The sequence below is a fragment of the Salinimicrobium catena genome (genome assembly GCF_900102915.1).
Taxonomy (GTDB): domain Bacteria; phylum Bacteroidota; class Bacteroidia; order Flavobacteriales; family Flavobacteriaceae; genus Salinimicrobium; species Salinimicrobium catena.
In genome coordinates, this window is the sequence record NZ_FNGG01000001.1 from 115,343 (window position 1) to 230,685 (window position 115,343).

Below are 115,343 nucleotides of genomic sequence, written 5' to 3' on the forward strand. Positions count from 1 at the left end.
CATCTTCTAATTCATCTTCTGTTTGCCCCGTAAGCGGCATTTCTACAGCCTCACCATGATTGTCATGGGCAACCAGTTCCCTTACCTCTTCAATAGTGGAAGGTGCGGCAATAAATCCGTAGACCAAGCCCAACAGACCTACCACCATTAGAATGATAGAAAATAATTTTAATTTACTGGATAGCGTGTACATATTCAATATATCTAAGTGCTGTTATTCTTCGTTTTGGTTGTCCTCTTTGGTTTCCATCACCTTTTCAGCATTCACTGCAGGAATCAGGTCTTCCTCGTTCTCAAATTCCCTTGCAGGTCCTCCCTCAAGGTCATTTTTAAGCTTCATCACGTAATGATCAATCATCCATCTCTCTTCAATAGAAGTTTGAGAGGCATACGATCCCATCGCGTTAAGGCCATAATACATCACGTGATAAACACTACCTTCAGTGATCGCTCTTCCCACATCATCATAGCTGGGAATACCCAGTATTTTTTCTCTTTCAACCAGGATGCCTTTACCGTCACCCTTGTCGCCGTGACAAACCGCACAATATATAGTATATAGAGCTTCACCTTTGTTCAGGTTATCTTCGGTATATGGAAGCGGGTTTTCAAGGTTGGCTTTTGCACCGGCATATCCATCAGGACTGTTCTCATACTCGTAAGGCTTCCAACCTCTTGAAACTGTCCCTTCAACCGGAAGCTTGGCCTCCTGCTCGTTCACAAAAACGTCGTATGCTCCATATGGTTCATAGGGTACCGTCTCATACATGTTTGGCATGTACTGGTAGTTAGGCTTTGAGTTCTCCATACAGGATACTGCACTCGCTGCCAAAATGAAGAATATGGATTTTCTAAATAAACTTTTCATTGGGTTTATTTGTTATCAATTAGTTTAATTTCAGAAGCTCCGGTGTTGAACAAAAAGTCGGTCAGGTCTTCTGTATTATGGTTGGCTACTTCAACTTCCATAAGGAAATGATCGTCTGTGGTTCTCACGTCCGGGTTCTCGGCAGTTTTGAATGGCCATAATTTACTTCTCATAAAGAAGGTGAAAACCATTAAGTGAGCCGCAAAGAATACGGTCAATTCAAACATGATAGGCACAAAAGAAGGCATGTTTTGAAGGAAGCTGAAACTCGGCTTTCCACCAATGTCCATTGGCCAGTCCTCGATCATGATGAAATTCATCATGGCAATGGCCACAGAAAGACCAACCAGTCCATAGATAAAAGCGGTGATGGCTAGCCTTGTGGGTGCAAGCCCCATTGCTTTGTCCAATCCGTGTACCGGGAAAGGAGTATAGATCTCCCCTATTCTGTACCGGGCCTCCCTGACTTGCTTAACAGCCTGCAAAAGCAAATCGTCATCGGTATAAATTGCTTGTATAACTTTAGACGCCATTCTTATTTGTTTTTAAGTTCATTTGCCTGCTGGTTCCAGTCACCACGGTTACTTTCGGTGGTGAAATTGTCGATCACCCTGCCAAGCAATTCATAATCATCTTTGGTCAATCTGCTAACCTGTTCGTAAGTATAGATACCTACCTGGTGTAGCTTTTGTTCCATTACAGGACCTACGCCGTTAAGTTTTTGAAGGTCATCTGCAGACTGAGTTGCAGGATCAAAGGTCCCAATGCGCTGCAACATCTCATCAATCCTATCTCTCTCTACTTCAGAATCAGTCAGACTCTCTGTATTTGTTGTAGGCTCGTGTTCTTTCTTTTGATCATACTCGTCTCTTTTGATCCAGCCTCCTTCAACATTGGCCACAGGCTCCCTAACAATGGTATTGGTGTGATCTGCATGGTCACCGTGCTCTTTACGAAGTTTCTTGTATTTTTCTCCGGAAGATTTAAGAATGGTCTTCACCTCTGCCTGGGCGATCACAGGGAACGTACGGGCATAAAGCAGGAATAATACGAAGAAGAATCCAATGGTTCCGATAAAGATCCCGATATCCACAAAGGTTGGAGAGAACATGGTCCAGGAAGACGGCAGGTAATCACGGTGTAATGAAGTCACGATGATCACGAAGCGCTCGAACCACATCCCAATGTTCACGATAATAGAGATAAAGAAAGAGAACATGATACTGGTTCTAAGTTTCTTGAACCACATAAACTGCGGTGAGAACACGTTACAGGTCATCATTGACCAGTAAGCCCACCAGTAAGGTCCCGTCGCACGGTTAAGGAAAGCGTACTGTTCGTATTCTACTCCAGAGTACCACGCCATGAACAATTCGGTAATATAGGCTACCCCAACAATAGAACCGGTGATCATGATAACGATGTTCATCAATTCGATATGCTGAATGGTAATGTAATTTTCAAGATTCGAAACCTTTCTCATGATGATAAGAAGGGTGTTCACCATTGCGAATCCTGAGAAGATCGCCCCTGCAACGAAGTATGGAGGGAAGATCGTGGTGTGCCATCCCGGAATTACCGAAGTAGCAAAGTCAAAGGATACGATGGTGTGTACAGAAAGCACCAGTGGCGTTGCCAAACCGGCCAACACAAGAGACACTTCTTCAAAACGCTGCCAGTCTTTGGCGCGTCCGCTCCATCCAAAACTGAGGATGCCGTAAATATGTTTTTGAAAGGGCTTTATTGCGCGGTCCCTGATCATAGCAAAATCAGGAAGCAATCCTGTCCACCAGAATACAAGGGAAACCGAAAGATAGGTAGAGATCGCAAATACGTCCCAAAGCAGCGGAGAGTTAAAGTTCACCCACAGAGATCCGAACTGGTTTGGAATAGGAAGTACCCAGTAAGCCAACCATGGACGCCCCATGTGAATGATGGGGAAAAGACCCGCCTGCACCACCGAGAAGATGGTCATGGCCTCTGCCGACCTGTTGATCGCCATTCTCCATTTTTGACGGAATAAAAGTAGTACCGCAGAAATAAGTGTTCCGGCGTGACCAATACCTACCCACCATACAAAGTTGGTGATATCCCAGGCCCAACCTACAGTCCTGTTAAGACCCCAGGTACCAATACCGGTAGAAACAGTGTATATTATACAACCTAACCCCCAAAGAAAAGCTACAAGCGCAATTGAAAAAACAATCCACCATGATTTGTTTGCCCTTCCTTCAACCGGCGCAGCAACATCAACAGTCACGTCGTGATAGGTTTTATCGCCGGTTACTAAAGGCTTTCGTATAGGTGCTTCGTAATGAGACATATGCTTTTTATAATTGATTCTTTATTAAAATTTATTAAGCTTCAGATGTATTTCTAACTTTCGTCTGGTACATCACGTTTGGCTTTGTACCTATGTATTCCAGCAGGTGATACATCCTGTCGTCTTCTTTAAGTTCTGCGACCTTGCTGTTCTCATCATTCACATCTCCAAAGATGATCGCACCTTTGTCACAGGCAGCCGAACAAGCGGTCTGGAATTCGCCATCCTCAATAGCTCTTCCTTCTCTCTTGGCGTCAAGAATGGTCTTCTGAGTCTTCTGGATACAGAAAGAACATTTTTCCATCACCCCACGAGATCTAACGGTCACATCTGGGTTCAATACCATACGGCCAAGGTCGTTGTTCATGTGGTAATCGAACTCATCGTTCTTGTTGTAAAGGAACCAGTTGAATCTTCTTACTTTGTAAGGACAGTTGTTGGCACAATAACGAGTACCCACACAACGGTTATAGATCATCTGGTTTTGTCCCTGGCGCCCGTGCATGGTAGCAGCAACAGGACATACAGTCTCACAAGGAGCATGGTTACAGTGCTGACACATTACCGGCTGGAACACAACCTGAGGATTGTCTGCAGCTACTTCCATTTCTCCGAACTGAGAAAGAGAATCTCCTAAACCAGACATATTCTCCTTTTTCTCAAGATCTGCCTCAAAGCTTTCTTCAGAAGAGTAATAACGGTCAATTCTCAACCAGTGCATATCTCTGTACTTGCGCACCTCTTCTTTACCTACAACAGGAACGTTATTCTCAGCATGACAAGAGATCACACAAGCCCCACATCCTGTACAGGCATTAAGGTCAATAGACATGTTGAAATGGTGCCCGGTAGAACGGTCAAATCCATCCCAAAGGTCAACATCTGGCGAAGTCACCGGGGTTTCCACGTGGTTAAGGGAAACTTCTGGCATCTTGTTCCACACATGAGAATCTTTGGTATTGAAGATCTCAAGAGTGGTTTCTTTAATGATATCATTTCTTCCCATCAATGTGGTATGAAGCTGAAGGCAGGCAAATTCATGCACTCCTGCAGTCTTCTCAATAGTCACATTCTGGAAAGATTTAAAATCTTTATATACCGGGTAGGCATTCACCCCTACCTGCATTTCTTTCTGAATTCCTTCCTTCTTGCCATATCCAAGCGCAAGAGCAACAGAACCTTTTGCCTGCCCAGGCTGAATAAATACAGGAACGTTCTTAAGAACGGTTTCCCCAACCTTCAGGTTCACCAAACTTCCGTTCAATGCACCGTTGGCCACATGTTCGTTTTCAAGACCAAGCTCAGCCGCATCGGCCCTGGAGATCTTAAGGTAGTTATCCCAGGATGCTCTGGTGATAGGATCTGGCATTTCCTGCAACCAAGGGTTATTTGCCTGGTTTCCTGATCCCATTGCGGTTGAAGTGTACAATTCAAGCTCAAGGCCTTCTCCGGCCGCTCCCGCAAGGTTTCTTGCAGCCACACTGTCGCTGTTCACGCTGATGCTTCCGGCACCGGCAGCTTCTTCTGAAACTCCAACTGCAGGAGCTGTAGCTTCAAAAACCCCATCGTGCAAAGCATCTGTCCAGGAAGTATTCCCAAGAGAACCAGACCAGGTGTCTTTAATATAATTATAATATGAAGTTGAGTTGTCTGTCCATCTCAACAAAGTATCCTGAAACTGGCTAGTATCAAATAACGGTTTGATAGTAGGCTGCATCAGGGTAAATGTTTTTTTCGTAAACTGGATATCTCCCCAGCTCTCCAGGTAGTGCGGAGTCGCCGCAACATAGTTACACAACAAAGCAGTTTCATCCTTCTTCATTGAGAAAGCCACAGAAAGATCTACTTTCTTGAGTCCTTCCACGAATTCTTCAGCAAACGGAAGGCTGTAAGCAGGATTCACTCCGGCTATAAGAATCGCTCCCACCTGTCCGGCATTCATATCTTTCACCAGTTGCTTAACCTGGGCAGCATTACCCTGTCTTAGCATTCTCGGGTTCTCGGTATCCATAACCGCACTTCCAAGCGCCTCGTTGATAGAAAGCACAAGAGACTGAGCATCTGTATCTGGAATACCTGTCACGACAACAGCACTGCTTCCAGATTTACGAAGTTGTCTCGCAGCTTTCACCACAGCGTCATCAATTGCTGCAGGCAGGTTGCTTGTAGATGCCCCACCGGTCACATACCCATGGAGTGCGGCAAGCACCATTTTTTGCTGAGAAGGAGTTACAGGAACCCTTTTATCTGCATTTCCTCCCGAAAGAGAAAGGTTTGATTCAAATTGTACGTGACGGGACATTTTTCCATTCTTCGGAATACGTCCTTTGGCATAAGCCGCATCATAACCTCCGCCGGCCCAATCGCCAAGGAAGTCAGCTCCAACAGAAACGATAGTTTCGGCCTTGGAAAAATCGTAGTTTGGAAGGGCACGGGTTCCATATCTAGCCTGGAAAGCATCCAAAGCAGCATCTTCAGAAACCGTATCATAGACAACATGCCTTACATTCCCATATTTTTGAGAGAAATCATTTATCAAACGTGAAGTAGACGGACTCGCAAAAGTCTGAGTCAACAACACGATCTCACCTGAAAGATTGTTCAGCTTCTCCTTCACCTCCTTATCGAACTGCTCCCAGGAAACAACCTGTCCGTTTGCCTCAGGTCTCTGCAACCTCTTATTATCATACAATGACAAAACAGAAGCCTGCACCCTTGCATTAGCACCGGTGTTAGCCATGGTGTTATGCTCTATCTTGATAGGACGCCCTTCACGAGTCTTTACAAGCACTCCCGCAAAGTCAAACCCATCGGCCATAGTGGTGGCATAGTAGTTAGCAACACCCGGAACGATTCGTTCAGGTTGCACCACGTAAGGAATAGATTTCATAACAGGACCCTCACAAGCCGCCAGCGAAGCAGCAGCAGTACTGAATCCAACATACTTAAGGAAATCCCTACGCGAAGTAGTTGAACTTTCAAGAGTTTCTTTATCACCCAAAAATTCATCTGTAGGTATCTCTTGTGCAAATTCTTTTTGCTGGTGCGTCTCAACAATAGAGCTCGATTCTTTCAGCTCTTCAACACTTTGCCAGTATTTCTTGTTTGATGACATATAAATAAATGTTTCTTCTAGTTTATTAATAGTGGCATTTACCACATTCAATTCCACCAATCTGGGAAACGGTAAGTTCCTCTACCCCGTACTTCTTAGAAAGCTCTTCGTGTACTTTTTCGTAGTACTCGTTACCGGCAGTTCTAACATTGGTTTCACGGTGACAGTTCACACACCAGCCCATTGTAAGCGGTGCGTTCTGATACATGATCTCCATTTCCTGAACAGGACCGTGACAGGTTTGACAGGCAATTCCACCCACTTCTACGTGCTGCGAGTGATTGAAATATGCGAAATCAGGAAGGTTATGGATCCTGATCCATTTTACAGGTTCGGTCTCGCCGGTGTAAGCCTGCTGACTTACATCCCAGCCCACAGCGTCGTAAAGCTTGGCGATCTCCCCGTCGTAGAATTCTTTTGAATATTCATCTGTAGCAGTTTCAGGAGCCACTTCACTAATAGATTTGTGACAGTTCATACAAACATTCAGAGAAGGTATTCCTGAAGTCTTTGAAACTCTTGCTGAAGAGTGACAGAACTTACACTCAATCTGGTTATCTCCGGCGTGAATTCTGTGTGAGAAGTGTATTGGCTGGATTGGCTGATAACCCTGATCAACACCAACCTGCATAAAGTACCCGTACAAAAAGTAAGTTCCAATAAGCACAAGAACCACAGCACTCACCAACACCAGAAACTGGTTTTCAACAAATGCCTTCCAGATTGGCTTTCTTTTAGGACTCACAGGAAGCTCAACTCCGCTTGCAGCCGCAAATCTTCTAAGAGTACGGTTCACAAGGAAAAGGATCACCAATAGCATTGCTAGCACAAACGCCAGGATCACAAGCAGAATATCTGTAGAGATCCCTCCGCCACCGGAAGCAGCACCACCGGCAGCCTCGGCACCGGCTTGCTGAGCCTGAGGCACAGCTTTCGGCTGACTCACATACGCAAGAATGTTATCGATATCCGCATCACTTAACTGCGGAAACGGCGGCATGGCCACCTGATTGTACTCGTTATAGATCTCAACCGCCTGCTCATCTCCCTGGGCGATCAAAGCAGAACTGTTCCTGATCCAGCTGTGCAACCACTCGGTATCTCTTGTTTCGGTCACCCCTCTTAGAGCCGGTCCAATAGACTTGCTATCCAACTTGTGACAGGCAGCACAAAGAGTATTAAAGATCTCTTTACCTGCGGCAGCATCACCACTACCGGCCTCGGCCTCTACGTTAGACTCCTGGGCACCCTGCACCGTTTCCTGAACCACGGATTCATCCTCAGCCAGAGGAGAATCCTGCGCGTAAACCAATGCATTAAAGGTTAAGAAGAAGGATACACTTAAGGAAAGTATTCGAGCGACTGAATGGCGGTATTTCACCTTTTTCATATATATGTAGAATTAACGTCTTTTTTGGTACGGTTTTTTGGGGAATAAAAATGTGATAATTATCATAATTTTAAGAGCCCAAAATTTTACCGACAAAAGTAATACTTAAAGTCGATTTTAGCGGGCTGAAGCCTAATTTATAACTGTTCTAAATAGTCAAAAAAGGTAATTTTGACCGATTTAGTTATACATTTGTGAATCAGAAAATTAAAAATGAAATGTTAAGAAGAACCAAGCTCATTATCACCTCTTCCCTCCTACTGGGATTCAGCGCCTTAGGGACGGCTCAGGAGGGCACTCAAAATATAGTTCAGGACGAGAGAATCCCGGAATTACTGGCCTTAAAAACCCAGATGACCAAGGACAGCCGACTTGGAGATCGGTACCGAATTCAATTGTATTCGGGAGACAATAACCAGGCCAGCAAGATCATTAAAGAATACCGCGCATTATACCCAGATTGGCCGTCTACAGTAGTCTATGAAACGCCAAATTACAAGGTATGGGTTGGCAACTTTAGAAACAGTCTCGAAGCCGATCGCGCATTGCTGGAGATCAAAAAAACCTTTCCGGCGGCTTTCAGGTTCAAACCAGAGAAAAGATAAGATCAGTTGATCTATGGAAATAAAAAAAGGGATGCGTTTGCATCCCTTTTTTGGTTCTATACAATCTTAATTACTTAAGCTTCTTTTTAACGGCTACTTCCTGGAAGGCCTCTACCACATCTCCTTCTTTAATGTCGTTATAGTTCTTGATCTGCAATCCGCAGTCATAACCTTTAGAAACTTCTTTCACGTCATCTTTGAAACGCTTCAAGGATGCCAATTCGCCGGTGTAAACCACGACCCCGTCGCGAATAAGGCGAATCTGTGAGTTCCTGTAGATCTTACCATCGGTAACCATACAACCGGCAATACTTCCGATCTTGGACACTTTAAAGATCTCCCTGATCTCTGCGTTACCAGTGATCTCTTCTTTCATCACAGGAGAAAGCATTCCTTCCATCGCATCTTTAAGATCGTTGATGGCGTCGTAGATGATCGAGTAAGTTCTGATATCGATCTCCTCTTTCTCGGCAACCATTCTGGCATTTCCGGCAGGACGCACATTAAATCCGATGATGATCGCATCTGAAGCCGAAGCTAACAGCACGTCACTTTCAGTAATGGCACCCACACCTTTGTGTATGATGTTCACCTGGATCTCTTCCGTAGAAAGTTTCTGGAAACTATCGGTAAGCGCTTCCACAGAACCGTCCACGTCACCTTTGAGGATAATATTCAATTCTTTGAAATCTCCAAGAGCGATACGCCTTCCAATCTCGTCAAGAGTAATATGACGCTGCGTACGTACAGACTGCTCTCTTTGAAGCTGAGTTCGTTTTGCGGCAATGTCCTTGGCTTCACGCTCATCAAGCATCACCTTAAACTTGTCACCCGCCTGCGGCGCGCCATCAAGTCCAAGAATGGAAACAGGAGTGGAAGGACCGGCCTCTTTGACCTCTTTTCCACGCTCATCATGCATGGCTTTCACCTTACCGCTGTGCTTACCTGCCAATACATAATCTCCTATTCTAAGGGTACCGGCTTGTACAAGTATCGTTGATACATAACCTCTACCTTTATCAAGATAAGCTTCTACTACGGTTCCGTTAGCCAGCTTTTCAGGGTTGGCCTGCAGTTCAAGGATCTCGGCCTCAAGAAGTACTTTTTCAAGCAGTTCTTTCACACCCATTCCGGTTTTAGCCGAAATGTCGTGAGACTGAACTTTACCTCCCCAGTCTTCAACCAGAAGGTTCATTCCTGCCAGTTTTTCCTTGATCTTTTCAGGATTTGCGGTAGGAAGGTCAGATTTGTTGATGGCAAACACGATAGGAACTCCTGCCGCCTGGGCGTGAGAGATCGCTTCTTTTGTTTGCGGCATCACATCATCATCTGCCGCGATCACGATGATCGCAATATCGGTAACCTGGGCACCCCTTGCACGCATCGCCGTAAAGGCCTCGTGACCCGGAGTATCCAAAAATGCTATTTTTTGTCCGTTTTCCAGCTCCACCCCGTAAGCTCCGATGTGCTGGGTAATTCCACCACTCTCGCCGGCGATCACATTCTCTTTACGAATGTAATCCAGCAAAGACGTCTTACCGTGGTCAACGTGTCCCATTACGGTCACGATCGGCGCACGCGGCTTAAGATCTTCCGGATTTTCGGGTTGTTCGTCTTTGGTCTCTTCAAGATCTGCAGTAACGAACTCTACTTCATAACCAAACTCGTCGGCTACGATAGAAAGCGTTTCTGCATCAAGACGCTGGTTCATGGTCACCATCATTCCAAGAGACATACAGGCAGAGATGATCTTGGTAACCGGCACATCCATCATCGTAGCAACTTCACTAACGGTAACGAATTCGGTCACCTTCAATACCTTGTTGTCTTCCTCCATCTGGGCCTCTTCTGTACGCTGACGGTGGGTATCCCTTTTGGTTCTACGGTATTTGGCTCCTTTTCCTTTTCCGGATTTACCCTGAAGTTTTTCAAGGGTTTCCCGAACCTGCTTTTGTACTTCTTCTTCACTCGGCTCCTCCTTGGCAACAGGCCTGGTGCGTTTTCCTCTTCCTTTGGAAGCTCCACCTGCTCCTGCCCCGGGGGCACCTTTTACATCTTTGCTTATTCTTCTGCGACGCTTCTTGCGTTTATCCTTATCGGCATCCGCTTTTTTGTCGTCTTTTTTCTTAGCCGGCTTCTTGAACTGGGAAAGGTCGATCTTTTCTCCTGTAAAGTTAGGACCGCTAAGCTTCTGGTATTTTGTGGTCACTGTAGAAGATTCCTCCTCTTTTTCTTTAGGAGCTTCTTCAGGCTTTTCTTCGGCCTTCTTCTCCTCTTTTGGAGCGGCCGGTTTTTCAGCTTTTTCTGCCGGTGCAGGTTTTTCAGCCGCAGGCTTTTCTTTCTTCTCTTCGGGCTTGGCTTTCTCCTCCTGCTTTGGAGCTTCTGCCTGTGGCTGTTCAGGCTCTTTTTTCTCCTCGGCTTTTGGCGCTTGCTCAGGCTCCTCTTTGGCTGCCTTCGGTTTATCAAGGTCTATCTTTCCAACCTGTTTTGGGCCTTCCAGGTTAGACTTTGCCTTAATCACTTCCTGTCTTTCTTCCTGTTTGCGCTTCTCTTCGAGTTCACGCTCCCTGGCAAGACGGATCTCCTCCTTCTCTTTTCTCTTTTCTTCACCCACTTCTTTGGAGGCTACCTTCTTACTCTTGTCAGTTTGAAATTCATCAGCAAGCACCTGATAAATCTCTCCGGAAATTTTAGTGGTAGGACGTGCCTCTATCTCGTGGCCCTTGGAATTCAAGTATTCCACAGCACGATCCAGCGAGATATTGAACTCACGTAGTACCTTATTTAATCGCATTGTTTTTGCTTCAGCCATAAATTGCCCTCTAAATTATCCTCTTTTTATTTCTAATTATTCTCTTCCTCGAACTCTTCCCGAAGAACTCTCATCACGTCACGGATGGTCTCCTCTTCAAGATCTGTTCGCTTCACAAGATCTTCTACATCTTGCTCCAGGATACTTTTGGCCGTATCAAGCCCTATTTTTGCGAATTCTTCGATCACCCAATCTTCGATCTCATCGGCGAATTCTCTCAATTCAACATCTTCCTCAACACCTTCTCTGAAGACATCTATCTCATAACCTGTCAATTGTCCTGCCAGTCTTATGTTGTGTCCTCCACGGCCAATGGCCTTAGAAACCTCTTCAGGCTTCAGCATTACCTCGGCACGCTTGTTCTCTTCATCGATCTTCAAAGATGTGATCTTTGCCGGACTCAAGGCACGGGTGATCAACAACTGGTTATTTGTTGTGAAGTTGATCACATCAATGTTCTCATTGCCCAACTCCCTAACGATGCTGTGAATACGGGAACCTTTCATTCCCACACAGGCTCCTACAGGATCAATTCGATCATCATAAGAATCTACCGCTACTTTCGCTTTTTCTCCGGGGATCCTCACCACTTTCTTAACAGTGATGAGTCCGTCGAAAACTTCAGGGATCTCCTGCTCGAACAATTTCTCCAAAAATACAGGAGAAGTTCTTGACATGATGATAGCAGGTTTATTGCCCTTTAATTCCACACTTTCTATTACACCGCGCACATTTTCCCCTTTTCTGAAGAAATCAGACGGGATCTGGCGATCTTTAGGAAGAATGATCTCATTACCTTCATCGTCGAGCAAAATGATCGCACGGTGACGAATATGGTGCACCTCTGCGGTGTATATTTCTCCTTCAAGCTCTTTGAACTGCTTGTAAATATTAGTGTTATCGTGCTCGTGGATCTTTGAGATAAGGTTTTGACGCAGGGCCAGGATAGAACGGCGCCCAAGGTCGATCAACTTCACCTCTTCAGAAACATCCTCCCCTACTTCAAAGTCAGGCTCGATCTTTCTTGCTTCTGTAAGAGAGATCTCCTGGTTAGGATCTTCCACTTCTCCATCGGCCACAACTACACGGTTTCTCCAGATCTCCAGATCCCCTTTATCGGGGTTCACAATAATATCAAAGTTATCGTCTTCCCCATACTTCTTTTTCAAAGCATTTCTAAATACATCTTCCAAAATCGCCATCAGGGTAACCCTGTCTATCAGCTTGTCATCCTTAAATTCTGAAAACGATTCTATCAACGCGATATTTTCCATATCATTTGTCTGTTAAAATGTTATTATCACTTTTGCCTCTTTGATCTCCTCAAGAGACAACACGGCTTCCTTAGTTACAGTAACCTTTCCTTTACCCACAGGCTTAGGCTCCCTGGCTTTCCATTGCAGCGTGATCTTGTCACCCTCCATTTCAACCAGATTTCCTTCTATCTTTTCACCTTCTATAGTAGTCACGGCCAGTTTACGTCCAATATTCTTGCGGTACTGTCGCGGCATCTTCAAAGGCTGCGAAACACCTGCCGAAGCTACATCAAGAGAAAAGTCTTCTTCATCGCGATCCAGATTGTGTTCAATTTTGCGGCTAACGGCTATACAATCATTAACAGACACCCCGTTATCACCATCGATCACCACAGATATGTGATTGGCATTGTCGATGTTCAGCTCAATTAAAAATAAGGATTTATTTTCTTCAAAAGCTTCCTGCAGCAAATTTTCTACTTTCTCTCTAAGCATCCCCGATTCTGACTATAAAAAGAGGGGACTTTCTGTCCCCTCGTTGTTCTTTTTTCGCTTCAACGGTGCAAATATAGTAATATTTATCAAGATAGAAAACAAGATTTCGAATGAAAAAATATTTGTAGCTTTATAACTCAATCAACCTTACTTAATTACACGACCTTTATGAAAAAAATCCTGGTGCCCACCGATTTTTCGGAACATGCTGAAAACGCCCTGCAGATCGCCGCACAACTGGCTCATAGATATGACAGCGAAATCTACCTGCTCCACATGATAGAATTACCGGCAAACATGACCAATCCTGTGGGCGACACCCGAAGTAACGATCTTCCCGAAGCCATTGGATTCATGAAACTGGCAAAAAAGAGATACAACGAAGTGCTTTCAAGGCCCTATTTAAAAGGTCTGAAGGTTCATGAGATCGTGGAGTTCCACCAGGCTTTTGATGGCATCATGGAAACCAGCAAAGAGCACGGTGTGGATTTTATCGTCATGGGTTCCCGTGGCGCCAGCGGATTTAAAGAAATGTTTGTAGGCTCGAATACAGAAAAGGTGGTTCGCACCTCAGAGATCCCAGTACTCGTGATCAAGAAAAATATTCCTGAATTTAGGATTAAGAATTTTGTCTTTGCCACCAATCTTGACAGCAGCAATAAAAAGACGCTTGAAAAGGTAGTCAACTTCGCCAAACTGGTAGACGCCAAATTACACCTGCTGTACATCAATACAGCCAACGAATTCATCACCTCCAAAGACACAGATAATTATCTGGAAAAATACCTTGAAGGGATGGATTTCGAAAACTATGAATTTCATGTATACAATGATGATTCTGTTGAACAGGGAATCCTCAATTTCGCCCAAAAAACTGATGCCGACCTGGTGGGGATCGCTACGCACGGACGAAAAGGCATATCTCACTTCTTTAATGGCAGTATTAGCGAAGATCTTGTCAACCACGCAGAGAGGCCTATCATCACCTTTAAACTTGAAAAAAAGGACAGCCGCAAGAACTTTCCTTAAGGTTCTTTAACCTAAATAATTTAACCTTTGACAAGAGACACGTTAAATTTGAGTCAAAGGTGATTTAGGGTACAGGTTTTGATTTTTCACCGGTGTATATTTATTCCCTATTTATGACATACACATGGTGTTAAAAGCAAGTTTTCAATTAGCATTTTTAGCAATAGAGATCATTTTGACGTTCTATGATGACATTTTGGAGAACAGTCTGTTCGTCAAATTCCTTCTCTTTTTGATCACCGCCATTCTAATTGCGATGGGGGTAACCAAACTTGCGAACAATGTTCTCCCTCCAGATAAAGATTTTGTCTCGGCAGAAGACGAGGCAGGAGATTAATTGCATTTCTTACAACTGCATGAGTAGATGTTAGATGGATAGTTAAATTGTGAGGATGTAATTGAGGATCCGGTGAAATTTTCACCGGATCTTTTTTGTTCTATTTGCGGCTGATTATCCCCCGTCTGCAGTTTCCTGAATTTATTTAATTTTGGTGATTGGTAAAAAAGGCATTTCTTTATAATGCCCGAAGAACAAGGTACAGGTATGTTTGAAAAGAATGAGAATGTCTTTAATGTGCTTTTTGAAGCTGCTTCAGAAGGTATTATCGTAGTTGACGAGTCCCAGATCATCGTAAGCAGCAATATCGCTGCAGATACCATGTTTGGATACGAAAAAGGAGACCTGGTAGGAAAACCACTTAACACGCTGATCCCCAGAAGGTATCAGGCTGCCCACCCTTCCCATTTCAGGGATTTCATGGATCATAGTGAAAAACGACAAATGGGCCATGGCCGCGACCTGTATGGCATCAAGAAGAACGGTGAAGAGTTTCCTGTAGAAGCCGGTCTAAACCCCTTCAGCATTGGTGGGGAGAAATACGTGATGTCTCTGATCATCGATATTTCTGTTAGGAAAGAAGCGCAAAGGCAGATCAAAGAACTCAATACCGAGCTTGAAAGTAAGATCAAGATCCGCACAAAGGAACTTGAAGAAAGTGTTCAAAAGCTGCAGAACGCAAACAAGAACCTGGAGCTTGAGATCAAAAGACGTAAGGAGGCAGAGAACCGTATAAAGAATGCCCTTCAAAAGGAGAAGGAACTTAACGAACTTAAAACTAAATTCCTTTCCCTGGTTTCACATGAATTCAAAACCCCGTTAAGCGGTATCCTCACCTCTGTAGTTCTTGCAGGAAAATACAAACTGGAAGACCAGCAGGAAAAAAGGGAAAAACACCTCAACACCATAAAAAGCAAGGTTCACTACCTGGATAATATCCTCAACGATTTCCTTTCCATAGAAAGACTGGAAAGCGGGAAGGTCAATTATAAATTCTCCACCTTCAGTCTCAGTAAACTGGTTAACGAGGTGGTGTATAATGCCAATGTCACTTTAAAAAGCGGACAGGAGATCCAGTACCCCCGAAACATTGAGAACATCAACCTGCACCAGGATGAAAAGATCCTTGAGCTGGTCTTATCAAACCTGTTAAGCAACGCGATCAAATATTCTCCGGAAAACACCCTGATAAAGTTCACTATTGACACCCAGGACGGCAGGATCACCTTTAAGGTGGCCGACCAGGGAATGGGGATTCCTGAAAAAGATCAAAAGCATATATTTGAAAGATATTTTAGGGCAGAAAACGCCCTTTTGAACCAGGGAACCGGCATTGGCTTGAACATTGCCAAGGTCCACCTGGAGAATCTCGGCGGCTCTATTTCGTTTAGCAGTAAAGAGAACGCCGGAACGGAATTTATTGTAGAACTACCTATTATTAAAGAATGAAAAAGGTTTTATTTATAGAAGATGATACCGTGGTAAGGGAAAATACCGCCGAATTGCTGGAACTTGCCGATTACGAAGTGGTCACGGCTGCCAACGGAAGATCGGGTGTGGCCATCGCAAAAGAGGAACACCCTGATATCATAGTATGCGACATTATGATGCCCGAAATGGACGGCTACGGAGTTCTGCAAGCCCTCGCCAATGATCCTAAGACTCAGCAAATTCCATTTATCTTTCTCTCGGCCAAGACCGAGCACAAAGACATTCGAAAAGGAATGGATTTGGGAGCCGATGATTACCTCACTAAACCTTTTGAAGAGGAAGAACTTATCAGCGCCATTGAAAGCCGTCTGGCAAAAGTGGCCATTCTCAACAAGATCAGGGAGAACAACCAGGGTAAAGCCGCTGCGCCTGCACAGGAGCCAAAGATCAATTCTCTGAGCGACCTGCGGGAAATGCTGAAAAAGTACGAGCTCCAAACCTACAAAGCGGGTGAAACCATTTATGAGGAAGGAAAGCAAAGCAACCACTTCTTTTTCATAGACCGCGGGGTGGTAAAAAGCCACCGCATGGACGAGTATGGAAAAGAGTTGATCACCTCTGTCTACAAGGAAGGAGATTTCTTTGGAAACACGGCTTTCAAAAAGAACACTCCTTACGAGGAATACGCCACGGCTATGGAAGAGACCCGCATTTATGCCATTTCAAAAGATGAGCTGAAGGATATCCTGGCTAACAACAGCAACATTACGCTGGAGCTTATCGATGTAATGGGCGACAATATTTCGGGCATCAAGGAACAACTGCTGGAAATGGCTTACGGATCTGTACGAAAAAAAGCGGCCAGAACCATCCTTCTATTCTCTCAAAAAATCAGAAGGCATCCCACCCAAAGCATCAGGATCTCGAGAAGTGACCTGGCCAGTGTCGCGGGAATGGCTTCAGAAACCTTAATCCGCACGCTTTCAGACTTTAAAAAAGAAGGATTATTGGAAATTGAGGGCCGAAACATCAAACTTTTGGATGTGGAAGCGCTCAAAAGGATAAGCTAAAATCGCGCTTTATTTAGAATGAATCAATAACTGATTTTCATCATTTTTTTCGCATCCCTTCACGCATATTTTTGCAGGGTAAAATAGATGTGACTGATGATGAATATCTTATTGCCCACCGATTTTTCAGCAAATGCAAGGAATGCAGCAGCATATGCCTTGCAGTTCTTGAAGGATACTGCCTGTAATTTTTACCTGTTACACGTAGTGCCTTTTCCTGCGGAAAAATTGGGAGCGCACGCAATGAGCATGTCACCCGAGATCAGAGGGAAGTTCGACGAACTCCTCTCCTGGCTCGAAAGCATTAAGACAAATCCGGAACATCATTTTCACGTTTGCTTTAAGGCCGATTACCTCATAGAAGCCGTCAGAGAGAAATGCAGTGAAAAAAAGATCGATCTCATCCTGATGGGCACCAAAGGCGCTACCAATAACCAGGGCGCCGTTATCGGCAACCACACTTCAGATGTGATGCGAAAAGTAAAGTGTCCCGTTTTGGCCATTTCAGAAAATGCCACTTTCAAAGAGCATAAAGAGATCTTGTTTCCTACAGACTACAAGATCCACTATGGCAGCAGGATGTTGCGCACCTTGCTCAACCTGGCTTCTTTGTCTAATGCCAACGTAAAGATCCTGGAGATCTTCAATTCTGAAAAAGAACCCTCTCCAGAACAGATAGAGAACAGAGATTTCCTGCAGGATTCATTTTCTCCAAAAGTACCTGTTCTGCAAACCTATTACTCATCTAAAGAACATAATCCCAAAAAGGTTTTCGTATCCAACAGAAATGTAGATATGATAGTTCTGGCAGCCAAAAACCTCAACCTGTGCCAGAAATTTTTGCAGAATGACCAGGATGACCATATACCTTTCATTAACCAATTACCACTCCTGGTCCTGCACGGTTAATTAGTGTTATTCCAATAGTTATTATTACTTTTTTTAATCTGCAATGCAGCACCTCCAAAGAGGTGCTGTTTTTTTATAAATAATTAGGACAAATTCCTCCTTTATGACCTGCCTCATAATGCAGGGGCCTATTATTAATGACTTTTGTTCCAAACATTTAAATCACCTAAATAAAAAATAGAGTCATGAAAGAATTAGCATCAAAAACAGTCGCAGACCTGGTAACCGAAAATATCAAGACTGCTCATATTTTTAAAAAGTACGGAATAGATTTTTGCTGCGGAGGCGGGATCAGTATCGAAAAGGCCTGTGCAAAATATAATGTTGATTATGACCTGCTGGTAACCGATCTTGAGAACGTTGACAAGGATAATTCCAAGGCAACAAATTACAACAGCTGGGAACTTGATTTCCTTACAGACCACATCATCAACGTGCACCACACTTATGTGGAAGAGAACATTCCATTACTACTTCAGTATGCTGAAAGAGTAGCACAGGTACACGGGCATCATTATACTGAGCTGTTAGAAATAAAGGAACTGGTGAAAGAAGTAGCCGGCGAACTTAGCGCCCACATGAAAAAAGAAGAACTCATTCTCTTCCCGTTCATCAAAAAAATGGTACAGGCCAAGAAAGAAGGTTCGGCATTACCCGAAGCCCATTTTGGAACAGTAGACAATCCCATTAAAATGATGGAAACGGAGCACGAAGACGCCGGGGAAGTTCTCCGCAAGATCGCCTCTTTAAGCAGCAACTATACTCCGCCGCAGGGCGCCTGTAACACCTATCGGGCCTTTTACGCGAAGCTCGACGAATTTGAGCAGGACCTGCATCAACATGTGCATTTGGAGAACAACATCCTGTTCCCAAAATCGCTTCAGCTGGAAAAAGAACTTAGAAATCAATAACATACAATTACTAACTAGCGAAGGTTGTTCTTCATAGCACACATTTTGCCGACCTTACGACGACAAAGAATGAGCAACCTTCCTTTTTACATCTACTTATGAGTAAAGAAAGAAAGTTGTGGCTGGCCTTTTTAGCGGTTACCACTATCTCGTTTGCCATCCTGGGCTATTATGGATTTGAGATCTATCAGAAAGCCCCACCTCAACCAAAAAAGATCGTAACCACAGAAGGAGAGGTCCTGTTCGAGGGACAGGACATACTTGACGGCCAAAACGTCTGGCAAAGTATGGGAGGCCAGGAAGTGGGCTCTGTTTGGGGCCATGGAGCATATCAAGCACCCGACTGGACTGCCGACTGGCTGCACAGGGAATCTCTGTACATTCTTAACAAATGGTCTCAGGAAGAACATGGACAGTCTTATGAAAGTCTTGCGAGCGAAAAGCAGGCCGCCCTGGAGCGCCGGCTAAGAGAAGAACTTCGGAAGAATACGTATGACGAGGCCACCGGTATTATCACCGTTTCTCCTCTAAGAGCTGAAGCCGCCGAAAACCTCCACGGGTACTATAAAGGCCTGTTCATGGAGAATCCGGAACTGGACGAGTTACGTAACTACTATGCTATTCCAAAGAATGCGATCAAAGATGAAGGGCGAATGAGACAAATGAGCGCCTTCTTCTTCTGGGCCACCTGGGCCACCGTTACCGAAAGACCCGGCAGCGATGTTACCTATACCCATAACTGGCCACCTGAAGAACTGGTTGGCAATAAACCCACCGGAGACCTGTTGATCTGGACCGGTTTTAGTATCATTCTTCTTCTCTTCGGAATTGGGGTAATGGTTTTTTATCATGCCAAAATGAAAGCTGAACATTCCCCTGAAATGCCCGTGGAAGATCCTTTGATGAGACAAACCATCACGCCTTCTATGCAGGCGGTGAAGAAGTACCTGTGGGTAGTGAGTCTTCTCATCCTGGTACAGGTCACATTTGGGGTGGTAACCGCCCATTATGGGGTGGAAGGTGATGGGTTCTATGGACTTGACCTGGCAAAGATCCTTCCCTACTCGATCTCCAGGACCTGGCACGTACAGCTGGGAATTCTCTGGATCGCCACCGCCTGGCTGGCCACCGGACTCTATATCGCTCCGGCTGTGTCGGGGAAAGATCCGAAGTTCCAGAAATTGGGAGTCAACTTCCTCTTTATCTGTCTGCTTATCATTGTTGCCGGTTCTATGGCCGGACAATGGATGGGTGTGATGCAAAAATTAGGTCTGGCCGAAAACTTCTGGTTCGGGCACCAGGGTTATGAATATGTCGACCTGGGCCGCTTCTGGCAGATCTTCCTTCTCGTAGGACTCTTCCTGTGGCTGGCTTTGATGACAAGACCGTTATTACCGGTGCTACGCAAAAAGACTTCAGAAAGAAACCTATTGCTTATGTTCCTGGTTTCTTCCGCAGCCATTGCCTTGTTCTACGCCGCCGGACTTATGTGGGGAAGACAGACCAATCTGGCCATTGCAGAATACTGGCGCTGGTGGGTAGTTCACCTTTGGGTAGAAGGATTTTTCGAGGTCTTTGCCACAGTAGTTGGCGCCTTCCTCTTTGTGAGGCTGGGACTGCTTCGAACCAAGACAGCGACCCTAAGCGTGCTCTTGGCTACCGTGATCTTCCTTTCGGGAGGTATTTTAGGAACTTTCCACCACCTGTATTTTTCGGGAACTCCAACCGCAGTGATGGCCCTGGGAGCCACGTTCAGTGCGCTTGAAGTAGTGCCTCTTGTACTGATAGGTTTTGAGGCCTATGAAAACTATAAAATGAGTAAGGCCACCAAATGGATCAGCGATTATAAATGGCCAATCTACTGCCTTGTAGCTGTTGCCTTCTGGAATTTCCTTGGTGCTGGTATCTTTGGGTTCATCATCAATCCGCCAATCGCGTTGTATTACATGCAAGGCTTGAACACCACTGCCGTCCATGCCCACACCGCACTTTTCGGAGTCTACGGAATGCTTGGAATTGGCCTGATGATGTTCGTTCTAAGAAGTATGTATCGCCAACAGGTATGGAGCGAAAAACTGCTGAAGTTTTCTTTCTGGTCCATCAACATAGGACTTATCCTGATGGTCGTTCTTAGCGTGCTGCCTATTGGGCTGCTCCAAACCATCGCGAGCGTGAACGAAGGAATGTGGTATGCACGTTCTGCCGAGTTCATGCAGCAACCGGGAATGGATACCCTGCGCTGGATGCGTGCCATTGGGGATACCATTTTTGCCATAGGCCTGGTATCTTTCGTGTGGTTCGTATTTTCACTTAACAGCAAAAAGAAAAAGACTCAGGAAATAAGAGTTGAAAAAGAGGAGCCTGTTCTTGAGGAAGTGGAATAAATAAAATTTCTTAATAGCATTTTAAAAGGGGTGTGAGCATTTTGTAACCTTCAAAACATCACACCCCTTTTATTTTTTTAATTTTAAGCCATGATCAATCTGAAAAAACACGCCCAAATCTCATTGGGCTACTTTTTGCTCGCCGCCCTGCTGGGAGTATTCTTAAGATTTTTCTTTGTTACCTCGATTCCAGCGAACTTTAGATATGTGGTGCACGCACACTCGCACATCGCCTTGCTGGGCTGGGTCTATCTGGGGCTGAGTACCCTGATCTACAAAATGTATTTTCAGAAGGCAGGTACAGCAAAGACCTACAGGCGTATATTCTGGTTCACCCAGGTGACATTGCTGGGCATGCTGTTCACCTTTCCTTTCACCGGTTATGCCGCCCTTTCCATCACCTTTTCCACTCTTTTTCTGTTCGCTTCTTACCTGTTCACCTGGTTCGTACTCAAAAAGGTACCTGAAAAATATAAAAGAACCGCCTCTTTCAGGTCTATAAAAGGGGCTTTGTGGTACCTGGTCTTTTCCAGCATTGGCCCCTGGGCGCTCGGGGGAATAATGGCCACCCTTGGCAAGACCTCCATCTGGTATAAAATGGCGATATATTTTTACCTGCACTTTCAGTACAACGGCTGGTTCATCCTTGCCCTCTGCGGCGTCCTGTTCTACTTCCTGGAGAAACTGGGACTGGCTCCCAGAAAAAAGGATTTTTCACGCTTCTTTTACCTCCTCAATGCCGGGGTGATCCTCAGCTTCTTTCTGTCTGTGCTATGGATAGAACCTCACTGGATCTTTTACGCACTTGGTGCCCTGGGCGCGATCTTGCAGCTCATGGCATTTTTCGAATTCTTCGGAATTTTACGGAATAAAGACCTGCAATTTTCACCCTTTGTAAAATCACTGCTGAAGATAGCCGCCCTTCTGCTGGCGGTAAAGATCATCCTGCAGCTGTTCTCTGCCCATCCCTTTTTCGCGGAGCTGGCTTTCACCTATACCGATTTTGTCATTGGGTACCTGCACTGGACCTTCCTTGGCCTCGTAAGCATCACTCTTTTTGCCTTTTTTGAGATCACTGGCCTGCTGAAGGTTTCAAAAATGGTTTTCTGGATCTATTTTGTTGGATTCGCACTTACTGAAGCATTGATCTTCTACAAAGGCACCTCCATATGGCTGGGTTGGCCTTTCGTTGAAAATTATTTTACCATACTTGCAATAGTTAGCGGTCTGCTCCCGCTTTCCCTGGCAATCATGCTGACCAAAAACCTGTTAACAAAAGAGTAAACCTTTCCTAAAACTCAGGGATTTACCAAAGCCTTAACGCACTATGGCCCTGTGGTTTATTATCTTTTGAACATGAGACAGTCAGCGATATTTCATGTAGTTATAACCACGATCCTTCTGGTGGCAGTTGCCGTTATGGTTTTCTACAACCTGTCTTATGACCTTATCTTCTATACAGTGCTTGCGGGACAGGCCTGGTGGCTTCTTACTGTCTACAAAGTGCTCACAGACGACTATTCCACAGATAAGACTTTTGATGACTGGTATGAAGACCATCCTGTAGGGAGAGACTAACCCAATGCTCTTCTAATGAGTGATATCCACGCCTGAACATTTACTTCCCTTTTCCTGATCCAGGTCATATTTTATAATCCCCTCATTTTCAAACTTTGCACCCGGTACGAAACGAGCAATTTATTTTTATGGAGGATCTTTCCTGTTATCACTGCGGTGATACGATAAAGACATGCATCACTTTTGATGAGAAATCTTTTTGTTGCAATGGCTGCAAAACCGTCTATGAAATTTTTTCAGAGAACGGACTTGCTTCCTATTACGACCTTGACGCCGCTCCCGGAGCTGCCCCCGGAAAATTTGAAGGAAAATTCGATTTTTTGGGCAACGAGCAGATCGTGGAAAAATTACTGGAATTCGATGACGGCAATACCCAGATCATTTCCCTATACATTCCGCACATTCACTGCAGTTCCTGTATCTGGATCCTGGAAAACCTCAACAAACTAAAGCCCGAGATAAGTTCTTCACAGGTAGATTTTCCGAAGAAGAGCATCCGGGTCACCTGGAATTCAAAAAAATTAAGTCTAAAGGAGCTGGTGCTTTTTCTAAGTAGTATCGGGTATGCGCCATACATCAGCCTGGATGATACCGAAACGGCCAAAAAGAAGATAGACCGCAGCATTATTTATAAACTCGGAGTTTCCGGATTCGCCTTCGGAAATGTGATGTTCCTCTCCTTTCCCGAATATTTCGAGGTCAACGAGTTCTGGCTTGACCAGTATAAAGGGCTTTTCAGATGGCTCATGTTCGTGTTCTCGTTGCCGGTGGTTTTCTATGTCGCGCAGGATTATTTCATTTCAGCCTTTAAAGGCCTTCGGGCGAAGATCCTGAACATTGACGTACCGCTGGCCCTGGGAATCGTGGTGCTGTTCGTAAGAAGTACCCTGGAGATCATTTTTGACTGGGGCACGGGCTTCTTTGACAGCCTCACCGGACTCGTCTTTTTCCTTACCCTCGGAAAGTTCTTTCAGCAAAAGACCTATAATTTCCTCTCTTTTGAGCGGGATTACAAGTCATATTTCCCCATTGGTATCACCCGTATCACTTCCGAAGGGAAAGAGGAAAGCGTACACGTGAATGAAATTGAAAAAGGCGACAGGATTCTTATCCGCAACGAGGAGCTTATCCCCGTTGACGGTATTCTTATCAACGGAAGCGCCCGCATTGACTACAGCTTTGTAACGGGAGAATCTGAAGCTGTCAAAAAAAAGTCCGGCGACAAACTTTTTGCCGGCGGTCGGCAGCTATCTGGTATTATTGAGATGGAAGCTTTAAAATCGGTTTCTCAAAGCTATCTTACCAAGCTGTGGAGCAACGATGTCTTCCAGGCAAAAAAAGAAGATTCTTTCACTTCTTTGATCAACACTATCAGCCAGTATTTCACTGTTGTGCTGCTGATCATCGCCTTTACAGCCACCGCTTTTTGGGCATTTACAGACGTCAAGGTGGCCATCAATGTTTTTACGGCCGTGCTTATCATTGCCTGCCCCTGTGCCCTTGCCATGTCCACGCCTTTTACGCTGGGGAATTTGCTGCGCATCTTCGGAAATAAGAAGTTTTACCTGAAGAATGCCGGGGTCATCGAGCAGCTGGCAAAAGCCGATACGCTCATTTTTGACAAGACCGGAACGATCACTTCCAATAAAAAAAGCAGCATTACCTATGAAGGTGTTGAGCTTTCTGCCGAAGAAGAATCGCTGCTAAAGAACACCTTAAGGGCGTCCAACCACCCGCTTAGCCGAACGCTTTACGATATGCTGGCTGAGTATGAGATCTCGCCTCCAAAGGAATTCCGCGAATTCACCGGAAAAGGGATCGAGGCTGTTTATGACACAAGTGCCATGAAAGTAGGCTCAGCTGAATTTGTTGGGCATACCGCTTCGACAACAACCCTCAATACTTCGGTGCATGTTAGCGCCAACAACGAATACAAAGGCCGTTACGTGTTCTATAATGAATACAGGGAGGGCGCAAAAGAACTTTTTGAAGAACTGGCCCCGGAGTATCACCTGTCGATACTTTCGGGCGATAACGAAGGGGAAAGATCACGGCTGCAGAAACTGCTTCCGCAGCAAACAGAAATGCACTTCAACCAGAAGCCCGAAAATAAACTGGAATTCATCAAGTCCCTGCAACAAAAGGGTCAAAAGACAATCATGGTGGGCGATGGCCTGAATGATGCCGGAGCACTTGCACAAAGCGAGGTGGGAATTGCCATTTCTGAGAATGTCAATGTCTTTTCCCCGGCTTGCGATGCCATTCTGGATGCCTCGGCTTTTGGAAAATTGTTCGGCTTTATTAAAGCTTCTAAAGCCGCGATCAAGATTATCAAGATAAGTATGGTCCTGTCCTTTCTTTACAACATTGTGGGGCTTTACTTCGCAGTTACCGGGCAGCTGTCTCCGATCATTGCAGCCATTTTGATGCCATTGAGCTCAATTAGCATCATTGTTTTCACCACGGTCTGCACTAATTTGACAGGAAGAAAGATTTAAGCCAGGTCATGGATTTTTCGCAGGTTTGGACAAAATTAATCCGGTCTAAAATGCTAAATTAGGATCAGCTTAATAAAAGAAGTTGTCTATGGAAAAGGTAGATTGGAGCAGGTTTGTGGTAAGAACCGCCCTCAAGGTCAGCAATGAGGAGATCAAAACCGCCTGGACCACCCCGGCCGGATTGGAAAAGTGGTTTTTGAGAATGGCAGAATTCACCACTCCCAAAGGAGAACACCGCGACAGCAACGAAAATGTGCAGGTCCATGACACCTACAGGTGGCGCTGGCACGGATATCCTGACAGCGTCGAGGAGCAGGGAGAGGTTCTGGAACCTCAAAATGACGAGATTATTCGCTTTAGGTTTGGAAAAGCGGGAATTGTAAGCGTAAAGATCAAGGAGATCGACAGAGAAAAGGTAATCGAGTTGTTGCAGGAAGATATTCCGCAGGACGAGGAATCAAAGATGAACTTTCACGCGGGCTGCAAAACCGGTTGGACCTTCTATCCGGCCAATCTAAAGTCGGTACTGGAAGGCGGCCATGACCTGCGGAACAAGAATGTGAACCTGAAACTGGAGTAAAAACCCACAATCCTTTCCATCAAATATCTGCGGAATAAAACTTCATTTTCTGAAAAAATATTCCCGAAAAGCCCTAATTTTAAGAAGGTGATCTTATTTTCATGGAAACACCTGTACCCCCGCTTTTATTCCCCCGCCAAACTTGAAATTATCAACCATTTAAATCCTTGATTATGACAACAGTAAACGTTTATCTTACCTTTAACGGCAACTGCCGCGAAGCATTTGAGTTTTACAAGTCGGCCTTTGGCGGGGAATTCGATTATATAGGCACCTTTGCCGAAATGCCTCCCCGCGAAGATGCACCCCCTCTACCCGATTCAGAAAAAGACAAGATCATGCACGTTAGCCTGCCAATTAGCGAGGAAACAGCATTGATGGGCAGCGATACCTCTGAAGCGTTTGGACCTCCCGTCAAAGAAGGCAATAATTTCTCTATTTCCATTAATACCGAAAGTACAGAGGAAGCCGATGAGCTGTTCAATACCCTCTCGGAAGGCGGAAAAGTGACCATGCCGCTGGAAAAGACCTTTTGGAGCCCGTATTTTGGAATGCTTACCGATAAATTCGGTATCAACTGGATGGTGAATGTAGACCAGGGGGAGAATGTTTAATTTTCCAAAAAAATTACTATAAAAAAAAACCGAGAAGAAATTCTTCCCGGTCCTATTTTGATCGATCTGAAAAATTACATGCTAATTTGAAACTTCCTGGTGAATCGCAGTGACGGTTTCGGCATTGTCCACACCCAGTCCTTCCTGTTGATGTACCAGCACGCCTTCCTCATCAAATACGCTGATGATATTGGAGTGCGAAAAATCAATTGGAGAGATCTTCTTGTAACTCACAGCCAATACGGCAGCGAATTCCCGGGTGTCTTCTGGTGTGCCCCGAAGAAACATCCAGTGGTCATCTGTCATGAGATTCTCTTCAGAAAACTTTTTAAGACGCTGCGGGGTGTCGGTTTCAGGGTCAATGCTCACCATGATGAACTTCACCTTGTCCAGATCCTTTTCAGGCACCTGCTTCTCAATGTTCCGCATATCGGCGACCAGCCTGGGGCAGGCAGCTTTGCAGGAGGTGTAGATCATGACCATTACAAGCACATTGCCCCGCAGGTCCTTTAGCTCAATATTCTCATTTTCCTGGGTGGTCCAGGTTGAAGGCAGATTATATATGGAAAGTTCCGGCAGCTCTTTAGTAAGGTTCAAAACAGCTTTATTTTCAGCTATTTCCTTCACAACTTCCTTCTTTGCCTCCCCGTTATCACAGGCAGTCATCAATCCAAATACGCTTAATAATAAGATCAGTTTTTTCATTTTCCTTGTGTTAAAGAGCTTCGGGTTTTACATCCTGTACACACCTAAAGCCCAGGTTCTTTATTGAATATTTCGCTTTCATACTTCCGCGGAAGGCATAGCGCATAAAGGCCGCATAATTCATCAGGTCTGTCGCGCCCACAGCCGCGGCACCGCAAAACAGGTTGTTCTCGCCTGTACTGTCCTGCCGGGATTCGCCGGTGATCAACACCGAATTGAAATCAAGCGTCCATTCCCATACCAGTCCGTGCAGGTCATACACTCCCCAATAATTTTTAAAGGTCTGCCCAATGCGGTTCTTATAGGTATTTGGCGTCTCATACCAGCCAAGAATGAATCTGTTGTATGACTTTTCTTCGCGGGCATCGGCTTTTTCCTTATTGGCCATGGCCACGTATTCCCATTCGTCTACGGTCGGCAAACGTTTGCCCTGGCATTCGCAGTAGTTCTTTGCTGCATACCAGGAAACGTTGGTGACAGGAGCATCCTCGAACTGATCCTCGCCCAAAGTTTCATCATCTTTCCAGTCCTTCAGGTAATTCTCGTCTGCAAAAAGTTTTTTTACCTTCGAACGCTTCCACTGCGGATTCTCCTTTACGAACTTCTGAAATTGGGCATTGGTCACGGGATATACGTCCATCAGGAAGTCGCCCACCGGGATCTCGGTCTTTGTTCCGTAGAGCGGCACGAATTCCCCGCCTTCGATCTCCACCATTGAATCAGACTGGCCATAAAGCTGGCTCTGTATCAATACCGTGAAGCAAATGGCCAATCTGATTAAACTTTTCATTGTTCCTGAAATTTAAATTTTGAGCTACTACTTTCTGGATTTCACCATTTCGGTGGTAACTTCTGTCTTATTGTTGCCCCAGTTGTTGTACACATAGGTAAGCACGGCTGCAACATCCTCGTCAGAAATATTTTGTTTAGGCATGGCGCTGTTGTAGATATTTCCGTTCACTTCCACTTCTCCGGAGAGACCGAATTTCACCACTTCTATTGCCCTGTGCACATCTGCATTCAGGTAGTCTGAATTGGCAAGCGGAGGGAAAGCGTTAGGGATACCGGCACCGGTAGCCTGGTGGCAGGCAAGACAGTTCTGAGTGTACACCTGCTTACCTCTTTCCATTTTTTCGGCAAGAGATGCTTCGGAAACCTGAGCAGTTTCAGCTTCTTCAGTAACTTCGGCTGAAGCGGTAGTACCTGGATTGTATACATTTTCAGCAATTTTACCACCCCAAACTTTTTCATTCTCTTCACCTTCCACTTTCAGAATTCCCAGGGCTCCTTTATTGAAAGCCCTGAAGATGGAGTGGTCAACCAACACCAGGTTACCGGGTACGTCAACTTTGAATTCCACGATGGCAGCACCACCGGCAGGGATAAGAGTGGTTTGTACATTCTCGTTGATCATGGCACCACCTTCAACGTGTACCTTGTCAAAGATCTCTCCAATAACGTGGAAAGAAGAAACCAGGTTAGGACCACCGTTACCTACGAACAATCTTACGGTCTCTCCCACCTTCGCGGTAAGGGCGTTGTCTCCGGTTAGCCCGCCAACTTTTCCGTTGAACACCACATAATCGGCATCCTCGTCAACGGCTTTTTCCATGCTAAAGGCCTGCAGCCCTCTTTCGCCATTTTCACCTTCAGTATAGAAATCTCCCTGCATTACATAGTATTCTTTATCAACAGGTTCAAGTCCGCCTTCGGGCTCAACAAGAATAAGTCCGTACATTCCGTTTGCGATGTGCATTCCCACAGGGGCAGTGGCACAGTGGTACACATAAAGTCCGGGGTTCATGGTTTTGAAAGTGAACACGGCTTCATGGCCGGGAGCCACAAATGAAGATTCGGCTCCGCCTCCGGGACCGGTCACCGCGTGCAGGTCAATGTTGTGAGGCAGTTTACTGTCCGGGTGGTTCTTTAAGTGGAACTCTATTTCGTCTCCTACTCTTGTACGTATAAAGCTTCCCGGAACGGTACCGTCAAATGTCCAGTACACATAGCTAACGCCGTCGCTCATTTCCATTTCTTTTTCCACCACTTCCATATTAACTACGAGCTTTGTGGCGGCTCTTTTTCCTACCGGCCGCGGAACCATAGGCGGCGCAGTTAGTTCGGCTTCACTTTCGCCGTAAACTTTCATTTTTTCAGGCTGTTCTTTGGCTGCCACGGCCTTTTCACAAGAAGTAAGCACCCCGGCTAAAACAGCGGCTGCAAAGAACAGGTAAACCAGTTTCAATTTAGATGTTTTAGAATTTTTCATGATCGGATTTTTAGAAGTCAATTTTAATTTCAGACACAAATGTCCTAAATAGGTTCCGGGCTAAATATGAGCGTAATCATATCTGCCTGAATTTTTTACGAAAATCGATTTCTTTTCAAAACCTGATCGAGGTCATATTTAGAGAAAGAGACACCTCCTAGTTTTGCCCCCTAATAAAATAGGTATGAGCGTAATCTATTTGTTACTGACAGTAAGTATTACTGTAGCGGTATTCTTTTTCATTGTTTTTATCCTGGCCGTTAGGAAAGGACAATTTGATGATGATTATACCCCTTCGGTACGTATGCTGTTCGAAGATGAGCTTGTCAAAGAAAAAACAAACAAATCCAGTAAACATTAACAAATCAAGTATGGAATTGCAACAGTTCTATTACGACAACAAGATCGTAAAAAACTTTCTCTATGCCACCCTGTTCTGGGGCGTAGTGGGAATGTCGGTGGGCCTTTTACTGGCCTTCATGTTTTTATTCCCTAATCTAACCGATGGGATCTCCTGGTTAAGCTTTGGCCGTTTGCGCCCTTTGCACACTAACGCGGTGATCTTCGCCTTTGTGGGTAACGCCATTTTCGCGGGAGTGTATTACTCCACCCAGCGTCTGCTAAAAGCCAGGATGTACAGTGATATTTTGAGCAAGATCAATTTCTGGGGCTGGCAAGCCATTATAATAGGTGCCGCTATCACTCTGCCAATGGGCTTTACCAGCTCAAAAGAATATGCCGAGCTGGAATGGCCTTTTGACATTGCCATTGCAGTGGTGTGGGTCGTATTTGGCTGGAACCTCATCGCCACCATCTTTAAAAGAAGACAGCGCCACCTATATGTTGCGATCTGGTTCTACATTGCCACTTTCGTGACCGTAGCCGTGCTGCACATCTTTAACAGCCTCGCTATTCCGGTAGGATTGTTCAAGAGTTATTCGGTTTATGCCGGAGTGCAGGATGCGCTGGTGCAGTGGTGGTACGGGCACAATGCTGTTGCGTTCTTCCTGACCACTCCTTTCCTTGGCCTTATGTACTATTTTGTACCTAAAGCCGCTAACAGACCGGTATACTCCTATAAATTATCTATCATTCACTTCTGGTCCCTGATCTTTATCTATATATGGGCCGGACCTCACCACTTGCTATATTCCTCGTTACCGGACTGGGCTCAGAACCTTGGGGTTGCCTTTTCTGTAATGCTCCTTATGCCTTCCTGGGGAGGGATGATCAACGGATTGCTTACCCTGCGCGGAGCATGGGATAAAGTAAAAGCAGATCCTGTACTTAAGTTCATGGTGGTAGCCATTACCGGTTACGGGATGGCCACTTTTGAAGGCCCTATGCTTTCCCTTAAAAATGTGAACGCGATTGCCCACTTTAGTGACTGGGTTATTGCACACGTGCATGTGGGAGCACTTGCCTGGAACGGATTCCTGACCTTTGGTATGGTTTACTGGCTGGTGCCAAGAATGTTCAAGACAAAACTGTTCTCTATAAAACTGGCCAACACCCACTTCTGGGTAGGAACCCTTGGAATTATCCTTTACGCGCTGCCAATGTATGTGGCCGGTTTCGTGCAGGCTTCCATGTGGAAGCAGTTCAATCCTGACGGTACCCTTGTCTACGGAAACTTTTTGGAGACCGTGACCGAGATCATCCCGATGTACTGGTTCAGGGCTATTGGAGGAAGCATGTATATCCTCGGAATGTTCATTCTGTTATACAACGTGTACAAGACCATCAGATCTGGTTCACAGGTAACCGATGAATTGGCTGAAGCGGCTCCTCTTGAAAAGATCAGTAAAAGAAGGCTTGTAGGAGAAGGATTCCACACCTGGCTGGAAAGAAGACCTGTTCAATTGACCATTTTAGCGACTATCGCCATCCTTATTGGAGGTATCATTCAGATCGTTCCTACTATTCTTGTTAAATCGAACATCCCGACCATCACCAGCGTGAAGCCCTACACTCCGCTGGAACTGGAAGGAAGGGATATCTATATCAGGGAAAGCTGTGTTTCCTGTCATTCGCAGATGATCCGTCCTTTTAGAAGTGAAGTGGAGCGATACGGAGAATACTCCAAAGCAGGCGAATATGTGTACGATCACCCGTTCCTTTGGGGAAGTAAACGTACCGGACCTGACCTGATGAGAATTGGCGGAAAGTATTCAGATAACTGGCATTTTAACCATATGTACGACCCGCAGAGTACCTCAGCAGGATCTATCATGCCCGGTTACAAGTGGCTGATCACCGATAAGGATGACCGCTCCAACATTGAGGCTAAAATGAGAGCCATGGTAAAACTGGGAGTGCCTTATACTGAAGAAGAGATCGCCAACGCACAGCTTTCAATGGAAGAACAGGCTTCTCAAATTCAGAAGAACCTGTACAACGACCCCGATTTCGTGGCCACTTATGAGGCAGATAAACAATATGCCGAAGAGAACGGACTGGATTTCGTGGAAATGAAAGACCGTGAGATCGTTGCCCTCATCGCCTATATCCAGAGACTGGGAACAGACATCAAGATAAAAGAGCCTGAAACTTCAACAACTTCAAACTAAGACATCATGTTAAAATTCATCAAAGGACATATGGAGACCATTGCAGGAATCGAGATCTACCCGATCCTTTCCCTGCTCATCTTCTTCGTCTTCTTCGTGTTGCTTTTCTGGTGGGTATTCACTGCCAGAAAAGACTATATAGAAAGAATGGAACAGATCCCTTTAGAAACTGAAAACGACCAATTAATATGAGACATGCAATCCCGGCCTGGATAAGAATACCGGTTATCTTTTTGATAATCGTCGGCGGAATGGAGTACTTCATTGACTCCGGAGATCAATTCGCCTTCATAGAGTACCCTATGCTTCAATTGGTGCTGTTATTCATTCTGTTGTTGCTGATCTCAGCTGAGATCGTCTTAGCAGCTTTTGAAAACATCCTTTTCAAATCGCTTTCACCCGAAGCCAAGGAAAAATACATGGCTGCGAATGAAAAGCGCATGGAGAAATATGATCTTAAAAAGATCTACAGAAAATTGATGGGAACCCGGCCAATTTCAGAAGAAAGAGACCTGGAACTTGACCACAACTATGACGGGATCAAGGAGCTTGACAACAAGCTTCCGCCATGGTGGCTTTACTCCTTCTATGTTTCGATAGTTTTTGCTGCAGGTTACATGGCCTACTACCACCTACTTGACGGTGACAGCCAGGTGATGGAGTTTGAACAGGAAATGGCTGCTGCGCAGGAAGCTATTAAAGAATATAAAAAGAATGCGCCAGACCTTATCGATGCAGAATCTGTAGTAGCACTTACAGACCCTGCCGAACTGGAAAAAGGAGCATCAATCTACCAGACCAATTGTATGGCGTGCCATGCAGCCGACGGTGGAGGTGGAATCGGACCTAATTTGACCGATGAACACTGGATCCTTGGTGGCGGCATCAAGAACATCTTCCATACGGTAAGTGAAGGTGGCCGCTCCGGAAAAGGAATGGTAGCATGGAAATCTACTTTGAGTCCGACCGAAATCCAGCAGGTATCCAGCTATGTCTTGAGCCTGCAGGGTACCACTCCGGCTAACCCTAAAGAAGCCGAAGGAGACGTCTGGACAGCAGATTCAGAATAATAGATTAGAGAATAGAAGAAAAGTGAGCAACAAGAGCGTAAGTTACCGGGACAGAATAGGCACCATGAACGATGAAGGAAAGCGGGCATGGGTATATCCTAAAAAACCGGCGGGCAACTTTTACAAATACCGCACCTGGTTTACCTGGTTCCTGCTCATTTTTCTTATTGCTTCGCCGTTCATTAGAGTAAACGGCAACCAATTCATGATGTTCAATGTCCTGGGGCGCGAATTCTACATTTTCGGATTTCCGTTCTGGCCCCAGGATTTTTATATAGGCGTCACCGCCATGATCATTGGGGTGCTTTTCGTGACCCTCTTCACCAATGCCTACGGAAGGATCTTCTGCGGATGGATCTGCCCCCAGACTATTTTTATGGAAATGGTCTTTAGAAAAGTAGAGTACTGGATTGAAGGAGACCGCGGTGCCCAGATGAGGCTGGACAAGCAGGAATGGAATGCAGACAAGATCAGGAAAAAAGGCATCAAATGGTTCATCTTCTTTCTGATCTCCTTTGGCATTGCCAATGTATTTCTGGCTTACCTGGTAGGCAGTGACAGGCTGCTGCAGTACATTACCGCGGGACCCATTGAGAACCTGAGCACCTTCACGGCACTCATGATCTTCACCGGGGTCTTCTATTTCATTTTTGCCTGGTTCCGGGAACAGGTGTGCACCATTGCCTGTCCTTACGGAAGGCTGCAAAGTGTGCTGTTAGATAATAGATCTGTCGTGGTGGCCTATAACCATAAGCGGGGCGAGAGGCAACTGGGAAGATCAAAGTTCAAGAAGAATGAGAACCGTGCAGACCTTGGGAAAGGGGATTGTATAGACTGCTCCCAGTGTGTGCAGGTATGCCCTACGGGAATTGACATCAGGAACGGGACGCAGCTGGAGTGTATCAATTGTACGGCCTGCATCGACGCTTGTGACGCCATGATGGAAAAAGTAGATCTGCCAAAAGGGTTGATCGGGTACTATTCCGAAGAAGATATTGAGAATGAGAGAAAATTCACCTTCACTCCCAGGATGAAAGGTTATGCCGCCATACTTTTTGTGCTGGTGGGAATACTTTCAGGCATGCTGTTTCTGCGGAATGATGTGGAGGCCACCATACTCAGGCTGCCGGGCCAGTTATATGAGGCCAAGGAAAATAATATGATCAGCAACGTGTATACTTTCAAGCTGATCAATAAAACAACGGGAAGTTTTGAAAACGTGAGTTTCAGGTTGCTTTCCCATGAAGGAAAAATTGAATCGGTAACCCATCAAAATATAATGGTCCCCGAAAAAGGGCTCGCAGAGGGTACCTTGTTCATAGAGATCAATAAGGCGCTGCTCGATGCCGAAAAGAGCAATGTGGAAATTGGAATTTACAGCGATAACGAATTGATAGAAACCACCAGCACCAATTTTATGGGGCCGCGAAGTTTCAGATAAAAAAATATTGAGATGAAAATAAATTGGGGTGCAGGCATCGTCTTGGCAATAATAGGTTTTGTGAGCTTTATCCTTTTCCTGGTGATCACCATGAGCACAGATAAGGCTTACAGTCATGACCTGGTGACCGAAGAATATTATAAGACAGAGTTGGAGTTCCAGCAGCAGCTGAATAAAGAATCTAACGCCCAACATCTTTCAGAAAATATCAAGATCGAAAAATCATCTGAAGGGCTTATAGTTCATTTTCCTGAAGAACTGGACCCTTCACAAATAAAAGGTAAAATGTTCCTTTACCGGCCGTCAAACAAGCAACTGGACAGTGAGTTTCCTCTTTCATTGTCCTCTCATCAATTGCTCGTACCTGATAACCGCTTGGTGGGCGGCCGCTGGAACATCCTCATTGACTGGACGGCAGGCAATGAAGCTTATTTCTATAAAGAAGAGATCAATTACTAATGCTATTATCGGCCCTCATATTCGGTGTACTGGGAAGCTTCCATTGCGTCGGCATGTGCGGGCCTATAGCTTTTATGCTGCCGGTGAGCAGGGACAACTCTGCTAAAAAATTCCTGCAGATCCTGTTTTACCACACCGGGCGGTTAATGGCCTACGGCCTAATAGGGCTGGCATTTGGAATGCTGGGAAAAAGCCTTAACTTTTTCGGGTTTCAGCAACAACTTTCGATCGCCGCCGGAGTTCTTATGATCGCGGTGATCGTCATTCCTTCCAAAACCTTTGGAAAATATAATTTTTCACGTCCTATATATAAGATAATAGGAAAGGTAAAAACTTCACTTGGCGCTGCCTTGAAAAAGAGAACGGCAGATACTTTTTTCACCATTGGTTTCCTCAACGGGTTTCTTCCCTGCGGCCTGGTGTATATGGCGGCTTTTGGAGCCATCGCCTCGGGCACCATTTTAGAGGGAAGCCTGTACATGATCCTTTTTGGCGCGGGCACTATTCCCTTAATGACCTCCGCGGTCTACTTCAGCGGGATGTTGAGCGGGATAATGAAAAGAAAGGTTCAGAAGGCCATTCCTGTTTTCGTTGTTATAGTAGGGATGCTGTTCATCATTCGCGGAATGGGGCTGAACATTCCTTACCTCTCTCCTGCCCCGGTTACCGAAATGGTTTCAGCCTCAGCTTCCTGCCATTAATTTTCTCTTTTATTTATTCAGAAAATATTTTAATTTGGATGTTTTTGTCCTGATTACCAGCAGGTTTAAGGTTTGACATCCTAAAATTTCTCTAAAATCCTTAGCTGTAAAAGCTTGGAAAATAGAAAATTTGGAATCCATGATGCTCTGAAAACATGAGAATAATCATGCTTTTGAAGTTTCCGCCTCCTCTCAAAATCCCTAAACCCTTTATTTACGGGCCGTTACAGGTTTGTGAAAAAAATCTTAAAAGTAACTAAAAACCCCCGCAAAATTCTGAAGGAAACCTGACCGCGGTCATACTTAAACCTGCATTTATGAGCCAACTTTGTATCAAATAAAAAACAGTAATCATGAACACAACAAAAAACTTTTGGTTAGTACTTGGAAGCTTTCTTGTAATGATTTTTTCAGCCAATACCATCGCGGCTCAATCTTATAATCTTAACAGCGGAGCTTCTAATTTAAAAGTAGAAGGTACTTCAAACATCCACGATTGGGAAATGACCGCAAAGGATTTCCAGGGGACTATGAAGGTAGAGATGGAAGACGGGCAATTGGTGAAGATCGATCAACTGGATTTTGCAGTAGTTGCCGAAAGTCTTAAAAGCGGTAAAGGCGGAATGGACAAGAACGCGTATAAAGCTTTAAACACAGATGATCACAAAAAGATCACTTATAAACTGGAAAAGGTAAACAACATTGACTGTACTTCAAGTTCTTCTTGCAAAGTGACAACCAGCGGATACCTTACCATAGCAGGGACCAGGAAACTTGTAGACATCACCTTTGATGCAAAAGTGAACGGGAACCAGATCACCCTTAGCGGAAGCAAGAAAATCAACATGACCGACTATAAAGTAGACCCTCCAACAGCCATGTTTGGAACAATTACTACCGGAGAGGAAGTCAACATCAAATTTCAAGCGGCTTATTCAAAATAATTCATGAACAAAAACAGAGAAACAATTTAACTATCAACTTTTTACCATTAACAAAATGAAAAACTTAATTAAATATTCCGGAATCGCACTTTTGATGGCCATGGGCTTCCAGGTTCAGGCACAAGAGGTAGAAGTACAAGAAGAAGAACAAACCAAAACCATTTGGGACAGAGAACTTCCTAACTTTAGAGCTCCCGATCAAAGAGGGATCAACGAATTCGAACCTACAAAAGACACTGAAACTTCTTTTGACGGTGTACAGGTGAGAATTGGTGGGGCTTCAACTATCCAGTTCCAGTCTTTAGATCAAGAAAGTGACGCTATTGCACTTCCAGACCTTGAAGGAAACTTTAACCTTCCAACTGCAAACCTTGACCTTGATGTATTGCTTTATGACGGTGTAAGAATGCACTTGAGAACTTATCTTTCTTCTCAACACCACACTGAAGCTTACGTAAAAGGAGGTTACATCCAGATAGACAAGCTTGACTTCATCAGCGAAGGATTTGCTGCCGGACTTATGGATCACATGAGAATTCGTATCGGACACATGGAGAACAACTACGGTGATGCTCACTTTAGAAGAACTGACAACGCGATGGCTCTTTACAACCCATTCGTAGGTAACTACCTAATGGACAGCTTTACTACAGAAGTTGGTGCAGAAGTGTACATGTTCAACGGACCATGGTTAGGTATGGTTGGATTCACAAACGGTAAATTGAACCAGTCTACTTCTGGTGACGGAGAAACCGATCCTTCATTCCTTGCAAAACTTGGATATGACAACCAGTTCTCTGATGATTTCAGATTCAGATTAACAGGATCTCTTTTCTACAGCGGACATAACTACGGACGTGGTAACTACCTTTACACTGGTGACCGTGCAGGTACTCGCTACTACAACGTAATGAACGAAGAAGGTGGAGATTTCAGAGCTGGACGTATCAGCCCATCTTTCAAGAATGAAATGACCTCTTTCATGATCAACCCATTCATCAAGTACGGTGGACTTGAATTCTTCGGAATCATTGAAACCATCTCTGGTCAGAACAAAGACGATAACGACACCAGAACTTACAACCACTATGCAGGTGAACTTATCTACAGATTTGGTGCCGAAGAAGATTTCTACCTAGGAGGTCGTTACAGCACTGTAGACGGAGAACTTGACAGCACTACCGATATCAGCGTAAACCGCTTCCAGCTAGGTGCCGGTTGGTTCATGACCAAAAACATCCTTGCTAAATTAGAGTATGTTACTCAGGATTACAACGATTACCCTGTAGGAAACGTGCTTAATGGAGGAAACTTCAACGGAATTACGCTTGAGGCGGCAATAAGCTTCTAAGATTTCGTTTGAACTTAGCCCGAAAATGGGGGAACAGGGTTCCCCCATTTTTTTTACCTAAATTTATACTCCTATGAAAAAGTTAATGCTAATCGCTCTGTTACTGCTTTCAGGTGCATTGGTCCATGCCCAAAACAACTTTCATGAAAAAAAGGTAACAGTACTGCCCACAAGTCAGCTCTCCATCAACGGAGATACCAACATCAATAAATTCGAGTGTGTCTTTGACACAGAATATTTGAACGAAGGGAAAAAGGTCTATTATTCCAGGAGAGATTCAATAATGAAATTCACGGGAGCCATTCTCGTTCTCAATACCCAGGGTTTTGACTGCGGAAATAAAGGGATCAATCAGGATTTTCATGATCTCATTAAATCTGATGAGTACCCCGAGATCCATTTAGAAATAAACCAGGTAAGGCTTAGAACTTCTGAATTTGGTGTTGCTACCATCTGCATTACCATGGCAGGAAAACAGAAGTACTACGAGGTTCCTATCAATATTAAAGATGGTAAAATTGCCGAATTCCAGGGAGAACTGGAGTTGAACATAAAAGACTTCGGCCTGGAACCTCCCAAGAAATTGTTCGGTATTATTGTGGTAAAAGATGACATAGAGATCAATTTTGATCTGAAGGTTAAAAAATAAAGAAGAGAAAAAAATGGAGATCGTTTCAGCTGCAGAAGCAGTTTCGCATGTAAAGTCGGGTGACAGAGTATTTTTTCAGGGAGCCGCCATGACCCCGAAGGTTCTCATAAATGCCCTGACGGACCGGTATGAAGAACTTGAAGACGTAGAACTGTTTCAGATACACACTGAAGGAAAAGCCAAGTATACAGAGGAGCCTTACAGGAATTCCTTTCGCACCAACAGTTGTTTTGCCTCAGGAAATGTGCGGGATGCGATCAACTCCAGTTATGGCGCTTATATCCCCATCTTTCTTAGCGAGATCCACCTGTTGTTCAGGAAGAACATTCTGCCATTGGATGTGGCTTTCATACAGGTATCCCCGCCAGACAAGCATGGGTACTGTTCTCTTGGAGTTTCTGTAGACATAACTTTGCCGGCCATTCAAACCGCGAAAAAGGTGATCGCGCAGATCAATCCGCAGGTACCAAGGACCCACGGGGACGGAATCATCCACATCAGCAAGATATTTGCCGCTACCCAGGTAGACACTCCTATCCATACGCATGATATGGAAGCTCCTTCAGAAATTGAGCAACAGATAGGGAAACATGTAGCGGGATTGATAGAAGACGGTGCCACCCTGCAAATGGGTATAGGCGGAATACCAAATGTGGTGCTTTCCAACCTTATGAACCACAAGCGTCTGGGAATTCACACCGAAATGTTCTCTGATGGGATCTTGCCGCTGGTAGAAAAAGGTATTATTACCGGAGAGGAAAAAGAGATCAAGACCGGAAAGATCGTTACCTGCTTTGCCCTGGGCTCGCAGAAGCTTTACGATTTTATAGATGACAACCCGCTTATCCATTTCAAGGAAGCAGGATATACAAATGATACGGCCATTATTCGGCAGAACCCAAAGGTCACAGCCATTAACAGTGCCATTGAAATAGACCTTACGGGACAGGTGTGTGCTGATACTATCGGGAATTACCAGTATTCCGGAGTAGGCGGACAAATGGATTTTATACGAGGTGCTTCTCTTTCTGAAGGCGGAAAGGCCATTATTGCCATGCCTTCCATCACCAGTAAAGGGATCTCGAAGATCGTTCCTTACCTTAAAGAAGGTGCCGGAGTGACCACTACACGCGCTCACGTGCATTATATAGCCACAGAATATGGCGTGGTGAACCTTTATGGCAAAAACCTTAAACAACGCGCACAGGCGCTTATATCCATCGCACATCCGGAGCACAGGGAACAGCTGGAAAAAGAAGCCTTTTCCAGGATCAACAAGACACGCTAACCGGCATAAAGATGTCCTAAAACCGGTTTTTCCGGAAGCGATTTTCATTCAAAATTTTTAACTTTAAATCCTGTATTAAATCAGCAGTTATGAAAAGTAGTTTTAATGAGATCATCAAGGACGACAAACCCGTTTTGGTAGATTTCTATGCAGACTGGTGCGGGCCCTGCAAGACGCTGGCGCCAATTCTTCAGGAAACCAAAGCAGAATTGGGTGATGATGTAAAGATCGTAAAGATAGATGTGGACAAGAACCAGGAACTTTCCGAGAAATACCAGGTTCGCGGCGTGCCTACCCTGATCCTTTTCAAGAACGGACAACAACTTTGGAGACAGTCTGGCGTTGTTCAGAAATCTGCACTGGTGCAGTTGTTAAGATCGCACCAATAGTTCTATGATCGACGAAAACCTCCTGCTCGACTTCGGAGCAAAAAAAATATCCTTTTCAAAGGGCGACCAGCTCTTCAGGGAAGGGGAAAGCGCGCTGAACTTTTACCAGGTGGTTTCCGGAGAGATCAAAATGAACAACTACAATGAAGACGGCAAGGAATTCATCCAGGGAATTTTTGCCATGGGCCAGAGTTTTGGCGAACCTCCGCTCCTGGCCAACGTAAAGTATCCGGCGAATGCAGAAGCGATTTCAGATGCTGAAGTTCTCCAGCTGTCAAAAGAGAACTTCTTAAAACTTTTGACCTCCAATCCCGCGGTACACTTAAAGATCACCGAAACCCTGGCAAAAAGGTTATTTTATAAAGCTATTATGGTCTCTGAGATCTCCAGCCAGGAACCCGAACACCGCATTCTACGAATTCTCGATTACCTCAAGAAATATGTGCACAAAGTCGAAGGTAAATTTGCGTACAGGGTAGATCTCACCCGCCAACAACTCGCCGACCTTACCGGCCTTAGGGTGGAAACAGTGATAAGAGCCACCAAATCTCTTGAGAAAAAAGGCGAGGTACAGATCAAAAAACGCAAGCTTTACAGATAAAACTCCTGAAGCTTAATACTTTAAAAAATATAAAGCAGACACAAATGTCTGCTTTTATGATTCAGGTCATATTCTCCCACAGGCTCTCCCTTTAGATTTGTACCATAACTAAAAAACGAGCAAGTTATGAGACTTTACAACAATTTATACAAAGATTTTGAGGAATTATTCGTGGGATATTCGGCTTTGGCCATCATCCTTTCTACCTGTTTAGGAGCCGCATCGGCCATGGTGATCTTGATGAACGGTCATGACCTCCTCCAGATGATACAATTATTTGTTGTGGTGGCAGTGTGCATGATCTACATGGTTACAGTTCTCGCCCAAATGAAAGCGAAATTTGTTTTTAATACCTTAATTTTGAGCCTGGTTGTAAGCAGCGTCCTTCTTCTTGTGAACGTGTGGATGCGTTACTAAAAGCACTCAAATGAAAACCGATATAATGAACAGGGAGGATGTTTTCCTCCTTGTTTCTTCTTTTTATTCCAAAGTAAGGGCAAATCCGGAGATCAGCCACTTCTTCAATGAGACCATTGAAGATTGGCCCTCACATTTGGAAAAACTTACCGACTTCTGGGAAACCAACCTGTTCATGGTGAGCAAATTCCGAGGCAATCCCATGCGGGCGCATAAGGAAGTGGATACCAGGTTCAACAACAGCATTGAACAAAGACATTTTGGAGTATGGCTAAACATGTGGTTTGAGACCATTGATGAACTTTTTGAGGGCGACAGGGCGAACATCGCGAAGAACCGTGCCCGGAATATGGCAGGAAACCTGTTCATGAATATGTATTTAAGCCGCTCTAAAGGCTGATCTTTCAACCTCTATAAATAAAAAAACCGAAGGCTGCCCTTCGGTTTTTTTGTTGGGAAATCGCCAACCCCTCTATACCGTCATTGAGAAGAGTTGAGTTTCCGGCTTGCTTCTTTGCAATAAGAGGTCAAAAGCCATACACACATTGCGTACGAATGGCCTCCCCTCCTCTTTTATGGTAAGTTTTTCGTTCTCAAATGTAATTAGGCCGTCTGCTTCCATTTCTTTCAGGCGGATGAGGACATCAGGTAATTCCGGAAAGTGATCTTTCTCATCGCTCCAGGAAGTTTCCAGATTACACATCAGGTTAAGAATGTGCCTTCTCAGCTTTTCATCTTCTTCTGTAAGAATATGGCCCCTGTAAAGCGGAAGTTCTCCCTTCTCCAGGATCTCGTAATATTCTTCTATGGTCTTTACATTTTGCGCGAAACCAGTCCAGCTGTCACTAATGGCCGAAACCCCCAACCCTATCATCACTTTTGTCTTGGATGAGGTGTAACCCATAAAGTTGCGGTGCATCTTTTTATTTTCAACCGCCCTGTAAAGAGAATCTGTTTTCAGCGCGAAATGGTCCATTCCTATTTCCACGTAACCGGCTTCGGCCAGCATTCTTTTCCCCGTCTCGTACATTTCCCGTTTTACATCGGCCGTTGGCAGGTCCTCTTCTTTAAAGCCGCGCTGTCCGTTCCCTTTTATCCACGGAACATGAGCGTAACTGTAGAAAGCGATCCTGTCCGGCATTAGCTCCTTGGTCTTTTCAATGGTGCTTTTGATATGCTCTACCGTCTGAAATGGCAGCCCGAAGATGATATCATGTCCCACCGAAGTATATCCGATCTCCCTGGCCTGCTCGGTGGCATTCTTTACGTTCACAAATGGCTGAAAACGATGAATGGCCTGCTGCACCACCAAATTGTAGTCCTGCACCCCATAGCTCACCCGGTCAAAACCAAGCTCATACAATGCCTGTAAATGCTCTTTTTTGGTATTGTTGGGATGACCTTCAAAACTGAAGTCAAATTCTTCGGCCTTAATGGCTTTTTCAAAGATCCCGTTAAGCAAAAGTTTGAGGTTTTCCGCAGAAAAGAAAGTGGGGGTTCCCCCGCCCAGGTGGATCTCCCTTATTACTGGTCTGTCTTCCAAAAGCTCCAGGTAAAGGTCCCATTCTTCCAGTACTGCCGCGATGTAGGGCGATTCTACCTCATGGCGTTTGGTGATTCGTTTGTTGCATCCGCAAAAGGTACACAGGCTTTCGCAGAAGGGCAGGTGAAAATACAGGCTTATCCCCTCACTTTCATTGCTCTCCAAAAATGATCTTTTCAGGGTCTTTTTGTACTCCTCAATACTAAAGTTTCCCTGATCCCAATACGGCACGGTAGGATAACTGGTGTATCTTGGCCCGGCCACATTGTACTTGTTAATTAAAAAATTGCTCATTCCTAATAGTTTGTGAGCAAAATTATGGGATGAATTGGTCCTAAAATATGATTCCAATCAGGTAGGCAGGCTTCTTCGGAAAGATTACAACTGACCCAATGCGTCAATAACACCTTTTTTCAATCCTTTCCAGACATAATTCCAGAACGATTTGGTTTTATCCCTGGTGAATTCCACGCTGTGGGTGCGCTGTTCAGAAAGCCCGTCATTATCGACGAATAAATTTGCCAGGGCAGAGAGCAGTTTGTTCTCCTTTCGTCCCTGGTCTTTCATTATATTGATCTTGAACCGGTCATAACTCACCCGAACATCGCCGGTAGCCATCTCTTCATTTCCGGTAAAGGTAAAATAAACCGACTGCAGCTTGCCTTCAGCTTCCATTCCAAGGGAAGGTTTCAGCATAGGATTCAGTAGTTCCCCGGGAACAGTGCCAAATTCCCCGGAAATCAGGAATTTTTCATTGGGATTGGATACATTGAAGGACCAGTCCAGGGTAAGGCTGGTCTCGCCCATAAACAGGGCACTGGCATCTACAGTTGTCCGGGGAAAATCTTCAGTATTGAGGTTTATATTTTGGAGATCCTGCACTGAGCCTTCAATCCCGGTAAAAAACACCTTTACAGGAGGACCGGTTTCATTCAATTTCTCCTCGTAACGAATCTTACTGTTGTTTACCTGTATCTTTTCAAAATCGAATTTTACCGGCGAATTCCTGATCTTTTGGCTGAACAGGGTTTTAGTGCGTTCATCATCAGGAAGAAGCTTGTTGCGGTAAATATCCAGGTCTGCTCCCGTAACGTTTAGCAACGGGTCATAAAGGTGCAGGGTATCATTTTTGAAGTTGAAGTCTAAAGTGTCAAGCGTGATCTGGTTTACCGTTAGGGCAATGCGATCTTTTTCATACGGGATCTGGCGGTCAAACTCATCTCTCTCATAGTAAGGGATTATTCTGAAGTTGCTTATAGAGGTCTTTCCGTTCTGAACTGAAAATTCTTCCGCAGCAATAAAGTGTTGCGGATTCATGCTCACCGCCAGGGAATCGCTTTTTAAGGAGTAGCTTTCATATTTGAAGGGCAGCATGTTGCCTCTGCTTGCTGAGTCTATTTTTATCTGTGATAATTTTAGCTCCGGAAAACTGAAAAAAATCGCATTGCCGGTCGAGTCTTTGTTCTGCAGCCTGAAAGTACCGTCTGTTGCCTGGAAATCCCGGATAAGTATTTCCTTTTTAAAAGCTTTGCCGCTGTCCTGCTGTTTTTCCTTTTTCCGGTTTATGATGATCTCAGGAGAGCGCACTACAATTTGGTCCATTACCAGGCTACCTTCTGTGAGATATTTCCAGTAACTGATACCCAGCACAGAAACTTCGGCAGCCGAAAGAGTACCTTGCCCCTGCTCCATTTGCACCCGCTTCACATGGATGTTTTGCTGAAAAAGGTCTACATCTATTTCCTCATAATCCTGTACAGCTTTACCTATCCTGTCCTTAATCTTTCCGGAAAAATAGAACCCTCCCAAAATGATCAGTAATAGCAGTCCCAGCACACTGCCGGCAATTATAAAAATGGTCTTTTTTCGCATCGATCTCCTTTCTTAATTCAGTATTGAACACAAAGCGTCCCTGTTAAATCTCTGAATTTAATTTTAATCAGATTCCCACAATTCTCCTAATATTTTCACAAACCCCTGATTTACTTGTTAATAGTATACTAATAAACATTTCATTAGAACATTCTTAACAAGCTAAGGCTTAATTTAGGCCATACAATAAGAAAAATTGAACCTTATAACATAACCTCATGACAACATTTCAACCCGCCGAGATCCTGGAAAATTTTAAGAACTTTATTCACAACAGTTGCACCGACTGCAGTGGTTCTAATACAGTTTATAATTCCCTTCACAAGGGGATCATTAAAATGTATTTCCAGGCAAGGAATGTAGAGATCGATTATTTAAATAAAGTGATCAAAGCCGAAATTCCGGTTTCTGACAAAGAATACACCTCTGTGAGCTTTGAATGTCTTGACCTGGAAAGGTTCCTTACTTCATGCATCAAAAAGGATAAAAGAAGCCTGAATTTTTATCAAAGTGCATTGAACTATTACAGCTTTTCCAGAGTAGCGTAGTAAAAGCGTCAGTGGTTATCCCATAATACCCCGAACTTCGGGGTATTTTTATGCTCAAAAAAGAAAGCTCCGGAATGTATCCGGAGCTTTTGGTTTAGTTATGTTATTTAAATCAGTCGCAGCAGGGAAAACGTCAATTTCTTAATTCAGGTATTGCTCCTTACGTAAAAAGGCATCAAGGTTTCCTGCTATCTCATAACATTTGCTCACTTTTTCGGCACCACTGCACGACCTGGAATCCAGGGCATGAGTTTTACAGGTAAATCCAGAAAGGTCCAGGTCTTTGAACTTTGGGTTTATGGCTACACATTGTTCATACAGGCTATTGATGCTTTCATAGTCCTGCGGGTCAATTCCTTTGTTAAGAAGATATCCTTTAAGGAAATTTTCTATAGCAAACTGGGAATTCTTGCATACCAGGTAAGAAACCACGTCCTCCTCTGGTCTGCACAGTTCACTATCGGCCTCCTGAAGCTTTTTTATAGCTTCACTGAATAATCTGATCGCTTTGTTTTCCATGCTTTGATTTTTTAGGTTTAACGGGATCCTTCCCGGCACAGGATGTTCACCTGTGCCCGAAAGGAATTTTTACATGTCTCTGTAAAGTTCTAATCGCTCCCACTTGGAATCCACTTCTTCCTGGGCCTGTTTCAACAGGTTGGCACCCAACTCTGCATTCTCTTTGGCTACCCGGGTAAAGCGGGTCTCGTTGTACATGAACTCCTGAAGCGGTGCTGCAGGCGGCTTGGAATCAAGTTTGAAACGTTTTCCTTTTTCCTTGGAAGGATCAAACCTGAACAGCGGCCAGTAACCGGTCTCCACAGCTTTTTCCTGCTGTTTTGCCCCGTGTTTCAGCTCGTAACCATGCTCCCCGCAGTGAGAGTAAGCGATAATTATTGAAGGTCCCGGATAGGCGGTCGCTTCTTCAATGGCCTTTAGCGTCTGCAGGTCTTTGGCTCCTATCGCCACCTGGGCCACATAAACGTTCTGATAGGAAACTGCCTGTAAAGCGAGGCTCTTCTTAGAGGTTTTCTTTCCGGAAACCGCAAACTTGGCACTTGCTCCCAATGGAGTGGCTTTAGACATCTGACCTCCGGTGTTGGAATATACTTCGGTGTCCATTACCAGGATATTGATGTCTTCGCCTGAAGCGAGAACATGGTCCACACCACCGTAACCAATATCATAGGCCCAGCCGTCTCCTCCCAGTATCCAGACTGCCTTTTTGCGCAGGTACTCTGTTAACTGATTAAGCTTTTTAGCTTCGGGCGTATCGATGCTTGAAAGTATGGTCTTTAAATCCTCTATCTGAGTATGTTTTTCTTTCTTCTGAACTTCGGTCTCTTCAGGATTATTCAGTATAGCCTGCACCAATTGCGATCCTACGAAAGGCTCGAGCGATTTCAACAGGTCAACAGCGATCTCCTGCTTTTTAGTGAGCGCCAGTCTCATACCAAGACCGAATTCAGCGTTGTCCTCAAAGAGGGAATTTGCCCAGGCAGGACCCCTTCCGAATTCATTCTTCTTATATGGAGTGGTAGGAAGGTTACCTCCATAGATCGAAGAACAACCGGTAGCGTTAGCGATCATGATGCTGTCGCCATAAAGCTGGGTAAGCATCTTGATATAAGGGGTTTCCCCACAACCGGAACAGGCCCCCGAGAATTCGAATAACGGCTCAAGGAATTGCGATCCTTTCACATTGGTGATCTGCAGCTCTGTACGGTCGTAATATGGAAGTTTAGTAAAGTAATCCCAGTTGGCATTTTCAGCTTCGGCAACATCCAGTTTTGGTCGCATGTTGATCGCCTTGAAGTTCTCGATCTCCTTGCTCTGGGCCGGACAAACCGCCACGCAAAGGTCACAACCGGTACAATCTTCCGGAGAAACCTGCAGTATATAAGAATCTTCCCCTGTGAACGGCCGTCCCTTGGCGGGAACTGCCTTTAGGGAATCTGGTTTGTCTGAAATATCTACGGAAGGTACCACTTTCGCCCTGATGGCCGCATGCGGACAAATAGCCACACACTTGTTACACTGGGTACAAAGATCTTCGTCTTCCCATACCGGAACGAAATCGGCAATTCCTCGTTTTTCATACTGAGTGGTACCAGTAGGGAAAGTACCATCAATTGGGAATGCACTCACCGGAAGTTCATCTCCTTCCCCGGCAAGTATCTTACCAAGAACTTCTTTCACAAAAGGATCGGCTTCGCCCGTCATCATGGGCTTAAGCCCTTTTTGACTGGTGATCTGTTTTGGATAATCCACTTTTTGAAGGTATTCGAGCGACTTGTCCACAGCGTTAAAGTTCATCTGTACGATCTTCTCTCCTTTATGAGAGTAAGATTTCACGATCGCATCCTTGATCTTCTGAATAGCCTCATCCTTAGGAAGAACACCGGAAATGGCAAAGAAACAGGTTTGCAATACCGTATTGGTCCTTTTACCAAGTTTCGCTTCATGGGCAACTTTGGTCGCGTCTACCACATAGAACTGCAGCTCGTTTTCCACGATCTCTTCCTGCATTTTCTGCGGAAGCATATCCCACACTTCCTCGTTTGAGAAAGGAGAGTTTAAAAGGAAAGTTCCTCCTTTTTTGATCTTTTTGAGGATATCGTATTTCTCGATAAAGTTGAACTGATGGCAGGCGATAAAATCGGCTGTATTGATCAGGTAACTCGAGTATATTGGATTAGGACCAAATCGCAAGTGTGATACGGTCTGCGAACCGGCTTTTTTGGAATCGTATACAAAATACCCCTGTACATAGTTATCGGTAGTTTCTCCAATGATCTTGATGGAGTTCTTGTTCGCGCCCACCGTTCCGTCTGAACCCAGTCCGTAGAAAAGGCAGTTGAATGTGGATTTTTTAGTTTTGAATACAGGATTGTAAAGCAAACTTTTGAAGGTCACATCATCGTTGATACCAATGGTAAAATGGTTCTTTGGCTGCGGTTTCAGCATCTCGTCAAAAATTCCCTTCACCATGGCCGGGTTGAACTCTTTGGAAGAAAGTCCGTAACGCCCGCCAATGATCTGCGGCATTTGCCTTTCGCTTTCAGCAAAAGCGGTGATCACATCCTGGTACAGTGGCTCTCCTGTACTTCCCGGTTCTTTGGTACGGTCAAGAACAGCGATCTTTTTCACGGTTTTTGGCAGCACCTCAATAAAGTCTTTCACAGAGAAAGGACGGAACAAGCGAACGATCAGCACCCCAACTTTTTCATCTGAATTAAGCAGGGTATCTACTGTCTCTCTTACCGCTCCTTCTCCGGAACCCATGATGATCACTACACGCTCGGCTTCAGGATGACCTTCATAATCAAAGAGATTGTAACGACGGCCGGTGTGCTGATAAAATTCATCCATCACCTCCTGTACGATCTTTGGTACCCGCTCGTAGTGAAGATTGGCAGCCTCACGAGCCTGGAAGAAAACATCAGGGTTCTGTGAAGTACCTCTTATTACCGGACTGTCCGGATCTAAAGATCGTTTTTTGTGTTTCATGATCTCCTCTTCGGGCATCATGGCCTTGATGATCTCGTCTGGGATAGCATCTATTTTAGAGATCTCGTGAGAAGTTCTGAAGCCGTCAAAAATGTTCAGGAAAGGAACTCGTGACCTTAGGGTGGCTACCTGAGAGATCAGTGCAAAGTCCATCGCTTCCTGCACCGATCCTCCAAATAACATGGAATAACCCGTTTGACGGGCTGCCATGACATCAGAATGATCTCCAAAAATGGAAAGCGCATGGGTCGCAATGGTACGCGCGGCAACATGAATAACGTTCGGTAAAAGTTCTCCCGCTATTTTATACATGTTAGGGATCATGAGCAGGAGACCCTGGGAAGCAGTAAAGGTGGTGGTAAGGGCACCGGCCTGCAATGAACCGTGCACGGCACCGGCAGCACCCCCTTCGCTCTGCATTTCAACTATTCTGGGAACGTTGTTCCAGATGTTCTTTTTACCTTTTGAACTATAAACATCCACATGTTCTCCCATGGGAGAAGCCGGCGTTATAGGATAAATAGCACACACCTCATTTGTTTTATGTGCCACTCTGGCAACAGCCTCGTTGGCATCACAAATGAGCTTAGGGAATTTTTCAGCCATTTTTTTACATTTTATGAATACATACTAAGCCCCGTGAAGCCATTCTTTCTTTTCAAGCAACTCGGCTTCGGTTTCCTGGTAATCTTCCCGCGGATGGATACAATCTACAGGACAGACAGAAATGCACTGAGGCTCATCATGGAATCCTTTACATTCGGTACACTTATCGGCAACGATGAAGTAGAATTCATCCGAAAGCGGTTCGTTCTCTGCGTCGGCATCCACTTCTTTACCACCTGGGGTGGTCACTGTTCCGCTAAGGGTTGTTTCGTCTGAATATGACCATTCTTGATCTGGTTCATAAATCGCGTTGTTGGGGCATTCTGAGATACAGGCATCACAGTTGATGCATTCATCGTTTATAAAAAGAGCCATAATCTTAATTTTTAATTATTAGTAAAATTTTTCTATAAAAGTATTTGAGGCATACCTGGTTTAACATGACCGCTATCATATTTTCTTTTATGAAGAATTATTCTTAATAACCTTATTCCGAAGCCAATATGATCTACATCATATTTAATACCTGAGAGTCCTTTTACATTTACCCGAAGATCCAATGCTATCGGTAAATACTGATGGTTTCTAAAACCTTAAATATGATCACAGAAAAAATGAATCAAGCCGAATCCCTGGATGCAGTGGTAATTCGCTTTGTGGGCGATTCTGGTGACGGAATGCAGTTGACCGGGACTCAGTTCTCAGACACTTCTGCCATGTTCGGGAATGATGTGGCCACTTTTCCAAATTATCCATCCGAAATTCGGGCCCCTCAGGGAAGCCTTTACGGGGTTTCAGGATTTCAGGTTCATATTGGAAGTGTAGAGGTAAGCACTCCCGGCGACAACCTTGACCTGCTGGTCGCCATGAACCCTGCCGGGCTCAAGACCAACCTTTATGCTGTAAAACCGGGACAGACCATTATTGTAGATGTAGATTCTTTTACCAAAAAGAACCTGGAAAAGGCACAATATGAGACCAATCCCTTACACGATGGCAGCCTCGAAAACTACCGCGTGGTCGAGGTGCCGATGACCTCATTAACCAAAGAGGCCTTGAAAGACATTGAAGGATTAGACAATAAAAGCATTACCCGCAGCAAGAACATGTTCGCGCTGGGAATGGTGTACTGGTTGTATGACCGCTCGCCGGAGCATACCATAGAATTCTTCCACAAAAAATTCAGGAACAAGCCTCATTTAATAGAGGCCAATACCAAGGTGCTCAATGCCGGATTCTTTTATGCTGAAACCATCGAATTGATCCCCAACTCCTATAGTATATCTCCGGCTAAAATGGCAGGTGGTACTTACAGGATCATTATGGGAAATACTGCTACCGCATGGGGATTTTTAGCAGCCGCTGAAAAATCTGGCCTGGAATTGTTCTTAGGATCATACCCTATCACGCCGGCCACCGATATTTTGCACGAGCTGGTAAAACACAAACATTTTGGAGTGAAGGCTTTCCAGGCCGAAGATGAGATCGCGGGCATAAGCTCGGCGATCGGAGCTTCATTTGCCGGAGATCTTGCCATCACTACTACCTCTGGCCCCGGACTTGCTTTAAAAGGAGAAGCCCTTGGACTTGCGATGATGATAGAACTTCCGTTGGTTGTGGTAAACGTACAGCGAGGTGGCCCTTCTACAGGATTGCCCACCAAGACCGAACAATCTGACCTGCTGCAGGCTATGTACGGCCGTAACGGGGAGAGTCCGGTTATCGTGCTCGCTGCCAGCACTCCCGCAAACTGTTTCACCTATGCCTACCAGGCAGCGAAATTGGCCCTGGAGCACATGACTCCGGTGGTACTTTTAACAGACGGTTATATCGCTAACGGCTCGGCGCCGTGGAAAATAAAAAAACTGGAAGAGCTTCCCGAGATCAAGAACCACATTGTCAAAGAAGCCAAAGAGAACTGGCATCCATATGACAGGGATGAAGAAACCCTGGCCAGGAATTGGGCCATTCCGGGAACACCGGGACTGGAGCACAGGGTTGGAGGTCTTGAAAAAGACAGAATAACCGGAGATGTTTCTCACGTGCCCGAGAACCACGAGATCATGACCCACACCCGCGCAGAAAAAGTGAAGAGGGTGCAAAATTACATTCCTGAAGTGGTTCCGGAATTCGCCGAAGAAGGTGACCTGCTGGTCATTGGCTGGGGAGGAACTTACGGTTCCCTGCACTCGGCTGTGAAGCAGTTAAATTCTGAAGGATATAAGAACATCGGATTTGCACACTTCAACTATATCAATCCGCTTCCGAAGAATACGGGAGAGCTATTGAAAAAGTTCAAAAAGATCGTGGTCTGCGAACTTAACAACGGACAGTTCGTCAATGTGTTGAGAATGCACTTCAACCAGGACTTCCTTCAGCATAACAAGATCCAGGGCTTGCCTTTCGCAAACTCTGAACTTATCGAAAAATTCAAACAACTGGTAAAATAACTATGGAAACAACAATTCAAAAAAAGTACACGTACAAGGATTTTGGCAATGACCAGGAAGTAAGATGGTGTCCGGGTTGTGACGACTATGTTATTTTACGTTCTGTACAAAAAGCACTGCCCGAGATGGGCGTGAAAAAAGAGGATGTGGTATTCATTTCCGGGATAGGCTGCTCTTCCCGCTTTCCATACTACATGGGAACTTACGGAATGCACGGAATCCATGGAAGGGCTCCGGCGATCGCTTCGGGAGTGAAACTTGCGAATCCCGACCTTAGCGTGTGGGTGATCACCGGAGATGGCGACAGTATGGCCATTGGCGGTAACCACTTCATCCACGTGCTAAGAAGAAATATTGACCTCAACATCATTCTTTTCAACAATGAAATTTACGGACTCACTAAGGGACAATTTTCCCCTACATCCCTGGTGGGCCAAAAAACCAAATCCTCTCCTTTTGGAAATACCCAGCCACCGTTCTCTCCCGGAGAACTGGCCATTGGTGCACAGGCAAGATTCTTTGCCAGGATAGGCGGGAACGCCCCAAAAGAGATGAGCGACATTTTTGTGGAAGCCGAAAAGTTCAAGGGAACATCACTTATAGAAGTACTCCAGAACTGCGTGATCTTCAATGACGGCTGTTATGTAAAATACACAGACAAGACCGTAAGGGAAGACAAACAGCTATTCGTAGAGCACGGCAAACCTATGATCTTCGGAAAAGACAAGAACAAAGGCCTTGTCCTTAAAGGGCTGAAACTGGAAACTGTGACCATTGGTGAAAATGGCATTACAGAAGACGATATCCTGGTACACGATGCGAAGGAAAAAGATCCTACCATGCACCAGATGCTGGTACGGTTGGAATATCCTTTAGTGACCGGAATTATCAGAAGTTTTGAAGATGTGACCCTGGAAGAAAGAGAAAATGCGCTTACTGAACAGATCAAAGCAAAGTCTGATTTCAAAGTGACCAATGACCTCTTCTTTTCGGGAGAAACTTACCAGGTAAAATAGCGGGAATCCTGATCATGATCAGTTCCTGCCTGCAGGGAAACTGTTAATTTTATTAACATAAAAAAGCGATGAAAAAATGGGATCAGAAGCGATAATCGTGTTCTTTCTTGCCGGGGTGGTTTTGGTTGCCGGCGCAAATTTTCTTTCGAACTTAATCTCTCCAAAGTCAGATAACCCCCAAAAAAGGGAGCCTTACGAAAGTGGAATGACCACCATAGGTCCAACCTGGGTGCAGTTCAAGGTTGGCTATTACCTGTTCGCCATCCTCTTCCTCATCTTTGATGTGGAAGTCGCTTTCCTGGTGCCCTGGGCAGTGGTCTTTGGAGAAATGGGCTCTATCGCCCTGGTTGAAATACTCATCTTCCTGTTCATTTTAGGCTTAGGCCTGGCATATGCATGGAAAAAAGGCGCATTAAAATGGGAATAGTAAATAGCAAAACTGCTTCAACAGCAGGAAATATACCCGAAGATTTTCCGGGAAAAGTGATCCCGGCCGGCAACGGTGCCAATATCGTGGTCACTTCGCTTGACAAGATCATCAACTGGGGGCGTGCCAACTCGCTGTGGTCTCTTTACTTCGGAACAAGCTGCTGCGCGATCGAAATGATGCAGACCGGCGCAGCACGTCATGATTACTCCCGCTTTGGTTTTGAAGTCGCGCGGCCTTCCCCCAGGCAGGCAGACCTCATCATTATCGCGGGAACAATCACGACCAAAATGGCTCCGGTACTAAGAAGATTATACGACCAGATGGCCGAGCCAAAGTATGTGATCGCTATGGGCGCCTGCGCAATTTCCGGAGGGCCTTTCTTTTACAACTCCTATTCCGTAGTAAAAGGCGCAGATCACGTGATCCCCGTAGATGTTTACGTGCCCGGTTGCCCGCCGCGACCCGAAGCTTTGCTTGAAGGTATGATCATGCTGCAAAAGAAGATCATGAACGAAAGCCGCACCAAACAAAAGAATCCTATTGAAGGATTCGATGAAGGAATTTAATAAAGGTGCTATGACAAACGAAGCCCTACAAACGACGATAGAAAGCTGGTTTCCCGACCCTGAATTCAGTCAACCGCAGTTTTCTGAAGAAGGTTCACAGTTCCTTAATGTAAGTGTTGAGGCCGACCAACTTCACGAACTCATGCAATTGCTAAAACACAACCCCGACACACACTTTGATTATCTCTTTTGCCTCACCGGGGTTGACTACGGCAAGGAATTGGGCGTGGTTTACCACCTGGAGTCCACCATACACCGCCACATCCTGGTCGTGAAGGTACAGACGAAGGACCGCGAAAACCCAATTTTTGACTCTGTTCAGGACTTATGGGCAACGGCCAATTTCCACGAACGGGAGGTGCACGATTTCTTCGGAATAAAATTCAGGAACCATCCCAACATGAAAAGATTGTTCCTTTCTGAAGACTGGGAAGGTTTCCCGCTTCGGAAAGATTACGAAGACGAGATCAACATGGTGGTCAAATAGCAGAATTATGGAAACAGCTACACTAAATAATACCTCTCCAAAAAGCAACTTCAAATCTGAAGAATACTTCATCAACATGGGGCCGCAACACCCGGCGACTCACGGAGTTCTAAGGTTGTTGCTGACCATAGACGGAGAGATCATCAAAAAAGTGGAACCCGATCTTGGTTACATTCACCGTTCCATAGAAAAGATGTGCGAAAAGGACAGCTATCAGCAGATCGTTCACCTTACTGACAGGATGGATTATCTCTCCTCGCACATCAACAACGAAGCGGTTTGCCTGGCAGTAGAGAATGCCCTGGAACTTGAAGTACCGGAAAGGGTACAAGTAATAAGGACCATTCTGGGAGAACTTACCCGTCTTTCTTCACATATGCTGTGGTGGGGCGTGATGGGAATGGATGTGGGAGCATTGACCACCTATTTTTATGGCTTCAGGGACCGCGAGATGATCAATGATATCTTCGAGGAAACCTGTGGTGCCAGGCTTACCATGAATTATAATATTCCTGGCGGGCTTATGCACGACATCCACCCGAATTTCGTCAAAAGAGTAAAAGAGTTCATTGCTCACTTCAAGACCAAACTTCCGGAATATGACCGGTTGCTTACAGGGAACGTCATCTTTCAAAAAAGGACAAAAGGAGTGGGAATTCTCTCAAAAGAAGACGCCATCAATTTTGGAGCTTCCGGGCCGGTTGCCCGCGCTTCAGGTTACTCCTGTGATGTAAGGAAATATCATCCTTACAGTGCCCTTGATAAAGTAAACTTCAAGGAAGCTCTTGATACGGCCGGCGATTCCTTCGCTCGCTACACCGTAAGGATCCGGGAAATGTGGGAGTCCCTTTCGATCATAGAACAATTGATAGACAACATTCCTGAAGGAGAGCATAAAGTAGCCACGAATGCCGTGATCAAATTGCCGAAAGGAGATTTTTACCAGAAGGTGGAAACCGCGAGGGGGGAATTGGGCGTGTACATCATAAGCACCGGCACCAAGAACCCGCACCGTGTAAAATTCAGAAGCCCCGGGCTTTCCAACCTTTCGCTGTTGAACCACATCGCCGTTGGCGGCAAGATAGGAGACCTGGTGGCAACCATGGCTACCATTGATATTGTTGTACCCGATATTGACCGATAAATAGTAAAAAATGAAGATCTTAAGCATCAACGAGTGGTTGCTCAGTTTTATGCCGGCAGGCGCAGCAAGTATCACCGAAATGGTACTTATAGCCCTTATTTACCTCACCGTTTTCGCAGTATTGGGATTATACCTGGTGCTGCTGGAAAGAAAAGTGGCTGCATGGTTCCAGTTAAGGCTGGGCCCTAACCGGGTGGGCTACAAAGGGATGTTTCAGACGCTGGCCGATGCCCTCAAACTGGTTTCCAAGGAATTGACAGGCACGGTGAAGGCAGATAAGTTCCTGTACAATCTCGCACCTTATTTTGTGATCATAACGGCCCTAATGGCCCTTTCGGTCTTTCCTTTTACCGAAAATCTGCAGGCCTTCGACATTAACATCGGTTTGTTCTTTTTGATCGCGATCTCCTCAATTGGGGTTATCGGGATCCTGTTAGGCGGCTGGGGTAGCAATAATAAATTCGCCCTTATCGGCGCAATGCGAAGCGGGGTACAGACCATCAGTTATGAACTTTCTGTAGGATTGTCGTTGTTGACCATGGTAATCCTTACCGGAAGCCTTCAGCTTTCAGAAATAATTGAAGTCCAGAAAAACGGTTGGCTTATTGTGCAGGGGCATATTCCGGCCATGATCGCCTTTATGATCTACATGATCTCGGGAACTGCCGAAACCAACCGGGCCCCTTTTGATATGGTGGAAGCAGAATCTGAACTTGGAGCGGGATACCATACTGAATATTCGGGAATGAAATTCGCCTACTTCTTTTTAGCCGAATTCATCAACATGTTCATCATCGCGGCCATCGCAACCACAGTTTTCTTTGGTGGTTGGCTCTCTCCCTTCGGGATCACCGAATCCATACCGTTCATGGGCATCTTCTGGTTCCTGGCAAAAACCTTTGTACTGGTGTTTCTTATGATGTGGTTCAGGTGGACCTTCCCCAGGCTTCGGGTAGACCAGTTGCTTACCCTGGAGTGGAAGTACCTGCTCCCCATTAACCTGGTGAACCTGGTTTTAATGGCAGTGATCGTATGGTTAAATATCACAATTCAATTCTAAGACGATGAGTTACTTTTCAGAAATATATGACGGAATAAAGACCCTGCTCACAGGCATGAGCGTGACGGGAAAATATTTCCTCAACTCAAGAAAAGGGGCTATAACCCAACAGTACCCCGACAATCGGGACACGCTCCAAATGTTCGATCGTTTCCGCGGAGAAGTGGTAATGCCACACGATGAGAACAACGAACACAGCTGTACCGGCTGTCAAAAATGTGAACTGGCCTGTCCTAACGGAAGTATCGAGATCATTTGGGACAGAGTTGTAGACGAGGAGACCGGAAAAAAGAAAAAGATCATAGATCAACATATCTATCACCTGGGCATGTGTACCCAGTGCGGACTTTGTGTGGACGCCTGTCCTTCAGATGCCATAAAATGGGCACAGAACTTTGAAAATTCTGTTTACGACAGGACCCAGCTTACCCGAGTGTTGAACAAACCCGGTTCTAAAGTAAGAGCCGGTGTAGAAGAATAAGTCATGGAAAAAGTCATTTTTTACCTTCTTGCTATAATAATGGTCGCTTCTGCAATTGCGTCAGTGAGCAGCCGAAGAATGTTGCGTTCTGTTGTGTATCTGTTATTTGTGCTGATAGGGGCCGCCGGGTTGTATTTTTTGATGGACTATAATTTCCTGGCGGCCATTCAGCTAACGGTATATGCGGGAGGCATCGTGGTACTGATCATCTTTTCGGTACTCCTCATTCAGCATATAGAAATGGAACTGGAGATAGCCAAATCCTCACGGCGCTGGTTCTCAGCCCTGCTTTGCCTTATGGGGCTCAGCATCTTTCTGGGTACTATTTACTCTCATCCTTTTGCCGTTGCTGAAACTACTTCTACCACTACCGTTGCCGAAATCGGCAGAGCCTTATTAAGCTTTGAAAAAGGTGGTTTCATCTTACCTTTTGAAGTCATAAGTATCCTGCTGCTGGCAGCAATGATAGGAGCCATCACTATTGCCAAAGGAGGTAAAGAGATAAAGCAGGAAGTTCCGGAAAGCCTGGATATCGATAAGATCCTGCAGGATGCAAAACAGCAGGCGGAAGAGAAAGTAATGGAGCTGGAATCTTCAACTAAAAATTAAAGACAAAAACGGGTTTTAAAGCCCTGTAAAATTTCAGAAAATATGATCCCGGGAGTAAGCATAACCGAAATCCTCACCCTCACCTCCATCCTGTTCTTTATTGGGGTGTACGGGTTCATTACCAGGAAGAACCTCATCTCGATCCTTATCTCTGTGGAATTGATCCTGAATTCTTCTGTGGTAAACTTTGTAGTGATCAACAAATACCTCTATCCTGAAATGCTTCAGGGCATGGTGTATTCCATTTTCATCATAGCGGTGGCCGCGGCAGAGACCGCTCTGGCAGTGGCCATCATAATCAACATCTACAGGCGACTGAGTTCTGTGGAAGTCAGGGAAACTGAAACAATGAAGTATTAAACTTTTGATGACATGAACTTAATCAACCTTATTCTGATTCCTGCGATCCCCCTGGCTGTGTTCCTGGTACTGGGGATCTTCAGCCATAAAATAAAACCCGCGGTTTCGGGCGTGGTGGGTGTCGCCGGTCTGGCTACCTCTACCCTGCTCTCCTTTTACACTGCCTGGCAGTATTTCTTCGTGCTGGGCAAGCTTGACGGCGTCTACCAGACCTTTGTAGAAAAGATCACCTGGATGCAGTTCACAGAAAGCCTTCATATAGATATGGGGGTCCTTATAGATCCTATTTCAGTAATGATGTTGATCGTGGTCTCTACCATTTCCCTTATGGTACATATCTACAGCAGGGGTTACATGAAAGGAGATGACGGCTACACCCGCTTCTTCGCTTATCTTTCATTGTTCACCTTCTCCATGTACGGACTGGTGCTGGCCACGAACCTTTTCCAGATCTACATTTTCTGGGAATTGGTGGGAGTTTCATCATTCCTGCTGATAGGTTACTACTACACCAAAACTTCGGCCATAGCGGCGGCCAAAAAAGCCTTTATCGTGACCCGCTTTGCCGACTTCGGATTTTTGATAGGGATCTTCATCATCGGGTTCTACACCAATACTTTTGACTTTCAAACTTTGAACGATCCCCAAGGACCCGCGATCCTTACCTGGGCATCATCTTCGTTCATGGGACTTTCTGTGATCACCTGGGCATTGATTCTCATCTTTATGGGAGGTGCCGGAAAATCAGCTATGTTCCCGTTGCACATCTGGCTGCCCGATGCCATGGAAGGGCCTACCCCTGTTTCGGCACTTATTCACGCTGCGACTATGGTTGTGGCCGGGGTATACCTGGTGGCCCGTCTGTTCCCAATGTTTTACATGGTCGAGGACGGCTTCGCCCTCAACATCGTGGCCTATGTAGGTGCATTTTCTGCACTGTTCGCCGCGATCATCGCCATCACCCAGACAGATATCAAACGTGTCCTGGCATTTTCCACCATGTCCCAGCTTGGGTACATGATGATGTCTTTAGGAGTTTCCGGGTTTGATGGACACGAAGGGGTAGGTTATATGGCTTCCATGTTCCACCTGTTCACCCATGCCATGTTCAAGGCTTTGCTGTTCCTTGGTGCAGGTTCGGTCATCCATGCTGTTCACAGCAATTACCTGAAAGACATGGGCGGCCTCAGAAAATACATGCCGGTCACCAACATCACCTTTTTGATTGCGGCTCTTGCCATTGCCGGGGTACCGCCACTGGCAGGCTTCTGGAGTAAGGATGAGATCCTGGTGGCAGCATATGAAAATAGCCAGTTCCTCTACGGAATCGGAGTTTTCGTCGCCGGATTGACCGCTTTTTATATGTTCAGGATCTACTTCGGAATTTTCTGGGGCAAGGAAACCAATTACAAACACGCCCCTCATGAATCTCCGTTTTCCATGACCCTTCCCCTAATGATCCTTGCGATCTTGAGCATTGGGGCTGGTTTTATCCCTTTCAGCGAATTCGTAACGGCCGATAAAGCCGGTTTTGCTACCCATATTAATCTTGAACTGGCAGCAATTGCTATTGTTGCAGGGCTGCTGGGAATTGTTCTGGCCTGGATCTTTTATAAAAAGGAAAATGACCTGGCTTTCCGCTTTTCAAATGCCTTCGGGAGGTTTTATACCTGGACCAGCCATAAATTCTATTTTGACGAGATCTACCTTTTCATTGCCCGCAGGATCTTCTTCCAGAGTGTGGCTGCCCCAATCGCGAAATTCGATAAGAAGATCGTGGATGGCACCATGGAAGGCATAGGAAATCAAACGGTTGTTGTTTCGAGAAAGATCAAGGGCATGCAATCGGGGAAAGTGCAGGATTACGCTTTCGGCTTTATAGGTGGGGTGGTCATCCTGGCACTGGTATTCATTTATATATGGACTAATTAACGAACGATCATGGATATTTTATCACTTTTTGTCATACTTCCGGTGCTCACAGTGATCGCACTGGGATTCACAAAAGACCTGAAACAGGCTCGTATTCTCTCCATGATAGGAGGGCTGGTGCAGCTTGGAATGGCAATAAACCTGCTTTTCTCCTATTTTAGAGAAAGAGCGGTCAATGACAGCATCATGCTGTTCACCCGCGATGTGGTGTGGTTCGAACAGTTCAACATTCATTATAACATAGGGGTTGATGGCATCTCTGTTGCCCTGATCCTGCTAACCTCTATTATCGTACTTGCCGGAGTTTTCATCTCCTGGAAAATGGAAGAACTTCCCAAGGAATTCTTTATTTCCCTGATCGTACTTTCCACAGGAGTGTATGGGTTCTTTATCTCTATAGACCTGTTCACCATGTTCGTATTCTATGAGATTGCGGTCATCCCGATGTATCTTTTGATAGGCATCTGGGGTTCAGGCCCAAAAGAATATTCGGCCATGAAATTGACGCTGATGCTGATGGGAGCTTCTGCAGTATTGATGGTTGGGATCCTGGGAATCTATTTTAACTCAAATGCAGATGGAGGCGCACTGACCTTTAACATCCTTGAGATCGCAAAAGTGAACATTCCGTTCGAAGCTCAGAAACTGTTCTTCCCGCTAACCTTTATTGGCTTTGCGATCCTGGGAGCTTTATTCCCCTTCCACACCTGGTCGCCAGACGGGCATGCTTCGGCACCAACCGCCGTTTCCATGCTGCACGCCGGGGTCTTGATGAAACTGGGAGGATACGGGATATTCAGAGTGGCCATGTACCTGCTTCCGGAAGGAGCAATAGAATGGAGCTGGTTCTTCATCATCCTTTCAGCCATCGGGGTCATCTACGGTGCTTTTGCGGCCCTGAGACAAACCGACCTGAAATACATCAATGCATACGCCTCTGTTAGCCACCTGGGAATGGTAAGTTTTGCACTGCTTATGCTGAACAAGACCGCCTGGAACGGAGCTATTTTACAATCCCTGTCCCACGGCTTCATGACTGCCCTTTTCTTCGCGTTGATCGGGATGATCTACGGAAGGACGCACACCCGTGACATCACAAAATTGGGAGGGCTGCTGAAGGTGATTCCCTTCATCTCGGTCATCTATGTGGTCGCCGGAATGGCACTTTTGGGACTTCCGGGCTTCAGCGGATTTGTCGCGGAAATGAACATTTTCATGGGAGCTTTTCAGCATGACAGCATGTTCTACAGGATAGTAACCATAATATCCATATCGGCAATAGTGGTCACCGCGGTCTACGTTTTAAGAGTAGTGGGAATAATGCTGATGGGACCTGTAAAAAATGAAGCCTATACTAAGCTTGCGGGGGTAACCTGGTATGAAAGAACGGGAATCCTTCTGCTGCTGATTCCGATTATTGGCATTGGAGTGGCTCCATTATGGATAAGCAACATGATCATGGAAAGCATTCAACCCTTCATTCAGGGAGTGTTATAATAATTAAAGAGGAGAAAAATGGAACTTAACAGTTTTTTACTGATGCGGCACGAGATCTTACTTTTTTCGATCATCCTGCTCTTATTGATCGCTGAACTATTCCTGCCCCGGAATAAAAAAAGCAGCATGATACACCTGGCTTTGGTCTTCTTCGGAATTCATACGGCAGTGGGGTTTCTTCCGCTGGCTGAAGGCAGCCTTTTTGGAGGCATGTTCCGAAGCAATGAAATGATACATTTTTTCAAAGGAGTGCTGAACATAGGAGTTTTTACCTTATTACTGCAGTCGGCCCAATGGTTGGAAAAGAACATGCTGAAACAGGATCGTGGAACTGAATTTTTCCTCCTGTTGTTCGCTTCCCTGCTGGGCATGTATTTTATGATCTCTGCAGGTGATTTCCTTATGTTCTACATCGGTCTCGAACTCTCTACGCTTCCGGTAGCAGCCTTGGCGGCTTTTGAGATCATGAAGAGAGAATCGGGGGAAGCAGCCGTTAAGTTCATACTTTCCGCAGCACTGGCTTCGGGAGTATCATTGTTTGGTATTTCCATGCTTTATGCTACCAATGGCTCGATCTACTTTGAAGATATCATGTCTACCTTGACCGCAACTAATCTCACCTTATTAGGGTTTATCCTGTTCTTTGCGGGATTGGCCTTTAAAATTTCACTGGTGCCTTTCCATTTCTGGACTGCAGACGTGTACCAGGGAGCGCCAATAAGCATAGCGTCTTACCTGTCTGTGATCTCAAAAGGTGCGGCTGCCTTCATTTTAATGATCTTGCTGTTCACGGTTCTCAAACCGCTTATGCATGTATGGGAGCCGCTGTTGTACATCCTGGCCCTGGCCACCATGTTCACGGGTAACCTTTTCGCGCTAAGGCAGCAGAACATGAAAAGGTTTTTGGCCTATTCCTCTATCGCGCAGGCCGGTTTCATCCTGCTTGGGCTGGTCACGGGAACGCAACTGGGGACCGCAACCGTGGTCTACTTTGTCACCATTTATATCTTTTCTAATCTTGCCGCTTTTGGGGTGGTACAGGCCATTTCCTCACAGACCGGAAAAGAAAATATGAAAGATTACGAAGGACTTTACCGCACCAACCCAAAACTAAGCCTGGTGATGATGCTAGCCTTATTTTCATTAGCGGGAATACCTCCTGTGGCAGGTTTCTTCGGAAAGTTCTTCCTGTTTACCGCAGCCGCCAGCAAAGGCTACTATTTACTGGTATTCCTGGCCGTAGTGAACGTTACCATATCCCTATACTACTACCTGCTGGTAATAAGAGCCATGTTCCTAAGAAAAGGGGAAAACCCGATCCCGTTCTTTAAAAGCAAGATCTATATGAAACTTGGCCTTTTCATCGCGGTAATGGGGATGTTGGCGTTGGGATTATACAGCCCGCTTTACGATTATATTTATGAATTAAGTGCAGCTTTTAATTAGAAGATCATGGCATTAGATGGCAAACATACATTCGGAAGTATTGGAGACACAAGGGTAAGCTTTGTAGAAAAGAAGATCGACGAGCCCAGAAAAGAGTTTCTAAAAGAGCTTTTAGAGTTCAATGGTTTTGAAGTGATCATTGAAGAGGAAAAAAGAAAAAGCGAAGAAGAATCTCAGCTATATACTTTAGGGGTTACAGACATGACTTTTAACCCGGTGATCTGGGTTTATGAGCGTAAACTCAAGACCTTTAACGGACGCAAAGTGACAGCTGACTACTGGAACCAGGTTTCTACCGAAACAGCACCACAATACTGGCAAAAGAGAAGATAATTGTTTTTAGTTTAAGTTTAGGATGCCCTGTGAAAACAGGTTAAACCCCTCAGAGAGATCTGCAGGGGTTTTATTATTTTTTACTTTGCAGGGAAGTCAGCTTATCTCGTGGGATGGGAGCCGGCACGGCATTTTGTATGGGTTCGGTACTTTGCAGGTAAGCGAACATGGCTTGAAGGTCTTCATCAGAAAGATGAGCATAAGCCGGCCACGGCATTGGCGGAAGCATATCTCTGCCATTCTCCATTCCTTTATATTTCCCTTTCCGGATCGCCGTTTCAAATTGTTTATAGCTCCAGTTTCCTATGCCCGTTTCATCTGAGGTAAGATTGGCCGCGAAGGAAACTCCCCACGGACCTACCGCGGCCGTTAAGTCTCCCGAAAAAAGGATCCATCCATTCTCAAGAACCTTTTGATCAATGGCAGGCAATTCCTGGCCCTGTTGATAGCCTGATAATTTTAGTTCTGGGATCTCTTCCGGCCCCCGCCCACTGATCCTCTTAGGAGAATGACAATCTGCACAACCAATGCTGGTCACAAGATATTTCCCTCTTTTCAACAGGTCTTCCTGGCCTGCATCTGTCTTGACCTCCTGCAGTGCTGTACTGTCGGGAGTTTTAGCGTAATTCTTTTCCTGGCATCCGCTTAAGATGAAGGGTATTGACAGGAGGAAAATGTAAAGTAGATCTTTTTCCTTTAAAAGCCGGTGATTTGATTGGTTAATCGTTCCCATAAAAAAGCCTTTTAATATATAATTACCTGATAATAAATATATTAAAAATATAGAGCCGTATTGAGAACAATTAAAAATCAGGGAATTCCCTAATTACTTTTTCAGATCTGAATTAATTGATAGTTACTCCACCATCGGGATCAAACCCCGTAGCCCCATATCCACAACTTTCTCTCCCAGGTCCACATCCCATTTCCCGTTGCCGTTAGTATCTTCCCATTCAAAACTTTTGTTGACAGAAAGGGACATGTTGATCACCACATCTTCGGTCTCCTCTCTTGTGATTACGAGAGGTGTCCTGAACTCACCCGTCACCACACAAGAACCGGGAGGAACGGCAGAGGTTTCAGATATAGGATTGGGAACAGTGGTTGCTCCTTCGGGAGCCTGTCCGTCCAGCACTCCGTAAGGATGCTCAAAAGCCCAGTATCCCTGTAGTCGGGTATCGTTCACTGCTACTGTCTCGTCCTTCACCTTAAAATCTTCTATGTAGGTGTTAAAACCAACAAAACTGGCTACGGTTCCGGAAAAACTTTGTCCCTGGTAATTGTATTCCACATCGTAGTTTTGGTATGACAGGGAAAGCCTTACCCATTCATAACTTCCGGCAGGTAATTCCTGCAAAGGGATCTTGAGATAAGTTTCTCCCGGCGCGGTCACTATAGCTTCAGAAAAATCAATGACAGTGGTTCCTTCAATATCTTTTTCAGCACCATGATACAAAACGGCACCTTCTCCCAGTTGTGTCCATTTATTGGGTGCGAATTCCACGTAATGAGAAGAGATCTTGTGGAAGACAGGGTCCTGGGCAGCATGACCTTCAGGAATATCTGCGGAATTCCCGGCATTTCCCAGGCGCAGCTGTGTAGGATCAACATTAAGTTTAATGATCAAAAAAGGGGAGTCCTGACCTGTTTTGCTTTCTTCACTGCAGGATACAGTGGTGAATAAAAGACTCAAACCGGCTAAAAGTAGAGGGATCTTTCTCATGGACCTTAATTTTCACGGCGCATTTGCACCAGGACGTTAGTAAAAGGCCGAAAGTACTCAAATTTTCTTATTAGCGGCAGCCGGATTATGGATTGCGAACAAATCTCAGCCGATCGCGATCAACACTCACCACGAAACTTCCTCCAGTAAATTCAGGGATGAGATCGTCATCTACATGCACATGGGAATCTTCCCACTTAATTTCAGCCTGTTTGATCCGCATTGAAAAAACCAGGTCCTTCAGGTCATCTTCGCCTGCCTGCCTCAAGAGCATTTTTTCCAGATATTCCATCAATTCTTCTCTTTTTTCATCGGGAATAAGCACCAGGTCGAAATAACCGTCGCCGGGATCGGCCTTGGAAGCCAGTTCAAAATTAGGTCCTATGTACTGAATGTTCATCACTTCCAGCAACAGGAAGCGACCGGTGATACTAATGCCGGAAGTTTTTATAGTAGCCTGTTGGGCTTTAAAGTCTTTTACGATCTTAAGCAACCTCTTTAGGGTGTAGTGTAGTTCTTCATTTGCCGTTCCAACTTCCACAGGATTTTCTTTCATCTCCGCTATGAGTGCTGGAAACAAACCTGCCCCCACTCCTTCAAGAAAAGAATCCTGACCGGGCAAGCCTTTTACCCTTCCCACATCAAATTTTTGAAGCTGTTTGGAAGAATCAAAGGCATGAAGCTTATAAGGAGAAACCACATCCAGAGTTTTTGCGATATTGTTTGCCGTACCCAGCGGAAGGATATGTATAGGCGTCCTGGGATCCTGGTATTTACTGTGGAGCAGCACAGTAGCCAGTTTATGCACGGTACCGTCTCCCCCTGCTAAAAAAATAAGGTCGGATTTGTTTTTATCGAAATCCTCCCAGCCTTCCTCATCGGTAGAAACATACTTCACCTTGGAGAAATGGCCCTGCTGTACGAATTTCTCTACTTCTTCTTGTCTGTGCTCATCTTTTCCTGCAGTAGGGTTATGTACGATTTGTGCTTTCATCTTCAAGCTTTTTTCAAATTTAAACATAGACAGAAATTTTTCCTTCTGATTAACACATACTTATGACTGTACATTGCAAATGTTCTGAGGAATGTTAAAACAAGAATAATTTTGGGTTAATCCGAAGAAACAGGTCCGGCATTGAGCGGTAAATTTTGTATTTTAAAAGTTAGCTGAAAAAAATTAGATTATGAAGATATTAGTGACAAATGACGACGGAATATACAGCCCTGGCCTTATGGGCCTGGCAAAAGCGGCAGCCCAGTACGGCGAAGTGATTGTTATGGCTCCCGATGTGGAACAGTCTTCAATGGGGCAGGCCATAACTTCGGGCAAGCCCATCACCTACAAAACCTCTCCCATACATTTCGAAGGCATTGAGGCATATCGGGTAAGCGGTACACCCGCCGATTGTGTAGCCTTGGGAACTCACCTTTTTGAAGATATAGACCTCGTACTCTCAGGGATTAACATTGGTTCCAACCTGGGAAATTCTGCCTGGCACTCCGGAACCCTTTCCGCAGCAAGACAGGCGGTCTTATTTGGCATAAGAGGTATTGCCTTCAGCGTTTCTGTAGGGGAAAGTGAGCCCGATTTTGAAGCCTTGGACCCCTATGTAAAGGATGCTTTAAAAGAAGTGGTGCATGAGTATGACAGGGAACTCTTAAATGTCAATCTTCCGCGGCAACCCGAAGGAGAGATCGTCTGGACCACCCAGTCCATTAGACATTATGATGGCAAGGTGATCGATCAAAAAGATCCCATGGGCCGCCAGCATTACTGGTTCACCGTGATCCCTATTGAAGAGGTGGAAGAAGGGTCTGACCGCTGGGCCATAAGAAATGGCAAAACGAGTATCACCCCTATGATCCTGGATCTTACCGACAAAAAATATTTGAAGGAACGGGAAAAACAGGAATCTGATTAATTCCTTCCGAATAAAATTAAATCCAGTAGAGGCAGGACTGAAAAGTTGTGCCTCTTTTTTGTGAAAAGCCCGAAAAGCCTTGAGGCACCTTCCCCTTTGATTTTAAGCAGTTTGCCCACTAGGATTTCCCTCGTCACGCCTCCTAAAGTCGGCTGCTCGGGATAAACTTCTCGCCCTAAATTAATTCCATAAAAAAACCCAAACCTTTCGGTTTGGGTTTAAGCAGTTGGCCCACTAGGGCTCGAACCTAGACTCTTCTGGACCAAAACCAGACGTGTTGCCAGTTACACCATGGGCCATTGCTTGAATGCGGATGCAAATTTAAAACAAACTTTGGCTTGAACAAATATTTTTAAATAAAAAATTCAACTTTTTCCATCCCTTTTCAGGGCGCTGTGGGCAACTTCCTGTTTTTCAGAAAAAAATAAATATGCTGACTCCTGAAAAAAATTATAGAGCAATTCGCCGGGTCAAAATTTGTCCTGCAGGTTCTTTTGTCCGGTAAGCGTTCCTATTCTATATTTATTCTTAAATTCGCCACAGTTCTCAATAACACCACTTATGACAGATCTTAACTTTACCAGATTAAATAAAATTCTGGGTTGGTTGGTTTTTCTTATCGCTCTTACAACTTACTGGTTAACAGTCGAGCCCACGGCCAGCTTTTGGGATGCGGGAGAATATATCTCTACCTCGTCAAAACTTGAAGTGGGTCATCCGCCCGGTGCACCTCTTTACCAGATGATGGGCGCCTTCTTTTCTATTTTCGCCGGTGAATCTTCCCAGATCGCTTACATGGTCAACCTCATGTCTGTCTTTGCCAGTGCTTTTACCATTCTGTTCATGTTCTGGTCGATAGTGTTGTTATTGCTGAAGATCACAGGGCCTGCTGAAAAAATATCAGCCTCCAAAAAAATGACGGTTTTAGGTAGTGCTTTGGTTGGATCCCTGGCCTTTTCATTCACCGACAGTTTCTGGTTCAACGCCGTTGAAGCTGAAGTTTACGCCATGGCCGCCCTTCTCATGTCCGTTTTGTTTTACCTCGGTCTTTTGTGGGAACGCGATATGTTCGCGCCACGCGGAAACCGCTGGGTCATCTTGATCTCGTTGATTATAGGGCTTTCCTTTGGGGTGCATTTCATGGGACTACTCACCATTCCGGCCATTGGTTTTCTTTACTACTTCAAGAACTTTTCAAAGATTACGGTCAAGAACTTCATTATCGCCAACCTGGTAGTAGTGGCCGTATTGTTGTTCATCTTTAAAATGCTGCTGCCGTATAGTTTGAGCCTTTTCTCGGCCACGGAAGTATTCTTTGTGAACTCCCTGGGAATGCCGTTTCATTCCGGTACCATCTTTACCGCCCTGGTGTTGATCGCCGCTTTTTACTATGGAATAAGATACACCCGAAAAAAACATTTTTACCAGCTTAACACCCTGCTGCTATGCATTCTGTTCATCTTCATTGGATTTTCAAGCTGGCTGATGCTGCCTATTCGCGCCAACGCCAATACGGTTATTAACGAGAACAACCCGAGCAACGCAAGAGAACTTTTGGCGTATTATAACCGGGAACAATATCCCGAAACCCACCTTTTTTACGGACCACAGTTCACTGAGATCTACAGCGGACTTGATGAGGATACTCCTTACATTGACGACAAGCCAAAATATGAAATGGATTATGAGAAAGGAAAATATGTGATCGTTAATGAATACAAAAATGCCAAGCAGAATACAGATGATGACCACAAGGCAATTCTGCCGCGTATGTGGAGTACAGAACATGCGGCCAATTACATGGATTTTACCGGCCCTATCGACTTCACGGTAAAACCAGAATATCAAAGCGAAGAACAGTTGCTCAATGCAGTGAACAACTTCAGGCAACGCTATAATCGCGGTGAGATCGATAATCAGCAGTATGATGCTTTCCTGAAGCAGTTCCGTCAGTATCTTGACGTGGACAAACCTTCTTTCGCCTCCAACATCAATTATCTTTTTGAATACCAGATAGGATATATGTACTGGCGCTATTTCATGTGGAACTTTGTTGGCCGGCAGGATGATATACAGGGGAAATATAATGACCAGCACGGAAACTGGCTTAGCGGCATTGAATTCATTGATGAAATGCGCCTGGGCTCTCAGGATGAACTGCCAAGCGATGTAAAGAACAACAAGGCAAGGAATACCTATTACTTCCTGCCTCTCCTTCTTGGTCTGCTGGGATTGGTCTTCCAGTTCACAAAAGACAAGAAGAACTTTTGGGTGTTGTTAGTGTTTTTCTTGTTCACCGGGATCGCCTTGAAAATATACCTTAACGAAAGACCTTTTGAACCAAGAGAAAGAGATTACGCTCTGGTAGGCTCCTTCTATGTTTTTGCCATTTGGATCGGGTTCGGGGTATATGCCCTGTTCGAGATCGTAAAAGATTATTTGAGTCCAAAGATCGCGGCACCTGTTGTGGTTGCCGCCTCTCTACTGGCAGCACCGGTAATACTGGCTTCAGAGAACTGGGATGATCATGACCGTTCCGGAAGATATACTGCACTGGCCATGGCAAAAATGTACCTGGACAGTCTTGATGAAAATGCAATTTTATTCACCATTGGAGACAACGACACCTTCGCCCTTTGGTATGCCCAGCAGATTGAAGGCTACCGTACAGATGTGAGGATCGTCAACACCAGTCTTTTCGCTACCGACTGGTACATTGACCAGATGAAGTCAAAGGCGTGGGAAAGTGATCCCATCCCCGGCCAGCTGGTCCACGAACAATACAGCTACGGTACGAATGATGCCGTTTGGTTCCAGCCCATAACCAAAGACACTATGCAGATCAAGAACTGGCTTAACTGGATCGCCAGCGATGATCCTCGAACTCAGGCCGAACTGATGAGCGGACAAATGGTGAATACCTTCCCTACCAAGCACATCCGCATTCCGGTGGACAAGGAAAATGTTCTGGAATATGGCATCGTGGACCCTGAAAATGCCGATGAGATCGTTGACCATATAGATATTGAGCTTGAAGGTGACATCTTGTATAAGAACCGGCTTCTAATGCTTGACATCATTGCTAACAATGAATGGAAAAGGCCTATTTATTTTACCGGCGGAAGTTTTGGAGATGACGATTACCTGTGGATGAAAGATTACCTGCAGCTGGATGGAGTAGCTTACAAGCTGGTACCTATCCATACGCCTGTCAATCCACAGAATCCATTTGATATGGGCCGTATTGACACTGAGAAGATGTACGATATTGTGATGAACTGGTACTGGGGCAATTCAGGTTCACCAGATATCTACCACGACCCTGAAACCCGTAAAAATGCCATTACCTACCGCAGCAACCTTGCCCGCCTGGTGGAAGCACTGTTACAGGAAGGAAAGCTGGAAAAGGCCGAAAATGTGCTTGACCTGGCTATGGAAAAAATGCCGGTAGAATATTTTGAATATTACACACTTTTAGAGCCTTTCATCACCGGCTATTACGAAGTGGGTAAAACCGAAAAAGCCCGTGAACTTTGGGAACAGGTAGCTACAAAATATCAGGAAAACCTGAACTATTACAGCACTCTCGACCTGGAAAGGCAAATTAACCGCGGCACAGAGATCGTCACTGATATTGAACGCTACAGAAGCCTCGTAGACCTGCTCATCATCAATGACGAGGAGGAAATTGCACGGGAAAAGGCCAGGGAATTCAATGAGTATTTGCAGATGTTCCAGCATTTCTACGGAAGCCCTCAAGCGCCCGAAGAAGTACGATCCCAACTTCAGGAGGAGCAGATCCCGGAGGAGGTGGTTGACAGCCTTGAATAAGACACAGGAAAGTCCGTTTGTTTATCAGTCGGACTTTCTTTTTATTAGAGCATGAAGACGCCAAAGCTTGTCAAAAAACTTTTTCCCCGGCGCCTGTGGGGCGGCCCCACTGACGGGAAAAAACTGTACCTCACCTTTGACGACGGGCCCATTCCAGAAGTTACTCCCTGGGTGCTGGAAGAGCTGAAAGAATACAATGCCAAAGCTACCTTCTTTTGCATTGGCGATAATATCGCAAAACATCCTGAAATTTATAAAAAGGTGATTTCTGAAGGCCATTCAGTAGGGAATCATACTTTCAACCACCTCAACGGCTGGAAAACCTCTGTAGAAAAATATCTTCAAAACACCGAAGAATGCCGGCAGGTAATGGAGCGGCATTCGATCCAGAAGATTTCTTCCGAAGAAAAAGGGATGAAAAATGAGTTTTTTCGCCCCCCTTATGGCCGGATCAAAAGCAGGCAGGCACAAGCCCTTGAAAAGCTTGGCTATAAGATCGTGATGTGGGACATCATCAGCATGGATTATGACTCTAATCTTTCAGCTGAAAAATGCTACAGGAGAGTCGCGTACTATGCCAAAAGCGGCAGCATCATTGTATTCCACGATAGCTTAAAGGCCGAAAAGAATTTGAGGTATGCCCTGCCAAAGATCCTGAAGCATTTCAGCCGGGAAGGCTATAGTTTTAACAAGCTGAAATAAGGTTTATTTAAGGATATTTATCGCTCCTAAAAAGCTAACATACAACAACATAGATTGGGATTATTTCCTTAAATTAGATAGCTTTTTGAGACTATCTGGAGATTCAAAAGAGGCAATAAAATCCTTAACCTATGAGAAGGTATCTTTCAACTGCAGACCTGATAGTAATTATCGTGACTTTTTTGCTGTTCACACTAGCTTTATTTACCAAGGGTTTTACTCATGATTTGCTTTTGGAAGCAGGTGTGTTACTGGTTTCAATTAAATTAATCCTGATGAATTACAAAAACACGAGACTTAACATTAAGATCATGGAAAAGTTGGACCAAATAGACCAGGATATTAAGCAACAAAGAAAGGATTGAGTACTTCTCCTAAAATATCCTGAGGTTGCTTTAGAGACAGATCCTTAAATAATGCTGCTGTTTAATCTTCTGCAAGAGCATCCACGTCGACAAAAATGTCTTCATTTTCAGAAAAATCAAGCGTCTCCGCAGACAATCCGTATTTCATAAATTGATCTATTCCTTTTTGAAGCAGCCTTTCGGTGCTGAATTTTCTGCTGGTAGCCAAAACGAGTCCGCCCCGGGTGATCCTGAAAAAGTATTTACCGCTTCCGGTTCTGGCTTTTCTGAAGGTAAAGGATTCCAGGTCGTTTTGCAGCGTGGAAATGATCAACTCACAATCTGATTTTTCTTTGCACGCGATGCTGGTAAAGATGGTCTTTCCCCTACGATTGGCGAAAGTGAATTTAAAATTTTCGTTAGATCGTTTACTTATCACGAATGCACTCATAGATACCCCTGAAATTTTTGACAGGGTGCAAATCTAAAAAAAGCAGAAAATGAAAACCCCTCCCCACTTTGAAAAGTTATCAAGAACAGAAGATCTGGGGAAAAGACCAGCCAACAATCGATTTATTGCCTCCTGTTATTGTCGGCCGCAACTTCATCAGTATCGCGGCGATATTTCAGCATGGAAATACCGGCGATAAAAAATATGAACCCGATAATGGCGAGCGCCCAGGGATGCAGCATGAGGGCTACGCTTCCGAAAATTCCCAAAATGCCCAGCACAAGCGAAATTGCGCCTCCAATCAACATAATAAATGCCAAAAGCTTGATCATAACAAATGTTTTGGTTAGGGAAATAAAATTAGAAAATCCTGATAATTCCCACGCAGCATTAACATTTATTATGCACTTTCCGTAGAAAATTTAACCATACATATAGGTTTCTGCCAAAGAAGCTCATTTATAGCTACCTCAACCTGTTCCTTTTCAGGATAGGACCTAGCCGTCCTTTGAGCTCTTCGGAAGCATCCACCAGCATCTGCTCAGTGGTTGGAAAAGGAACAAAGCGATTTTGAAGAAGCAGCTTATCCTCCTTGTTCAAAAGCCGCTCGTCGCCTTTAAAAGATGCAAACACGTTTTCAAAGATAAACTCTGTTCCCAAAGGATAGCTATTAAGCAGCCTGTCCTGGTGAAGGTCTATGTAATCCACTTCCCCCTGCAGGGCAAGAGTTTTGGTCTGGATGGTTTTATATAGAACCCCTTTGACAGTTTTGAAGTTCTCGATCTTGATCTTATTACCAAGGCTGTCCAGAACAAACTCGCCCTTTCGGTCCTTTTTGTAATAGGAACTCTCCAACACCTCGGCCTCCAGCGGAATTTCACGTTCCAGGACTCTTTCAGGGGAGACCACTATTTCCCTGAAATTGAGATTCACAGCAAAATCATATTTATGGTCACTGCTCATAGAAGCATGGTACTCGGTCCAGAAATCATCCAGTCCGTAAGTATTGAAATCCAGAAGTTCCTGTTCCAGCCGCTGCGGGATCACCAGCGGAGTTTCATTCTTCAGTTCCACGAAGACGAAATCGGTTCCGTAGAAATGAGATTTTTCCAGCAGTTGTTCGGTGTCTTTGTAATTCGGGTAAAGACGATCCAGTTCTGAAAGTTTTTGGTGCGCCTGGCGGAAAGCCATTTTATCATTCTTCTGCATCAAGCCGCGGGATTCCTCATAAAGGAAATCTGCATAATCGTTCCTGGCAGCTATAATATCTTCAGAATAATCTGCGAATTTGAATTTTGCCTCCCTGTTCTTTGAGTACAGGTTTAGGGGTAGAAGAGGAGAAATCTGCTGCTGTACCTGCTGCAGCCCTTGGTACAGCCGGTAGATCTCGCGGCTGCTTGTGGGATTCCCGGCTTTTTTCAGAAAACTGATCCGTTTCTTTGTGGCTTCTGTATGTTTCTTGAAGGCATCCTCCAGGATAAGAATGTGCTCCTGATTGGCTTTTTTGTCTTTATCCTTCTGAAGTTTCTCAACGGCAATGGCGATAGCTTCGGTATAATTACCTTTGTTGAGGGCCTGCTGCCCGCGCTTCACACTGCTGCATGCGGTGAGGATCAAAAAACTGAAGATTAGGAGTATGCTTTTTTTCATGGTGTTACCGGTTTGGTGTACGTACCAAAAATAGAAAAAAAGCGCTTTGATTTTTAGATGTACTCCTGCATCAATCCAATAAGTGTATTGGCATCCTGCTCCCCGCTTTGGCGCCACCTCATTTCGCCCGACTTGTAGATCATGAGCGTAGGCAGGCTTTTCACCCTGAGAGCTTCAGCCAGTTCGGCATTTTTATCAACGTTGATCTTGATCACTTTGCCTTTGTCGCCCATGGCGGCAGCCACATCCTTAAGCACCGGATGCATGGCTGCGGAAGTTTCATCCCAGTCTGTATAGAACTCCAGAAGAATGGGAATGCGCAGATCGATTAATTCACCAAATTTTGACATAAACCCAATGTATTAAATGAGCTAAAAAGGCCATTGTAAATCACTCCATCTACAGCAGCCTCTATCAAATATAGTGAAATCTTTGAATTATGCGGGTTTAGGCCCTTTGCGAAGTTCGATCACCGAAATCTCAGGCCAGATGCCCACCCTGCCGGGGTATGCTAAAAATCCGAAGCCACGGTTCACATTGATATACTTGCCGAATTCCTCGTATATACCCGCCCAGTTTTCGTAGCGGTATTGAACCGGGCTCCATTTGAACCACCCGGGTATTTCAATACCAAACTGCATTCCGTGCGTATGTCCGCTCAAAGTGAGGTGGTAATGTTTTTCATCTTTCTTGATCCTTTCCTGCCAATACGAAGGGTCATGAGAAAGCAGCACTTTAAAATCTTCAGCCTGCAGACTTGCAGCAGCCTTATCAAGATCTCCGGCTTTTTTAAAACCGCCTATCCCCCAGTTCTCAACTCCAACTAAGGCAATACGCTGTCCGTCCTTTTCCAGGTACCGGTGCTCGTTGAGCAACAGGTTCCAGCCCATATCGGCATGTACCTTTTTTAGCGCATCGAGGTTTTCCTTTTTGGCTTCGGAAGATTCCCAGTTCACATAATCGCCATAATCGTGATTTCCCAGAACTGAATACACCCCATCTTGAGCTTTTAACTGCGAAAAAATTCCTTTCCAATCATCCATTTCTGAAGCCTTGTTATTCACCAGGTCCCCTGTAAAGGTGATCACATCGCTTTCCTGTTCATTAATAAGATCTATGCCGTATTTGATCTTTTCGGGATTGTCAAAGCTTCCGCTGTGAATATCGCTTATCTGGGTAATTCGGTATTTGTCAAAAGCATCTGGCAGGTCGTCGAAGTAAAGCACATATTTAAGCACTTTATAGTTATACCTTCCCTGGTACATTCCGTAGAGCAAAGAAGCGAACGGAATGGCAGCAAGGCCAAGAGCGATCTGACTGATGAACTTTCGCCTACCGGGAATGGAAAAATCTTTGTTGGACTGCGCCAGCTTTTTACCTGCACCCACCAGGACCCTTACCAGATCCTCTCCAAACAGCAGGAAGAACATGAGCAGCTTTGGCACAAAAAAGGCAAGAAAGAAACCTACCGAATAACTTCTCGCGCCAGACCATCCTTCATTTCCCGGTCCGTTGAACTGGTACAGTAGGTTTCCCAGCGCCAGCAACGAAAAGAAAAGGTAGATATAGTAGATCCAGGAATGCCGGGTAATTGTTTTAAAAGCCTGGTAGGCATAAATATCCAGAACAACATAAATAGCTACAAAAATGATCCAGCGCATGGGCAAATTTTTTGCCGAAGATAATTCGGAAGAAGGTTTATTAAATTGTTTTTAGGTGGTTTAAATTAATAGCTCCATAACCACCCTTTATTTCAGTCGAATCTTTTGAACAATAATAAGGCCAAACCCAATAGTGGCAGCTTCAGAAGAATTCTTATTTTAGGGCATGAAAAGAAGAAAATTTATCAGGAATGCCGCTTTAGGCAGTGCAGGCCTCACCGCCTTCTCGCCTCTCAGCCTATTTTCAACTCCCATAAAAGCCTCTGTCATGAAATTCAATCCTGTTACCATTGCCACCTGGAATTTTCCCAATGCCAGTAAAAAAGCTGGAGAAATGCTCGCTGCGGGCGCTACTGCGCTTGATGCGGTTGAACAGGGCGTGATGGTGGAAGAGGCCGACATCAGGAACACCACTGTCGGGAAAGGAGGCGCGCCTGACAGGGAAGGAAGTGTCACTCTTGATGCCTGCATCATGAATCCGGAAGGAGATGCCGGCGCGGTGGTTTACCTCAAGAATAATACCCACGCGGTTTCTGTCGCTCGTAAAGTGATGGAAGAAACCCCGCATGTTATTCTGGCCGGGGAAGGCGCCGATCAATTTGCCCGGTCACAGGGCTTTGAAAAAGAAGAACTTTTGACAGATGCTTCAAAAGCAGCTTATAAAGAGTGGCTCAAGAAAAAGGAATACAAACCTATCATAAACATTGAGAACCACGACACCATTGGGATGTTGTGCATGGATCAAGAAGGAGACATTGCCGGAGCCTGCACCAGCTCCGGACTCTCTTACAAAATGAACGGCCGGGTGGGCGATTCTCCTATCATTGGGTCAGGACTTTTCCTGGACAACGAAGTGGGCGGCGCTGTAGCGACCGGTATGGGTGAAGCAATCTTGAAGAGTGTGGGCAGTTTTCTTATTGTAGAACTTATGCGGCAGGGAAGAACGCCGCAGAAAGCCTGCGAAGAAGCTATAGCGAGGATCATCAAACAGAACCCGAACTATAAAGATTTCCAGGCCGCATTCATCGCTCTAAACAAGGAAGGTGAGGTAGGCTCCTATTGCATTCAGCAAGGCTTTAGTTACATGAAATACAGGGACGGCAAAAATGAAAATTTCAAAAGCGCATACTATTTTTAGCAGATGAGTTTCCCAAAGCCAATCCCCTTTTTTTGGCAATAACTTTGTAGTTTTGGGAATTATCAAAAACACCAAAATGGCCGAACAAAAGCGACTCTTTCTACTTGATGCATATGCCCTGATCTTCCGCGGATATTATGCGTTCATCAAAAATCCACGTATCAACTCTAAAGGACTGGACACCTCTGCGATCATGGGGTTCACCAATTCCCTTTTTGATGTGATACGCCGGGAGAAACCGGACCACCTTGCCGTGTGTTTTGACAAGGAAGGAAGCGACGCCCGCACCGAGATGTTCGAGGCTTACAAGGCCCACAGAGATGCCACGCCGGAGCCTATTTTACAGGCCATTCCATACATCCAGAACATTTTGAAGGCCATGCACATTCCCGTGGTGGTGCTTCCCGGCTGCGAGGCCGATGATATCATTGGCACCCTTGCCAAACAGGCAGAAAAAGAAGGCTACAAGGTATTCATGGTCACCCCAGATAAGGACTTTGCCCAACTGGTGACCGAAAATATTTTCATGTACCGACCTGCCCGAATGGGTAACGGGATCGAGATCTGGGGAATCCCCGAAGTTCAGAAAAAGTTCGAGGTAGAAAGGCCCGAGCAGGTGATCGATTTCCTCGGAATGATGGGCGATGCTGTTGATAATATCCCGGGATTACCGGGAGTGGGTGAAAAGACCGCCAAGAAATTCCTGAAGCAGTTCGGAAGTATGGAAGCGCTTCTGGCCAATACAGACCAGCTGAAAGGAAAAATGCGCGAGAAGGTGGAAGCCAATGCCGAGTTGGGACTTATTTCCAAGAAACTGGCAGCCATCATGACCGATTGCAATGTGCAGTTTCACGCAGAAGATTATGAGCTTTCCATGCCCGATTCTGAAAAGGTACAGGAGATCTTTGAAGAACTGGAATTCAGAAGGCTGAAGGACCAGTTCCTGAAGCTATTTTCGGGTGAGGAAACAGCCTCTCCTACGCAAGTGACCAATTCTCCAACAGCCAAAGCCCAGGCACAAAACGCAGGCGCAGGCCAGTTCTCTCTTTTTGGCGGAGAAGAGGGTCAGAATTTGGAAGCTGTTTCAGGAAGAAGGACCATAAAAGAGGCGGCACATGTTTACCAAAGCGTAGAGGCCGGCATGGCCATGCAGCTGTTCCTTCAGAATTTGATGAAACAAAAATGCGTGTGCCTTGAAGTGACCACCACAGATCTTGACCCCATCACTGCGGAAGTAATAGGGATCGCGTTTTCCTGGGAGGCGGGAAAAGGTTTTTACCTGCCCTTTTCCGAAGATAAAGCAGAGGCACAACAGTTAATGGATGAGCTCAAGCCTTTCTTTGCCGCAGAAGACATTGAAAAAGTAGGCCAAAACCTGAAAAACGATATTAAGGTCCTGGCAAAATATGGCGTGGAATTCAAAGGTCCGCTCTTTGACACCATGTTGGCTCACTATCTTATCAATCCGGATATGCGTCACGGGCTGGACGTACTTTCAGAAACCTACCTGAATTACACTCCTGTGTTCGTGGAAGAATTGCTGGGAAAAGGCAAGAACCGGAAATCAATGAGGGACATTCCGCTGGAAGAGCAAACAGAATTCAGTGTAGAAGATGCCGATGTCATCCTTCAGTTAAAACAAAAATTCGCCCCTGAGCTCAAGGAGGCCAACACCGAAAAATTGTTCAATGAGATCGAGATCCCGCTGGTAAAAGTACTGGCAGACATGGAACTGGAAGGCATCAGGCTGGATAAGGAGTTCCTGAGCAGCCTTTCCGAAGAACTGGAGAACGACATAAAGAACCTTGAAAAGGACATTTACGAGACAGCGGGGGAAGAGTTCAACATTGGTTCTCCAAAACAGCTGGGAATCATCCTTTTTGAGAAATTAAAACTGGTTGAAAAACCAAAAAAGACAAAGACCGGACAGTATTCCACGGGAGAGGACATCCTCTCTGCCCTGGCTCCTAACCACAAGATCGTACAACAGGTAATGGATTACCGCGGGCTGGTTAAACTGAAAAACACGTACATAGACGCATTGCCCCTGCAGGTAGAGGAAAGCACCGGCCGCGTTCATACCGAATACATGCAAACCGTTGCCGCTACCGGAAGGTTGAGCTCCAACAATCCAAATTTGCAGAACATTCCTATCAGGACAGAAAGGGGAAGACAGGTAAGAAAAGCCTTCGTACCCCGGGATGAAGAACATGTGTTGCTGGCTGCCGATTATTCCCAGATAGAACTGCGCATCATCGCTTCGCTGAGCAAGGAAGACAACATGATCCAGGCTTTTAAGGACGGGCAGGACATTCACACCTCCACGGCCGCCAAAGTCTTTGGAGTGCCTATGGAAGAAGTGACCCGTGAACAGCGCAGCAACGCCAAAACAGTCAATTTCGGAATAGTGTACGGGGTTTCCGCTTTTGGACTGAGCAACCAGACCAACCTTTCAAGAGGTGAGGCGAAAGACCTTATTGACACCTATTATAAGACCTACCCGAAACTTCGGAATTACATCAGCGAACAAATAGATTATGCCCGAGAACACGGTTACGTGCAAACCATTTTAGGAAGACGGCGTTATCTGCGCGACATCAATTCCCAGAACGCGGTGGTTAGAGGCGCCGCCGAAAGAAATGCTGTGAACGCTCCTATCCAGGGAAGCGCAGCCGATATCATCAAACTGGCCATGATCAACATTCACAGAAGGCTGAAAGCGGAAAATTTCAAAACAAAAATGCTGCTGCAGGTTCACGATGAACTTGTCTTTGATGTTTACAAACCCGAACTGGAGGAAGTCAAAAAACTGGTAAGATCAGAAATGGAAAGCGCGTTCATCATGGATGTGCCGCTAGATGTAGATATGGGAACAGGTATGAACTGGCTGGAAGCACATTAGGTGAGACGTTAGACGTTATATCTTAGAAGTTAGCCCAAACCTTACAGGATACAGAAATCTGTGAGGTTTCTTTTATTTCAGAATAAAAAAGGCTCCTGCCGGTTTAGCAGGAGCCTTTATACATTAATCGGTCAAATAATTATAGAAGAAAACGGTAGGTCGCTTTGATCAAAAAGGTGTTCTGCGGTTTCTGTCGCAACAACTGACTATCCACGATCCCGCTGAAGTTGTCGTTGACATCTCCCATGCCGTTGATCCCCTGCGACCACACCAGGTAGATCTCAGATCCCGGAATGTATTCCCACCTGGCCACCAGGTTGGAACGGTACTGCACAAAGGCAAAATCTGGATTTGAAACGCTGTAGTCGGTCACATTATCACGGTTCTCATCGATCAAGTAAGTATTGTTCGCAAAACTCACCTGTGGTTCATCATACCAACGTACACGCTGATCGATATCCTCGGCGGTCGCGTCTACAACATAATTCAGGTTTGAATAATCGGCCTTGAAAATGTACGGTTGCCCGTAATACTGAATGGTCAGATCGGGATTGATGTTGTAATTCAATCTTAAGGTAGCGCTCAGGGTTTCCTGGTCTATCGCACCGAGAATATATCGGGCAGAGTTATTAAAAGAACGTTCGGCAACATATTGGGTCTTGCTCGGATTGGTCGCGTATTCAAGCTCCAGTGACAGACTCAGGGAATTGAGCGGCTGGTACTTTAGGCCGGCCTCGAACCTGTCAAGGCTAAAGCTGTTCTGTTTTCCTTCAGAATGAACCCATCCGAATTTCGTGGCCAGCTTCTTTCGCTGATCACTTCCGGAGAAAATAAAGAAATAGTTTTCTTCATTATATCTCCAACGCGGCCCGCCACGTAAAAAGGTATTGACAAAGATGCGCGGTTTGTGCGCAGCCCCGCCTTCGCTCCACCAGTTGTTCTTGTAATTAATAAAACCTACCACCTCATACTGCGTCCTGTTGTAGTTGCCTTCGAAATCGAACGCAGTGGACTGGTTCAAGCCTAAAACTGCTTTCCGGAACCAGCTGGTGGGTTTATTGAATTGCCTTCTCACATTTAGATATTGCTTGATATTGTCAGCTTGCCGCAAAAACCCGATATCATTGATCTCCAGCTCCGGGGAAAGCCAGTTGCCGCCTACCTGGTACTGCCAGTCACCCCCGCCCTTTCCAAACTCCAGGCGACCTCCTGTTCCGGTCAATGAATTCCTGGAAGCATCTGTCTCCACATGCTCGGCATCCACCCGCTGGAAAAGGTGCACTATGGAATTCTGGGTACTCAAAATAGCTTCTTCACTTCCTTCTACCCTGCTCATCACTCCACTACCCATCAAGTAATATTTGCGGTCTTTCCAACTGTGCTTGAAATCAAGTCCGCCGGAATAGGCCCGGGTGTGCAAAAAAGAAACTTCATCTTCCATGTTCCTGTTCACCGCGGTAATGATTCCGCCTAAATAACTGTTCTTATCGTTGAAATCTTTTTGCACGCGGCCCACCACGTAATTGGTAAGCGGCTCCACCAGCCTTTCGGTTTCAGTTCCGTCGGCAGTCACCACCTCTGCATATTCCCTTGCAGTAACCGATTCCAGTACACCAACAGTCCACCCATCTTCTGTTTTTCCGCTGAATTTTGCCGCACCCAAAATGGTGGTATTGTTCGGCTGATCAACGTAAGCGGTATTCGGGCTATATGCACTTCCCTGCGGGGTGCGGCCTATTCTTCTTGAGAAGAAAAGATTATCCTGGCTGCCTGTAAAATTATAATTGAAAACACTTTTGTTCTCCACAAAGAATGGCCTTCTCTCTTCAAAGAAGATTTCAAAGCCATCCAGGGAAACGGCGCCGGGATCGGCATCTACCTGTCCAAAATCGGGGTTGATGGTAAGATCTACCGTAAGATCGTTGGTGATCCCGATCTTCGCGTCAAGTCCGGCAGTAAGATTCCCATCGCGGCCATCACGAAACGGATTTCCTTTTTCCTCTTCATAGGAATTATAACGACCAACCGTGTATGGCTGAATCTCCAGCTGCTTTTGAGGTTTGAGCCCTTTTAATCCCTTAAGCTCTCCAAAGGAACTCACCCAACCCGTTGGATTGGCGGGCACCGGCTGCCAGGTAGAACGTTCTTCGTTATTGAAATACCGGCGGGTAGACTGGATGCCCCACACCTGTTCCTCCTCATTACCGAACCTTAACTGACTCAAAGGGATCTTCACTTCTGCCGTCCAGCCCTGGTTGTCAATATTGGTTTTTAAATACCAGATGGGATTCCAGCTGGGATCGAAATTGCCATTATTGGAAACGAATTCATCACCCTTTACTCCGCTTGCAGAAATTGTGAAAGAAAAGGCGGTGCGATCGTCATTGTAACTGTCAATGTTCAGCTCCACCCAATCGCCGGGGAAGTCATCCCTGCGGCCCATTCTCCGGACGATATTTTCGGGATCGGGCTCATAACAACGGAAGGCCACGTACAGGTTCTTGTCATCATACGCGATCTTCATCATGGTCTGCTGGCTGGGCGGGGTACTATTGTCGGGTTCAAATTCAACATAGTTCGACGTCCATTCTACCGCATTCCAGGCAGGGTCATTTAAATGACCATCTATCTCTATAGCTTCCTTTCCTTCTACAGATGCTGTGGTATATGTCCTTTTTGCAAAGCTCACATCAAGTTTAGGCTCAATACTGGCCTGTGAAAAGCCTTGCAAACTGAAGAACGAAAAAGCTAAAAGAAAAGGTGTAATTCGAAAAAAATTCATTGCTCGTTTTCTGATGGTTGTCTTTAAGAGACTACCAAAACTACAGTTTGTGACAGAAAAAAGAGATTTTTTTCAAAATAAATTCAAGATACCTCCCTTCTGCTGAGAAAAAAGCAAAAAAAAGCCCCCGGAAAAATTTCCGAAGGCTCCTCAAGTATTAAGGGGGCAAAAAAGGGGGTTATTGTTTCTTATAAACGATCTCGATTCGTTCAATATCTGAAGCCACGGTGTTTCCGGGATCAGAAACTATCTGCTCGACTTCGTAATCTTCTATGGCAACGTGTAGGTACTCGCCGCTTGCATCACTGCTTAAACCGATAGTTTTAGTAAGGGTTACGGTCTGGCCGTTGATCTCTGCAGTTACAGAAAGAGTGTTACCGGACACTTCATAACCGGCAGTGTACACTCCGCTTCCGTCACATTCTACTCTGTCTTCTAAAACACTGATCCTTCCCTGTTCTGTTTCAACAATGCCTTCAGCATTAAAATCAAAATACATGCCGTCAAAACAGGTAGTTTCTGTAAGCAGGTCAACGCTGCTGCTTCCGTTGGCGTCAAGATCTACAGCAATGTTGGAGGTCATGGACTCGATCATCCAGGTTCCTACCAGTTGATTTTGCTGAATATCCTGTCCTTCAAAAACGGTCGCCGTGGCATTGAGGGAGGAATTTTCTTCGGTTAGCGTATCTGTCGAACAACCTACGAACAGAGTCGTTGCAACAGCTAGCGATAATAGGTTCAGGGCAATTTTTTTCATTTTTAACAGTTTAATTATCTGAGCTTTAGCTGTGGCAAACATACAATGGAAAAAACTTTTTTAGCAAAATTTTAACGTTAAAATTTCCTTTTGTCGGACGCTTCTTACCTTTCATCCGAAAGAGAGCTTTTTCACCTGATTTTTTCCGCCTCAAAAAAGCAGCTCCAAAAAGCGCTTTTAAGGGTCGTAGATTTTGAAAGTCGAAAAAGAAGCAGGAGATAGAAAATGCATTTTCAGAGGTCACTGAGAATCAGAAACTTTTAGCTGTTTCAAATTAATGCATCACCGTTTGTAATATAAATTTATAATTGTACATTTGCACCCCTGTTTTATGCAGGGAATGGAATGTTTAATTATTAAGTAAATTTAATTAGTGTGGACACATTAAGCTACAAAACGGTTTCTGCCAACAAAGCCACTGTAAACAAGGAGTGGGTTGTTGTAGACGCTGAAGGACAAGCCCTTGGTCGCCTATCTTCAATAGTTGCTAAGCTGTTGAGAGGAAAGTACAAGGCTAATTTTACCCCACACGTTGATTGCGGAGATAACGTAGTTGTTATCAATGCTGAAAAGATCAACTTAACAGGAAAGAAATGGGACTCTAAAGAGTACATTCGCCACACAGGCTACCCTGGGGGTCAAAAAAGTTTAACTGCTGCGGAATTATTCGGAAAAGCTCCTGAGAGACTTATCGAAAATGCAGTTAAAGGAATGCTTCCAAAGAACAAACTTGGAGCAGATCTTTTCCGTAACCTAAGGGTTTTCGCGGGCTCAGAACACAATGTTGAGGCTCAGAAACCAAAAACTATTAACTTAAACGATCTTAAGTAATGGAAGTTATTCACAAGATTGGCCGTAGAAAAACGGCTGTTGCACGGGTGTACGTTTCTCAGGGAAGCGGAAACATCACTGTAAACAAAAAAGACGTTCAGGATTACTTCTCTACTGGTACTCTTCAGTACAAAGTAAGACAACCGCTTAACATGACCGGAAACGGAGAGAGCTTTGACATCAAAGTGAACGTTTACGGAGGCGGGATCACAGGACAGGCTGAGGCCATTCGTCTTGCGTTGTCCAGAGCAATGGTAGAAGTAGACGCTGAGAACAGAGGAACACTTAAACCAGAAGGTCTGCTTACCAGAGACCCAAGAATGGTAGAGCGTAAGAAATTCGGTCAGAAGAAAGCTCGTAAGAAATTCCAGTTCTCTAAACGTTAATTTTATTTGGCGTTCAAACCGCCGAAAAGTTCATTTAAAAAAAGATTTTTTGTTGTTACTCATTCCGAAGCGAGTGAGGTTAGTTTAGCATCTAAACAGACAAGGCCGGATATATTTAGGTATCGCCACTTGCCTGTTGCTATCTCAACAGAACGTAAACTATTACAAAAATGGCAAACAAAGTAGAAGTAAAAGAATTACTTGATGCAGGTGTACATTTTGGACACCTCACAAGAAGATGGAACCCAAACATGGCGCCCTACATCTATATGGAGCGCAACGGGATTCACATCATCAACCTATACAAGAGTGCTGCTAAAATGCAGGAAGCCGGTGAGGCTCTTAGCAAGATCGCAGCCAGTGGACGAAAGATCCTTTTCGTAGCCACTAAAAAACAAGCAAAAGAGATCGTTGCTGAACAAGCCGAAAGAGCCAACATGCCTTTCATCACAGAAAGATGGCCAGGTGGTATGTTGACCAACTTCGTTACTATTCGTAAAGCTGTTAAGAAAATGGCTTCTATCGATAGAATGAAGAAAGACGGTACCTTCAACACGCTTTCTAAAAAAGAACGCTTACAAGTAGATCGTTTAAGAGCTAAGTTAGACAAGAACTTAGGTTCTATTGCCGACATGAGCCGCCTTCCAGGTGCCTTGTTCGTAGTAGACATCACTCGTGAACACATTGCGGTTAAAGAAGCTCAAAAATTAAACATTCCAATTTTTGCAATGGTCGACACCAATTCAGATCCAAGAGATGTGGATTATGTGATCCCTGCAAACGATGATGCTTCCAAATCTATCGCTAAAGTAGTTTCTTATGTTGCAGATTCTATCGTAGAAGGATTGTCTGAAAGAAAATCTTCTGGAAAAGAGAAAGAAGAAGGTTCTGAAGACAAGCCGGCAAAAAAAGCTCCAAAAGCTAAAAAGTCACAGTTAGAAACTGAAGTTCCTTCAACAGATCCTCAGGATAAAAAAGACATGAAGGAAGCGAAAGAAGATGTGAAACTACAGTCTAAACAAGAGACTTTAGAGAAAGCACGTTCTAACGACGAGGAAGAATAGAAATAACATCAAGTTAATTTATATGAGTCGTTTAGTTGCTTTTTTCGGAATTTAACTAAGCGACTTGTTCATTAAATAAAACATTTAAGACTATGGCCAAGATAACCGCCGCAGAAGTAAATAAATTAAGAAAAGCTACCGGTGCCGGTATGATGGATTGTAAAAAGGCATTGGTTGAAGCTGAAGGGGATTACGATACCGCTATCGAGATCCTTCGTAAGAAAGGACAAAAAGTTGCCGCTAACCGTGCCGACAGAGAATCATCTGAAGGGGCTGTTATCGCAACTGTGAACGCCGACAATACAAGAGGAGTTATTGTTTCCCTTAATTGTGAGACAGATTTCGTTGCCAAGAACGATTCTTTCGTACAGTTGGCTCAGGACTTCGCTAAACTTGCTCTTGACGTGAACTCTAAAGATGAGCTTTTAGCTAAAGACTACAACGGGATCACTGTTCAGGAGAAATTGACTGAGCAAACCGGAGTTATCGGTGAGAAGATCGAGATAGGTGACTTCAGAACTCTTGAGGCTCCTTTCGTAGGTTCTTACATCCATGCGGGTAACAAGATTGCTGTTCTTACAGGTCTTTCCGGTAAGTCTGACAACGCAGAAGAAGTTGCAAAGAACGTTTCTATGCAGGCAGCTGCCATGAACCCTGTTGCTTTGAACGAGGAAGGTGTTGACCAGTCTGTAGTTGAGAAAGAGATCGAGATCGCTAAAGATCAATTGAGAGAAGAAGGTAAGCCGGAAGAGATGTTAGACAACATCGCTAAAGGTAAGATCAAGCGTTTCTTCAAAGACAACACTCTTGTTAACCAGGCTTTCATCAAGGACAACAAAATGACCGTTGCCGAGTATGTAAAATCTGAGGACAAGGATCTTTCTGTTGTTGCTTTTGAAAGAGTAGCTTTAGGATAATTTCTTCGGAAAAATCAAAAAAAAACCCGCTTCTGAAAAGAGGCGGGTTTTTTGTTTGATACTAAGGCTGCGGAAGCTTCTCAAAAGTCATGAACTTATCAGGGTCACTTTCGGGAATAGACGGGTATAAGTAACCTATATTGAACCGCCCCGGATCCAGCTTATCGAAAGACAACGCCGTTTCATCTTCAGAACCTTCAAGGCTCAAGAAGATCTCATCGCCGTCTATACGAAAATCATAGACCTCGACATTTTCATTTTCATCTATCCGGGTCATTTTCTTATCTGAAGAAAAGATCAATGTAGTCCGGAAACTTTGCGGATATACCTCCTCCCATTGCCCATTCAGGGTATCTTCTACCTCCTCGTCTGTCATACAGCCCGTGAAGCTGACACAGACAACTAAAAGAGTGAAAAGCTTTGTAAATAGTTTGGTTTTCATGTTTACTGATACTTGTTAAAATCACAATAAAAATATAAAATTCTCTCCGGCTAGATTCTTCGGCTCAATAATATATTTTGACATAAAATTCTCAGCAATAATTTCCTTAGTTTTGCACAACCCACAATTCACTTACATGCAATACAAAAGAATCTTACTAAAACTATCAGGAGAGGCCCTTATGGGGAATCGCCAGTATGGGATCGACCCGGAGCGTCTCGCCGAATATGCTAAAGAGATCAAGGCCGTTACCACCAAAGGGGTTGAAGTAGCGATCGTGATAGGCGGCGGAAACATCTTTAGAGGTGTGGCCGGAGCCAGCCGCGGAATGGATCGTGTAACGGGAGACCACATGGGGATGCTGGCCACCGTGATCAACGGACTAGCTTTGCAGAGCGCGCTTGAAGATGCCGAGATCGAAACCCGGCTTCAGTCGGCGGTAAAGATAAATGAAGTTGCCGAGCCCTTCATCAGGAGAAAAGCGATGCGCCACCTGGAAAAAGGGCGGGTAGTGATCTTTGGAGGAGGAACGGGAAATCCTTATTTTACAACAGATTCCGCAGCAGTTCTCAGAGCTATAGAGATACATGCCGATGTGATCCTTAAAGGCACACGCGTAGACGGTATCTACACCGCAGATCCTGAAAAAGACAAAAAAGCTACTAAATTTGATTTTATTAGCTTTGATGATGTGTTGACCAAAGGACTAAAAGTAATGGACACCACGGCCTTTACTCTTAGCCAGGAAAACAAGTTGCCGATCATTGTTTTTGACATGAACAAACCGGGTAACCTTGAAAAAGTGGTTACCGGAGAAAATATTGGAACCAAAGTAAACCTGTAACAGCTTCTCAAAAAGCAGTTTTAATTAAGTTTAAAAATGAACGACGAAATAGATTTTATTCTTGACAGCACAAAGGAGGATATGCAAAAAGCCATTATTCACCTTGAAAAACAACTGGTAAACATTCGCGCAGGTAAAGCGAGCCCGGCGATGCTTGGAAGTGTAAAAGTAGATTACTACGGTGCGCAGACCCCGCTCAACCAGGTGGCCAATGTGAACACGCCAGATGCCAGGACTATTTCAATCCAGCCTTTTGAAAAGAGCCTTATCCAGGCTATCGAAAAAGGCATCATGCAGGCCAATCTTGGCTTCAATCCAATGAACAACGGAGACAACGTGATCATCAACGTGCCGCCTCTTACTGAAGAGCGCCGTAAGGAACTGGCCAAGCAGGCCAAGGCCGAGGCAGAAGAAGCGAAGATCGGGGTGAGAAACGACCGCAAGAATGCCAACCAGGAACTTAAAAAACTGGATATTTCTGAGGACCTTTTAAAAGGTGCCGAAGCCGATGTTCAAAAACTTACTGATTCTTATATCGAGAAGATCGACAAGATCCTTGCGGTGAAAGAAAAAGAGATCATGACAGTGTAATAATGATCTTAACAGATATGAAAAGCGGCTTAAAGCCGCTTTTTTCATTTAAATGCTCAAAAAGCTCCTTTTCAAGCCTTTACTTCTGTGGCTTTTGCGTTAAAAAGTGCTTACCTTTGCAGCCCTTAAAAAACAAGAATGTCCAAATTTTTAAGCTTTGAATTCTGGAACACCGTTGCGCGTACTATTCTGCGGAACAGGATCCTTATCCTTATACTTATTTTTGCCGCCACAGTCTTCCTGGCTTCCCAGTGGAAGAACATGCGTTTTTCCTATACCGAAGCCAACCTCCTGCCCGATGATGACGAAATAAACCTGCAGTACCAGGAATTCCTTGACAAGTTTGGGGAGGAAGGAAACCTGATCGTCATGGCGGTGAATGATCCCTCCCTTTTTACTCCGGAAAAGTTCAAAGCCTGGAACGAACTCGCCCAAGAACTTAAATCCTATCCCGAAGTTGATTTCACGGTATCTATCGCTGATCTGAAAAAACTTGAGAAGTTTGAAGATCCCGGCCGATTTGAAATGGTGCCCTTTATAGCAGAACCAGATCCTGACAGCATTCAGGTCTCGGAGTATCAAAAAGAACTGTTTGACAGCCTACCTTTTTATGAAGGTCTCGTATACAGCAAGAAAAGCAACACGGTGCAATCGGCCATCTACCTAAAAAAGGACATTGTCAATACCGAGATCCGCAGGGATTTTGTGGTTGAGGAATTAATTCCCCTAATCGAGAATTTTGAAGAAGAGAACGACCTCAATGTCTATGTCTCCGGAATGCCTTACATACGCACGCTCAATTCCCAGAACATTATAGACGAAATAGGCTTGTTCATTGGTGCGGCCTTGCTTGTCACCTCCCTGATCTTTTTCTTCTTTTTCAGATCCTTCAGAGCGACCCTCATTTCGATGTTCACGGTCATCATTGGAGTGATGTGGGCCTTTGGGGTACTGGGATTATTACATTACGAGATCACGGTACTTACAGCGATCATTCCGCCGTTGATCATCGTGATAGGGATACCCAACTGTATCTTCCTCATCAACAAATATCAGCAGGAGATCAAGAAGCATGGAAACCAGGCAAAATCCCTTCAACGGGTGATCACCAAGGTGGGAAATGCCACTTTGATGACCAACCTTACGACAGCTTCGGGATTTGCCACATTTATCCTGACCGAAAGTACGCTGCTTAAGGAATTCGGGATCGTGGCCTCCATCAACATCATAGCCATCTTCGTGCTCAGCCTTTTGATCATCCCGATCATTTACAGTTATATGCGCGTTCCCAAGCAAAAGCATTTGAAGCATCTCAACAAAAGATGGATAGGCGGGTTCGTGGACTGGATGGAGCGCATGGTAAGGCACCACAGGATCAGCATCTTCATTATTTCCATCCTCTTGTTGATTGCCAGCATAATTGGGATATACACCATTAGGATCTCGGGAAGCCTGCTGGAAGACATGCCCAAATCTGCCGGGTTCTTTAAAGATATCGAATTCTTTGAAGAAGAATTTGACGGGGTAATGCCGCTGGAGATCCTTATTGACACCCAAAGAGAAAAAGGAGTGATGAAACTCTCCACGCTGAAAAGAATGGAAGAGCTACAGCAGTTACTGGCCGAAGAAGAGGAACTATCAGATCCGCTTTCGGTAGTGAACCTGGTGAAATATTCCAAACAGGCTTATTACAACGGTAACCCGAAATATTACCAGCTGCCAACCTCCCAGGAACAGAACTTCATTCTTCCTTACGCTAAAGATCTGGGGAGTGACGGCACCAACATTCTGAACACCTACGTGGACAGCACCGGACAATACGCGCGCATGACAACTTTCATGAAGGATATTGGGACCGAGGAGATGGAAAGGATCGAAGAAGCCCTGTGGCCCAAGATCAAAAAGATCTTCCCAGAGGAGCGGTACCAGGTGGAGATGACCGGGAAAGCCCTCATTTTCCAGAAAGGAACCAATTACCTGGTGAAAAACCTGGTGATCTCGCTGAGTCTTGCCATTTTTCTCATAGCCCTGCTCATGGCCTGGATGTTCAAATCCTGGAGAATGATCGTAATTTCATTGGTGCCCAACCTCCTGCCCCTGCTGGTCACCGCAGGAATGATGGGTTATTTAGGTGTACCCATAAAACCCTCGACCATACTTGTATTCAGTATCGCATTCGGGATCTCTGTTGACGATACCATACATTTCCTGGCAAAATACCGCCAGGAGCTAAAGGCGAATAACTGGAAGATAAAAAGATCGGTTTACGCGGCCCTTCGGGAAACCGGGGTCAGTATGTTCTATACTTCAATCGTGCTGTTCTTCGGATTTTCGGTCTTCATGATCAGTAGTTTTGGAGGAACGGTAGCCCTGGGCGGGCTGGTATCAGCCACCTTACTATTCGCCATGTTGTCGAACCTGCTGTTATTGCCGGCACTGTTGCTGTCACTTGAAAAAGAGATCGCCAACAAGGAGGTGCTGAAAGAGCCTGCCATAGATATCATTTCCGAAGAGGATGAGTTTCTGGAGAAAAGAAGAAAAAGAAAAACAAAGTCAAAATAAAGAAGCAAAGACCAGGCGGTTAAAGCCGGGTGCCTAAGTTTTCATTTACTTGCCAAGCTTAAGCGGAAAAATTATCTTTGTTTCCCAAATTAAAAGAAGATGATAAAAGCCAAAGTTGCTGAACTTTTGAACAGCACTCAATATTTGCAGGAAGTACAGGTTAAAGGATGGGTTCGCGCTTTTAGGAGCAACCGATTCATTGCGCTAAATGACGGTTCAACCATTAACAATATCCAGTGCGTGGTTGATTATAAAAATATGAGCGAGGATCTGCTAAAACGAATTACTGTAGGAGCTGCGATCAAAGTGAAAGGAACTTTACATGAGAGCCAGGGAAGCGGTCAAAAAGTGGAGATCCAGGTAACTTCTGTCGACATTCTTGGAGATGCCGATCCTGAAGAGGTGAAATTGACTATACTTTCCCCTAAAAAGCATTCCCTTGAAAAGTTAAGAGAACAAGCTCATTTACGCGTTCGCACCAATACCTTTGGAGCCGTGATGCGTTTACGTTCCAAGCTTTCTTTCGCTGTGCACAGCTATTTTCAGAACAACAACTTCCACTACGTCAACACCCCGATCATTACCGGGAGTGATGCCGAAGGTGCCGGAGAAATGTTCAAAGTGACTTCATTTGACCTTAAGGACATTCCGAAAAATGAAGACGGCAGCATCAATTATAAAGAGGATTTCTTCGGAAAAGAGACCAATCTTACCGTTTCCGGTCAGCTGGAAGCTGAAACCTACGCTTTAGGTTTAGGCCAGGTGTATACTTTTGGTCCTACTTTCAGGGCCGAAAACTCCAATACCTCAAGACACCTTGCGGAATTCTGGATGGTGGAGCCTGAAATGGCCTTCTGCGACCTGGACAAGAACATGGATATAGCCGAAGATTTTATAAAGTACGTTCTAAAATACATTTTAGACAACTGCCAGGACGACCTCGCTTTCCTTGAGCAGCGTCTTGCCAATGAAGACAAGGCTAAACCTGAAGCTGAAAGAAGCCCGATGGCACTTACCGAGAAACTGAGGTTTGTCATCGAGAACAACTTCAAAAGGGTGAGCTACACAGAGGCTATAGAGATCTTGAAGAACTCCAAACCCAACAAAAAGAAAAAATTCAAATACATCATAGAAGAATGGGGTGCCGACCTGCAAAGTGAGCACGAGCGTTACCTTGTTGAAAAGCATTTTAAATGCCCGGTGATCCTGTTCGATTACCCTGCGAACATCAAAGCTTTCTACATGCGTCTTAATGAAGACGGCAAGACGGTTCGCGCCATGGATATCCTCTTTCCGGGAATTGGAGAGATCGTGGGAGGTTCTCAAAGGGAAGAACGTCTTGATGTACTGAAAGAGAAGATGGCAGCACTGGGAATCGATGAAAAAGAGCTCTGGTGGTACCTTGATACCCGAAAATTCGGAACCTGTGTTCACAGTGGGTTCGGACTTGGTTTTGAACGCCTGGTACAGTTCGCTACAGGTATGGGTAACATTCGAGATGTGATCCCGTTCCCGCGTACCCCGCTTAACGCTGAGTTCTAAAAAAATGCTTTCCTAAAGTAGTCATAAAACAATCTGCAAAGTTTTACGTTTGTAGATTGTTTTTTTATTTTTATAGAAACCCCGACAGTCTATGCTGAAGCAGCAGTTAAATTTAAAATTATCCCAGAAGCTTTCCCCGCAGCAGATCCAGTTGATGAAGCTCATCCAACTGCCTACAATGGCATTTGAGCAGCGCATCAAACAGGAAATGGAGGAGAATCCTGCTTTAGAAGGTGGTAAAGAGGAAAAGGATGAGTATGATGAGGATTTCAGCAACGAAGAATACCAGGATGAAGATCCTGGCAACGAATCTATAGAAGCCGAAATTGACGTTGATGAATATCTGAGCGATGACGAGATACCCAGTTACAGGCTTCAGGCGAACAACTACAGTGCAGATGATGAAGACAAGCAGGTGCCCTATGCTTCGGGAACCTCTTTCACCCAATATTTAAAAACTCAGCTAAGTACCCTAAGGCTAAATGAAGCTGAAAAGGAAATAGCAGAGTTTCTCGTAGGAAGTGTTGATGAGAGCGGGTACATAAGACGTACCGTACAGGATATAGTTGACGACCTCGCCTTTACCCAAAACATTTATACCGATGAGAAAACGGTAGAAAGAGTCCTAAAACACGTGCATGAGCTTGACCCTGCAGGAGTGGGAGCGCGTTCCCTTCAGGAGTGCCTTTTGATCCAGCTGGACCGTAAAGAACCTACCAAACAAGTAAGCCTTGCAGCCGATATCATTGAAAAATCCTTTGATCAGTTCAGCAAAAAGCATTATCAAAAGCTGCTTTCCAAGCACGATATTTCCGAAGATGAACTGCGGGACGCCATAGACGTTATTGAACATCTCAATCCAAAACCGGGAGGTGCCTATTCGGGCAACACCCGAATGGTAGAGCATGTGATCCCCGATTTTACCATCAAGATCGTGGACGGGGAACTGGAGCTTAGCCTAAACGGAAGAAATGCACCCGAAATGCATGTATCCAAAGACTACAGTGAAATGCTGAAGGGATACAAAGAGTCCAAGGAAAAATCAAAGGCGCAGAAAGACGCGGTAATGTTCATCAAGCAGAAGCTGGATGCGGCAAAATGGTTCATCGAAGCCATCAAACAGCGGCAAACTACCCTTTTTGTGACTATGAGCGCTATAATGAACTACCAAAAAGAATATTTTCTAACAGGAGATGAGCGCAATCTCAAGCCAATGATCCTTAAGGATATTGCCGATGAGATCGATATGGACGTGTCAACAGTATCAAGAGTGGCTAACAGCAAATATGTGGACACTCCATACGGCACAAAACTCATCAAGGACTTCTTTTCAGAATCCATGAAGAATGACCAGGGTGAAGATGTATCTACGAGAGAGATCAAGAAGATCCTGGAAATGACCATAGAGGATGAAAACAAGAGGAAACCCCTCACCGATGAAAAACTGGCAAAGATGCTAAAAGAAAAAGGCTATCCCATAGCGCGAAGAACGGTTGCCAAATACCGGGAACAACTTGATATTCCCGTAGCCCGTTTACGTAAAGAGATCTGATGAACTTCCTCTTAAAGATCGTTTCTTACCTTTTTCACCCTGTTTGGATGCCATTTGCGGGCACTTTGCTCTATTTTCTTATCTCACCCCGCTTTTTCCCCCTGCCGGTTGTCAAAGCCAAAGTTTTGGCCATTGCGATAATGACTGTTTTCATTCCCATAGTTTTCTTTCTTATGCTAAAAACACTTGGGAAAACTTCCTCTCACTTTCTGAGCGATGTGAGGGAGCGAAAATGGCCCCTGCTGCTCTCGGCCTTTTTAGACCTGCTCATTCTGAAATTCGTACTGGACACCTTTGATTATCCCGAATTATACTTTTTCTTCCTCGGGATCTTTCTTTCCACCCTTACAGCTCTTTTACTGGTCTTCGTAAGGATCAAAGTAAGTCTGCACATGGTAGGCCTCGGCGGAGTATTGGCTTTCCTAATCCTGCTAAGTTTTCACTTTCACCTGAATCTTATCTTTACCATAAGTTTTCTGATCGCTGTCACCGGCTTAACAGCAACTTCGCGGTTGCACTATAAAGCCCATACATCTACGGAACTGGTACTGGGAATTTTGCTGGGAATAGTACCCCAAATCGCTATCGCCCTCGCCTGGCTATAACAGGTAGAACATCAGCCCAACCTGAAAGGTCCTCAGTTCTATTTTTTCACCCTCTACCACCGCGTCTTCATCGAAGAAGGAGTTGAGGCTGTAGTAGAAGTGAAAATTAAAGGTATTGTATCCAAAAGTAAAGGTCGCCCCTAACCGAAAAGGATTAAATTCCGGAACATCTGTCTGCCTGACGGTGTTGCCAGGTTGTTCAAAATTAGACCTGAAGTAGTAAACATATGATGGCCGCAGGCCCGCATAAATACGCCAAAATTTATAAGACTCCGCTGTGGAGGTTCTCCAGCGAAACTGGAGGGGCACATCTACCGACTGGGTAGCAAAACGATTTCGGTCGTAATCCACCCCCTCCCTGTCAAGGATCCTGAAAATGGTCTTTTCAGTTCCCGCTTCTTCGCCAATGAACAAATTTTGGCCGTAGGTATTGATGGACCATCCAAGGCCAAGCCCCAGAGCGATATTTCGTCTTTGGTTAAAAGGGAAATCCCTGATGAAACCCCCATGAAAGCCTCCGGAAAATTGAGGCCCGGTAATATTATCGGGCTTTCCTGCGAGGAGATTATAAGTGAACCCAAGATAGATCTGATCTTCCCTGTAGAGGCTGTCCACAACAGCAGTATCCTCTTCAGCCTGGGCATAGAGACCGAAAGATAAGATTCCGAAGCAAAGCAAGCACATGAGTTGGATCCTGGCCATAGAGAACAGTTTGGAACAAAGATAGGATTTACAAAATTTCTATAAATAAAAAATCCCCTTCTAACAGCGTTAAAAGGGGATAAGTTATAAGTAATGAATAAAGATCTATTCCAGGTTCTGCGATGCTTTACCTGTACGGGTAGTGTAGTTGATCTTAAGCGCTTCCGCTTTTCTCAACTCCTGCTTGATATCTGATACAAGCCCCATATTTGTTTCTTCGTCAACTTTTAATGCAGTGGTAAGAAAAGGAACTAATTCCTCTCTCTTTGCCTCTCTTTCGGCATAAATGAACTGCTGAATTTCACTAACGTCTGCGAAGTTGTCATTCAACTGAATCCTCGCTTCGGTACCAAAATTACTTCTGTATCGTGAACTCGGCTTTCCTGCATAGATGTACATTACCAGATCCTTTTTATCGAGCTTTTCAACCTGATCTGCATAAGGCAATGTATTCTCAACCTTCAGAGTAGTTTCACGCATTGTGGTAGCCACCATGAAGAAGAAAAGAAGCATGAACACAATATCCGGTAAAGATGCCGTGTTTACTGCAGGTAGTTCACTACTCTTTTTCTTTGTGAATTTAGCCATTTGTCAATTTTTAATTCGTTTAGTTACTCTTAGGTTCAGCTTCAGAAAGCTTTTGAGGCCACATGTCTCTAATTTCCTGAATCTGCTCCTTTAATCTCTCCTTATCTCCGCGGTAATTCACATCGTCATAATCGGCTTCCATCTTGGTAAAAGACTTTCCGTACAATCTCTGTGCGGTACGATCACGCAGCTCGTTATACGCAGCCACTAGTTCGTTCTGTACAGCAATGTAGGTACCGTATTCGGTTTGACGGTCATTCACCAACATGATCACCGCCTTTTCAGGGTTGTCTGAAGATTCAGGATCCCTGGCTCCCTGACAATAGTCACAAGCCTCTTCTCCTACTCCACCACCGTTGTCAAGAAAGGCTATTGCAGCTTCCCTTAGTTCACCAAGCTCCATAAGTTCATCTTCAACTAGGAGATCGTTGTTTCGGCTTACAATCACCTGGAAAATGTTCTTTTGCTTAATGACTGGTGGTTCCACTTCTTCTTCCTGCATAGGTGGCAACTTTCGGCTAATACCGCTATCGGTTTCAATAGTGGTGGTCACCAGAAAGAAAATTAAGAGCAAGAAGGCGATATCGGCCATTGAGCCGGCATTTACTTCTGGTGAAGATCGTCTGGCCATAATTTCTCTATTTAATTAGTTTTTTCACCCCTGAGATAACCATCAGCAAGATCGCTGTGATTGCCAGGATGTAAAATGTGATTAATCCGGCACCTACCCAGTGGACCGTGTTTGCTGAGATCACCTCTCCGTCTGTCATTGTCATCTCTGTTCCGCCCGAAACAAGATAGGCTACAACCACTATAAGTATAAATACACCTACAGAAAGTAACGTCTTCTTGATATCACCGGCAAACAGTCCTTTGATCACGTAAACTGCCACCAGCAGGACGATCAAAGCAAAGATGAAGTAAGCCACATAAAGGAATGGAGTTACCACACTCGCCTGCACGCTGGCAGAACTCTCTATAGCCTCATCGCCGGCCATAAGAACTCTTCCCCAAAGGATAAGCCCTATAACTCCGATAACGAGCGCTAGATATTTTAAGATTTTATGTAAGGTCATAATTTTAGTCAGGTATAATTATACTCTTCTTTTGTTCTTGTAGTCTACTAGCATATCGATCAGGGTGATAGAAGCATCCTCCATATCGTTAACGATCCTGTCGATTTTTGCAATGATGTAGTTGTAGAAGATCTGAAGAATAATAGCAACAATCAAACCAAATACTGTAGTAAGAAGTGCTACTTTAATACCTCCCGCAACCAAAGATGGCTGCATATCTCCGGCAGCTTCAATTCTATCGAAGGCCTGGATCATACCAATTACCGTACCCATGAACCCAAGCATAGGAGCAAGAGCGATAAATAGAGATACCCATGATACGTTCTTCTCAAGTTGTCCCATTTGAACACCACCGTAAGCCACAACAGCTTTTTCAGCAGCTTCTGTACTTTCGTCTGCACGATCAAGTCCTTGATAGTAGATAGAAGCAACAGGTCCTTTTGTATTTCTACAAACTTCTTTAGCAGCTTCAATTCCACCTGTGTTCAAGGCATCCTCTACTTCCTGAGCCAATTTCTTTGTATTGGTAGTAGAAAGGTTAAGGTAAATGATTCTTTCAATGGCAATCGCCAAACCAAGGATCAAACACAAAAGAACGATCCCCATAAATCCTGGACCTCCTTCAATAAAACGCTTTTTAAGCTCCTGGTGAAAACCTAAGCTCTCTTCTTCCACTTCCTCTTCGGCAGCAGCCGCCTGATCTTCATCCTGAACGAAGCTTACCACAGAGGCTGGCAAAGCGTTCACGTTATTTGTCGCGTTAACATTTACGGCTCCGAAAACCATAATTGTAGCGATTACCAAAATTGAAAATAATCTTTTCATTACTTTTTTTCTTAATTTAATTAGTTAACGGGTTTAAAGATATAAATATTTATTCAAATAAAAATAACTTGCAGAGAGGAAGGGATTCGAACCCTCGATACGCTTTTGGCGTATACACACTTTCCAGGCGTGCGCCTTCGACCACTCGGCCACCTCTCTAAATGTAAAAAATACCGTTTTATTTAACGGTCCGCCAAATAACGAAAAAAATTATAAGCGGGTCAAGTCTGAACCCTAATTTTTACGTTATCTCTCCCCTCAGAGAGGTCTCAAAAATCGTTTTGAACACTTTTGGCGACAATTCCTTTTCCAGCAGATACATGACTTTTGCCACTGCTGCTTCTGTAGTGATATCTTTTCCTGAGATCACTCCTATTTTTTTTAGTTGTGTACTGGTCTCATACTGCCCCATTGCCACACTCCCTCCAATACACTGCGTCACGTTCACCACTACAATACCTTTTGAAATGGTTTTCTTAATAAGATCCACGAACCACTCTTCTGTTGGCGCGTTCCCACTGCCATAGGTTTCCAGGATTACCCCTTTAAGATCCTCTTTTGCGAAAATATGTTCCAGCAACGACCTGTTGATCCCGGGGAATATCTTTATAAGAGCGATCCTGTCATCCAGCCCCTTATGAAGTTTCATTTTCCTCCTGCGATTGGGCTTCCACAAGGCCTGTTCATTAACCGCCAAATGCACGCCCGATTCCACCAAAGGGGAATAATTGAGAGATGCGAAAGCCTGAAAATGTTCCGCATTGATCTTGGTGGTGCGGTTTCCGCGATACAATTTGTACTCAAAATAAAGCCCTACTTCTGTGATCACAGGCCGACCATGCCTTTGCAGCCCGGCGATCTGTATACTGGTGATGAGATTTTCCTTAGCATCTGTTCTCAGGTCACCAATAGGCAATTGAGAACCGGTGAAAATGATAGGCTTGGAAAGGTTCTCGAACATGAAACTAAGCGCCGATGCACTATAAGACATGGTATCGCTACCGTGAAGCACCACAAACCCGTCATATTTATCGTAATTCTCTTCAATCAGTTCCGCGATCTGAAGCCAGAAAGAGGGACGCATATTGGAAGAATCAATAGGCTTGGAGAAGCTCACCGTCTCAATATTATGCTCCAAAAGTTTAAGTTCAGGGATGTTCTGCAAAAGCTCATCAAAGTTGAAAGCCTTCAGCGCCCCTGTCTCGAAATCTTTTACCATACCAATCGTACCACCGGTATAGATGAGCAGAATATCAGAGCTGGTTTTCATTCAGTGTCTTTTTATTAAGAACAGGATTAGCATACATCAACAGGTAACTGTTCACCTCCAGGGAATTCTTCACATCGATCCTCCTGGTAAGGCGGCGCTCGAACTGCCTTTTTTCCTTCTGAGTATAATGTGCCTCGTAATCATTGGTGCCATTCAAAAGATCGCAGGCAATGAAATTCGCAGGCCACAGGCGGTAATTCTTATAGATCTGTCTGTCGATATACCCTGTAAGAGACTGCAGCTGTTCATTCACCGAGGCGGATTCTTCCTCCAGCTTTTGAAATTCTGAAATGCTGATAGGTTCCCCTGCAGCAATATGGATGCGGCCCTTATGGCCTAAAGCACCTTTAAGAATGGACTTAAAGTCTTCATTGGCTGATTTAATATAGATGGTCTCCATTCGCTTCGCCAGAATCTCCGGCATTTTCAAGACATCTGTTGGATCAAACTCGTAGGAAATGGAAACCGGCACTATCTTCAACTTAGCTAAATATTGCGCTACGGAATCGTCTTTTTTTGCCATCGCCAGCATCTTCAGAACTCCCTGCTGGGTATGATCGTTCCCGTCCTTGGTCCTTCCTTCCCTTTGCGCCATCCATACCGATCTTTTTTCTTCCAGGAGAAGTTCCCTGATGTATTCGGAAAGCTTTTGCGAACTCTTGAGCATCTCCCGTGGAGAAAGCCCTCTTCTCACCAGGAAATTCCTGTTGAGTTTTGACAGGGCAAGCAAAAAGGGCTTTTGCACCAGGTTATCCCCAATGGCTGAAGCGGTCATCTTTAGATCGGCTTCATACAGCACACAGTTGAGCAGCGAAGTGTCCAGTACAATGTCCCGGTGATTGGAAATGTACATGTACGCTTCCTCTTTTTTAAGATGATCAAATCCCGAATAGCTAAGTCCTTCAGAGGTTTTCTCCAGTACCTTCTGCACGGTCCAGTAGATGACCTGGGTCTGGAAATCCCTAATGGAAGTACAGGCAGTCACCTTCTCCTCGATCTTGTCATATTCCATTTCGGGAAAAGTGAACTGCAAAAGAGCCTTTATCATTGGATGTTTTACATAGGCGAGAAGCGCTTCCTGCACTTCGTCATCATTGTAAAACCTTATATCATCGTAATTTGCCACTATTTTTCGCTTATGGTTAGCAAATGAACAAAATTTAAAAGAATTCCCTTCCCTATATTTTAAATATCTCCTTTGAGGTTCTGGTGGTAATTTCGGCTACCTCTTCCTCTGAGACATTATAAACTTCGGCCACCTTTTTCAGCACCTCCACAATGTAAAGGCTCTCATTTCTCTTGCCTCTGTAAGGCACAGGAGCGAGGTAAGGCGCATCTGTCTCCAGCACGATCTCCCTCAATGGGATCTGGTCCAAAAAGGTGTCTATCTTACCATTTTTGAAAGTCACTACTCCCCCAATACCTAGCTTCATATTATAGGACAGAGCTTTTTTGGCCTGTTCAAAAGTGCCGGTGAAACAGTGAAAAATTCCGAAGAGATCCTCGGCCTTCTCCTCCTCCAGTACCTCGAAAACCTCATCAAAAGCATCACGACAGTGAATAACGATGGGCAGCCCATTTTGTTTAGCCATCTTGATCTGTGCCCTGAAAGCTCCTTTTTGGATCTCAAGGGTTGATTTATCCCAGTAAAGATCGATCCCCGTCTCTCCTACTGCGTAGAACTTTCGCGACTCCAGCTGCTCTTTTACCAGGGCCAGTTCATCCCGATAGTTTTCCTTCACATGGGTGGGATGCAAACCTGCCATTAAAAAAACATTCTCAGGAAAGGCTTTTTCAAGAGAATACATACCTTCAATGTAAGCAGAGTCAATGGCAGGAATAAAGAACCTTTTTACTCCGGCGGCAATTGCCCGATCAATCATCTCCTCACGATCTTCATCAAAAGCTTCACTATATAGGTGGGTGTGGGTATCTGTAATTGTCATAAAGGCAAAAATAATTTATTTTATACACCTATCTTTGTCAAAAAGAAAAGAATGTCGTCTCTGAAAAAGTTTTTGAAAGAAAAAGGATATAAAAAGATCCCTCTTACCTATACAGCCACCAAGCACCTTGAAGTCAAAGCAAAGATCAATGATATTGAAGGCACATTTATCCTCGACACCGGCGCGTCAAGCTCCTGTGTTGGATTTGAAGCGGTCTCCCATTTCAATCTTTTAGCAGAAGATTCTGATATAAAAGCCGCAGGGGCAGGAGCTACCAATATGATGACCCAGATAGCGCAAAAGAATATCGTTGAGATAAAAGGCTGGAAAAAGAAAAAAGTTGATCTTGTTCTCTTCGACCTGCGCCACGTAAATGACGCACTGGTAAAACACAAAGCCGAAAAAGTACAGGGGATCATCGGGGCTGATATCCTTAAAAAAGGTAAAGCCATCATTGATTACAAATCAATGAACCTTTTCCTGAAATAAACAATAGGGGTTTTCCCCCATACCATTTGGTTCATGCTTTTCGGAACTTTAGGATAACCCAAAAAACCTAAAGCTATGAACTCTTTTAACCACAACCACCACCAGGTATTTCCTGTTATTATCGCACTTGCGGTGATCTTTGTTATTACGCTGAACATTTACACTCTGTTCAGCTATTGATCAAAATTTTTACTTTACGTTAATCAATAAAAAAGGGCAATGATCAAAATCATTGCCCTTTATAGTTTTAGCTACGGAAAGCTTTACAGCTCTAGAGCTCTCTTTACATCGTTATCCATCAGCAATTCTTCAGGATTTTCCAAAGCTTCCTTCACGGCAACAAGGAATCCTACAGATTCTTTCCCGTCGATGATCCTGTGGTCGTAAGAAAGCGCCACATACATGATAGGACGAATCTCCACATGGCCGTCAACGGCCACAGGTCTGTCCACGATGTTGTGCATTCCTAGAATACCGCTCTGTGGTGGGTTAATGATCGGTGTTGACAACATAGAACCAAACACTCCACCATTGGTAATGGTAAAAGTACCTCCCGTCATTTCGTCCACGGTGATCTTACCGTCACGTACTTTAATTGCCAGTCTTTTCACTTCAGCTTCAACAGCTCTAAAGCTCATATTCTCTACATTCCTCATTACCGGCACCATAAGTCCTTTTGGACCTGATACAGCAATGCTGATGTCCTTATAATCGTAAGAGATCTGGTAATCTCCGTCGATCATTGAATTCACAGCCGGGTAAAGGTCAAGAGCCCTTACTACAGCCAGGGTAAAGAAAGACATGAAGCCAAGGCTTACCCCGTGCTTGTCTTTGAACTCATCTTTATACTGCTTACGCAGGGAGAAAATGGCCGACATGTCCACTTCGTTGAAAGTGGTCAACATGGCGGTATCGTTCTTGGCGCTTACCAGTCTTTCTGAAACCTTACGGCGCAGCATTGACATTTTCTTGCGGCTCTCCCCTCTTTTTCCGGTTCCCGGAGTACCCATAGAAGGTTTTGCGTTCATCGCATCTTCTTTGGTAACTCTTCCATCACGCCCGGTTCCGGTAACAGATTTTGCCTCCATACCTTTTTCGTCAAGGATCTTCTTGGCGGCAGGGGAAGGACTTCCGGTCGCGTAAGTTTCCTCTTTCTTGGGAGCCTCCTTAGGTTCTTGTTTTTCTGGAGCAGCTTCTTTTTCAGCTGGCTCTTCTTTTGATTCCTTTGCTTCAGAAGACTTTCCTTCACCTCCCGGTTTAGGCGCATCTGTATCGATCAAACAAACCACCTCTCCAACAGCAACGGCATCTCCTTCTTCTGCCTTCAGGGTGATGATACCGCTTGCTTCAGCAGGAAGTTCCAAGGTTGCCTTGTCACTATCCACTTCGGCGATCGCCTGATCTTTTTCTACATAATCTCCGTCTTCGACCAACCATTGAGCGATTTCAACTTCGGTGATGGATTCTCCCGGAGAAGGGACTTTCATTTCTAAAGCCATGATCTTTTGTTTTTATTGTTTCCGGCACTTGGCCGGGGAATTTTAATTATTACTTTTTATAATGGACTATCTGAACTTTTATCGAATACCGAAGCGATCACTCTCTCATGACGCTTCTTGAATCTCACAGAACTACCTGCGGCCGGAGACCCGTAGAATTTCCTGCTGCACACCCTGAAGTTCTTCGACTCTTCAAAATGCAACAGCAAGTGACTGTAAGCTCCCATGTTCCTAGGCTCTTCCTGGGCCCACACAATGTCATCGGCATTGGTGTATTTCTCCATTACCTTTTTGATCTGTTCTGTAGGCAACGGGAATAACTGCTCGATCCTTACCAGGGCAACATCCTCACGGTTTTCCTCTTCCCTGCGCTCCAGCAGATCATAGTAGAATTTCCCGGTACAAAATACCAAAGATGTTACTTTTTCTACAGAAGCAGTTTCGTCATCCAGTAAAGGCTGGAACGTGCCGTTCGCAAATTCTTCTTTTGTAGACACCACTTTTGGATGTCTCAGCAAACTTTTTGGAGTGAAAACAATAAGAGGTTTTCTATAGTTCACTTTCATTTGCCTTCTCAACAGGTGGAACATGTTGGCAGGTGTGGTCACATCGGCCACGAACATGTTATCCTTGGCACAAAGCTGCAGGTATCTTTCCATTCTGGCAGAAGAGTGTTCCGCACCCTGGCCTTCATAGCCATGTGGCAGTAACATAACCAACCCATTTTGCAGCTTCCATTTATCTTCAGCTGCGGAAATATACTGATCTATCATGATCTGGGCTCCGTTACTGAAATCCCCGAACTGAGCCTCCCAGATGGTAAGAGATTTAGGGCTTGCCATAGCGTACCCATAATCAAACCCGACTACTCCATACTCTGAAAGCAAGGAGTTATAGATCTGGAAGTCGCCTTCAGATCCTTTAATGTGATTCAAAAGAACCACTTCTTCTTCACTGTCTTCAACTTTCACAACAGCATGCCTGTGAGAGAACGTTCCACGCTCTACATCCTGCCCGCTCATTCTCACAAAATAGCCTTCCTTAAGAAGGGTTCCGTAGGCTAGTAATTCGGCCATAGCCCAATCTAGGCTGTTGTTTTCAAAAAACATCTTATGACGCTGGTCGATAAGTTTCTGGATCTTTCGCAGGAACTTTTTGTCCTCTGGAAGTTTCGTGATCACATCGGCCACCTCAGTAAGCATCTCCATGGGCACGGTGGTGTCCACATCTTCCATCATCCTGGTCTCATCCACATGCTCAAACCCTTCCCATTCATCCTGCATGAAAGGCGTGATCCTGGTAGTCTCTTCTTTTCGGGAATCCTCCAGGTTCTCTTCCAACTTGGCTTTATATTCTTCTTCCAGCTTCGCCACATGATCCTCTCCAATAATACCTTGCTCTTTTAGCTTTTCGGCATAAATGTCACGAGGGTTCTTATGCGAGCTGATCGCTTTATACAATTTAGGCTGGGTGAACCTTGGCTCATCCCCTTCGTTGTGCCCGTATTTTCTATACCCCAGAAGATCAATGAAAACATCTCTCCCAAAGGTCATTCTAAAATCAAGCGCGAACAACACAGCGTGAACAACTGCCTCTGCATCATCGGCATTGACGTGCAGCACCGGTGACAAGGTCACTTTTGCCACGTCTGTACAATAGGTCGAAGAACGACCGTCAAGGTAATTCGTAGTGAAACCTACCTGGTTGTTCACCACAATATGCACGGTTCCCCCTGTTTTATAACCATCCAGCTGAGCCATCTGCACGATCTCATACACAAGCCCCTGGCCAGATATCGCGGCATCTCCATGCACGATGATAGGAAGCACGTTCTGAATGTTTTCCTTATAATGACGATCCTGCTTTCCACGTGCAATACCTTCTACTACAGCTCCCACTGTTTCCAGGTGAGAAGGGTTGGGAGCGATGTTGATATTGATCTCTTTCCCGTGATCGGTTTTTCGGCATGAGGTCCATCCCAGGTGATATTTCACATCCCCGTCAAAAATATCCTGCTCGTAATCTTTTCCGTCAAATTCACTGAAGATGTCTTTGGCGCTCTTTCCGAAGATATTGGTAAGGGTACTCAAACGTCCTCGGTGTGCCATCCCCATCACGAAGTCTTTCACTCCAAGGTCGGCAGCTTTTTCAATAAGGGCGTCCAAGGCGGGAATAAGGCTCTCCCCTCCTTCCAGAGAGAAACGCTTTTGCCCCACGTATTTTGTATGAAGGAAGTTCTCAAAAGAAACCGCCTCATTCAGCTTTTTAAGAATGTGTTTTTTCTGCTCGGCATCAAACTTTGGCTGATTTTCATTGATGTTCAGCTTGTTCTGTATCCATTGTATCTCTTCCGGCTTTCGAATATACATATATTCAATACCGATGGAATCACAATAAACCTTTTCCAGGTGAACGATGATCTCCTTCAGCGTAGCAGGCCCTATGCCCAGGATCTCTCCCGCATTAAAGGTAGTATCAAGGTCACTTTGCCCTAATCCGAAATTCTGAATATCTAAAGTAGGGCTGTATTTTCTTCTGGCACGAACCGGGTTGGTCCTGGTAAAAAGGTGACCCCGTGTGCGATAACCTTCGATCAACTTAACTACCTGGAATTCTTTAATCACAGGCTCTGGGATCTCAACTGCATCTCCGTTCTGTGGATGTTCGAACACAGCCTGCCCGTTAGAGGCATTTTCCATTCCAAAGTCAAAGCCCTGGAAAAAAGCCCTCCAGCTGGGTTCTACACTATCGGGATATTGTAAATACTGGTCATATAGTTCAGCAAAATATGCTGTATGTGCGGCATTTAAAAATGAAAATTTATCCATAAGGTGAAACTACTGTTTCTTTTTTTTAAAACTCTACAAAAGTACAATTTTTAAAAAAGATAAAGAGATCCAATTCCTATATTTATCCCTCAACTTAAAACAATTTTAACAATATGATCCTCCAGTTATTCAAGGGAAAACGTTTTTTATTTTTCATAATATTATGCTTAAGCACTCATTCTTATGTTTTTGCACAAACTGAAATGAGTCGGGAAAATTCCCGCTTTTTAGATAATGTGCGTTTTGGAGGAAGCCTGGGCTTGAGTTTCAGCGACAACGCCTTTAGCGCGTTTCTTGCCCCAAAGGCAGTTTACGACTTCAATAATTTGGCCTCTGCCGGGATAGGGATCGCCGGCACTTACACCAATGCCGATAATTATTCGGCTCATTCCATTTCCGGAAGTCTTATTGGGCTATTGAGGCCGATCCAAAATATTCAGCTTTCCGCAGAGTTTGAAGAGAATTACGTTTCCCGAAGCTGGGAGCTGGAAGGCGCTAATAGAAAGGATTCTTATTGGTATCCCGCCCTGTTTCTGGGCGCAGGCTACACCACCGGACCTGTAACGGTCGGCATCAGGTACGATGTTTTATATGATGATGAAAAAAGCATTTACGGCAGCGCGTTAATGCCTTTTATCAGCGTCTATTTCTAAACTTCCCGGTCCATAAGGCCCTGTCCGAAATTGCGGAGCAGGGCCTTTTTTTCTTCTGAGATCTCCAGCTCCTCAAGCACCTGAAATGCCTTTTCAGTATACTTTTCGATCTCCCTGCGGGTAAGTTCTGCCGCACCGCTGCTCTCAAAAAGGCTTTTTACGGTCTCCACCTTTGCACCGGCATCGGGCGGATTGATAGAGTACAAATGCTCCAGCTGTAAGGCCACTTTGGCCGCCGCGGTATCTAAAGTGGTGAGATATAAAAAGGTCTTCTTGTTCTCAATAATGTCGCCACCCACCTGTTTTCCGAAGGTCTCAGGATCTCCAAAAGCATCCAAATAGTCGTCCTGCAACTGGAAAGCTATCCCCAGCAACCTTCCGTATTCGTAGATCCTTTTCTTATTTTCTTCGGAAGCGCCCGCCACTATGGCTCCCATTTGCAGAGAAGCACCCACTAAAACCGCCGTTTTGTATTCTATCATTTTGAGATACTCCTGAATGGTAACATCTTCGCGCGTTTCAAAATTCATGTCATACTGCTGCCCTTCGCAGACCTCGATCGCTGTTTTTGAAAAGAGCTTGGCCAGCTCCCTGAAGGTTTCTCCTTCATAATTCTCGAACAGCTGGTAAGCCTTGATGAGCATGGCATCTCCCGAAAGGATGCCGGTGTTCACATCCCATTTCTCATGCACGGTCTTTTTCCCCCTGCGCAGGGGCGCATCATCCATAATATCATCATGCACCAGGGAGAAATTATGAAAGATCTCAATGGCCAGGGCCGAATCAAGCGCCTTTTTTGGATCACTCCCAAAGATCTCGGCAGCCATCAACACCAGTACAGGCCTCACCCGTTTTCCTCCCAGCCCAAGGATGTAGATCATGGGATCGTAGAGGTTTGCAGGCTCTTTGGTCTTCACTTTTTCTGAAAGATATTGCACGAATTCTTCCCTGTACCAGTCAATGGAATGCATAAATCGAATTTTCGGCTAAAATACCAAAATCAGCAGGAAAAACCGGTCTTTTGAAAATGGGAATTTCCGAAGTAAAAAACTTTGGAAACTTTTATTGTTTTAAAAGTTTCCTATAGTATCTTTGCAGCCTCAAAATTTTAGAAAGTGAAAGAAAGTATTCTTAGCAAAGCTGCCGAAAAGTTCCTCAGCCTGGGCGTTAAAAGCGTGACCATGGATGAGATCGCGGCAGACCTCGGAATATCCAAAAAGACGATCTACGCGCATTTTGCCACCAAGACCAAGCTGGTGGAGGCAACCGCCCTGTACGTCTTTGAGAATATTTCTGAAGGGATAAAAGAAATAAGAGAGGAGCAGAGTGATCCCATTGTTGAGATGTATAACATCAAGAATTTCGCCTGCCAGCATTTAAAGAACGAAAGGTCCAGCCCGCAGTTTCAGCTGCAAAAGTATTATCCTAAGGTCTACAGCACCATTACCGGGAAGCAGCAACAACTCCTGGAAGGCCAGATCAAAGAAAACCTTGAAAGGGGGATCGCTTTAGGGATCTACCGCAAAGACCTTCCGGTAGAGTTCATCAGCAGGATCTATTTTGTGGGAATGCTGGGAATAAAGGATCGGGATCTTTTCCCGGAATCTGAATATTCCACGGCCGAGCTTATCGAGAAACACCTGGAGTATCACCTAAGGGCCATCGTGACGCCGGAAGGCCTGGCTACTCTCAACGAACTTTTAAACACCAACACTCAAAAATGAAATATTTAAGCAGTATCATATTCGGGTTCTTATGGATGGGGCTTTCGGCACAAACTCCGCAGGAAACCCTCTCGCTGTCCCTGGAAGAAGCGATAGCTTTGGGGCTGGGGAACAATTACAGCTCGATCAGATCTGAGAAGGAAGTGGAAAAGGCCCTGAAGCAGAAATGGGAGATCATTTCCCAGGGTTTACCGCAGATCTCGGGTGACGTTGATTATCAGAACTTCCTAAAACAGCCGGTAACGATCATTCCCGGCGAGATCGCGGGAGGAGAACCGGGTACTTTTGTTCCGGTGCGGTTTGGAACCAAACAGAACCTCAACGGTACCGCCACCTGGAATCAACTTATTTTTGACGGTTCCTATATAGTAGGAGTACAATCGGCCCGCACCCTTTTGCAGATCTCCAAAAATGCGAAGGTCAAGACTGACCTCGAAGTGAGGAAAGCCGTGATCAATGCCTACGGAAATGTGCTCATGGCTGAGGAAAGTGTGGAGATCCTTCAGAATAACCTCGAAAACGTCGAAAAGAACCTGAGTGACACCCAGAAAATATATGAGAACGGGCTCGCAGAAGAAGAGGATGTAGAACAGCTGAAGATCACCCGCCTGGGCATTGAGAACAATCTTAATCGCAGCGTGCGCATGCTGGACATCGCGTACCAGGTGCTCAACATGGCTTTGGGCATTCCGGTAGAAAAACCGGTCACTCTCACTGAAGATCTGGACAACCTTGCAGTGCAGTTCATAGACCTGCAGGTTCTGGAAAAGTCCATACCTGTTGAAGAGAACATTGATGTGAGGATCGCGGCGAACACCGCCGAAGCTGCGAACATTTACGTGCGGCTTGAAAAGGCAAAAGCTTTACCTACCCTTAACGGTTTCCTCAACTATGGGGTAGCCGGATATAGTGACGACTTTACCTTTTTTGACGAGGAACAGGAGTATTTCGGACAATCGATCTTAGGATTGAGCCTTAACATTCCCATTTTTAGCAGTGGAATGCGCAGTTCCAGAACCAAACAGAAGGAACTGGAATATGAACAGGCCCTGCTTGACCTGGAAGAAACCAAAAACCAGATAAGGCTGGAGATCAAATCGGCCAAATCGAATTACCGCTACAGCCTGGAAAACTATCAGGCGCAGCAGGAAAACCTTCAGCTGGCCGAAAGGATCGAGAACAAGAACCAGATAAAGTTCTTCGAGGGCCTTGCCAGCAGTTTCGAACTAAGCGAGGCGCAAAGGCAACTTTACGCTGCTCAGCAAAGTCTGCTCGAGGCCATGCTTGAAGTGATCAACGCAAAAGTTGAGCTGGAGAACATCCTTGACACCACCCATTATTCCGAAGAATAGATCAGAAAAAAGAACATTTGAAATCCAAACAATGAAAAAAATAAGCCTATTAATTGTCAGTCTCTTCATTCTTGCATCCTGCGGAAATTCAGACAGATCTGTAGAAGAAGTCATCGAGGAAGGGAACCTTTCAGAAATAAGAGCCAAAAAAGCCGAACTAAGCAAACAGCAAGGCGAACTCAGTTCCAAGATAGCCAAACTTGATGCGGCCATTCAAAAACTGGACAAAAGGACTCAATTCGCTTTGGTAAGAACCACAAGGGTAGAAGACACGCTTTTCAAGCATTATGTAGAGATCCCGGGGGATGTGGAAACAGATGAGAACATCACTATTTACCCGGAATTTTCCGGCGTTCTGCTCGACGTGCTGGTTGAGGAAGGAGACCGCGTGAACAAAGGACAGGTATTGGCACGTATCGATGATGGCGGCCTATCAAGTCAGCTAGCGCAGCTTGAAACCCAGGCTGCCCTTGCAAAGACCACTTTTGAGAGGCAAAAAAGGTTGTGGGAGCAGAACATTGGTTCTGAGATCCAGTTCCTGGAAGCAAAAGCGAATTATGAGGCGGTACAGAATTCGGTGAATCAATTGCAATCCCAGCTTTCAAAAACAGTAGTGAGAGCCCCTTTTTCAGGGGTTATTGACGAAACTTTTTCAGAACAGGGAGAGGTGGTTGCCCCTGGACAAAGCAGATTGTTCAGACTTATCAATCTATCGAACATGTACATCACTGCCGCCGTACCGGAATCTTACCTGGGCAGCATCAAAAAAGGCACTGAGGTGATGGTAGAGATCGCCGCTACGGGAACCGAATTCCAGTCAGAAATTCAACAGGTCGGGAACTTCATCAATCCGAACAACCGCACCTTTGAGATCAAGGTGGCCGTCCCTAACGATAAGGAGCTGGTAAAACCAAACCTCATCGCTACCGTGAAGCTAAACGATTACACTTCAGAAAACGCGGTGATCATTCCTGAAGGGGTGATCCAAAAGAACGCCGCTGGCCAAAGTGTGATCTATGTGCTACAGCCTACTAATGACAGTACCGGCACTGCGGAAAAAAGGATCCTGGAAACCGGAAAGATTTATAATGATCATGTGGAGGTACTTTCCGGCCTTAAACCGGGAGAGCTGTTGATCACCGAAGGCGCAAAGAACATTAGTGAAGGAGAAGAGGTAAAGATCCTCAACTAATCATTTTCAATCAGAAATTCACAAGATGAAATTAGATAAAGATTTTAAACTTTCTTCCTGGGCCATTGACAACCGTATGACGGTCTACGTCATCATTGCCATTGTGCTGCTGGGCGGATTACTGTCATACTACAGCATGCCGCGGGAGTCTTTCCCCGAGGTGGTGGAGACCAAGATCTACGTTAGTTCGGTCAACCCGGGGAACTCGGCAGAGGATGTGGAAAAGTTCATTACCGAGCCTTTAGAGGAAGAATTCAACAATATTGGGGGAGTGAACGAGATCACCTCCACTACCCTTCAGGATTACTCGCTTATCATCGTGCAATTTGATGAGGATATATCCGTAGATGCCGCTCGGCAGAAAGTAAAGGACAAGGTAGACCAGGAAAAAGCGGCCACCACCTGGCCCACCATGGACAATGGTGCCAAGGTAGAACCCAACGTTTTTGACCTGAACCTTTCCGAAGAAATGCCCATCCTGAACATTAACCTTACGGGAGATTTTCCGGTACAGCAGCTAAAAGAGTACGCCGAATACCTGCAGGACAGGATCGAATTACTACCACAGATCAAGGAGGCTTCCATTCGCGGGGCTGAAGAAAAAGAGGTGGAGATCGCTGTTGACCCTCATAAAATGGCTGCTTCAAAAGTAAGTTTTGGCGACATTGTAAGCGCCGTGAGCATGGAGAACCAGACTATCTCGGGCGGGAATGTCATTACAGGAGGGATTCAGAAGAATATCAGGATCCTGGGAGAGATCCAGGATCCGAAGGAGCTGGAAAACATCATCATCAAAAGAGAGGAAGGAAATGTCTTTTTGCGGGATGTAGCCGAAGTCAAGTTCCAGGAAAAGGAGCCTACCACGTTCGCGCGTGAATATGGCGAGCCTGTGGTGATGCTTGATGTCAAAAAACGAAGCGGAAAGAACATGATCCAGGCCATTGACGACATCAAGGAGATCATTGAATACGAACAGGAAACTTATCTGCCGGATGATCTGCATATCTCCTATTCCAATGACCAATCTACCACAACTGAGAACATGGTTGACGATCTGGTAAACAACATCATTTTCGGGGTGATCCTCGTGGTGTTGGTATTGATGTTCTTCCTTGGGTTCAGAAATGCACTTTTTGTTGGGTTTGCCATCCCGCTTTCCATGTTCCTTTCGTTCATCATTCTGTCCAGTATCGGGTTTACCCTCAATACCATGGTGCTTTTCGCCCTGGTTATGGGACTGGGGATGCTTGTTGACAACGGGATCGTGGTAGTAGAGAATGTATACAGCCTGATGGACCAGGGCATGCCGCGTCTTAAGGCTGCCAAGCAGGGAGTGGGCGAGATCGCCTGGCCTATCATTGCCTCCACAGCCACAACTTTGGCCGCCTTCTTCCCCTTAGGCCTCTGGCCGGGAACCATTGGAAAGTTCATGATCTATTTCCCTATCACACTTTCCATCGTGTTGGGATCATCGCTCTTCGTGGCACTTATCATCAATTCCATGCTGACCTCGCAGTATATGAAGACCGAAGAGAAGAAACTCACCAAGAAGAAACTCATCAGGTGGAGCGCTATTTTGGCAGGAGTAGGAATTCTTCTTGTCATTGCAGGATATATCATAGACATGGGAGCTTTACGTGGAATCGGAAACCTTTCCATCCTGTCTGCCATTTTGCTTTGGGCTTATAAATATTTCCTGAGTCCGTTCGTTGATTACTTCCAGTTCAAAGCATTGAAAAAACTGGAAACCAAATACGAACAAACCTTAAGGTTTTCTTTAAAAGGAAAGAATGCCTACCTGGTATTTTCAGGTACGCTTCTTATGCTTATCCTGTCATTCATCCTGGTGGGGATCGTAAAACCGAAGGTGCTTTTCTTTCCAGAAAATCAGCCAAACCAGATCATCACCTACATAGAATATCCTGAAGGAACCGATATCAGGAAGACCAATGAGCTCACCAAGAAAGTGGAGGAGCGCATCTACGATCTCATTGAAAAATATGAGGATGAAGACGGGTATAACTATATGGTGGAATCGGCTATTGCACAGGTAGGCCAGGGAGCGGGTAACCCGCAGACCGATGGCGGCCAGCAAAACGAGATGCCACATAAAGGAAAGGTCACCCTTACCATGCGGGAGTTCAAGGAAAGGCGCGGAGTAAAGAGTAGCCATGTGCTTTCAGAGGTAAGGGAAGCCGTGCAGGGATTTCCGGGAGCGTCGATCATCGTTGAAAAAGATGCGGCAGGGCCACCAACCGGTTACCCTATCAACCTCGAACTAAGAGGCGAGGATTATGAGCAGATGCTCCTGGAAGCTGAACAGCTAAGGGAATACATCAACGAACTCAACATAGGCGGTATCGAAGAGCTTAACATTGACGTAAACAAGTCCAAACCCGAGCTGAATGTGACGGTAGACAGGGTCAAGGCCGGGCAGCTGGGAGTTTCTTCAGCTACCGTGGGACAAACCTTAAGAAGGGCGATCTACGGAGAGGAGATCTCCACCTATAAGGAAGGCGATGAAGATTATGAGATCAATGTGAGATTCAATGAAGATTTCAGGTATGATGAAAACGCACTTTTCAACCAGCCTATCACCTTTAAGAACCAGAACACGGGAGAGATCGTGCAGGTTCCGGTTTCTTCGGTTACCAAAAAGGAACTTACTTCAGCGTTTAGTTCGATCAAAAGGAAAGATCTTAAAAGAGTGATCACCCTATATTCGAACGTGCTGGAAGGATACAACGGAAATGCCATTGTAGAGCAGCTTCAGAATGAACTTCAAAGCTATGAGCTGCCAAAGAACATGGAACTGCAGTTTACGGGAGAACAGGAAAAGCAAGATGAGAACATGTCCTTCCTGCTCAAGGCATTGATCATTGGCCTTGGCGGAATCCTGCTGATCCTGGTTGCGCAATTCAACTCTGTACCCAAACCTCTAATCATTCTTATGGCGGTGTTCCTGAGTTTGGCAGGGGTATTCCTGGGTATGGTGATCTTCCAGATGGACTTCATCATCATCATGACCATGATGGGGATTATCTCCCTCGCAGGGATCGTGGTGAACAACGCGATCGTACTGGTGGACTACACCCAGATCCTCATAGACCGTAAAAAGGCTTCGCTGGGGCTGGATGAACATGATCTACTGACAAAAAAACAGTATTTTGCTGTTATCGTTGAAGGAGGGAAATCCAGGCTGCGTCCGGTTCTGCTTACTGCCATTACGACAGTATTGGGGCTTATCCCTCTGGCAATAGGCTTTAACATTGACTTTTTTACACTTTTCACAGATTATGACCCGCAGATCTATTTTGGAGGTGACAACGTGATCTTCTGGGGGCCGCTGGCGTGGACAGTGATCTTTGGATTGATCTTCGCAACCTTCCTAACCTTAGTGGTGGTGCCGGCTATGCTCTATATCATCAACAGGGCAAGAGTGAAGATCAGGAAAAAAAGGGATAAGAAACTGCAAAGCACAGCAGCTTAAAAACGAAACCTCCGGCAATACACCGGAGGTTTTCTTTTTTAAGGGGAGTCTGGCAAAGTGTTTGCGCCCTTATGAGCGAAGTTCAATTATTTATTAATTAAAAATCAAAGAATGAACACGCTATTAACCATTGATGAACGAAATGCCGTTTTAAGATCAATGGCCAAACTTGTAGAACAGGAAAAAGAAAATATTTTAAAAGCAAATAAGATCGACCTGGATAACTATTCAGGTGACGATCTGGCCATGGAAGACAGGCTTAAAGTAGACGATTCAAAAATAAAAGGAATGGTCGCGTCTTTAGAACATTTGGCTTCCCAGGAAGACCCTGTGGGAGTGGAGCGCTTCAGCTTCAAGCATGAGAACGGGATGCAGGTCTACAATAAGACCGCGTCTTTTGGAACGGTCATGATCATTTATGAATCAAGACCCGACGTGACCGTGGAGGCGGCAGGGATCGCCTTTAAATCTGGTAACAAGATCCTTTTAAAAGGAGGTAAGGAATCTCTTAATTCCAACCTTAGGATCGTAGAATTGTGGCACCAGGCCCTTAAGGAGAACAATGTTTCTACAGAATGGGTGGAGTACCTGCAATTTGACCGCAAACAGACCCAGGAATTCCTGGCACACCCTACCCAGCCGGTAGATCTTATCGTCCCTCGGGGCGGGGAAAGATTGATCAAATTCGTAAAAGACAATTCTTCGGCACAGGTGATCGTGAGCGGACGCGGTAATAACTTCGTTTACGTACACGACCAGGCCGATATTGATATCGCGTTAAATGTCATTTTGAACGGAAAGACCGGGAAAATTTCGGCTTGTAACGCAGTAGACAAGGTGCTGATAGATTCACACCTTCCGAATAAAGAAGAATTCCTGAAAAAACTGGTAGAAAGACTTTCAGAATATAATGTGGAATTCATCGCCGATAAGACTTTAGAGGGTAAGCTTGAAAATGCAAGACCTGTAAAGAGTGAAGATGAATGGTATGAAGAATTTCTTGATTATAAGATCCTCATTGGCGAAGTAGATTCAGTTTCTGAAGCGATCGCCAAGATCAACAAATATTCAGGAGGGCACTCTGCCTCTATCATCTCTAAAGATGACCAGGCAGCAAAACAATTCATGGAGACCGTAGACAATGCCGCTGTTTACCACAACGCCTCTACCCGCTTTACAGACGGGGGACAATTGGGCCTTGGTGGAGAACTGGCCATTAGTACAGATAAGTTACACCAGCGCGGACCTATTGGTCTTCAGCATTTAGTAACCAATAAATGGTATATACACGGTAATGGACAAATACGATAAGAATAACTTGAATAAGATTTTAGAACACAACAATATAGAGATGGAAAAGCCTAAGAAGAAAAAGAGAATTCTGTTGAAATTAGGATCCAACACCCTCACAAGGGAAACCGATCAGATCTCCCGCGGTAAGATCGAGGATATTGGTCGCCAGATCGCGGCTCTAAAAGATGATTATGAGTTCGTGCTTATTAGCTCGGGAGCGGTAGCTGTGGCAAAGCAGTTCGTGAACCTGGAAAGAAGTGGGGAGAAC

Annotated in this window: 105 protein-coding genes and 2 tRNA genes (2 of these 107 running past the window's edge); 66 read left to right on the top strand and 41 right to left on the bottom strand. The window is 45.0% G+C overall.

From position 1 onward, the window contains the following. The 6 genes in view from BLS64_RS00515 to BLS64_RS00540 are tightly spaced (at most 34 nt apart) and all read right to left on the bottom strand, a layout consistent with a single transcriptional unit that may run on beyond the window. Positions 1-193 carry the 5' portion of a quinol:cytochrome C oxidoreductase gene (locus tag BLS64_RS00515; RefSeq protein ID WP_093110681.1) on the bottom strand. It extends 1,199 nt beyond the left edge of the window, so only the first 193 of its 1,392 coding nucleotides appear in the window; it begins with the start codon at positions 191-193; its stop codon lies off the left edge, out of view. Positions 194-214: 21 nt separating this feature from the next. Beyond that, positions 215-868 (bottom strand): c-type cytochrome, encoded by a 654-nt coding sequence (locus tag BLS64_RS00520; protein ID WP_093110683.1) that lies wholly within the window; start codon positions 866-868, stop codon positions 215-217. Between the two features lie 5 nt (positions 869-873). Continuing rightward, a complete protein-coding gene (locus BLS64_RS00525; protein ID WP_093110685.1) occupies positions 874-1,401 on the bottom strand; it encodes a DUF3341 domain-containing protein in 528 nt (175 codons plus the stop codon). 2 nt (positions 1,402-1,403) lie between these two features. Next, positions 1,404-3,191 carry an NrfD/PsrC family molybdoenzyme membrane anchor subunit gene (gene nrfD, locus BLS64_RS00530; RefSeq protein WP_093110687.1) on the bottom strand — a complete coding sequence of 596 codons (1,788 nt, stop codon included), beginning with the start codon at positions 3,189-3,191 and terminating at the stop codon, positions 1,404-1,406. Between the two features lie 34 nt (positions 3,192-3,225). Beyond that, complete coding sequence (locus BLS64_RS00535; RefSeq protein WP_093110689.1) at positions 3,226-6,306, bottom strand: TAT-variant-translocated molybdopterin oxidoreductase; 3,081 nt, start codon at positions 6,304-6,306, stop codon at positions 3,226-3,228. A gap of 25 nt (positions 6,307-6,331) precedes the next feature. Beyond that, the gene (locus BLS64_RS00540; protein WP_093110692.1) at positions 6,332-7,696 is read right to left on the bottom strand and encodes a c-type cytochrome; all 1,365 of its coding nucleotides are present in this window, start codon (positions 7,694-7,696) and stop codon (positions 6,332-6,334) included. A 218-nt stretch (positions 7,697-7,914) separates the two neighbouring features. Here BLS64_RS00540 and BLS64_RS00545 point away from each other — a divergent pair, with 218 nt between their 5' ends. Next, complete coding sequence (locus tag BLS64_RS00545; RefSeq protein ID WP_093112193.1) at positions 7,915-8,301, top strand: SPOR domain-containing protein; 387 nt, start codon at positions 7,915-7,917, stop codon at positions 8,299-8,301. A gap of 70 nt (positions 8,302-8,371) precedes the next feature. Here the strand turns inward: BLS64_RS00545 and infB are convergent, their stop codons facing one another. Genes infB through rimP form a run of 3 tightly spaced genes read right to left on the bottom strand, consistent with a single transcriptional unit; the run spans position 8,372 to position 12,864 of the window. Continuing rightward, on the bottom strand, positions 8,372-11,113 hold the full coding sequence (gene infB / locus BLS64_RS00550) for a translation initiation factor IF-2 (RefSeq protein ID WP_093110695.1): 2,742 nt from the start codon (positions 11,111-11,113) through the stop codon (positions 8,372-8,374). A gap of 32 nt (positions 11,114-11,145) precedes the next feature. After that, the gene (nusA, locus tag BLS64_RS00555) at positions 11,146-12,387 is read right to left on the bottom strand and encodes a transcription termination factor NusA (RefSeq protein ID WP_093110697.1); all 1,242 of its coding nucleotides are present in this window, start codon (positions 12,385-12,387) and stop codon (positions 11,146-11,148) included. 12 nt (positions 12,388-12,399) lie between these two features. Continuing rightward, positions 12,400-12,864 (bottom strand): ribosome assembly cofactor RimP, encoded by a 465-nt coding sequence (gene rimP, locus BLS64_RS00560; protein ID WP_093110699.1) that lies wholly within the window; start codon positions 12,862-12,864, stop codon positions 12,400-12,402. A 168-nt stretch (positions 12,865-13,032) separates the two neighbouring features. Between rimP and BLS64_RS00565 the strand changes: the two genes are divergently transcribed. The 12 genes from BLS64_RS00565 (at position 13,033) to BLS64_RS00620 (ending at position 26,205) form a co-directional block, all read left to right on the top strand. After that, positions 13,033-13,893 carry a universal stress protein gene (locus tag BLS64_RS00565; RefSeq protein ID WP_093110701.1) on the top strand — a complete coding sequence of 287 codons (861 nt, stop codon included), beginning with the start codon at positions 13,033-13,035 and terminating at the stop codon, positions 13,891-13,893. A 124-nt stretch (positions 13,894-14,017) separates the two neighbouring features. Continuing rightward, positions 14,018-14,230 carry a hypothetical protein gene (locus BLS64_RS00570; RefSeq protein WP_093110703.1) on the top strand — a complete coding sequence of 71 codons (213 nt, stop codon included), beginning with the start codon at positions 14,018-14,020 and terminating at the stop codon, positions 14,228-14,230. A gap of 183 nt (positions 14,231-14,413) precedes the next feature. After that, positions 14,414-15,679, top strand: a complete 1,266-nt coding sequence (locus tag BLS64_RS00575) for a PAS domain-containing sensor histidine kinase (RefSeq protein WP_245693347.1) — start codon at positions 14,414-14,416, stop codon at positions 15,677-15,679. After that, positions 15,676-16,731: a response regulator gene (locus BLS64_RS00580; protein ID WP_093110705.1), complete on the top strand. Its 1,056-nt coding sequence runs from the start codon at positions 15,676-15,678 to the stop codon at positions 16,729-16,731. Before BLS64_RS00575 ends, BLS64_RS00580 begins: the two co-directional genes overlap by 4 nt. Positions 16,732-16,827: 96 nt before the next feature. Next, the gene (locus tag BLS64_RS00585; RefSeq protein ID WP_093110707.1) at positions 16,828-17,640 is read left to right on the top strand and encodes a universal stress protein; all 813 of its coding nucleotides are present in this window, start codon (positions 16,828-16,830) and stop codon (positions 17,638-17,640) included. A 185-nt stretch (positions 17,641-17,825) separates the two neighbouring features. Further along, positions 17,826-18,551 (top strand): iron-sulfur cluster repair di-iron protein, encoded by a 726-nt coding sequence (gene ric, locus BLS64_RS00590; protein WP_093110709.1) that lies wholly within the window; start codon positions 17,826-17,828, stop codon positions 18,549-18,551. A gap of 98 nt (positions 18,552-18,649) precedes the next feature. Continuing rightward, positions 18,650-20,935 carry a nitric-oxide reductase large subunit gene (locus BLS64_RS00595; RefSeq protein WP_093110711.1) on the top strand — a complete coding sequence of 762 codons (2,286 nt, stop codon included), beginning with the start codon at positions 18,650-18,652 and terminating at the stop codon, positions 20,933-20,935. A 90-nt stretch (positions 20,936-21,025) separates the two neighbouring features. After that, the gene (locus BLS64_RS00600; RefSeq protein ID WP_093110713.1) at positions 21,026-22,219 is read left to right on the top strand and encodes a hypothetical protein; all 1,194 of its coding nucleotides are present in this window, start codon (positions 21,026-21,028) and stop codon (positions 22,217-22,219) included. Positions 22,220-22,291: 72 nt separating this feature from the next. After that, complete coding sequence (locus BLS64_RS00605; protein WP_093110715.1) at positions 22,292-22,513, top strand: hypothetical protein; 222 nt, start codon at positions 22,292-22,294, stop codon at positions 22,511-22,513. Between the two features lie 128 nt (positions 22,514-22,641). Continuing rightward, entirely contained in the window at positions 22,642-25,011 is a 2,370-nt protein-coding gene (locus BLS64_RS00610) for a heavy metal translocating P-type ATPase (RefSeq protein ID WP_093110717.1), read from the top strand. Positions 25,012-25,099: 88 nt separating this feature from the next. Continuing rightward, positions 25,100-25,591 carry an SRPBCC family protein gene (locus BLS64_RS00615; protein ID WP_093110719.1) on the top strand — a complete coding sequence of 164 codons (492 nt, stop codon included), beginning with the start codon at positions 25,100-25,102 and terminating at the stop codon, positions 25,589-25,591. A 173-nt stretch (positions 25,592-25,764) separates the two neighbouring features. Continuing rightward, the gene (locus BLS64_RS00620; protein WP_093110721.1) at positions 25,765-26,205 is read left to right on the top strand and encodes a VOC family protein; all 441 of its coding nucleotides are present in this window, start codon (positions 25,765-25,767) and stop codon (positions 26,203-26,205) included. 81 nt (positions 26,206-26,286) lie between these two features. Here BLS64_RS00620 and BLS64_RS00625 read toward each other — a convergent pair whose 3' ends face one another. From BLS64_RS00625 to nirK, 3 genes are read right to left on the bottom strand one after another with little or no spacing between them, the layout of a single operon-like run. After that, on the bottom strand, positions 26,287-26,910 hold the full coding sequence (locus tag BLS64_RS00625) for an SCO family protein (RefSeq protein WP_093110723.1): 624 nt from the start codon (positions 26,908-26,910) through the stop codon (positions 26,287-26,289). A gap of 10 nt (positions 26,911-26,920) precedes the next feature. Continuing rightward, positions 26,921-27,700: a formylglycine-generating enzyme family protein gene (locus tag BLS64_RS00630; RefSeq protein WP_176763399.1), complete on the bottom strand. Its 780-nt coding sequence runs from the start codon at positions 27,698-27,700 to the stop codon at positions 26,921-26,923. Between the two features lie 27 nt (positions 27,701-27,727). Next, positions 27,728-29,179, bottom strand: a complete 1,452-nt coding sequence (nirK, locus tag BLS64_RS00635) for a copper-containing nitrite reductase (protein ID WP_093112199.1) — start codon at positions 29,177-29,179, stop codon at positions 27,728-27,730. Positions 29,180-29,363: 184 nt separating this feature from the next. On the opposite strand from nirK, the gene ccoS reads away from it, so the two are divergent. From ccoS to BLS64_RS00710, 15 genes are all read left to right on the top strand, one after another. Then, positions 29,364-29,540 carry a cbb3-type cytochrome oxidase assembly protein CcoS gene (gene ccoS, locus BLS64_RS00640; RefSeq protein ID WP_093110725.1) on the top strand — a complete coding sequence of 59 codons (177 nt, stop codon included), beginning with the start codon at positions 29,364-29,366 and terminating at the stop codon, positions 29,538-29,540. A gap of 10 nt (positions 29,541-29,550) precedes the next feature. Then, complete coding sequence (gene ccoN / locus BLS64_RS00645; RefSeq protein WP_093110727.1) at positions 29,551-31,749, top strand: cytochrome-c oxidase, cbb3-type subunit I; 2,199 nt, start codon at positions 29,551-29,553, stop codon at positions 31,747-31,749. A gap of 6 nt (positions 31,750-31,755) precedes the next feature. Next, positions 31,756-31,941, top strand: coding sequence for a CcoQ/FixQ family Cbb3-type cytochrome c oxidase assembly chaperone (locus BLS64_RS00650; RefSeq protein WP_093110729.1), 186 nt, complete (start codon positions 31,756-31,758; stop codon positions 31,939-31,941). Then, on the top strand, positions 31,938-32,819 hold the full coding sequence (locus tag BLS64_RS00655; protein WP_093110731.1) for a cbb3-type cytochrome c oxidase N-terminal domain-containing protein: 882 nt from the start codon (positions 31,938-31,940) through the stop codon (positions 32,817-32,819). The genes BLS64_RS00650 and BLS64_RS00655 overlap by 4 nt, the downstream gene beginning before the upstream one ends. A 64-nt stretch (positions 32,820-32,883) precedes the next feature. Beyond that, positions 32,884-34,260: a cytochrome c oxidase accessory protein CcoG gene (ccoG, locus tag BLS64_RS00660; RefSeq protein ID WP_093110733.1), complete on the top strand. Its 1,377-nt coding sequence runs from the start codon at positions 32,884-32,886 to the stop codon at positions 34,258-34,260. A 12-nt stretch (positions 34,261-34,272) separates the two neighbouring features. Next, complete coding sequence (locus BLS64_RS00665) at positions 34,273-34,719, top strand: FixH family protein (protein ID WP_093110735.1); 447 nt, start codon at positions 34,273-34,275, stop codon at positions 34,717-34,719. Then, the gene (locus tag BLS64_RS00670; RefSeq protein WP_093110737.1) at positions 34,719-35,420 is read left to right on the top strand and encodes a sulfite exporter TauE/SafE family protein; all 702 of its coding nucleotides are present in this window, start codon (positions 34,719-34,721) and stop codon (positions 35,418-35,420) included. Before BLS64_RS00665 ends, BLS64_RS00670 begins: the two co-directional genes overlap by 1 nt. Before the next feature lie 353 nt (positions 35,421-35,773). Beyond that, positions 35,774-36,364, top strand: coding sequence for a YceI family protein (locus BLS64_RS00675; protein WP_093110739.1), 591 nt, complete (start codon positions 35,774-35,776; stop codon positions 36,362-36,364). Positions 36,365-36,419: 55 nt separating this feature from the next. Next, a complete protein-coding gene (locus tag BLS64_RS00680; RefSeq protein ID WP_093110741.1) occupies positions 36,420-37,715 on the top strand; it encodes a porin family protein in 1,296 nt (431 codons plus the stop codon). A 73-nt stretch (positions 37,716-37,788) separates the two neighbouring features. Further along, positions 37,789-38,364 carry a YceI family protein gene (locus BLS64_RS00685; protein ID WP_093110743.1) on the top strand — a complete coding sequence of 192 codons (576 nt, stop codon included), beginning with the start codon at positions 37,789-37,791 and terminating at the stop codon, positions 38,362-38,364. A 13-nt stretch (positions 38,365-38,377) separates the two neighbouring features. Beyond that, on the top strand, positions 38,378-39,652 hold the full coding sequence (locus tag BLS64_RS00690) for an acetyl-CoA hydrolase/transferase family protein (RefSeq protein ID WP_093110745.1): 1,275 nt from the start codon (positions 38,378-38,380) through the stop codon (positions 39,650-39,652). A gap of 89 nt (positions 39,653-39,741) precedes the next feature. After that, a complete protein-coding gene (gene trxA / locus BLS64_RS00695; RefSeq protein WP_093110747.1) occupies positions 39,742-40,041 on the top strand; it encodes a thioredoxin in 300 nt (99 codons plus the stop codon). Between the two features lie 4 nt (positions 40,042-40,045). Then, a complete protein-coding gene (locus BLS64_RS00700) occupies positions 40,046-40,642 on the top strand; it encodes a Crp/Fnr family transcriptional regulator (RefSeq protein ID WP_093110749.1) in 597 nt (198 codons plus the stop codon). Positions 40,643-40,768: 126 nt separating this feature from the next. After that, positions 40,769-41,059 (top strand): hypothetical protein, encoded by a 291-nt coding sequence (locus tag BLS64_RS00705; protein ID WP_093110751.1) that lies wholly within the window; start codon positions 40,769-40,771, stop codon positions 41,057-41,059. Positions 41,060-41,069: 10 nt separating this feature from the next. Further along, complete coding sequence (locus BLS64_RS00710) at positions 41,070-41,459, top strand: group III truncated hemoglobin (RefSeq protein WP_093110753.1); 390 nt, start codon at positions 41,070-41,072, stop codon at positions 41,457-41,459. A 72-nt stretch (positions 41,460-41,531) separates the two neighbouring features. Here the strand turns inward: BLS64_RS00710 and hemN are convergent, their stop codons facing one another. Together hemN and BLS64_RS00720 are read right to left on the bottom strand one after the other, a co-directional pair. Next, positions 41,532-42,896 carry an oxygen-independent coproporphyrinogen III oxidase gene (gene hemN / locus BLS64_RS00715; RefSeq protein ID WP_093110755.1) on the bottom strand — a complete coding sequence of 455 codons (1,365 nt, stop codon included), beginning with the start codon at positions 42,894-42,896 and terminating at the stop codon, positions 41,532-41,534. 84 nt (positions 42,897-42,980) lie between these two features. Continuing rightward, positions 42,981-44,474, bottom strand: a complete 1,494-nt coding sequence (locus tag BLS64_RS00720) for a hypothetical protein (RefSeq protein WP_093110757.1) — start codon at positions 44,472-44,474, stop codon at positions 42,981-42,983. Between the two features lie 218 nt (positions 44,475-44,692). Here BLS64_RS00720 and BLS64_RS00725 point away from each other — a divergent pair, with 218 nt between their 5' ends. Beyond that, positions 44,693-45,022 carry a hypothetical protein gene (locus tag BLS64_RS00725; protein WP_093110759.1) on the top strand — a complete coding sequence of 110 codons (330 nt, stop codon included), beginning with the start codon at positions 44,693-44,695 and terminating at the stop codon, positions 45,020-45,022. A 141-nt stretch (positions 45,023-45,163) separates the two neighbouring features. Here the strand turns inward: BLS64_RS00725 and BLS64_RS00730 are convergent, their stop codons facing one another. The 3 genes from BLS64_RS00730 to BLS64_RS00740 form a co-directional block, all read right to left on the bottom strand. Beyond that, entirely contained in the window at positions 45,164-45,541 is a 378-nt protein-coding gene (locus tag BLS64_RS00730) for a HEPN domain-containing protein (RefSeq protein ID WP_093112201.1), read from the bottom strand. A 69-nt stretch (positions 45,542-45,610) separates the two neighbouring features. Then, positions 45,611-49,138: a pyruvate:ferredoxin (flavodoxin) oxidoreductase gene (nifJ, locus tag BLS64_RS00735; RefSeq protein WP_093110761.1), complete on the bottom strand. Its 3,528-nt coding sequence runs from the start codon at positions 49,136-49,138 to the stop codon at positions 45,611-45,613. 24 nt (positions 49,139-49,162) lie between these two features. After that, positions 49,163-49,513, bottom strand: a complete 351-nt coding sequence (locus BLS64_RS00740) for a 4Fe-4S binding protein (protein ID WP_093110763.1) — start codon at positions 49,511-49,513, stop codon at positions 49,163-49,165. 224 nt (positions 49,514-49,737) lie between these two features. Here BLS64_RS00740 and BLS64_RS00745 point away from each other — a divergent pair, with 224 nt between their 5' ends. The 14 genes from BLS64_RS00745 (at position 49,738) to BLS64_RS00810 (ending at position 62,949) form a co-directional block, all read left to right on the top strand. After that, a complete protein-coding gene (locus BLS64_RS00745; protein ID WP_218124588.1) occupies positions 49,738-51,588 on the top strand; it encodes a 2-oxoacid:acceptor oxidoreductase subunit alpha in 1,851 nt (616 codons plus the stop codon). Between the two features lie 2 nt (positions 51,589-51,590). Then, positions 51,591-52,604 (top strand): 2-oxoacid:ferredoxin oxidoreductase subunit beta, encoded by a 1,014-nt coding sequence (locus tag BLS64_RS00750; protein ID WP_093110765.1) that lies wholly within the window; start codon positions 51,591-51,593, stop codon positions 52,602-52,604. 76 nt (positions 52,605-52,680) lie between these two features. Further along, positions 52,681-53,031, top strand: coding sequence for an NADH-quinone oxidoreductase subunit A (locus BLS64_RS00755; RefSeq protein WP_093110767.1), 351 nt, complete (start codon positions 52,681-52,683; stop codon positions 53,029-53,031). Further along, complete coding sequence (locus tag BLS64_RS00760) at positions 53,022-53,600, top strand: NADH-quinone oxidoreductase subunit B (protein ID WP_093112205.1); 579 nt, start codon at positions 53,022-53,024, stop codon at positions 53,598-53,600. Before BLS64_RS00755 ends, BLS64_RS00760 begins: the two co-directional genes overlap by 10 nt. 10 nt (positions 53,601-53,610) lie before the next feature. Next, the gene (locus BLS64_RS00765; protein WP_093112207.1) at positions 53,611-54,087 is read left to right on the top strand and encodes an NADH-quinone oxidoreductase subunit C; all 477 of its coding nucleotides are present in this window, start codon (positions 53,611-53,613) and stop codon (positions 54,085-54,087) included. A gap of 7 nt (positions 54,088-54,094) precedes the next feature. Next, positions 54,095-55,231: an NADH-quinone oxidoreductase subunit D gene (locus BLS64_RS00770; protein WP_093110769.1), complete on the top strand. Its 1,137-nt coding sequence runs from the start codon at positions 54,095-54,097 to the stop codon at positions 55,229-55,231. 10 nt (positions 55,232-55,241) lie between these two features. Next, positions 55,242-56,291, top strand: coding sequence for an NADH-quinone oxidoreductase subunit NuoH (nuoH, locus tag BLS64_RS00775; RefSeq protein ID WP_093110771.1), 1,050 nt, complete (start codon positions 55,242-55,244; stop codon positions 56,289-56,291). A 4-nt stretch (positions 56,292-56,295) separates the two neighbouring features. Then, a complete protein-coding gene (locus BLS64_RS00780) occupies positions 56,296-56,772 on the top strand; it encodes a 4Fe-4S dicluster domain-containing protein (RefSeq protein ID WP_093110773.1) in 477 nt (158 codons plus the stop codon). Positions 56,773-56,775: 3 nt separating this feature from the next. Beyond that, complete coding sequence (locus tag BLS64_RS00785; protein WP_093110775.1) at positions 56,776-57,381, top strand: NADH-quinone oxidoreductase subunit J family protein; 606 nt, start codon at positions 56,776-56,778, stop codon at positions 57,379-57,381. A gap of 42 nt (positions 57,382-57,423) precedes the next feature. Continuing rightward, entirely contained in the window at positions 57,424-57,741 is a 318-nt protein-coding gene (nuoK, locus tag BLS64_RS00790) for an NADH-quinone oxidoreductase subunit NuoK (RefSeq protein ID WP_093110777.1), read from the top strand. Between the two features lie 12 nt (positions 57,742-57,753). Beyond that, entirely contained in the window at positions 57,754-59,673 is a 1,920-nt protein-coding gene (nuoL, locus tag BLS64_RS00795) for an NADH-quinone oxidoreductase subunit L (protein ID WP_093110779.1), read from the top strand. A 9-nt stretch (positions 59,674-59,682) separates the two neighbouring features. Continuing rightward, the gene (locus tag BLS64_RS00800) at positions 59,683-61,170 is read left to right on the top strand and encodes a complex I subunit 4 family protein (RefSeq protein WP_093110781.1); all 1,488 of its coding nucleotides are present in this window, start codon (positions 59,683-59,685) and stop codon (positions 61,168-61,170) included. Positions 61,171-61,188: 18 nt separating this feature from the next. Then, complete coding sequence (locus BLS64_RS00805; RefSeq protein WP_093110783.1) at positions 61,189-62,616, top strand: NADH-quinone oxidoreductase subunit N; 1,428 nt, start codon at positions 61,189-61,191, stop codon at positions 62,614-62,616. 6 nt (positions 62,617-62,622) lie between these two features. Then, positions 62,623-62,949 (top strand): hypothetical protein, encoded by a 327-nt coding sequence (locus BLS64_RS00810; protein ID WP_093110785.1) that lies wholly within the window; start codon positions 62,623-62,625, stop codon positions 62,947-62,949. A gap of 73 nt (positions 62,950-63,022) precedes the next feature. Here BLS64_RS00810 and BLS64_RS00815 read toward each other — a convergent pair whose 3' ends face one another. The 3 genes from BLS64_RS00815 to BLS64_RS00825 all read right to left on the bottom strand — a co-directional run bounded on the left by BLS64_RS00815 (position 63,023) and on the right by BLS64_RS00825 (position 65,666). Further along, the gene (locus BLS64_RS00815) at positions 63,023-63,682 is read right to left on the bottom strand and encodes a c-type cytochrome (protein ID WP_093110787.1); all 660 of its coding nucleotides are present in this window, start codon (positions 63,680-63,682) and stop codon (positions 63,023-63,025) included. 123 nt (positions 63,683-63,805) lie between these two features. Continuing rightward, positions 63,806-64,672, bottom strand: coding sequence for a hypothetical protein (locus BLS64_RS00820; protein WP_093110789.1), 867 nt, complete (start codon positions 64,670-64,672; stop codon positions 63,806-63,808). Between the two features lie 85 nt (positions 64,673-64,757). Further along, positions 64,758-65,666 carry a diacylglycerol/lipid kinase family protein gene (locus BLS64_RS00825; RefSeq protein WP_176763400.1) on the bottom strand — a complete coding sequence of 303 codons (909 nt, stop codon included), beginning with the start codon at positions 65,664-65,666 and terminating at the stop codon, positions 64,758-64,760. Between the two features lie 190 nt (positions 65,667-65,856). Between BLS64_RS00825 and surE the strand changes: the two genes are divergently transcribed. Then, positions 65,857-66,594, top strand: a complete 738-nt coding sequence (gene surE, locus BLS64_RS00830; RefSeq protein WP_093110793.1) for a 5'/3'-nucleotidase SurE — start codon at positions 65,857-65,859, stop codon at positions 66,592-66,594. A 226-nt stretch (positions 66,595-66,820) separates the two neighbouring features. Here the strand turns inward: surE and BLS64_RS00835 are convergent. Continuing rightward, a tRNA-Gln gene (locus BLS64_RS00835) sits at positions 66,821-66,893 on the bottom strand. A 262-nt stretch (positions 66,894-67,155) separates the two neighbouring features. Here BLS64_RS00835 and BLS64_RS00840 point away from each other — a divergent pair. After that, a complete protein-coding gene (locus tag BLS64_RS00840) occupies positions 67,156-70,425 on the top strand; it encodes a protein O-mannosyl-transferase family (protein ID WP_093110795.1) in 3,270 nt (1,089 codons plus the stop codon). Positions 70,426-70,476: 51 nt separating this feature from the next. Next, positions 70,477-71,127 (top strand): polysaccharide deacetylase family protein, encoded by a 651-nt coding sequence (locus tag BLS64_RS00845; RefSeq protein WP_093110797.1) that lies wholly within the window; start codon positions 70,477-70,479, stop codon positions 71,125-71,127. A gap of 426 nt (positions 71,128-71,553) precedes the next feature. Here the strand turns inward: BLS64_RS00845 and BLS64_RS00855 are convergent, their stop codons facing one another. The 5 genes from BLS64_RS00855 to BLS64_RS00875 all read right to left on the bottom strand — a co-directional run bounded on the left by BLS64_RS00855 (position 71,554) and on the right by BLS64_RS00875 (position 75,233). Next, entirely contained in the window at positions 71,554-71,922 is a 369-nt protein-coding gene (locus BLS64_RS00855; RefSeq protein ID WP_093110801.1) for a YegP family protein, read from the bottom strand. 122 nt (positions 71,923-72,044) lie between these two features. Then, positions 72,045-72,254 carry a hypothetical protein gene (locus BLS64_RS00860; protein WP_093110803.1) on the bottom strand — a complete coding sequence of 70 codons (210 nt, stop codon included), beginning with the start codon at positions 72,252-72,254 and terminating at the stop codon, positions 72,045-72,047. Between the two features lie 133 nt (positions 72,255-72,387). Next, positions 72,388-73,572 carry a hypothetical protein gene (locus tag BLS64_RS00865; RefSeq protein WP_093110805.1) on the bottom strand — a complete coding sequence of 395 codons (1,185 nt, stop codon included), beginning with the start codon at positions 73,570-73,572 and terminating at the stop codon, positions 72,388-72,390. 53 nt (positions 73,573-73,625) lie between these two features. After that, complete coding sequence (locus tag BLS64_RS00870; RefSeq protein WP_093110807.1) at positions 73,626-73,922, bottom strand: thioredoxin family protein; 297 nt, start codon at positions 73,920-73,922, stop codon at positions 73,626-73,628. Positions 73,923-74,009: 87 nt separating this feature from the next. Further along, positions 74,010-75,233 (bottom strand): metallophosphoesterase, encoded by a 1,224-nt coding sequence (locus BLS64_RS00875; protein WP_093110809.1) that lies wholly within the window; start codon positions 75,231-75,233, stop codon positions 74,010-74,012. A gap of 166 nt (positions 75,234-75,399) precedes the next feature. Here BLS64_RS00875 and BLS64_RS00880 point away from each other — a divergent pair, with 166 nt between their 5' ends. After that, positions 75,400-76,371 (top strand): N(4)-(beta-N-acetylglucosaminyl)-L-asparaginase, encoded by a 972-nt coding sequence (locus BLS64_RS00880; RefSeq protein WP_093110811.1) that lies wholly within the window; start codon positions 75,400-75,402, stop codon positions 76,369-76,371. 76 nt (positions 76,372-76,447) lie between these two features. Further along, entirely contained in the window at positions 76,448-79,273 is a 2,826-nt protein-coding gene (gene polA, locus BLS64_RS00885; RefSeq protein WP_093112209.1) for a DNA polymerase I, read from the top strand. A gap of 139 nt (positions 79,274-79,412) precedes the next feature. Here the strand turns inward: polA and BLS64_RS00890 are convergent, their stop codons facing one another. Both BLS64_RS00890 and BLS64_RS00895 read right to left on the bottom strand, forming a co-directional pair. Continuing rightward, the gene (locus BLS64_RS00890) at positions 79,413-82,055 is read right to left on the bottom strand and encodes a DUF5916 domain-containing protein (protein WP_093110813.1); all 2,643 of its coding nucleotides are present in this window, start codon (positions 82,053-82,055) and stop codon (positions 79,413-79,415) included. A gap of 178 nt (positions 82,056-82,233) precedes the next feature. Then, positions 82,234-82,812, bottom strand: a complete 579-nt coding sequence (locus BLS64_RS00895; protein WP_176763401.1) for a lipocalin family protein — start codon at positions 82,810-82,812, stop codon at positions 82,234-82,236. 375 nt (positions 82,813-83,187) lie between these two features. Here BLS64_RS00895 and rplM point away from each other — a divergent pair, with 375 nt between their 5' ends. From rplM to tsf, 4 genes are all read left to right on the top strand, one after another. Next, positions 83,188-83,643 (top strand): 50S ribosomal protein L13, encoded by a 456-nt coding sequence (gene rplM / locus BLS64_RS00900; protein ID WP_093110817.1) that lies wholly within the window; start codon positions 83,188-83,190, stop codon positions 83,641-83,643. After that, positions 83,643-84,029, top strand: a complete 387-nt coding sequence (rpsI, locus tag BLS64_RS00905; RefSeq protein WP_093110819.1) for a 30S ribosomal protein S9 — start codon at positions 83,643-83,645, stop codon at positions 84,027-84,029. Before rplM ends, rpsI begins: the two co-directional genes overlap by 1 nt. Positions 84,030-84,199: 170 nt before the next feature. Next, entirely contained in the window at positions 84,200-85,093 is an 894-nt protein-coding gene (gene rpsB, locus BLS64_RS00910; protein ID WP_093110821.1) for a 30S ribosomal protein S2, read from the top strand. Positions 85,094-85,185: 92 nt separating this feature from the next. Beyond that, positions 85,186-86,010 (top strand): translation elongation factor Ts, encoded by an 825-nt coding sequence (gene tsf / locus BLS64_RS00915; protein ID WP_093110823.1) that lies wholly within the window; start codon positions 85,186-85,188, stop codon positions 86,008-86,010. A gap of 61 nt (positions 86,011-86,071) precedes the next feature. Here tsf and BLS64_RS00920 read toward each other — a convergent pair whose 3' ends face one another. After that, positions 86,072-86,452, bottom strand: a complete 381-nt coding sequence (locus tag BLS64_RS00920) for a hypothetical protein (protein WP_143019253.1) — start codon at positions 86,450-86,452, stop codon at positions 86,072-86,074. Between the two features lie 136 nt (positions 86,453-86,588). Here BLS64_RS00920 and pyrH point away from each other — a divergent pair, with 136 nt between their 5' ends. The 6 genes from pyrH to BLS64_RS00950 all read left to right on the top strand — a co-directional run bounded on the left by pyrH (position 86,589) and on the right by BLS64_RS00950 (position 94,148). Further along, a complete protein-coding gene (pyrH, locus tag BLS64_RS00925; RefSeq protein ID WP_093110826.1) occupies positions 86,589-87,296 on the top strand; it encodes a UMP kinase in 708 nt (235 codons plus the stop codon). Between the two features lie 36 nt (positions 87,297-87,332). Then, entirely contained in the window at positions 87,333-87,887 is a 555-nt protein-coding gene (gene frr, locus BLS64_RS00930; protein WP_093110828.1) for a ribosome recycling factor, read from the top strand. A 138-nt stretch (positions 87,888-88,025) separates the two neighbouring features. Next, the gene (locus tag BLS64_RS00935) at positions 88,026-90,449 is read left to right on the top strand and encodes an efflux RND transporter permease subunit (protein WP_093110830.1); all 2,424 of its coding nucleotides are present in this window, start codon (positions 88,026-88,028) and stop codon (positions 90,447-90,449) included. Between the two features lie 99 nt (positions 90,450-90,548). Continuing rightward, entirely contained in the window at positions 90,549-91,991 is a 1,443-nt protein-coding gene (gene asnS, locus BLS64_RS00940; protein WP_093110832.1) for an asparagine--tRNA ligase, read from the top strand. 91 nt (positions 91,992-92,082) lie between these two features. Beyond that, positions 92,083-93,543, top strand: a complete 1,461-nt coding sequence (rpoN, locus tag BLS64_RS00945) for an RNA polymerase factor sigma-54 (protein WP_093110834.1) — start codon at positions 92,083-92,085, stop codon at positions 93,541-93,543. Continuing rightward, complete coding sequence (locus tag BLS64_RS00950; protein ID WP_093110836.1) at positions 93,543-94,148, top strand: hypothetical protein; 606 nt, start codon at positions 93,543-93,545, stop codon at positions 94,146-94,148. Before rpoN ends, BLS64_RS00950 begins: the two co-directional genes overlap by 1 nt. Here BLS64_RS00950 and BLS64_RS00955 read toward each other — a convergent pair. From BLS64_RS00955 to BLS64_RS00995, 9 genes are all read right to left on the bottom strand, one after another. Then, the gene (locus BLS64_RS00955; RefSeq protein ID WP_093110838.1) at positions 94,143-94,850 is read right to left on the bottom strand and encodes a porin family protein; all 708 of its coding nucleotides are present in this window, start codon (positions 94,848-94,850) and stop codon (positions 94,143-94,145) included. The genes BLS64_RS00950 and BLS64_RS00955 overlap by 6 nt on opposite strands. Before the next feature lie 105 nt (positions 94,851-94,955). Then, positions 94,956-95,438, bottom strand: a complete 483-nt coding sequence (locus BLS64_RS00960; RefSeq protein WP_093110840.1) for an ExbD/TolR family protein — start codon at positions 95,436-95,438, stop codon at positions 94,956-94,958. A gap of 19 nt (positions 95,439-95,457) precedes the next feature. Next, positions 95,458-96,069 (bottom strand): ExbD/TolR family protein, encoded by a 612-nt coding sequence (locus tag BLS64_RS00965; protein WP_093110842.1) that lies wholly within the window; start codon positions 96,067-96,069, stop codon positions 95,458-95,460. A gap of 7 nt (positions 96,070-96,076) precedes the next feature. Further along, entirely contained in the window at positions 96,077-96,514 is a 438-nt protein-coding gene (locus BLS64_RS00970; protein ID WP_093110845.1) for a hypothetical protein, read from the bottom strand. Between the two features lie 18 nt (positions 96,515-96,532). Next, positions 96,533-97,339, bottom strand: a complete 807-nt coding sequence (locus BLS64_RS00975; RefSeq protein ID WP_093110847.1) for a MotA/TolQ/ExbB proton channel family protein — start codon at positions 97,337-97,339, stop codon at positions 96,533-96,535. A gap of 71 nt (positions 97,340-97,410) precedes the next feature. After that, a tRNA-Ser gene (locus tag BLS64_RS00980) sits at positions 97,411-97,498 on the bottom strand. Between the two features lie 82 nt (positions 97,499-97,580). After that, on the bottom strand, positions 97,581-98,609 hold the full coding sequence (locus tag BLS64_RS00985) for an asparaginase (RefSeq protein WP_093110849.1): 1,029 nt from the start codon (positions 98,607-98,609) through the stop codon (positions 97,581-97,583). Beyond that, on the bottom strand, positions 98,593-99,735 hold the full coding sequence (locus tag BLS64_RS00990) for a 1-acyl-sn-glycerol-3-phosphate acyltransferase (RefSeq protein WP_093110851.1): 1,143 nt from the start codon (positions 99,733-99,735) through the stop codon (positions 98,593-98,595). The genes BLS64_RS00985 and BLS64_RS00990 overlap by 17 nt, the downstream gene beginning before the upstream one ends. A 52-nt stretch (positions 99,736-99,787) precedes the next feature. Continuing rightward, positions 99,788-100,555 (bottom strand): TatD family hydrolase, encoded by a 768-nt coding sequence (locus BLS64_RS00995; protein ID WP_093110853.1) that lies wholly within the window; start codon positions 100,553-100,555, stop codon positions 99,788-99,790. A gap of 51 nt (positions 100,556-100,606) precedes the next feature. Between BLS64_RS00995 and BLS64_RS01000 the strand changes: the two genes are divergently transcribed. Continuing rightward, the gene (locus BLS64_RS01000) at positions 100,607-101,044 is read left to right on the top strand and encodes a retropepsin-like aspartic protease (RefSeq protein WP_093110855.1); all 438 of its coding nucleotides are present in this window, start codon (positions 100,607-100,609) and stop codon (positions 101,042-101,044) included. 263 nt (positions 101,045-101,307) lie between these two features. On the opposite strand, the gene odhB is transcribed toward BLS64_RS01000, so the two are convergent. After that, the gene (gene odhB / locus BLS64_RS01005) at positions 101,308-102,543 is read right to left on the bottom strand and encodes a 2-oxoglutarate dehydrogenase complex dihydrolipoyllysine-residue succinyltransferase (RefSeq protein ID WP_093110857.1); all 1,236 of its coding nucleotides are present in this window, start codon (positions 102,541-102,543) and stop codon (positions 101,308-101,310) included. Positions 102,544-102,599: 56 nt separating this feature from the next. Then, positions 102,600-105,371 (bottom strand): 2-oxoglutarate dehydrogenase E1 component, encoded by a 2,772-nt coding sequence (locus BLS64_RS01010; RefSeq protein ID WP_093110859.1) that lies wholly within the window; start codon positions 105,369-105,371, stop codon positions 102,600-102,602. A gap of 203 nt (positions 105,372-105,574) precedes the next feature. Here BLS64_RS01010 and BLS64_RS01015 point away from each other — a divergent pair, with 203 nt between their 5' ends. Then, positions 105,575-106,024, top strand: a complete 450-nt coding sequence (locus BLS64_RS01015; protein WP_093112211.1) for a hypothetical protein — start codon at positions 105,575-105,577, stop codon at positions 106,022-106,024. On the opposite strand, the gene BLS64_RS01020 is transcribed toward BLS64_RS01015, so the two are convergent. Beyond that, positions 106,021-106,995 (bottom strand): polyprenyl synthetase family protein, encoded by a 975-nt coding sequence (locus BLS64_RS01020; protein ID WP_093110861.1) that lies wholly within the window; start codon positions 106,993-106,995, stop codon positions 106,021-106,023. The genes BLS64_RS01015 and BLS64_RS01020 overlap by 4 nt on opposite strands. A 144-nt stretch (positions 106,996-107,139) precedes the next feature. Between BLS64_RS01020 and BLS64_RS01025 the strand changes: the two genes are divergently transcribed. The 6 genes from BLS64_RS01025 to proB all read left to right on the top strand — a co-directional run. Beyond that, positions 107,140-107,748, top strand: coding sequence for a TetR/AcrR family transcriptional regulator (locus tag BLS64_RS01025; RefSeq protein WP_093110863.1), 609 nt, complete (start codon positions 107,140-107,142; stop codon positions 107,746-107,748). After that, entirely contained in the window at positions 107,745-109,100 is a 1,356-nt protein-coding gene (locus tag BLS64_RS01030; RefSeq protein ID WP_093110865.1) for a TolC family protein, read from the top strand. Before BLS64_RS01025 ends, BLS64_RS01030 begins: the two co-directional genes overlap by 4 nt. A gap of 31 nt (positions 109,101-109,131) precedes the next feature. Next, on the top strand, positions 109,132-110,292 hold the full coding sequence (locus BLS64_RS01035; RefSeq protein WP_093110867.1) for an efflux RND transporter periplasmic adaptor subunit: 1,161 nt from the start codon (positions 109,132-109,134) through the stop codon (positions 110,290-110,292). A gap of 25 nt (positions 110,293-110,317) precedes the next feature. Beyond that, on the top strand, positions 110,318-113,782 hold the full coding sequence (locus BLS64_RS01040) for an efflux RND transporter permease subunit (protein WP_093110869.1): 3,465 nt from the start codon (positions 110,318-110,320) through the stop codon (positions 113,780-113,782). A gap of 111 nt (positions 113,783-113,893) precedes the next feature. Then, positions 113,894-115,093, top strand: coding sequence for a glutamate-5-semialdehyde dehydrogenase (locus tag BLS64_RS01045; RefSeq protein ID WP_093110871.1), 1,200 nt, complete (start codon positions 113,894-113,896; stop codon positions 115,091-115,093). A gap of 40 nt (positions 115,094-115,133) precedes the next feature. Further along, positions 115,134-115,343: the beginning of a glutamate 5-kinase gene (gene proB / locus BLS64_RS01050; RefSeq protein ID WP_093112213.1), read on the top strand. 570 nt of this gene lie beyond the right edge of the window; 210 of the gene's 780 nt are visible here — the first part of the coding sequence; its start codon is at positions 115,134-115,136; its stop codon lies beyond the right edge, outside the window.

Coding starts and splice junctions, on each gene's coding strand:
- rimP (WP_093110699.1), bottom strand. CDS start 12,864: ATGCTTAGAGAGAAAGTAGAAAATTTGCTGCAGGAAGCTTTTGAAGAA.
- surE (WP_093110793.1), top strand. CDS start 65,857: ATGAAGATATTAGTGACAAATGACGACGGAATATACAGCCCTGGCCTT.
- BLS64_RS00855 (WP_093110801.1), bottom strand. CDS start 71,922: ATGAGTGCATTCGTGATAAGTAAACGATCTAACGAAAATTTTAAATTC.
- BLS64_RS00860 (WP_093110803.1), bottom strand. CDS start 72,254: ATGATCAAGCTTTTGGCATTTATTATGTTGATTGGAGGCGCAATTTCG.
- BLS64_RS00975 (WP_093110847.1), bottom strand. CDS start 97,339: ATGAAAAGATTATTTTCAATTTTGGTAATCGCTACAATTATGGTTTTC.
- BLS64_RS00605 (WP_093110715.1), top strand. CDS start 22,292: ATGAGACAGTCAGCGATATTTCATGTAGTTATAACCACGATCCTTCTG.
- BLS64_RS00655 (WP_093110731.1), top strand. CDS start 31,938: ATGAGACATGCAATCCCGGCCTGGATAAGAATACCGGTTATCTTTTTG.
- BLS64_RS00780 (WP_093110773.1), top strand. CDS start 56,296: ATGAGTTACTTTTCAGAAATATATGACGGAATAAAGACCCTGCTCACA.
- BLS64_RS01000 (WP_093110855.1), top strand. CDS start 100,607: ATGTCGTCTCTGAAAAAGTTTTTGAAAGAAAAAGGATATAAAAAGATC.
- hemN (WP_093110755.1), bottom strand. CDS start 42,896: ATGAGCAATTTTTTAATTAACAAGTACAATGTGGCCGGGCCAAGATAC.
- BLS64_RS00950 (WP_093110836.1), top strand. CDS start 93,543: ATGAACTTCCTCTTAAAGATCGTTTCTTACCTTTTTCACCCTGTTTGG.
- BLS64_RS00540 (WP_093110692.1), bottom strand. CDS start 7,696: ATGAAAAAGGTGAAATACCGCCATTCAGTCGCTCGAATACTTTCCTTA.
- infB (WP_093110695.1), bottom strand. CDS start 11,113: ATGGCTGAAGCAAAAACAATGCGATTAAATAAGGTACTACGTGAGTTC.
- BLS64_RS00705 (WP_093110751.1), top strand. CDS start 40,769: ATGAGACTTTACAACAATTTATACAAAGATTTTGAGGAATTATTCGTG.
- BLS64_RS00565 (WP_093110701.1), top strand. CDS start 13,033: ATGAAAAAAATCCTGGTGCCCACCGATTTTTCGGAACATGCTGAAAAC.
- BLS64_RS01045 (WP_093110871.1), top strand. CDS start 113,894: ATGAACACGCTATTAACCATTGATGAACGAAATGCCGTTTTAAGATCA.
- frr (WP_093110828.1), top strand. CDS start 87,333: ATGAACGACGAAATAGATTTTATTCTTGACAGCACAAAGGAGGATATG.
- BLS64_RS00630 (WP_176763399.1), bottom strand. CDS start 27,700: ATGAAAAGTTTAATCAGATTGGCCATTTGCTTCACGGTATTGATACAG.
- pyrH (WP_093110826.1), top strand. CDS start 86,589: ATGCAATACAAAAGAATCTTACTAAAACTATCAGGAGAGGCCCTTATG.
- BLS64_RS00700 (WP_093110749.1), top strand. CDS start 40,046: ATGATCGACGAAAACCTCCTGCTCGACTTCGGAGCAAAAAAAATATCC.
- nuoK (WP_093110777.1), top strand. CDS start 57,424: ATGATCCCGGGAGTAAGCATAACCGAAATCCTCACCCTCACCTCCATC.
- BLS64_RS01040 (WP_093110869.1), top strand. CDS start 110,318: ATGAAATTAGATAAAGATTTTAAACTTTCTTCCTGGGCCATTGACAAC.
- nifJ (WP_093110761.1), bottom strand. CDS start 49,138: ATGGCTGAAAAATTCCCTAAGCTCATTTGTGATGCCAACGAGGCTGTT.
- BLS64_RS00805 (WP_093110783.1), top strand. CDS start 61,189: ATGGAACTTAACAGTTTTTTACTGATGCGGCACGAGATCTTACTTTTT.
- BLS64_RS00785 (WP_093110775.1), top strand. CDS start 56,776: ATGGAAAAAGTCATTTTTTACCTTCTTGCTATAATAATGGTCGCTTCT.
- BLS64_RS00875 (WP_093110809.1), bottom strand. CDS start 75,233: ATGCGCTGGATCATTTTTGTAGCTATTTATGTTGTTCTGGATATTTAT.
- BLS64_RS00935 (WP_093110830.1), top strand. CDS start 88,026: ATGTCCAAATTTTTAAGCTTTGAATTCTGGAACACCGTTGCGCGTACT.
- BLS64_RS00770 (WP_093110769.1), top strand. CDS start 54,095: ATGGAAACAGCTACACTAAATAATACCTCTCCAAAAAGCAACTTCAAA.
- BLS64_RS00890 (WP_093110813.1), bottom strand. CDS start 82,055: ATGAATTTTTTTCGAATTACACCTTTTCTTTTAGCTTTTTCGTTCTTC.
- trxA (WP_093110747.1), top strand. CDS start 39,742: ATGAAAAGTAGTTTTAATGAGATCATCAAGGACGACAAACCCGTTTTG.
- BLS64_RS00965 (WP_093110842.1), bottom strand. CDS start 96,069: ATGGCCAGACGATCTTCACCAGAAGTAAATGCCGGCTCAATGGCCGAT.
- BLS64_RS00670 (WP_093110737.1), top strand. CDS start 34,719: ATGCTATTATCGGCCCTCATATTCGGTGTACTGGGAAGCTTCCATTGC.
- BLS64_RS00865 (WP_093110805.1), bottom strand. CDS start 73,572: ATGAAAAAAAGCATACTCCTAATCTTCAGTTTTTTGATCCTCACCGCA.
- BLS64_RS00580 (WP_093110705.1), top strand. CDS start 15,676: ATGAAAAAGGTTTTATTTATAGAAGATGATACCGTGGTAAGGGAAAAT.
- BLS64_RS00710 (WP_093110753.1), top strand. CDS start 41,070: ATGAAAACCGATATAATGAACAGGGAGGATGTTTTCCTCCTTGTTTCT.
- BLS64_RS00815 (WP_093110787.1), bottom strand. CDS start 63,682: ATGGGAACGATTAACCAATCAAATCACCGGCTTTTAAAGGAAAAAGAT.
- BLS64_RS00520 (WP_093110683.1), bottom strand. CDS start 868: ATGAAAAGTTTATTTAGAAAATCCATATTCTTCATTTTGGCAGCGAGT.
- BLS64_RS00620 (WP_093110721.1), top strand. CDS start 25,765: ATGACAACAGTAAACGTTTATCTTACCTTTAACGGCAACTGCCGCGAA.
- BLS64_RS00600 (WP_093110713.1), top strand. CDS start 21,026: ATGATCAATCTGAAAAAACACGCCCAAATCTCATTGGGCTACTTTTTG.
- BLS64_RS00720 (WP_093110757.1), bottom strand. CDS start 44,474: ATGCGAAAAAAGACCATTTTTATAATTGCCGGCAGTGTGCTGGGACTG.
- ccoG (WP_093110733.1), top strand. CDS start 32,884: ATGAACGATGAAGGAAAGCGGGCATGGGTATATCCTAAAAAACCGGCG.
- BLS64_RS00895 (WP_176763401.1), bottom strand. CDS start 82,812: ATGAAAAAAATTGCCCTGAACCTATTATCGCTAGCTGTTGCAACGACT.
- BLS64_RS01020 (WP_093110861.1), bottom strand. CDS start 106,995: ATGCATTCCATTGACTGGTACAGGGAAGAATTCGTGCAATATCTTTCA.
- BLS64_RS00725 (WP_093110759.1), top strand. CDS start 44,693: ATGACAACATTTCAACCCGCCGAGATCCTGGAAAATTTTAAGAACTTT.
- BLS64_RS00625 (WP_093110723.1), bottom strand. CDS start 26,910: ATGAAAAAACTGATCTTATTATTAAGCGTATTTGGATTGATGACTGCC.
- BLS64_RS00575 (WP_245693347.1), top strand. CDS start 14,414: ATGCCCGAAGAACAAGGTACAGGTATGTTTGAAAAGAATGAGAATGTC.
- nrfD (WP_093110687.1), bottom strand. CDS start 3,191: ATGTCTCATTACGAAGCACCTATACGAAAGCCTTTAGTAACCGGCGAT.
- BLS64_RS00615 (WP_093110719.1), top strand. CDS start 25,100: ATGGAAAAGGTAGATTGGAGCAGGTTTGTGGTAAGAACCGCCCTCAAG.
- BLS64_RS00665 (WP_093110735.1), top strand. CDS start 34,273: ATGAAAATAAATTGGGGTGCAGGCATCGTCTTGGCAATAATAGGTTTT.
- BLS64_RS00525 (WP_093110685.1), bottom strand. CDS start 1,401: ATGGCGTCTAAAGTTATACAAGCAATTTATACCGATGACGATTTGCTT.
- BLS64_RS00820 (WP_093110789.1), bottom strand. CDS start 64,672: ATGAGAAAGATCCCTCTACTTTTAGCCGGTTTGAGTCTTTTATTCACC.
- BLS64_RS00825 (WP_176763400.1), bottom strand. CDS start 65,666: ATGAAAGCACAAATCGTACATAACCCTACTGCAGGAAAAGATGAGCAC.
- BLS64_RS00845 (WP_093110797.1), top strand. CDS start 70,477: ATGAAGACGCCAAAGCTTGTCAAAAAACTTTTTCCCCGGCGCCTGTGG.
- ric (WP_093110709.1), top strand. CDS start 17,826: ATGAAAGAATTAGCATCAAAAACAGTCGCAGACCTGGTAACCGAAAAT.
- BLS64_RS00535 (WP_093110689.1), bottom strand. CDS start 6,306: ATGTCATCAAACAAGAAATACTGGCAAAGTGTTGAAGAGCTGAAAGAA.
- BLS64_RS01010 (WP_093110859.1), bottom strand. CDS start 105,371: ATGGATAAATTTTCATTTTTAAATGCCGCACATACAGCATATTTTGCT.
- BLS64_RS00800 (WP_093110781.1), top strand. CDS start 59,683: ATGGATATTTTATCACTTTTTGTCATACTTCCGGTGCTCACAGTGATC.
- BLS64_RS00985 (WP_093110849.1), bottom strand. CDS start 98,609: ATGAAAACCAGCTCTGATATTCTGCTCATCTATACCGGTGGTACGATT.
- BLS64_RS01015 (WP_093112211.1), top strand. CDS start 105,575: ATGAGTCGGGAAAATTCCCGCTTTTTAGATAATGTGCGTTTTGGAGGA.
- BLS64_RS00675 (WP_093110739.1), top strand. CDS start 35,774: ATGAACACAACAAAAAACTTTTGGTTAGTACTTGGAAGCTTTCTTGTA.
- polA (WP_093112209.1), top strand. CDS start 76,448: ATGGCCGAACAAAAGCGACTCTTTCTACTTGATGCATATGCCCTGATC.
- BLS64_RS00880 (WP_093110811.1), top strand. CDS start 75,400: ATGAAAAGAAGAAAATTTATCAGGAATGCCGCTTTAGGCAGTGCAGGC.
- nusA (WP_093110697.1), bottom strand. CDS start 12,387: ATGGAAAATATCGCGTTGATAGAATCGTTTTCAGAATTTAAGGATGAC.
- BLS64_RS01030 (WP_093110865.1), top strand. CDS start 107,745: ATGAAATATTTAAGCAGTATCATATTCGGGTTCTTATGGATGGGGCTT.
- BLS64_RS00755 (WP_093110767.1), top strand. CDS start 52,681: ATGGGATCAGAAGCGATAATCGTGTTCTTTCTTGCCGGGGTGGTTTTG.
- BLS64_RS00840 (WP_093110795.1), top strand. CDS start 67,156: ATGACAGATCTTAACTTTACCAGATTAAATAAAATTCTGGGTTGGTTG.
- BLS64_RS00545 (WP_093112193.1), top strand. CDS start 7,915: ATGTTAAGAAGAACCAAGCTCATTATCACCTCTTCCCTCCTACTGGGA.
- BLS64_RS00585 (WP_093110707.1), top strand. CDS start 16,828: ATGATGAATATCTTATTGCCCACCGATTTTTCAGCAAATGCAAGGAAT.
- odhB (WP_093110857.1), bottom strand. CDS start 102,543: ATGGCTTTAGAAATGAAAGTCCCTTCTCCGGGAGAATCCATCACCGAA.
- BLS64_RS00955 (WP_093110838.1), bottom strand. CDS start 94,850: ATGGCCAGGATCCAACTCATGTGCTTGCTTTGCTTCGGAATCTTATCT.
- tsf (WP_093110823.1), top strand. CDS start 85,186: ATGGCCAAGATAACCGCCGCAGAAGTAAATAAATTAAGAAAAGCTACC.
- BLS64_RS01035 (WP_093110867.1), top strand. CDS start 109,132: ATGAAAAAAATAAGCCTATTAATTGTCAGTCTCTTCATTCTTGCATCC.
- nirK (WP_093112199.1), bottom strand. CDS start 29,179: ATGAAAAATTCTAAAACATCTAAATTGAAACTGGTTTACCTGTTCTTT.
- BLS64_RS00685 (WP_093110743.1), top strand. CDS start 37,789: ATGAAAAAGTTAATGCTAATCGCTCTGTTACTGCTTTCAGGTGCATTG.
- BLS64_RS00680 (WP_093110741.1), top strand. CDS start 36,420: ATGAAAAACTTAATTAAATATTCCGGAATCGCACTTTTGATGGCCATG.
- BLS64_RS00810 (WP_093110785.1), top strand. CDS start 62,623: ATGGCATTAGATGGCAAACATACATTCGGAAGTATTGGAGACACAAGG.
- BLS64_RS00570 (WP_093110703.1), top strand. CDS start 14,018: ATGGTGTTAAAAGCAAGTTTTCAATTAGCATTTTTAGCAATAGAGATC.
- nuoL (WP_093110779.1), top strand. CDS start 57,754: ATGAACTTAATCAACCTTATTCTGATTCCTGCGATCCCCCTGGCTGTG.
- nuoH (WP_093110771.1), top strand. CDS start 55,242: ATGAAGATCTTAAGCATCAACGAGTGGTTGCTCAGTTTTATGCCGGCA.
- BLS64_RS00995 (WP_093110853.1), bottom strand. CDS start 100,555: ATGACAATTACAGATACCCACACCCACCTATATAGTGAAGCTTTTGAT.
- asnS (WP_093110832.1), top strand. CDS start 90,549: ATGATAAAAGCCAAAGTTGCTGAACTTTTGAACAGCACTCAATATTTG.
- rpsI (WP_093110819.1), top strand. CDS start 83,643: ATGGAAGTTATTCACAAGATTGGCCGTAGAAAAACGGCTGTTGCACGG.
- BLS64_RS00730 (WP_093112201.1), bottom strand. CDS start 45,541: ATGGAAAACAAAGCGATCAGATTATTCAGTGAAGCTATAAAAAAGCTT.
- BLS64_RS00595 (WP_093110711.1), top strand. CDS start 18,650: ATGAGTAAAGAAAGAAAGTTGTGGCTGGCCTTTTTAGCGGTTACCACT.
- BLS64_RS00870 (WP_093110807.1), bottom strand. CDS start 73,922: ATGTCAAAATTTGGTGAATTAATCGATCTGCGCATTCCCATTCTTCTG.
- BLS64_RS00650 (WP_093110729.1), top strand. CDS start 31,756: ATGTTAAAATTCATCAAAGGACATATGGAGACCATTGCAGGAATCGAG.
- rpsB (WP_093110821.1), top strand. CDS start 84,200: ATGGCAAACAAAGTAGAAGTAAAAGAATTACTTGATGCAGGTGTACAT.
- BLS64_RS00970 (WP_093110845.1), bottom strand. CDS start 96,514: ATGACCTTACATAAAATCTTAAAATATCTAGCGCTCGTTATCGGAGTT.
- ccoN (WP_093110727.1), top strand. CDS start 29,551: ATGGAATTGCAACAGTTCTATTACGACAACAAGATCGTAAAAAACTTT.
- BLS64_RS00920 (WP_143019253.1), bottom strand. CDS start 86,452: ATGAAAACCAAACTATTTACAAAGCTTTTCACTCTTTTAGTTGTCTGT.
- BLS64_RS00760 (WP_093112205.1), top strand. CDS start 53,022: ATGGGAATAGTAAATAGCAAAACTGCTTCAACAGCAGGAAATATACCC.
- ccoS (WP_093110725.1), top strand. CDS start 29,364: ATGAGCGTAATCTATTTGTTACTGACAGTAAGTATTACTGTAGCGGTA.
- BLS64_RS00610 (WP_093110717.1), top strand. CDS start 22,642: ATGGAGGATCTTTCCTGTTATCACTGCGGTGATACGATAAAGACATGC.
- rpoN (WP_093110834.1), top strand. CDS start 92,083: ATGCTGAAGCAGCAGTTAAATTTAAAATTATCCCAGAAGCTTTCCCCG.
- BLS64_RS00750 (WP_093110765.1), top strand. CDS start 51,591: ATGGAAACAACAATTCAAAAAAAGTACACGTACAAGGATTTTGGCAAT.
- BLS64_RS00960 (WP_093110840.1), bottom strand. CDS start 95,438: ATGGCTAAATTCACAAAGAAAAAGAGTAGTGAACTACCTGCAGTAAAC.
- BLS64_RS00765 (WP_093112207.1), top strand. CDS start 53,611: ATGACAAACGAAGCCCTACAAACGACGATAGAAAGCTGGTTTCCCGAC.
- BLS64_RS00740 (WP_093110763.1), bottom strand. CDS start 49,513: ATGGCTCTTTTTATAAACGATGAATGCATCAACTGTGATGCCTGTATC.
- BLS64_RS00745 (WP_218124588.1), top strand. CDS start 49,738: ATGATCACAGAAAAAATGAATCAAGCCGAATCCCTGGATGCAGTGGTA.
- BLS64_RS00690 (WP_093110745.1), top strand. CDS start 38,378: ATGGAGATCGTTTCAGCTGCAGAAGCAGTTTCGCATGTAAAGTCGGGT.